At 70.7% G+C, this 115343-nt stretch carries 101 protein-coding genes, 1 pseudogene and 1 riboswitch (2 of these 103 cut by a window edge); of the genes and pseudogenes, 56 read left to right on the plus strand and 46 right to left on the minus strand.

The window, feature by feature from the left end; translation table 11 throughout:
- A protein-coding gene (locus F4554_RS32910; RefSeq protein ID WP_179786212.1) for a histidine kinase crosses the window boundary here: on the plus strand, positions 1-219 show its end. 972 nt of this gene lie to the left of the window's left edge; 219 of the gene's 1191 nt are visible here — the last part of the coding sequence; the start codon falls outside the window, past its left edge; it ends in the stop codon at positions 217-219.
- Positions 216-932, plus strand: coding sequence for a response regulator (locus F4554_RS04560; RefSeq protein WP_179786213.1), 717 nt, complete (start codon positions 216-218; stop codon positions 930-932). The genes F4554_RS32910 and F4554_RS04560 overlap by 4 nt, the downstream gene beginning before the upstream one ends.
- Here the strand turns inward: F4554_RS04560 and F4554_RS04565 are convergent.
- Genes F4554_RS04565 through F4554_RS04580 form a run of 4 tightly spaced genes read right to left on the minus strand, consistent with a single transcriptional unit; the run spans position 921 to position 4770 of the window.
- On the minus strand, positions 921-1820 hold the full coding sequence (locus F4554_RS04565; RefSeq protein WP_179786214.1) for a bifunctional 5,10-methylenetetrahydrofolate dehydrogenase/5,10-methenyltetrahydrofolate cyclohydrolase: 900 nt from the start codon (positions 1818-1820) through the stop codon (positions 921-923). The genes F4554_RS04560 and F4554_RS04565 overlap by 12 nt on opposite strands.
- Positions 1817-2485: a cyclodeaminase/cyclohydrolase family protein gene (locus F4554_RS04570; RefSeq protein ID WP_238341218.1), complete on the minus strand. Its 669-nt coding sequence runs from the start codon at positions 2483-2485 to the stop codon at positions 1817-1819. The genes F4554_RS04565 and F4554_RS04570 overlap by 4 nt, the downstream gene beginning before the upstream one ends.
- Before the next feature lie 54 nt (positions 2486-2539).
- Positions 2540-4021 (minus strand): sensor histidine kinase, encoded by a 1482-nt coding sequence (locus tag F4554_RS04575; RefSeq protein WP_179786215.1) that lies wholly within the window; start codon positions 4019-4021, stop codon positions 2540-2542.
- 53 nt (positions 4022-4074) lie between these two features.
- The gene (locus F4554_RS04580; protein ID WP_179791291.1) at positions 4075-4770 is read right to left on the minus strand and encodes a response regulator transcription factor; all 696 of its coding nucleotides are present in this window, start codon (positions 4768-4770) and stop codon (positions 4075-4077) included.
- 259 nt (positions 4771-5029) lie between these two features.
- Between F4554_RS04580 and F4554_RS04585 the strand changes: the two genes are divergently transcribed.
- From F4554_RS04585 to F4554_RS04600, 4 genes are all read left to right on the plus strand, one after another.
- Entirely contained in the window at positions 5030-6358 is a 1329-nt protein-coding gene (locus tag F4554_RS04585; protein ID WP_179786216.1) for a ferredoxin reductase family protein, read from the plus strand.
- Positions 6358-6960 carry an FMN-binding protein gene (locus F4554_RS31895; RefSeq protein WP_238341219.1) on the plus strand — a complete coding sequence of 201 codons (603 nt, stop codon included), beginning with the start codon at positions 6358-6360 and terminating at the stop codon, positions 6958-6960. The genes F4554_RS04585 and F4554_RS31895 overlap by 1 nt, the downstream gene beginning before the upstream one ends.
- Entirely contained in the window at positions 6957-7712 is a 756-nt protein-coding gene (locus F4554_RS04595; protein ID WP_202889151.1) for an FAD:protein FMN transferase, read from the plus strand. The genes F4554_RS31895 and F4554_RS04595 overlap by 4 nt, the downstream gene beginning before the upstream one ends.
- A gap of 111 nt (positions 7713-7823) precedes the next feature.
- Positions 7824-10712, plus strand: coding sequence for a patatin-like phospholipase domain-containing protein (locus F4554_RS04600; RefSeq protein WP_179786217.1), 2889 nt, complete (start codon positions 7824-7826; stop codon positions 10710-10712).
- Here the strand turns inward: F4554_RS04600 and F4554_RS04605 are convergent.
- Positions 10699-11007: a putative quinol monooxygenase gene (locus F4554_RS04605; RefSeq protein WP_179786218.1), complete on the minus strand. Its 309-nt coding sequence runs from the start codon at positions 11005-11007 to the stop codon at positions 10699-10701. The genes F4554_RS04600 and F4554_RS04605 overlap by 14 nt on opposite strands.
- A gap of 21 nt (positions 11008-11028) precedes the next feature.
- Positions 11029-13089, minus strand: coding sequence for a glycoside hydrolase family 2 protein (locus F4554_RS04610; RefSeq protein ID WP_179786219.1), 2061 nt, complete (start codon positions 13087-13089; stop codon positions 11029-11031).
- Between the two features lie 159 nt (positions 13090-13248).
- Between F4554_RS04610 and F4554_RS04615 the strand changes: the two genes are divergently transcribed.
- From F4554_RS04615 to F4554_RS04630, 4 genes are all read left to right on the plus strand, one after another.
- Entirely contained in the window at positions 13249-13752 is a 504-nt protein-coding gene (locus F4554_RS04615) for a nucleoside/nucleotide kinase family protein (RefSeq protein ID WP_179786220.1), read from the plus strand.
- Between the two features lie 80 nt (positions 13753-13832).
- Complete coding sequence (locus F4554_RS04620; RefSeq protein ID WP_337795869.1) at positions 13833-15305, plus strand: MFS transporter; 1473 nt, start codon at positions 13833-13835, stop codon at positions 15303-15305.
- Between the two features lie 29 nt (positions 15306-15334).
- The gene (locus F4554_RS04625; protein WP_179786221.1) at positions 15335-16126 is read left to right on the plus strand and encodes an NAD-dependent epimerase/dehydratase family protein; all 792 of its coding nucleotides are present in this window, start codon (positions 15335-15337) and stop codon (positions 16124-16126) included.
- Positions 16127-16211: 85 nt separating this feature from the next.
- Positions 16212-17111: a nucleoside hydrolase gene (locus F4554_RS04630; protein WP_179786222.1), complete on the plus strand. Its 900-nt coding sequence runs from the start codon at positions 16212-16214 to the stop codon at positions 17109-17111.
- A gap of 18 nt (positions 17112-17129) precedes the next feature.
- On the opposite strand, the gene F4554_RS04635 is transcribed toward F4554_RS04630, so the two are convergent.
- The 6 genes and pseudogenes from F4554_RS04635 to F4554_RS04660 form a co-directional block, all read right to left on the minus strand.
- A complete protein-coding gene (locus F4554_RS04635) occupies positions 17130-19454 on the minus strand; it encodes a discoidin domain-containing protein (protein ID WP_179786223.1) in 2325 nt (774 codons plus the stop codon).
- Between the two features lie 113 nt (positions 19455-19567).
- Positions 19568-19711: pseudogene (locus F4554_RS04640) on the minus strand (LuxR C-terminal-related transcriptional regulator); the annotation flags it as partial.
- A gap of 27 nt (positions 19712-19738) precedes the next feature.
- Entirely contained in the window at positions 19739-23323 is a 3585-nt protein-coding gene (locus tag F4554_RS04645) for a phosphodiester glycosidase family protein (RefSeq protein ID WP_337795870.1), read from the minus strand.
- 126 nt (positions 23324-23449) lie between these two features.
- Positions 23450-24409 (minus strand): D-2-hydroxyacid dehydrogenase family protein, encoded by a 960-nt coding sequence (locus F4554_RS04650; protein ID WP_179786224.1) that lies wholly within the window; start codon positions 24407-24409, stop codon positions 23450-23452.
- A gap of 96 nt (positions 24410-24505) precedes the next feature.
- Complete coding sequence (locus tag F4554_RS04655; RefSeq protein ID WP_179786225.1) at positions 24506-25366, minus strand: SMP-30/gluconolactonase/LRE family protein; 861 nt, start codon at positions 25364-25366, stop codon at positions 24506-24508.
- A gap of 184 nt (positions 25367-25550) precedes the next feature.
- A complete protein-coding gene (locus tag F4554_RS04660; RefSeq protein ID WP_337795833.1) occupies positions 25551-26963 on the minus strand; it encodes an IS1380 family transposase in 1413 nt (470 codons plus the stop codon).
- A gap of 328 nt (positions 26964-27291) precedes the next feature.
- On the opposite strand from F4554_RS04660, the gene F4554_RS04665 reads away from it, so the two are divergent.
- From F4554_RS04665 to F4554_RS04700, 8 genes are all read left to right on the plus strand, one after another.
- Positions 27292-28197, plus strand: coding sequence for a phytanoyl-CoA dioxygenase family protein (locus F4554_RS04665; RefSeq protein ID WP_179786226.1), 906 nt, complete (start codon positions 27292-27294; stop codon positions 28195-28197).
- Between the two features lie 120 nt (positions 28198-28317).
- On the plus strand, positions 28318-29739 hold the full coding sequence (locus F4554_RS04670) for an MFS transporter (protein WP_337795871.1): 1422 nt from the start codon (positions 28318-28320) through the stop codon (positions 29737-29739).
- Between the two features lie 193 nt (positions 29740-29932).
- Complete coding sequence (locus F4554_RS04675; protein WP_179786228.1) at positions 29933-31576, plus strand: ABC transporter substrate-binding protein; 1644 nt, start codon at positions 29933-29935, stop codon at positions 31574-31576.
- Between the two features lie 6 nt (positions 31577-31582).
- The gene (locus F4554_RS04680; protein ID WP_179786229.1) at positions 31583-32590 is read left to right on the plus strand and encodes an ABC transporter permease; all 1008 of its coding nucleotides are present in this window, start codon (positions 31583-31585) and stop codon (positions 32588-32590) included.
- Positions 32583-33518, plus strand: coding sequence for an ABC transporter permease (locus F4554_RS04685; RefSeq protein ID WP_179786230.1), 936 nt, complete (start codon positions 32583-32585; stop codon positions 33516-33518). The genes F4554_RS04680 and F4554_RS04685 overlap by 8 nt, the downstream gene beginning before the upstream one ends.
- Before the next feature lie 8 nt (positions 33519-33526).
- Positions 33527-34633: an ABC transporter ATP-binding protein gene (locus F4554_RS04690; protein ID WP_179786231.1), complete on the plus strand. Its 1107-nt coding sequence runs from the start codon at positions 33527-33529 to the stop codon at positions 34631-34633.
- Positions 34626-35657, plus strand: coding sequence for an ABC transporter ATP-binding protein (locus F4554_RS04695; RefSeq protein ID WP_179786232.1), 1032 nt, complete (start codon positions 34626-34628; stop codon positions 35655-35657). Before F4554_RS04690 ends, F4554_RS04695 begins: the two co-directional genes overlap by 8 nt.
- A 214-nt stretch (positions 35658-35871) precedes the next feature.
- Positions 35872-36504 carry a hypothetical protein gene (locus F4554_RS04700; RefSeq protein ID WP_179786233.1) on the plus strand — a complete coding sequence of 211 codons (633 nt, stop codon included), beginning with the start codon at positions 35872-35874 and terminating at the stop codon, positions 36502-36504.
- Between the two features lie 29 nt (positions 36505-36533).
- Here the strand turns inward: F4554_RS04700 and F4554_RS04705 are convergent, their stop codons facing one another.
- The 3 genes from F4554_RS04705 to F4554_RS04715 form a co-directional block, all read right to left on the minus strand.
- Positions 36534-37355 carry a carbohydrate ABC transporter permease gene (locus F4554_RS04705; protein WP_179786234.1) on the minus strand — a complete coding sequence of 274 codons (822 nt, stop codon included), beginning with the start codon at positions 37353-37355 and terminating at the stop codon, positions 36534-36536.
- Positions 37352-38245 carry an ABC transporter permease subunit gene (locus tag F4554_RS04710; protein WP_179786235.1) on the minus strand — a complete coding sequence of 298 codons (894 nt, stop codon included), beginning with the start codon at positions 38243-38245 and terminating at the stop codon, positions 37352-37354. The genes F4554_RS04705 and F4554_RS04710 overlap by 4 nt, the downstream gene beginning before the upstream one ends.
- Positions 38246-38318: 73 nt before the next feature.
- Complete coding sequence (locus tag F4554_RS04715; RefSeq protein ID WP_179786236.1) at positions 38319-39581, minus strand: extracellular solute-binding protein; 1263 nt, start codon at positions 39579-39581, stop codon at positions 38319-38321.
- Positions 39582-39903: 322 nt separating this feature from the next.
- Between F4554_RS04715 and F4554_RS32915 the strand changes: the two genes are divergently transcribed.
- Both F4554_RS32915 and F4554_RS04725 read left to right on the plus strand, forming a co-directional pair.
- Complete coding sequence (locus F4554_RS32915; RefSeq protein ID WP_179786237.1) at positions 39904-40503, plus strand: ABC transporter substrate-binding protein; 600 nt, start codon at positions 39904-39906, stop codon at positions 40501-40503.
- Positions 40485-41915 (plus strand): ABC transporter substrate-binding protein, encoded by a 1431-nt coding sequence (locus F4554_RS04725; protein ID WP_179786238.1) that lies wholly within the window; start codon positions 40485-40487, stop codon positions 41913-41915. The genes F4554_RS32915 and F4554_RS04725 overlap by 19 nt, the downstream gene beginning before the upstream one ends.
- A gap of 54 nt (positions 41916-41969) precedes the next feature.
- Here F4554_RS04725 and F4554_RS04730 read toward each other — a convergent pair whose 3' ends face one another.
- Positions 41970-43703, minus strand: coding sequence for an IlvD/Edd family dehydratase (locus F4554_RS04730; RefSeq protein WP_179786239.1), 1734 nt, complete (start codon positions 43701-43703; stop codon positions 41970-41972).
- Positions 43704-44037: 334 nt separating this feature from the next.
- On the opposite strand from F4554_RS04730, the gene F4554_RS04735 reads away from it, so the two are divergent.
- On the plus strand, positions 44038-45312 hold the full coding sequence (locus F4554_RS04735) for an MFS transporter (protein WP_179786240.1): 1275 nt from the start codon (positions 44038-44040) through the stop codon (positions 45310-45312).
- A gap of 14 nt (positions 45313-45326) precedes the next feature.
- Here the strand turns inward: F4554_RS04735 and F4554_RS04740 are convergent, their stop codons facing one another.
- From F4554_RS04740 to F4554_RS04750, 3 genes are read right to left on the minus strand one after another with little or no spacing between them, the layout of a single operon-like run.
- Positions 45327-46220 (minus strand): carbohydrate ABC transporter permease, encoded by an 894-nt coding sequence (locus tag F4554_RS04740; protein WP_179786241.1) that lies wholly within the window; start codon positions 46218-46220, stop codon positions 45327-45329.
- 1 nt (position 46221) lies between these two features.
- On the minus strand, positions 46222-47157 hold the full coding sequence (locus F4554_RS04745) for a carbohydrate ABC transporter permease (RefSeq protein WP_337795872.1): 936 nt from the start codon (positions 47155-47157) through the stop codon (positions 46222-46224).
- A 34-nt stretch (positions 47158-47191) separates the two neighbouring features.
- Entirely contained in the window at positions 47192-48532 is a 1341-nt protein-coding gene (locus tag F4554_RS04750; RefSeq protein WP_179786242.1) for an extracellular solute-binding protein, read from the minus strand.
- Positions 48533-48818: 286 nt separating this feature from the next.
- Here F4554_RS04750 and arfA point away from each other — a divergent pair, with 286 nt between their 5' ends.
- The 4 genes from arfA to pyrE are packed head-to-tail and all read left to right on the plus strand — an operon-like array spanning position 48819 to position 53029.
- Positions 48819-50318: an arabinosylfuranosidase ArfA gene (arfA, locus tag F4554_RS04755; RefSeq protein WP_179786243.1), complete on the plus strand. Its 1500-nt coding sequence runs from the start codon at positions 48819-48821 to the stop codon at positions 50316-50318.
- A gap of 32 nt (positions 50319-50350) precedes the next feature.
- Entirely contained in the window at positions 50351-51382 is a 1032-nt protein-coding gene (locus F4554_RS04760) for a zinc-dependent alcohol dehydrogenase (RefSeq protein ID WP_179786244.1), read from the plus strand.
- A 20-nt stretch (positions 51383-51402) separates the two neighbouring features.
- On the plus strand, positions 51403-52488 hold the full coding sequence (locus F4554_RS04765; protein WP_202889152.1) for an arabinan endo-1,5-alpha-L-arabinosidase: 1086 nt from the start codon (positions 51403-51405) through the stop codon (positions 52486-52488).
- A 22-nt stretch (positions 52489-52510) separates the two neighbouring features.
- Positions 52511-53029, plus strand: a complete 519-nt coding sequence (pyrE, locus tag F4554_RS04770; protein WP_179786245.1) for an orotate phosphoribosyltransferase — start codon at positions 52511-52513, stop codon at positions 53027-53029.
- A gap of 26 nt (positions 53030-53055) precedes the next feature.
- Here pyrE and F4554_RS04775 read toward each other — a convergent pair whose 3' ends face one another.
- A complete protein-coding gene (locus F4554_RS04775; protein ID WP_179786246.1) occupies positions 53056-54093 on the minus strand; it encodes a LacI family DNA-binding transcriptional regulator in 1038 nt (345 codons plus the stop codon).
- A gap of 279 nt (positions 54094-54372) precedes the next feature.
- On the opposite strand from F4554_RS04775, the gene F4554_RS04780 reads away from it, so the two are divergent.
- The 5 genes from F4554_RS04780 to F4554_RS04800 all read left to right on the plus strand — a co-directional run bounded on the left by F4554_RS04780 (position 54373) and on the right by F4554_RS04800 (position 60251).
- Positions 54373-56340: a glycoside hydrolase family 127 protein gene (locus tag F4554_RS04780; protein WP_179786247.1), complete on the plus strand. Its 1968-nt coding sequence runs from the start codon at positions 54373-54375 to the stop codon at positions 56338-56340.
- Positions 56337-57737, plus strand: coding sequence for an ABC transporter substrate-binding protein (locus tag F4554_RS04785; protein ID WP_179786248.1), 1401 nt, complete (start codon positions 56337-56339; stop codon positions 57735-57737). Before F4554_RS04780 ends, F4554_RS04785 begins: the two co-directional genes overlap by 4 nt.
- A gap of 22 nt (positions 57738-57759) precedes the next feature.
- Positions 57760-58716 (plus strand): carbohydrate ABC transporter permease, encoded by a 957-nt coding sequence (locus F4554_RS04790; protein ID WP_179786249.1) that lies wholly within the window; start codon positions 57760-57762, stop codon positions 58714-58716.
- On the plus strand, positions 58713-59594 hold the full coding sequence (locus F4554_RS04795; RefSeq protein WP_238341221.1) for a carbohydrate ABC transporter permease: 882 nt from the start codon (positions 58713-58715) through the stop codon (positions 59592-59594). The genes F4554_RS04790 and F4554_RS04795 overlap by 4 nt, the downstream gene beginning before the upstream one ends.
- Before the next feature lie 90 nt (positions 59595-59684).
- Entirely contained in the window at positions 59685-60251 is a 567-nt protein-coding gene (locus tag F4554_RS04800) for a hypothetical protein (RefSeq protein WP_179786250.1), read from the plus strand.
- Positions 60252-60280: 29 nt separating this feature from the next.
- Here the strand turns inward: F4554_RS04800 and F4554_RS31900 are convergent, their stop codons facing one another.
- Positions 60281-60475, minus strand: a complete 195-nt coding sequence (locus tag F4554_RS31900) for a VOC family protein (RefSeq protein WP_337796289.1) — start codon at positions 60473-60475, stop codon at positions 60281-60283.
- A gap of 364 nt (positions 60476-60839) precedes the next feature.
- Between F4554_RS31900 and F4554_RS04810 the strand changes: the two genes are divergently transcribed.
- Positions 60840-62723, plus strand: a complete 1884-nt coding sequence (locus tag F4554_RS04810; RefSeq protein ID WP_179786252.1) for a DUF222 domain-containing protein — start codon at positions 60840-60842, stop codon at positions 62721-62723.
- A 56-nt stretch (positions 62724-62779) separates the two neighbouring features.
- On the opposite strand, the gene F4554_RS04815 is transcribed toward F4554_RS04810, so the two are convergent.
- On the minus strand, positions 62780-63727 hold the full coding sequence (locus tag F4554_RS04815) for a U32 family peptidase (RefSeq protein WP_337795873.1): 948 nt from the start codon (positions 63725-63727) through the stop codon (positions 62780-62782).
- A 153-nt stretch (positions 63728-63880) separates the two neighbouring features.
- On the opposite strand from F4554_RS04815, the gene F4554_RS04820 reads away from it, so the two are divergent.
- The 6 genes from F4554_RS04820 (at position 63881) to F4554_RS04845 (ending at position 69806) form a co-directional block, all read left to right on the plus strand.
- Positions 63881-64675, plus strand: a complete 795-nt coding sequence (locus F4554_RS04820; protein WP_179786253.1) for an IclR family transcriptional regulator — start codon at positions 63881-63883, stop codon at positions 64673-64675.
- Positions 64676-64756: 81 nt separating this feature from the next.
- Positions 64757-65674 carry a fumarylacetoacetate hydrolase family protein gene (locus F4554_RS04825; protein ID WP_179786254.1) on the plus strand — a complete coding sequence of 306 codons (918 nt, stop codon included), beginning with the start codon at positions 64757-64759 and terminating at the stop codon, positions 65672-65674.
- Positions 65671-67164 carry an aldehyde dehydrogenase (NADP(+)) gene (locus F4554_RS04830; RefSeq protein ID WP_179786255.1) on the plus strand — a complete coding sequence of 498 codons (1494 nt, stop codon included), beginning with the start codon at positions 65671-65673 and terminating at the stop codon, positions 67162-67164. The genes F4554_RS04825 and F4554_RS04830 overlap by 4 nt, the downstream gene beginning before the upstream one ends.
- Positions 67161-67934 (plus strand): SDR family oxidoreductase, encoded by a 774-nt coding sequence (locus F4554_RS04835; protein WP_337795874.1) that lies wholly within the window; start codon positions 67161-67163, stop codon positions 67932-67934. Before F4554_RS04830 ends, F4554_RS04835 begins: the two co-directional genes overlap by 4 nt.
- A gap of 45 nt (positions 67935-67979) precedes the next feature.
- The gene (locus tag F4554_RS04840) at positions 67980-68990 is read left to right on the plus strand and encodes a hydroxyacid dehydrogenase (RefSeq protein WP_179786256.1); all 1011 of its coding nucleotides are present in this window, start codon (positions 67980-67982) and stop codon (positions 68988-68990) included.
- Positions 68991-69050: 60 nt separating this feature from the next.
- Entirely contained in the window at positions 69051-69806 is a 756-nt protein-coding gene (locus tag F4554_RS04845) for an SDR family NAD(P)-dependent oxidoreductase (RefSeq protein WP_179786257.1), read from the plus strand.
- 43 nt (positions 69807-69849) lie between these two features.
- Here the strand turns inward: F4554_RS04845 and F4554_RS04850 are convergent, their stop codons facing one another.
- Together F4554_RS04850 and F4554_RS04855 are read right to left on the minus strand one after the other, a co-directional pair.
- Positions 69850-70653 carry an FCD domain-containing protein gene (locus tag F4554_RS04850; RefSeq protein ID WP_179786258.1) on the minus strand — a complete coding sequence of 268 codons (804 nt, stop codon included), beginning with the start codon at positions 70651-70653 and terminating at the stop codon, positions 69850-69852.
- Positions 70654-70809: 156 nt separating this feature from the next.
- Positions 70810-72249 (minus strand): Nramp family divalent metal transporter, encoded by a 1440-nt coding sequence (locus F4554_RS04855; RefSeq protein WP_179786259.1) that lies wholly within the window; start codon positions 72247-72249, stop codon positions 70810-70812.
- A gap of 496 nt (positions 72250-72745) precedes the next feature.
- Between F4554_RS04855 and F4554_RS04860 the strand changes: the two genes are divergently transcribed.
- Together F4554_RS04860 and F4554_RS04865 are read left to right on the plus strand one after the other, a co-directional pair.
- A complete protein-coding gene (locus F4554_RS04860; protein ID WP_337795875.1) occupies positions 72746-73405 on the plus strand; it encodes a bifunctional 4-hydroxy-2-oxoglutarate aldolase/2-dehydro-3-deoxy-phosphogluconate aldolase in 660 nt (219 codons plus the stop codon).
- Entirely contained in the window at positions 73402-74415 is a 1014-nt protein-coding gene (locus tag F4554_RS04865) for a sugar kinase (RefSeq protein ID WP_179786260.1), read from the plus strand. The genes F4554_RS04860 and F4554_RS04865 overlap by 4 nt, the downstream gene beginning before the upstream one ends.
- A gap of 45 nt (positions 74416-74460) precedes the next feature.
- Here F4554_RS04865 and F4554_RS04870 read toward each other — a convergent pair whose 3' ends face one another.
- The 4 genes from F4554_RS04870 to F4554_RS04885 form a co-directional block, all read right to left on the minus strand.
- Positions 74461-76281: a SpoIIE family protein phosphatase gene (locus F4554_RS04870; RefSeq protein WP_179786261.1), complete on the minus strand. Its 1821-nt coding sequence runs from the start codon at positions 76279-76281 to the stop codon at positions 74461-74463.
- 155 nt (positions 76282-76436) lie between these two features.
- Positions 76437-77879, minus strand: coding sequence for an FGGY family carbohydrate kinase (locus F4554_RS04875; protein WP_179786262.1), 1443 nt, complete (start codon positions 77877-77879; stop codon positions 76437-76439).
- Complete coding sequence (locus F4554_RS04880) at positions 77876-79414, minus strand: trehalose-6-phosphate synthase (RefSeq protein ID WP_179786263.1); 1539 nt, start codon at positions 79412-79414, stop codon at positions 77876-77878. The genes F4554_RS04875 and F4554_RS04880 overlap by 4 nt, the downstream gene beginning before the upstream one ends.
- A gap of 117 nt (positions 79415-79531) precedes the next feature.
- Positions 79532-80539, minus strand: a complete 1008-nt coding sequence (locus F4554_RS04885; RefSeq protein ID WP_179786264.1) for a Gfo/Idh/MocA family protein — start codon at positions 80537-80539, stop codon at positions 79532-79534.
- A gap of 337 nt (positions 80540-80876) precedes the next feature.
- On the opposite strand from F4554_RS04885, the gene F4554_RS04890 reads away from it, so the two are divergent.
- Entirely contained in the window at positions 80877-81305 is a 429-nt protein-coding gene (locus tag F4554_RS04890; RefSeq protein WP_179786265.1) for a VOC family protein, read from the plus strand.
- Positions 81306-81348: 43 nt separating this feature from the next.
- On the opposite strand, the gene F4554_RS04895 is transcribed toward F4554_RS04890, so the two are convergent.
- Entirely contained in the window at positions 81349-82992 is a 1644-nt protein-coding gene (locus tag F4554_RS04895; RefSeq protein WP_337795876.1) for an amidase, read from the minus strand.
- Between the two features lie 234 nt (positions 82993-83226).
- On the opposite strand from F4554_RS04895, the gene F4554_RS04900 reads away from it, so the two are divergent.
- Positions 83227-83571, plus strand: a complete 345-nt coding sequence (locus F4554_RS04900; protein ID WP_238341223.1) for a DUF3263 domain-containing protein — start codon at positions 83227-83229, stop codon at positions 83569-83571.
- A complete protein-coding gene (gene otsB / locus F4554_RS04905) occupies positions 83568-84413 on the plus strand; it encodes a trehalose-phosphatase (RefSeq protein WP_337795877.1) in 846 nt (281 codons plus the stop codon). The genes F4554_RS04900 and otsB overlap by 4 nt, the downstream gene beginning before the upstream one ends.
- 132 nt (positions 84414-84545) lie before the next feature.
- Here the strand turns inward: otsB and F4554_RS04910 are convergent, their stop codons facing one another.
- The 5 genes from F4554_RS04910 to F4554_RS04930 all read right to left on the minus strand — a co-directional run bounded on the left by F4554_RS04910 (position 84546) and on the right by F4554_RS04930 (position 89596).
- Positions 84546-86105, minus strand: a complete 1560-nt coding sequence (locus tag F4554_RS04910; RefSeq protein WP_179786267.1) for a P-loop NTPase — start codon at positions 86103-86105, stop codon at positions 84546-84548.
- A complete protein-coding gene (locus F4554_RS04915) occupies positions 86102-87343 on the minus strand; it encodes a glycosyltransferase family 4 protein (protein WP_179786268.1) in 1242 nt (413 codons plus the stop codon). The genes F4554_RS04910 and F4554_RS04915 overlap by 4 nt, the downstream gene beginning before the upstream one ends.
- Positions 87315-87677, minus strand: coding sequence for a hypothetical protein (locus tag F4554_RS04920; protein ID WP_179786269.1), 363 nt, complete (start codon positions 87675-87677; stop codon positions 87315-87317). Before F4554_RS04920 ends, F4554_RS04915 begins: the two co-directional genes overlap by 29 nt.
- The gene (locus F4554_RS04925; RefSeq protein ID WP_179786270.1) at positions 87670-87951 is read right to left on the minus strand and encodes a hypothetical protein; all 282 of its coding nucleotides are present in this window, start codon (positions 87949-87951) and stop codon (positions 87670-87672) included. The genes F4554_RS04920 and F4554_RS04925 overlap by 8 nt, the downstream gene beginning before the upstream one ends.
- Positions 87952-88132: 181 nt before the next feature.
- Complete coding sequence (locus F4554_RS04930; RefSeq protein WP_179786271.1) at positions 88133-89596, minus strand: alpha,alpha-trehalose-phosphate synthase (UDP-forming); 1464 nt, start codon at positions 89594-89596, stop codon at positions 88133-88135.
- 186 nt (positions 89597-89782) lie between these two features.
- Between F4554_RS04930 and F4554_RS04935 the strand changes: the two genes are divergently transcribed.
- From F4554_RS04935 to F4554_RS04980, 10 genes are all read left to right on the plus strand, one after another.
- Positions 89783-90454: a hypothetical protein gene (locus F4554_RS04935; protein ID WP_179786272.1), complete on the plus strand. Its 672-nt coding sequence runs from the start codon at positions 89783-89785 to the stop codon at positions 90452-90454.
- A 33-nt stretch (positions 90455-90487) separates the two neighbouring features.
- Positions 90488-90682 (plus strand): helix-turn-helix domain-containing protein, encoded by a 195-nt coding sequence (locus F4554_RS04940; RefSeq protein ID WP_179786273.1) that lies wholly within the window; start codon positions 90488-90490, stop codon positions 90680-90682.
- A complete protein-coding gene (locus F4554_RS04945) occupies positions 90669-91115 on the plus strand; it encodes a hypothetical protein (RefSeq protein ID WP_179786274.1) in 447 nt (148 codons plus the stop codon). The genes F4554_RS04940 and F4554_RS04945 overlap by 14 nt, the downstream gene beginning before the upstream one ends.
- A 101-nt stretch (positions 91116-91216) precedes the next feature.
- Positions 91217-92425 (plus strand): serine hydrolase domain-containing protein, encoded by a 1209-nt coding sequence (locus tag F4554_RS04950; RefSeq protein WP_179786275.1) that lies wholly within the window; start codon positions 91217-91219, stop codon positions 92423-92425.
- A 160-nt stretch (positions 92426-92585) separates the two neighbouring features.
- A riboswitch (SAM riboswitch) is annotated at positions 92586-92759 on the plus strand.
- Positions 92760-92772: 13 nt separating this feature from the next.
- A complete protein-coding gene (gene thrC / locus F4554_RS04955) occupies positions 92773-94053 on the plus strand; it encodes a threonine synthase (protein WP_179786276.1) in 1281 nt (426 codons plus the stop codon).
- Positions 94050-94331, plus strand: coding sequence for a MoaD/ThiS family protein (locus F4554_RS04960; protein WP_179786277.1), 282 nt, complete (start codon positions 94050-94052; stop codon positions 94329-94331). The genes thrC and F4554_RS04960 overlap by 4 nt, the downstream gene beginning before the upstream one ends.
- 71 nt (positions 94332-94402) lie before the next feature.
- Positions 94403-95980, plus strand: a complete 1578-nt coding sequence (locus F4554_RS04965) for an alpha-amylase family protein (protein WP_337795878.1) — start codon at positions 94403-94405, stop codon at positions 95978-95980.
- Positions 95981-96293: 313 nt separating this feature from the next.
- Complete coding sequence (locus F4554_RS04970; RefSeq protein ID WP_092649937.1) at positions 96294-96494, plus strand: cold-shock protein; 201 nt, start codon at positions 96294-96296, stop codon at positions 96492-96494.
- Positions 96495-96772: 278 nt separating this feature from the next.
- Complete coding sequence (gene groL, locus F4554_RS04975; protein WP_179786278.1) at positions 96773-98404, plus strand: chaperonin GroEL; 1632 nt, start codon at positions 96773-96775, stop codon at positions 98402-98404.
- A 104-nt stretch (positions 98405-98508) separates the two neighbouring features.
- The gene (locus tag F4554_RS04980; RefSeq protein WP_179786279.1) at positions 98509-99711 is read left to right on the plus strand and encodes a dipeptidase; all 1203 of its coding nucleotides are present in this window, start codon (positions 98509-98511) and stop codon (positions 99709-99711) included.
- A gap of 88 nt (positions 99712-99799) precedes the next feature.
- Here F4554_RS04980 and F4554_RS04985 read toward each other — a convergent pair whose 3' ends face one another.
- The 4 genes from F4554_RS04985 to F4554_RS04995 form a co-directional block, all read right to left on the minus strand.
- Positions 99800-100189 carry a hypothetical protein gene (locus F4554_RS04985; RefSeq protein ID WP_179786280.1) on the minus strand — a complete coding sequence of 130 codons (390 nt, stop codon included), beginning with the start codon at positions 100187-100189 and terminating at the stop codon, positions 99800-99802.
- 87 nt (positions 100190-100276) lie between these two features.
- On the minus strand, positions 100277-100747 hold the full coding sequence (locus tag F4554_RS04990; RefSeq protein ID WP_179786281.1) for a hypothetical protein: 471 nt from the start codon (positions 100745-100747) through the stop codon (positions 100277-100279).
- 104 nt (positions 100748-100851) lie between these two features.
- Positions 100852-100974, minus strand: a complete 123-nt coding sequence (locus F4554_RS32920) for a hypothetical protein (protein WP_272955872.1) — start codon at positions 100972-100974, stop codon at positions 100852-100854.
- A gap of 181 nt (positions 100975-101155) precedes the next feature.
- The gene (locus F4554_RS04995) at positions 101156-101428 is read right to left on the minus strand and encodes a hypothetical protein (RefSeq protein WP_179786282.1); all 273 of its coding nucleotides are present in this window, start codon (positions 101426-101428) and stop codon (positions 101156-101158) included.
- A 267-nt stretch (positions 101429-101695) separates the two neighbouring features.
- Between F4554_RS04995 and F4554_RS05000 the strand changes: the two genes are divergently transcribed.
- Positions 101696-102625, plus strand: a complete 930-nt coding sequence (locus tag F4554_RS05000; RefSeq protein ID WP_179786283.1) for a helix-turn-helix domain-containing protein — start codon at positions 101696-101698, stop codon at positions 102623-102625.
- A 99-nt stretch (positions 102626-102724) separates the two neighbouring features.
- On the opposite strand, the gene F4554_RS05005 is transcribed toward F4554_RS05000, so the two are convergent.
- On the minus strand, positions 102725-103483 hold the full coding sequence (locus F4554_RS05005) for an RraA family protein (RefSeq protein ID WP_179786284.1): 759 nt from the start codon (positions 103481-103483) through the stop codon (positions 102725-102727).
- A gap of 195 nt (positions 103484-103678) precedes the next feature.
- Entirely contained in the window at positions 103679-104020 is a 342-nt protein-coding gene (locus F4554_RS05010; protein ID WP_179786285.1) for a hypothetical protein, read from the minus strand.
- Positions 104021-104047: 27 nt separating this feature from the next.
- On the opposite strand from F4554_RS05010, the gene F4554_RS05015 reads away from it, so the two are divergent.
- Both F4554_RS05015 and F4554_RS05020 read left to right on the plus strand, forming a co-directional pair.
- Positions 104048-104806, plus strand: coding sequence for a copper homeostasis protein CutC (locus F4554_RS05015; RefSeq protein ID WP_179786286.1), 759 nt, complete (start codon positions 104048-104050; stop codon positions 104804-104806).
- Positions 104803-105066, plus strand: a complete 264-nt coding sequence (locus F4554_RS05020; protein ID WP_179786287.1) for a DUF4031 domain-containing protein — start codon at positions 104803-104805, stop codon at positions 105064-105066. The genes F4554_RS05015 and F4554_RS05020 overlap by 4 nt, the downstream gene beginning before the upstream one ends.
- Before the next feature lie 28 nt (positions 105067-105094).
- On the opposite strand, the gene F4554_RS05025 is transcribed toward F4554_RS05020, so the two are convergent.
- From F4554_RS05025 to F4554_RS05040, 4 genes are all read right to left on the minus strand, one after another.
- The gene (locus tag F4554_RS05025) at positions 105095-106645 is read right to left on the minus strand and encodes a family 20 glycosylhydrolase (RefSeq protein WP_179786288.1); all 1551 of its coding nucleotides are present in this window, start codon (positions 106643-106645) and stop codon (positions 105095-105097) included.
- A 63-nt stretch (positions 106646-106708) separates the two neighbouring features.
- Complete coding sequence (locus F4554_RS05030; RefSeq protein WP_179786289.1) at positions 106709-108034, minus strand: hypothetical protein; 1326 nt, start codon at positions 108032-108034, stop codon at positions 106709-106711.
- A gap of 122 nt (positions 108035-108156) precedes the next feature.
- Complete coding sequence (locus F4554_RS05035) at positions 108157-108888, minus strand: HD domain-containing protein (RefSeq protein ID WP_179786290.1); 732 nt, start codon at positions 108886-108888, stop codon at positions 108157-108159.
- Between the two features lie 78 nt (positions 108889-108966).
- Positions 108967-111150, minus strand: a complete 2184-nt coding sequence (locus tag F4554_RS05040) for a HelD family protein (RefSeq protein ID WP_179786291.1) — start codon at positions 111148-111150, stop codon at positions 108967-108969.
- Between the two features lie 299 nt (positions 111151-111449).
- Between F4554_RS05040 and F4554_RS33470 the strand changes: the two genes are divergently transcribed.
- The gene (locus F4554_RS33470; protein WP_179786292.1) at positions 111450-113300 is read left to right on the plus strand and encodes a glycoside hydrolase domain-containing protein; all 1851 of its coding nucleotides are present in this window, start codon (positions 111450-111452) and stop codon (positions 113298-113300) included.
- Between the two features lie 93 nt (positions 113301-113393).
- Here F4554_RS33470 and F4554_RS05050 read toward each other — a convergent pair whose 3' ends face one another.
- Positions 113394-115049, minus strand: coding sequence for a DNA repair helicase XPB (locus F4554_RS05050; RefSeq protein WP_179786293.1), 1656 nt, complete (start codon positions 115047-115049; stop codon positions 113394-113396).
- A gap of 124 nt (positions 115050-115173) precedes the next feature.
- A protein-coding gene (locus F4554_RS05055; protein ID WP_179786294.1) for a CGNR zinc finger domain-containing protein crosses the window boundary here: on the minus strand, positions 115174-115343 show its 3' end. It continues 364 nt past the right edge of the window; the window shows 170 of its 534 coding nt (coding positions 365-534); the start codon falls outside the window, past its right edge — the gene reads right to left on this strand; it ends in the stop codon at positions 115174-115176.

Raw genomic sequence — 115343 nt, forward strand, 5'->3', positions numbered from 1 at the left:
GTCGAGGACGTCGCCGCCTCCGCCACGTCCGCTCCACCTGACGAAACCGACCCGGCTCCCGGCTACGGCGTGAGCGGCATGCGCGAACGTGCCGAACTGCTCGGCGGCGAGCTGACGGCCGAGCCGACCTCGACCGGCTTCCGCGTCACCCTCTGGCTGCCCGCGCGCGACGGCGACGGTGACGTGCCGGCGCGCGGCCACGGCGAGGTGCCGGCGTGACCGGCGAGGTGCGCGGCAGGACCGAACCGATCCGGGTGCTGCTCGCCGACGACCAGCGCGTCGTACGCGAGGGCCTGGCCATGCTGCTCGGCCTGCTGCCCGGCGTCGAGGTGGTCGGCACCGCCGCGGACGGCGAGGAGGCGGTCGACCTGGCCGCGCGGCTGCACCCGGACGTGATCCTGATGGACCTGCGGATGCCGCGCTGCGACGGAATCGAGGCCACCCGCCGGCTGCGCGCGGAGCCCGGGGCGGGTCAGGTGATCGCGCTGACGACGTACGCCGACGACCGGTCCGTCCTCGACGCGCTCCGCGCAGGTGCGCGCGGCTACCTCACCAAGGACGCCGGCGCGGAGGAGATCCGGGCCGCGCTGGTCCAGGTCGCCGACGGCCACGCGGTGATCGACCGGGCCGTCCACCACCATCTCGTCGACGCGCTCGGTGCCGGGCCGTCAGGCAACGAAACGGGTTCGGCGGCGAGCCCGCCGCTCGCGCGCCCGGACGGGTTGACGCCGCGCGAGGCCGAGGTGCTGTCGCTGATGGCCGAGGGACTGTCGAACGCCGAGATCGCGGGCCGGCTGGTGGTGGGTGAGGCCACCGTGAAGAGCCACATCAACCATCTGTTCGCCAAGCTGGGGGTGCGCGACCGGGCCCAGGCCGTGGCGTACGCCTACCGGCGAGGTGTCGTACCGCCGCCCGGCACCTCAGCTACCTGAGGTCCGGGCCGCGGCGAGGGCGGTGTGCCGGTGCAGCAGCGCCGTGGTCACCGGGCCGACACCTCCGGGCACGGGTGTGAGCGCTCCCGCCACCGCCGCGACGGCCGGGTCGACGTCGCCGACCAGGCCGCCGTCCGGCGTCGGGTTGGTGCCGACGTCCACGACGACCGCGCCGGGGCGTACGTGGTCCACGCCGATCAGCCCCGGACGCCCGACGGCCGCCACCAGCACGTCTGCCTCCCGGCACAGTGCGGGCAGGTCGGCCGATCGGGAGTGGCAGACCGTCACGGTGGCGTGCTCGGCGAGCAACAGCAGCGCGGCGGGCTTGCCCACCACCGTCGAACGACCGACCACCACGGCGCGCCGGCCCGCGAGCGGCACCTGCTCGTGGCGCAGGATCTCCACCACCGCCTGTGCGGTCGCCGGTGCGAACGCCTCCACCGAGCCGGCCGCGAGCAGCCCCAGCGAGGTCGGGTTTGCCCCGTCGACGTCCTTGTCCGGTGCGATCGCCGCACCGAGATCGGCCAGGGTGACCCCGGCCGGCAGCGGGGTCTGGCAGATCACCCCGTGCACCGCGGGGTCGGCAGACCTCGCGGCGAGGTGGCCGGCGAGGGTCGCCGCGTCGGCGCCGTGCAGGGTGTCGACCAGGCAGGTGATGCCGAGCCGCTTGGCCGCCCGGGCGATGGAACGGACGTACCAGGCCGTTCCCTCGTCGTCGGTCGGGACCACGACGGCGAGGGTGGGAACGATTCCAGCCGCCGTCAGCCGGGCCACGTCGGCGGCGGTTCGCTCGTCGAGTTCCGCGGCGACCGCGCGTCCGTCGATCCGGTCGGCCGTCCGGCCAGTACGGGCCGCACCCCCGTCGCCGCTACCGGCGTTCGCGGTCATCGGCCGAGTTCCCGGCGGATGTCGGCGACCAGGGCGCGGCCCCGCTCGGTGACGGCGAGGTGTTCCTCCAGATCGGCTGTCAACTCGGACTTGACATCGCTGTCGGGCAACGAGGACAGGTTGACCTCGACGTTGACCGCGGCGGAGTCAGCGGCGCCGGCGGCCGCCGCGGCGGCGACCGCGAGGTCGGAGACCACCTGCGGGTTGGACCGTCCCCGCAGCGACTCGGCCAGCGCCACCACGTCGGCCGCGGCGGCCGCGATCGCCAGCGGCGGCAGGGCCGCGGCGTGGGTCGCGGACCGCGCCGCGTCGCGGCGGGCCGTGCGCTCCTCCTCGGTCGTACGGGGAAGGCGGTAGGCCGTCATCAACGCCGTGAACGCCGCCTCGTCCTCCCTGCCCAGCCGCAACGCCTCCGCGCGCAGCGCGTCGGCCCGCTCGCGCACCTGGATCGCGTGCTCCTCATGCGCGGCGTGGACCGGCTTGCCGATCGTCAGGTTGGTCACCATCGACACCAGCGCCGCGCCGATCGCGACCTGCATGGCCGCAGCAGCGCCACCACCGGGTGCCGGGTCCGCGGATGCCAGGCGTTCCAGCCAGCCGGCGATCGTGTCGGCGTTCGTGTCGGCTTTCGTACTCGAGCCGTCCATGCCGTCCATGCCGTCCATGCGGTCCTCCCGTCCTGGCGCGACGCCGCGCGCGAGCAGGATAGTGCCCGTAGCTCAGGACGCCGGAAGCCGGACGAGGAACGTCGTGTCACCCGGCCGGCTGCTCACCCGTACCGTCCCGTGGTGAGCGTCAACCACGGCTTGCACGATGGCGAGGCCCAGCCCGGTGCCTCCGCTGGCGCGGGTGCGCGAGGTGTCGGCACGGTAGAAGCGGTCGAAGACGTGATCGACCGCGACCGGGGGCACACCGGGCCCGTCGTCGTGCACCTCGACCAGCGCGCCACCCGTGCCGTCACCGTCACCGTCACTGTCGCCGACGCCGGGTCCATGGCCGTCGCCGTCACGCACCCGCAGGTCGACGACGGTGCCCTTCGGTGTGTGGGCATGGACGTTCGCGAGCAGGTTGGCCAGCACCTGGCGCAGCCGGCCCTCGTCCCCGTTCACCACGAGCGGGTCGGCGGGCAGGTCCAGCCTGATCGGGCGGTCCTCGTCGCGGACCCGGAAGTCGCTGGCGGCGTCCACCGCCAGCCGGCACAGGTCGACCGGCCGGTGGTCGAGCGGGCGGCCCTGGTCCAGCCGGGCGAGCAGCAGCAGGTCGTCGACCAGCAGGCTCATCCGGTTCGACTCCTCCGCGATCCGGCGCATCGCCGTGCCGAGTTCGGCGAGGTCGAGGTCGTGGGCGGGTTCGAGGGTGCCGTCGCGGTCCCGGGTGGAACGGTCGAAGAGTTCGGCGTACCCACGTACGGTCGAAAGCGGTGTCCGCAACTCGTGCGAGGCGTCGGCGATGAACTGCCGCAGTTGGCGTTCGGCCTTGTTGCGTGCCTGGAACGACGCGTCGATCGCCTCCAGCATGTGGTTCATGCCCGAGCCGAGCTGACCCACCTCCGTCTGCGGCGGCAGCACCGGCGCCCGCAACCGCACCGCGGCCTCCGGGCCGGTGAGGTCGGTCTCGGCGATCCGCCGGGTGGTGGTGGTCATCCGGCCCAGTGGAGCCAGGCCGACCCGGATCAGTATGGAGCCGAGGATCGCGGTGACCACCAGCCCGGCAAGGCCGACCGCGACCTCGATGAGCACCAGTCTGCGCACGGTGTCCTTCAGCCACCGCAACGGCACGCCGACGACCAGCCGGGCGCCGTTCTTGAAGTCCGTGGCCACCAGGCGGTACGGACCTGGCAGCACGGAGTCCTCGAACGTACGCGGAGCAGAGACGGGCACTTCCTTGGCAAGCCTGACCTGCTCGGCATGCGACAGGTCCCGCACGTGCTCGGTCGTGCCGCGGGTCGTGGGCAGCATCGCCGACCGGCTGCCGTCGGCACTCACCACGAACCGGACCGCGTCCTGGGGCGGGATCTGCACGTGGTCGGCGTCGTCGTCCCCGTGCAGGAGCGCGTCCCTGGTCTGCCCGGCGACCTGGCGCAGTTGACCGTCGGTTCGATTGAGCAGGTACGTCTCCAGCGCGTGGGTCGTCGCCACCCCGCCGGCCGCCAGCACTCCCGCGGTGAGCAGCAGCACGAGGGCGAGGACACGACGCCGCAACGGCTGACGGGCGAAGAATCCTCGCGTCGCCGAGTAGAGCGAACGTCGACGTCTCACGAAAGCGGTGGGCGGAGGACGTAGCCGACACCGCGAACCGTGTGGATCAGCGGCTCGGCGTCGACGTCGATCTTGCGGCGGAGGTAGGAGATGTAGAGCTCGACCACGTTGGCGTTACCGCCGAAGTCGTAGTTCCACACCCGGTCCAGGATCTGCGCCTTGGACAACACCGTGCGGGCGTTGCGCATCAGGAACCGCAGCAGTTCGAACTCCGTCGGGGTCAGCTCGATCAGCCGGTCACCGCGGCGTACTTCGCGGGAGTCCTCGTCGAGCATCAGGTCGGCGACCCGCAGGCCGGTGCCGCGGGGCATCGTGACGGTCGCGCGGCGCATGACCGTGCGCAGCCGGGCGATCAGCTCCTCCAGGCTGAACGGCTTGGTGACGTAGTCGTCGCCACCGATGGTGAGCCCGCGAACACGGTCCTCGGTGGCGTCGCGGGCGGTGAGGAAGATGACCGGCGCGTCCACCCCTTTGGCGCGAAGTGCCGCGAACAACGCGAAACCGTCGGTGTCGGGCAGCATCACGTCCAGCACGATCGCGGACGGCTCGAAGTCGCGGGCCTGGGTCAGCGCCTGGTCGGCGGTGCCGGCGACCATGGTGTGCCAGCCTTCGTACCGCAGCGCGGAGGCGATCATCTCGGCGAGGTAGCGCTCGTCGTCGATCACCAGCACCCGCACCGGCGGCTCGGCCATGGTGGCCCGTCCGGCCTGTGCGGGTTCGGTTCGTGCCGTACCGGCCGAATCCACAGAATCTCCTCGTCGGGCTGCCACGCCGGCAGGCGCCGGCGCGGGTCCCCCGCGTCTCTACTACACACCTTCGCCGTCAGGGCTGAGAGTCTGGTGTGGGTTTCCTGTGCGTTCACTGTGAACGTGGAGCCGGTCGGCGAGGTTCACAGGGGGCGGACAGGATCGTCACCGGGTTCCCACAGGTCGGTCGGCCACGGTGGTGTCCATGCGAGCTCTGATCGTGCGGCACTCGCCGTGGCTGGTGTGGGCCGGGGTCGCCGCGGGCGCCGCGGCCCTGACCCTGCTGTGGTGGACCAGCACCCTTCCACCCACCTCCTTCGGCGGGCAGCTGACCGAGGCGGGCCGGCTGACCGGGCTGTTCGCCGGCTTCCTGGTGGTGATCCTGCTGGTGCTGATGGCCCGCCTGCCGGTGCTGGAACGCCAGGTCGGCACCGACCGGCTGGCCCGGATCCACAGCATGGTCGGACGGTACGTCGTGTGCATGACGGTCGCGCACATGGTGCTGATCTGGCTCGGGTACGCGATGACCGCGCACGCCGGTCTCGGCGCGGAGGTGACCGACCTGCTGACGGGGTACCCGTACGTCCTGTGGGCGGTGATCGGCGCGGGACTCTTCGTGCTGGTCGGGGTGGTCTCGGCCACCGCGATCCGCACCCGGGTGAGCTACGAGACGTGGTACCTCGTGCACCTGCTGACCTACGCCGGCATCGCGCTCGCGTTCTGGCACCAGATCCTCACCGGTGCTCAGTTCGTGTCGAACGGCGTGGCGCGATGGGGCTGGATCGGCGCGTACGCCTGTGCGACGGCGTTGCTGCTCTGGTACCGCCTCGTCGTCCCGGTCCGCAACGTCTGGCGGCACCGGCTGGAGGTGGCCGCTGTCCGCACCGAGGTGCCCGGCGTGGTGTCGGTCTACCTCTCCGGTGCCCGGCTGGACGACCTCGGCGCGGAGGCCGGGCAGTTCCTGCGGCTGCGCTTCCTCACCCGGAACGAGTGGTGGCAGTCCCATCCGTACTCGCTGTCCGCGGCGCCCAACCCGAGCTGGCTGCGGGTGACCATCAAGGCACTCGGTGACCACACCGAGCAGCTGCAGCGGATCCGGCCGGGCACGAGGGTGCTCGCCGAGGGTCCGTACGGCGCGCTCACCGCGCGGCGGCGCAGCCGGCACGGCGTGGTGCTGATCGCCGGCGGGGTCGGGGTGACCCCGCTGCGCGCGTTGTTCGAGTCGCTGCCGGCGGAGGAGGGCAGGCTCACCCTGATCTACCGCGCCAGCAAACACGAGGACGTGGTGTTCCGGCACGAGCTGGACGAGATCGCCGCGGACCGGCGGGCGGTCGTGCACTATCTGGTCGGCCCGCCCGGCCCCGGCCAGGAACCCGCGCTGCACCCGAACTGGCTGCGCCGCCTGGTGCCCGATGTCGCCGAGCGCGATGCCTACCTCTGCGGGCCCGGCGGGATGATGACCACCGCGATCGAGTCGCTGCGGGAGTGTGGGGTTCCCGCGCGGCGAATCCACCACGAGGACTTCAGCTTCTGATGAAACGCATCGTGCTCACCGCGCTGACCACCATCACCGGAATCGTGCTGTTGCTGGGGGTGAAGTCACAGACCGGCGCGCCGGGCCTGGCCACGGCCGCCGCGCCGGGCGCCGGTTCGGGGGCGACCGCCACCAAACGTACGCCCACACCCGAGGCGACGCCGACCCCGACGGCCACCGGTAAGCCCACCCCGAAGGGCGAACCGACCCCGCGCAAGAAGAAGTTGACGGCGACGAAGAAGCCGTCGACCAAGGCGAAGACGACACCCAAGGCGAAGCCGAAGGCCGCGCCGAAGAAGGTTGCCCCGAAGCCCAAGCCCGTCACGAAGATGAAGGTGGCGGGAAAGACCGCGGACACGCAGTACGGACCCGTGCAAGTGCAGGTCACGATGACCGGGCACACGATCACCAACGTCACGGCGCTGCAACTGCCGGGCGGCAACCAGCGAAGCTCCGAGATCGCCGGGTTCGCGGCTCCCCAACTGCGCCGGGAGGCCCTGTCCGCGCAGAGCGCCCACATCGACAGCGTGTCCGGTGCGACCTACACGAGCCAGGGCTACATCACCTCGCTGCAGTCCGCGCTCGACAGGGCCGGCGCGTGAGCGCGGCGACGACCCGTGGCCCGATCCGTCATGTGGAGTACGTGATGGGTACGGCTGTCACCATCGACGTCCGCGATCCGCGGGTGGGAGCCGGCGCGGTGGACGCGGTCGTCAGCTGGCTGCACACCGTCGACGCGACGTTCAGCACCTACCGTCCCGACAGCGCGATCAGCCGGCTCGACCGCGGCGAGGTCGGGCTGGCCGACTGCCCGGACACGGTCCGGTCGGTGCTGGCGCGGTGTGAGGAACTGCGGGTGGAGACCGTCGGCTACTTCGACCCGAGGTACGCGGGGCGGCTCGACCCGTCCGGGCTGGTGAAGGGGTGGTCGATCGAGCAGGCCGACCAGATCCTGCGGGCGGCCGGCTCGCAGGCTCACTGCCTGAACGCAGGTGGCGACGTCCTCGCCCGCGGCCGGCCCGAGCCCGGCCGGTGGTGGCGTGTCGGCATCGCCGACCCGCTCGACCGCAGCCGGCTGGCGACGGTGGTCGAGGGCGCGGACATCGCGGTCGCGACGTCGGGCACGGCCGAGCGCGGCGCCCACGTCGTCGACCCGCGCACCAGTGAACCCGCCACCGGCTGGGCGAGCGTCACCGTCGTCGGCCCGGACCTGCCCACCGCCGACGCCTACGCCACCGCCGCGCTGGCGATGGGCGACCAGGCCCGTGAGTGGCTTGCCGGGCGCACCGGTTTCGAGGCGTACGCGATCGCCCCGGACGGCACCACCTGGGCCACGCCCGGCTTTCCCCGATGACCCTGGCCCGCTAGCCGCCGGAACGCGGCGGGACTACCTTCTTCGTACGACGTCGAGCACGGCATGCGAGCCCGCCGGGGGTGAAGCCCGACCGTGCGAAGGGGGACGCTCGTGTCGGACGAACGTACACGCGTCGAAGTTCGGCTGGGTGGGCACTGGCGGCAGGTGCGGGCGGCGATGCTCCTCACCGTCTTGTTGTTGCTGGTGCAGTGGCCGATGCGGCACGCGGTGCAGGCCGGCGATCCGACGTGCGCCACTCCCGCGCGGTTGTCGCTGCTGGTGGACACCGGACTGATCTGCGCCTACGTCCTCGCCGCGTGGCGTGCACACGGCTTCGTCGCGCTCGTACGCCCGGCGGGGACTGCGATACGCCGCCGCGCGTTCGCCGGTGCGGCGCTGGCGAGTGTGGCCGCCTGCCTGGACGCGGTGGAGAACGTTGTGCTGTGGCAGCGGTTCGACGCCCGGCCGACGGCCGCCACGTGTCCCTCGCTGTCGGTCGGCTGGCTGACCGGGGCGTGGTGGGTGCTGTGGATCGGCGCGTTACTGCTGGCCGGCACGGCGTTGGTGACGACACGGTACGGGTCACTACGCCGACCGCAGCCAACCGGCACCCAGCCGACCGGCACGCAGCGAGCCGGCGGGCAGCCAACCGCCGTGCAACCAACCGACGGGAAGGTCGACGCGGACCTCACCCGGCACGACCGCGGCCGGCAGATCATCTGCTGCTCCGGCGGCGGCATCCGGTCGGCGGCGTTCTCGCTGGGAGCCCTGCAGGCGTTGACCGACCAGGGTGAGTACCAACGGTCCTCGACGGTGATCGGCGTCAGTGGCGGCGGCTACATCGCCGCGGCGTTCCACTTCCTGCGGCGATCCCTGGTCGACGAGGGACGCGCGTCGCCGGGCGAGACTCCGCCGTACGCCTTGGGCAGTCCCGAGCTCGCCCGGCTGCGCCGGCACACCCACTACCTGATGCCGTCGCTGGCGGTAGGCGCCCGCGCCATCATGTCGCTGCTGTACGGCGTCGTTGTCAACCTGGTGTTGATAGGGATCCTGATCCGGGCGGTCGCCTGGGTGCTCGGCTGGGCGATCGCGGAGACCTCCGTCGTCCGCGGCCTCGGCAGCGCGGGTGCGTCGACGGACTTCGGCCGCCTGCCGACGTGGTACTGGCTGGGCGCCCTCGGCCCGCTGGCGATCGTGGTGGTGTTGTTCCTGGCGGAGGTGCTGGTCGACCGGTTCCGCGTCCCGCCGACCTGGCTGCGCAGGGAGGGCCGGGCACTGGCCCGGCTGCTGCTCGTTCCCGGCATCGTCAGCCCGCTGTTGCTGCTGGGTGTTCCGCTGGTCCTGGTGTGGGCGAACAACCTCGGTCCTGGTGCGGCCGGCGGCCACTCCGGCATCCTCGGCGGGCTGACCGACGGAGTGGTCGGCACCGCGAGCGGTGTCGCCGGACCGCAGGCGGCGAACGCGAACGCCGCGGTCGACTCGCAGTTCGGGTTCGTCACGCTGGCCGCTCTCGGCGCGGCGTTCATCGCGTTGGCCCGGTCGGCGTGGAAGGGGATCCAGACCATCTCCGCGGGCGTCGGTCCCAGCCTGCGCAGGCGGATCCTCACCTGGCTTCGTACCCACCTGGTTCCCTGGCTCGGCTCGGCGCTGCTGGTCGTGGGCGTCCTCGTGGTGCTGCTGCGGTGGACCGCGGGGTACGCCGCCAGTGAGGAGTGGCGTTCGCGCTGGTGGGTCGCGGGCGTGTGCGCGGCGATGCTGGTCGCGACGCGGATCTTCACCGACGCCACCCGCACGTCCCTGCATCCGTACTACCGCGAGCGGCTGTCGGTGGCCTACCTGGTCGGGCGGGGACACTCGGAGCAGGAGGCCGAACGCGCCTACCCCACGCCGTTGCCGTACTCGCGGTACGCAGTGTCGCCGGACGGCGGCCCGCAACTGGTGATCGTCGGGTCCGCCAACGCCGCCGACGCCGACTTCATCCCACCGGACCGGGGCTGTGTGCCGTTCGTCTTCGACCCGGAGCTGACCGGTGTCGCCGGCGACGTCACCCTGCCGGCGGAGGGGCTGGAACCCACCGCGGAGTACGAGGTCCGCGCGGACTACCACCTCCGGGACGTGACCCTGCCCGGTGCGGTGGCGATCAGCGGAGCGGCGTTCGCGCCGCTGACCGGACGCAACAACGCCGGCACCCGGCCGATGCGGCTGCTGTTCGCGGTGGTCAACGCGCGGCTCGGCGTGTGGCTGCCCAACCCCTACTGGGGTACGACGTCACCGGCGGCCGCGCTCGCCCACCGCTGCGGCGAACTGGCCGGACGCCGGCGCGACGAGGGCCGCACCGGGATGCTCACCCGGCTGGTCTCGGCCACCGCGTACGCCGCGTCGATCGCGGACAAGCCGGGCGCACACCAGCTGTTCCGGGAGGCGTTCGGCCGGGCGTCGATGTACGACCGCAGGCTCTACGTCACCGACGGCGGCCACTACGACAACCTCGGCCTGGTGGAGGCGCTGCGCCGCCGCCCCGCGCGGGTCGTGGTGATCGACGCGTCCAACGACGTCGAGGACTCCTTCGCGGCGGTGGGTTCGGCGATCGCGTCGGCCCGGATGGATCTCGGCGTCGACGTCAACCTCGACCTGCGCACCCTCCAGCGCCACGGCGGGCAGCGGATCGGCCGTGGTTGGGCACGAGGCCACGCGACCTACCCCGAGGGCGGAACGGCCGACATCCTGCTCGTCAAGGCGGTGTTGGCAGGCGACCTGTGCTGGGACCTGGAGACCTACGCCCTCGAACACCCCGACTTCCCTCGGCACACCACCGGCGACCAGCTGTACGGCGAGTTCGACTTCGAGGCCTACCGCGCGCTCGGTGAGACGCTGACCCGCGACCTGCTGCACCAGGTGGAGCGGGAGCACCCTCGCGGCGTACCGGCCGGGAACGGCCCGGCGGCCGTACCCACTCCGAACTGGCCCACCGACGACGTGCCGGCCGTCAGACCGGGGTGATGTCGGTCGGCACCGCCTCGAACACCCGGATGTCGGCCGGGCCCTCGGCGGTGTCGGCGAGCACCGCGTCCAGAGCCGCCAGGTGCGGGGTGGCCAGGTGCTCGCGCAGGGCGTCCAGGTCTGTCCACTCCTCCACGCAGGTGAACAGGCAGTCGTCCTCGAGGTCGGCGACGAACGCGTAGTGCAGGCAGCCGTCGTCCTTGGCGCGGACCGCGTGCTCCATGGCGATCAGCGCGGCCACGGTCTCCATGCGGCGTTCGGGTCGGGAGCGGAGTACGGCGTGTACCACGATCATGGGCCAACCCTACGGGTCCGCTCAGCGCGGTGGCCGGGCTTCGGCGAACGCGTCGAACACCAACCGCCGGGTGGTCCCGTCCCAGCCGAGCATGCCCATGGTGGACAGTCCGTTGTAGTCCTGGTTGTAGCCGGCCCGCTCCTTGTAGTCCTTGAGCACCCAGAACGTGTAGCCGGCCATCCACGGCCGAGAGGGCGCGGTCACCTGGTCCCAGTGGGAGACGAAGTTGGCGGCCTGCCACTCCTCGGTGCCCGCCTCGGTCGGCGAACCGTGCTTGCCGAGGTAGGACCAGGTGCCGTTCTCGGTGATCAGGATCGGCTTGTCCGGGTGGTTGCGGTGCACGGCGTCCAGCGTGGTCCCGAGGTCTTCGTTCTTGCCGTAGAAGTAGCCGAAGTACTCGTTGAAGCCCACTACGTCGGCGAGGTCGAACGCCGGGTCCCAGGAGGTGTTCGACGCCCAGGTGACCGGCCGGTCGGACAGGTCGACGGCCTTCACCGCCGCCTTCATGTCGGCCAGCCAGGCACGGTAGACCGGTGCGCCGTTCCCGTCGATCGACGACTCGTTCTGCAGGCCCCACAGGATCACCGACGGGTGGTTGTGGTTGTTCCACGCGGTGGCCAGGGCGAGCGCGCGGGACAGGCCGTAGCTTTCGGTCTGCAGTTTCTGCTGGTCGGTGTTCACCCACATCGTGTCCCACTCGTCCATCAGCAGCAGGCCGTTGCGGTCGGCCCAGTCGTAGACGTACGGGTGGCGGTTGTAGACGCAGTTGCGCAGGAAGTTCGCGCCGAGCGCCTTGACCTGGCCGAGCTCGTGGTCGTACTCCGCGCGCGTCATCGACCGGCCCGAGCGGTCGGTTTCCTCGTGCCAGTTGGTTCCCTTGAGGAACAGCTGCCGGCCGTCAAGCTGGAGTTGCGTGCCGTCCACCCTGATCTCGCGTACGCCGTAGGTGGCGGCGAGGGTGTCCACCGGCCGTCCGTCCGGGGTGGTTGTGACCGACGCCCGGGCGGTGAGGACGTTCGGATGCTCGACGCTCCAGTGCGGTGCGCCCGGAACGCCGATCCGCGCCGAGGGAACCGCCACCCCGCCCGCCTGCACGTCGACGCGCACCTGGGCGGGCCGTCCGGTCGAGCCGCGCCCGGGATCGATGCGTACGTACCCGTGGAAGTCGGTGTCACCGGAGTTCTGCACCACGACCCGCGCGTCGAGGGTCCTTGACCTCGCGTCCAGCAGCACCTTCGCCACGTTGACCTCGGGCACCGACTCCAGCCACGCCGAACGCGTGAGACCGGCGTAGGGCCAGTAGTCGACGACACCGGGCGGCAGCGCGCGGTCGTCGCTGACCTTCTCGCCGGTGCCGTCGTAGGTGGTGTAGCTCGCGCGGCGGTAGACGCGTACCGCGATGGTGGCCGGTTGGCCGGGCCGCAGCGCGTCGCCGACCGGCAGGGCGAACGCGGTGTGGCCGCCCTCGTGCTTGCCGACGAAGGTGCCGTTCACCCAGACGTCCGCGCTGTAGGAGGCGGCGAGGAACGCCAGCCGGACGTGCGTTCCGCGCCACGACGCGGGGACGGCGACCTTGGTGCGGTACCACGCGTACCCGTCCTTCAGCGCTCCGCCCTTGCCGAAGTCGGCGCCGTCGTAGCCGGCCCACCCGTCGTTGTCCTTGAGGTCCCACGACGACGGGACCGCGATCGAGTCCCATGTCGAGTCGTCGGTGCCGGGTTGCTGCCAGCCGGCCGTCAGGCCCTGGTTGTCCGGGTCGTAGCGGAACCGCCAGGTCCGGTCCAGGGACAGGTAGCGCCGGGTGGGTTCGTGGCGGGCGTAGCCGTCGAAGGACGGCATCACCTCGCCGTAGGAGAAGACCACGTTGGTGCCGTCGACCGCGCGGACCTCGGTTCCCGAGGGTTCCCGGGCCCCGTGCGGATCGCGGACCACGCTCGGCTGCCCGGCGCCGGCATCGGCGCCGGTCGGCGCGGCAAGTGCCGAACCCCCGAAAGCCGAGGCACCGAACGCCGCCACCGCCAGTGCGAACCCCGCAGCGACCGCGGCGAAACGTGTCCTTCGACCGACCCCCGGACCTGTCATGGCGGTCCCCTTCCGTGGGCGACGGATGACCATAGGTCGACCGCTGGTCACGCTAGGTGGGGCACGGTCGCGGGTCCAGCATCCGACCGGACCCGGCCGACCGGCCGCGGCCGCCCGCTGGGCGCTCGGCTCCCGGGCTCTGCCCTAGGGTCTGGTCGCATGCGGGTTCCGCTGGTGCTCACCGGACCACCGGCCGTGGGCAAGACGAGTGCCGGCCGGCGGCTGGCGGGTTCGTGCCCGCGGGGCGCGTACGTCGACGTGGACGACGTACGCCAGCTCGTCGTCGCAGGGCACGCCGCGCCGTGGGACGGCGACGAGGGCGCCCGCCAGCAGGTCCTCGGCGTACGCAACGCCTGTCTGCTGGCGAGCCGGTTCACGGCGGAGGGGTTCGCCACGGTGGTGACGGACGTGGTGACGCCGCGCACGCTCGCGATCTACCGGGCCGAGCTTCCCGGCTGCCTGGTCGTCCGGTTGCGGGTGGACGTCGCGGAGGCCCGGCGGCGGGCCGCGACCCGGCCGGTGTACCTCACCGCGGAGGAGTTCGCCGCGCTGCACGCCGAGGACGCCGCTGCCGAACTCGCCGTGGACGCCGAGCTGGACGTGACCGCCAGCTCGCTGGACGACCTGGTGGCCGAGGTCTTCCGGTGGTGGTCGGGCCCGTAGGCCGAGAACACGGGTCGTTCGCCGATCTCCCTGAGTTACAGTGTCCGAGGCTAAAGTCTTGACATCGAGAGGAATCGCAGGTGTCACATCCCGCCGGCCGAGGCGAGCCCGGCACCAGCAGCAACGTCCACTCCGAATCCACTTCCGAATCCACCTCCGACTCGCACTCCCGCTCAGGCTCCTCCGACGAACCCCTCGACTCCCGGCAGCCGTCACCGCCTGCCCAGGAGGCGCTGGCCGCCGAGGACCTCCAGGATGAGAGCGACACCCACGACGGGCAGGTCACCGGCCCGGGGCGGCGCCGCTCCCGGTGGGACATCCGGCGGCTCGTCGTCGACACCCGGCCGCTGTCCATCCCGGCGTACCGCAGGCTGTGGACGTCGACCATCGTCACCTCGGTCGGCAGCCAGCTCACCGCGGTCGCGGTGCCCAAGCAGATCTACGACATCACCGGCTCCTCGGCCTACGTCGGGCTGGCCGGCCTGGTGGCGCTGGTGCCGCTGGTCGTGTTCGCCCTGTGGGGCGGCGCGATCGCGGACGCGGTGGACCGGCGCAAGCTGCTGCTCGTCACGAACACCGGCATCGCCGTCACCTCGCTGCTGTTCTGGGCACAGGCGTTCGCGGGTGCGCACTCGGTGTGGGTGCTGTTCGGGCTGCTCGGCCTGCAGCAGGCATGTGCCGGCGTCAACCAGCCCGCCCGCAGCGCCTCCATCCCGCGGCTGGTCCCGGCCCGGTTGCTGCCCGCGGCGAACGCGCTCGGCTCGACGGTGTTCCAGATCGGCTCGATCATCGGTCCGCTGCTGGCCGGCGTACTGATCCCGATTCTCGGCCTGTCCACGCTCTACCTCATCGACTCGGTCGCGCTCACGGTGACGATCTGGGCGGTGTGGCGGCTGCCGGCCCTGCCCCCGCTGGCCGGTGCACCGCGCCGGGCCGGGCTGAGGCACGTGATCGAGGGCTTCGGCTACCTCGCCACCCGCAAGGTGCTGCTGGTCTCGTTCCTGGCCGACGTGATCGCGATGGTGTTCGGCATGCCCCGGGCGCTGTTCCCGCAGATGGCGCAGCAGACGTTCGGCGACCCGCCCGGCGGCGGCTTCGCCCTCGGCATCCTGTTCGCCGCGATCCCGGCCGGTGCGGTGCTCGGCGGCCTGTTCTCCGGCGCGTTCTCCCGGATCCGCCGGCACGGCGTCGCGGTCGTCGGGGCGGTGTGCGCCTGGGGGCTGGCGATTGTCGGCTTCGGCCTGTCGCCGTGGCTGTGGCTGGCGGCGTTCTTCCTCGCCGTTGCCGGCATGGCCGACCTGGTGAGCATGGTCTTTCGGGGAACGATCATGCAGTCGGCGGCCACCGACGAGATGCGCGGCCGGATGCAGGGCGTCTTCACCGTCGTGGTCGCGGGCGGCCCGCGGCTGGCCGACCTGCTGCACGGCACGGCCGGCGCGGCGGTCGGCACCTCGCTGGCGGTGAGCGGCGGGGGCGCCCTGGTGCTGGTCGCGATGCTTGCGGCGGTGGTGGCGTTCCCGATCTTCTGGCGCTACCGCGCCCAGGACAGCTGAACCCCAGGAATCGCACGGACGGAGCCACGATGACCAGAAGGCTGCTGCTCACCGGCGCGGCGGGCGGGGTGGCCGCGATGCTGTCACCCGGGCTCGCCGCCCTCGCGGAGCACGACGGCTGGGACCTGGTGCGCACCGACCGGTCCGAGGGCCGGGGGACGACTCCGGTGGACGTCGTGGGCGACCTGGCCGATCCCGCCTTCCTAGCCCGGGTCACCGACGGTGTGGACGCCGTGGTCCACCTGGCGGCGAACGCCAATCCCAACGCGACCTGGGACGAGCTGCGGGTCCCCAACGTGGACGTCGTGGCCGCACTCCTCGCCACCGGCGTACCCCGGATCGTGCTGGCCAGCTCCGCCCACGTGATGGGTCAGTACGCCCGGCCGGGTGCGCCGTTGATCGACCCGTCCTGGCCGGTCGCGCCCTGCTGTGCGTACGGTGCGACGAAGGCGTTCGGCGAGGCCCTCGGCCGCGCGCACGCCTACCGCACCGGCGCGTCCGTCGTCGCGTTGCGGCTCGGGGCGACCACCGAGCGCCCCCTCGCCTCCAGCGCCCTGGCCGCCTGGCTGGGCACGGACGACCTGCGCCGGCTCGTCGCCCGCGCGCTGGACGCCGACGTGTCGTACGCCGTCTGTCCCGGAATCTCGGCCAACACCCGGAGCCGCTGGCTCACCCACAACGCCATCGGCTACCACCCGGTGCAGGACTCCGAGGCGTACGCCGGTGACGTGCCCGAGGACGACAGCTGGGGACCGTGCGTCGGCAAAGCCGGCCCGAAGGACACGACGCTGCCCGGCGCCCTGGCCACCGGCAAGGGATAGTCTTCATGCCTTCGTACCAGCAGAACCGCAGGTCAGCGCCCGGTAGCCGGCGCCAACCGCGGCTTTCCCGAGAACGGAGGTCGTCGTGGCCGCCACCCATCAGGTGATCCTCGACACCGACATCGGCTCCGACGTCGACGACGCGCTCGCGCTGGCGATGATCTTCGGCGCACCCGAGATCGAGCTCCTCGGCGTCACCACGGTCTACGGCGACGTCCGGCTCCGCGCCCTCGTCACCCGGCGGCTGGCCCGCCTCGCCGGCCACGACGGCCTGGCCGTGGTACCCGGCGCCGAGCGCCCGCTCACCGGAGAGGACGCGTGGTGGGCGGGCTTCGAGGGCCGGCTGTACGACGACCTCGGCGCCGAGGCCTACCTCGAGGACGTCAGCGCGGTGGAGTTCCTGACCCGGACGGTGGCCGATCGGCCCGGCGAGGTCGACGTCGTGGCCATCGGCCCCCTGACCAACATCGCCGAGGCGATCCGCTCGGACGAGACCTTCGTCCGCAACGTGCGCCGGCTCCACGTCATGGGCGGAAGGTTCGACCGGCCCGAGCCCGAGCACAACTTCCGCAGCGACGCCGTGGCCGCCGCCGAGGTGTTCGCCTCCGGCATCCCGGTGACCGTGGTCGGCCTGGAGATCACCACCCAGGCCCGGATCGGCCCCGACCACCTCGGCGAGATCGCCGCCGCCGGCGCGCTCGGCCGGCAGCTGGAGGCGGAGGTCCGGCAGTGGTGGAACTTCACCGGCGAGGAGTCCAACGTCCCGCACGACCCGCTCGCGGTGCTGGCCATGCTGCGGCCGGACCTGCTCGGCTCAAGTCCCGTCACGATCTCGGTGGAGCCGGAAGGTGAGCGGGCCGGAGTGAGTACGTCCACCGACGATCCGCGGAGCCCGGCCCGGGTGATCACCTCGGTCGCCCTGCCCGGCGCCGTCGACCACCTCGTCAAGCTGATCGCCACCGCCGGGCACTGCGGCCCGTCCTGACCGGGTCGTCGGCCCGGGTCAGTCGGAGCGGGTGAACGTCGCGGACGCACCGGCCGGCAGGCGGTACCGATAGGTCGTGCCGGCCCAGCTGACGTCGAACGTCGCCGCCTGGTCGCCGGCGTTGTAGTAGACCTCGAGTGCGGTGCCGTCGGGTGTCGTCGCCGTACGCCGCAGCAGGTCGGCGTTCGCCGCCGGCGGCTGCTCGTCGCCGGCCGAGCCGGAGCCGGAGCCGGAGCCGGAGGGAGCGAGCACGTCCAGCTCGTGGATCGACCACCAGCTGCCGGAGCTTCCGGTGTTGACGACCCGGACGTACCTCCCGGTCACCGGCGGGAACAGCACCCGCAACTGGGTGGCGCCGCCACCGCGCGCGACCGGCTCGCCCCAGGTCTTCCCGTCCTCGGACACGTAGACCTCGTAGCCGCGGGCGAAGTCGCCGGGGCTCGCGGAGGTGTCCAGGCGGAGTTCGTCGAACGTCCTCGACGCGCCGAGGTCGACCTGGAACCAGTCGCCCGGCGTCATCCCGTGCCCGGTGCTCCACCTGGTGGCCGGGTTGCCGTCGATCGCCTGTCCAGGCGGGTCGTCCGGGCTGCTCGCGCTCGCGGTCGCCGTCCAGTTCGTACGCGGCAGGGGAGCGGACTCCACCGGGGCCTGCAGCGACGCGCCGGTGGGCAGGGAGTAGCCGACCCAGGACCCGTCCACCCTTACCTGGTTGAGCCGGCTCAGCAGGTCGGCGTCCCAGGAGACTGTCAACGGAGCCTTGCCCGGCTCGGTGAAGTGCACGTCGGTGGTGCCGAGCGCGGCGTCGCCGGCGGCGGCGTCCTGGGTTCCGCCCCAGGTGTAGGTCGCCGCGGAGCCGGCGGGCAAGGTGGCGTCGAACCAGCGGTGTCCCCACCGCACCTGGAACGTCGCGGCGGACTTGCCCGGGTTGAACGCGATCAGCGCCTTGGAGCCGTCGGGGTTGACGAACGCGACGTTCTGCACCGCGCCGTCGGATCCCGCGGCCGGCGCGCTGGAGGCGATCCGCCGCGCGCCCGGCCGGACGAACTTGCTGGCGTGGCCGAGCGCGTAGTAGTCGACGGTCCTCGACCAGCTCCAGCGCCCGTCCGCGTCCTTGGTGACCTTCAGAACTCCGCGGCAGGTGAGGCAGCCGCCGTTGGTCGGGCCGTTGTCGCCGTCCAGCGCCATGTTCCACCGCACGACCGTCTTCGCCCACTCGCGAGGAGCGTTGACCAAGAGCGTCATCGCGCCGGCGAAGCCCGCGGCGTCGTCGCCCTCCCACGTTCCCCCGGAGCACTCGGTGTGGAACGCCGGCTTGCCCGGATAGTTGTTGTGGGACAGGGACTGTGCGCGCACGTCACCGGCGTAGCAGTGCCAGGCCGTTCCCGCGACGTAGCGGGAGGTGGACGGGTCGGCGTACAGGCTCTCGGGATAACTCACCACGTCCCAGTTGTGGTCGTAGCCGAGAATCCTCGTCGGCAGGCCGGTCTTGCGCAGGGTGGGACCGAGGTGGTCACGGATGAACGTGGCCTCCTTGTCCGCGCCGAGGTCGAGGCCGGGATAGCCGCCGGGTACGTAGAGCGGCTCGTTGTTCGGAGTGACGTAGGAGATCGGCACACCCGCGTCCGCGTACGCCCTGACGAACTTCGCGAAGTAGTCGGCGAGCGGCTGGTAGGCCTCCGGCCTCAGCGTGCCGCCCACCATCGAGTCGCTGGTCTTCATCCAGCCCGGGGGGCTCCACGGCGAGGCCATCAGCGTGAGCTTCGGGTTGATGCGCAACGCGTCGCGCAGGACCGGAATGACGTACGCCCGGTCGTGGTCGACGGAGAAGTGCGCGAGGGTGGGATCGGTCTGCCCGGCGGGCATGTCGTCGTAGGAGTAGTTGCCGTTCACGGCGAAGTCGCTGGCGCCCATCGGCTGGCGGACGAAGCTCAGCCCGATGCCGTCGCGCTGACCGAACAACGCCTGCATGGCCGCCGCCCGGCGACCGCGGTCGAGCCTGGTGCCCACCAGCCAGGCGGAAGAGTCGGTGAACGACGCACCGAAACCCTCCATCGACTGGTACTTCCGGCTCTCGTCCACGGTGATGGCCGTGCCCGCGGGAGGAGTTCCGCGTCGCCAGTGCAGGTTCGGTTGCTGTGTCAAGTACACCTTGCGCGCAGGGTCGGTGAGCCAGCTGCCCACCACGGCGGGCGCCCCGCCCGGTGGGCGGGCGGCGTCGACCCCGGCGCCGGTGTCGTTGCCGGCGCCGGTGGTCACCGCGGCGCGAGCCGGGCTCAGCGACGCGGTCAGCAGCAACGCGCCGAGGACGACGGCACCCAGGCGCCGCGGAAGTCGTGCAGACATCGGCCCACCTTCCTTTCCGGCGGAAGCTAGGCGGTCGCAGCGCGTGCGGTCAATGCCCGGCGGACGGCACGGCCAGATCGGCCAGGCCCGGTCGAGGTTGGGGAGGGGTTCGGTCAGCGATCGCGGTGAACGTTCAGGACGGCTCGCCCAGATCGGACTTTCCGCGCGAGGATCGTCGCCCGCACGCGCGAGCGCAGGTCCAGTTTGGCCAGTACGCGGGACACGTGGGCCTTCACGGTGGTTTCGCCGATGTGGAGGCGACGGCCGACGGCGGGCCGACCGGGTCAGCCGCCGGAACGAGGTTCGACGGTGACGGTCGCCTCCGCGGTGGTGTCGTCGACGGTGAGACGCAAGGTGACCTTGCCCTGCCGGTACGCCGTGAGCGTGCCGGTGCGCGGGTCGAGCACCGCGATGTGGCCGGGCTGCCGGTCGGCGGGGTCACCGATCCAGACGTTGTCCGACCCGCTCCAGCGCGAACTCATCGGGTACGCCACCGGCATCGCCTTGCCGTGCTGCGTCAAGGATGCCTTGACAGCGGTCGACGAGCCCGCGGCCAGGCGATCCGGAGCGGTCACGGTGAGAGCGTCGACGTGCGGGCGCACCTGTGCGCTCACCCAGTCCGGAGCGTCGCGGACCGGGTCGCGGCGCGCGGCGGCGGCCTCGTTCGGCGTCACCGGGTCCACACCCCACAACGACCAACCGGTGAAGCCGCCGTCCTCGGGCCGGGTGGAGGGAGTCTTGGCGGAGTTGCCGTTGACGAAGTACGGCACACCGTCCACCCGGTCGGCGTGGAAGGTGCCCACGTGCCCGCCGATGAACGCCGTACCTTTGCCGGTCGTGCGCTGGAAGTCCGACAGCCACCGCTCGATGGTGGCGGCCTCCTTGCGGTCGGCGAGCTCGCTGGCCTTGCTCGGCGTCGGGTCGCGCGGCGGGACGTGCTGCACCAGCACCACCGACCCGACGTCCGGGTCGCCGGCGGCCGCGTCGAGCTGGCGGCGCAGCGTGCGCAGCTGCGTCCAGTCGCTGCCGCGGATCGACAGCCGGGAGGTGTCGAAGGTGAGGAACCGCGTGCCGTGGTGGTCGAATACCCGGCTGGTGGCGCCGAACTCCGCCTCGAAGTTGGCGATGTCGCCGCCCATCACCTCGTGGTTGCCGGGCACGTAGTAGTACGGCACCGTGCCGCCGAGCTCCTCGTCCAGGACCTTCTTGGCGAACGCCAGGTCTTCCGGTGATCCCTCGTCCACGAGGTCGCCGGCGATGACCAGGAAGTCCGGCCGGGCGGCCCGGATCTCCCGCAGCGTGCGCCGGGCGAACTTCACCAGGTCGCTGTCGGGATCGCGGGCGACGAACTGCGCGTCCGACATCACCGCGAACCGCCAGGGCTGCCCGCTGACGTCGGCGTTCTGCGCGATCAACGGGTCCTTGCGGATCGGCTGCGCCGGTACGTCGACCGACGGCGGCACCAGGGCGGTGAGCTGGTCGATCACGATGCTGCCCTGGTACTGCTGGTCCGGCCGGGTCTCGGCGGAGTAGTAGCGGCGAAGCCGCAGCGGATACTGCGTGCCCGCGGGTACGGGGAACTCCAGCTGCTGCCAGCCGGATCCGGTGAGGTAGCCGGCGCGCATCGCGGGGAGCAGTGTCCCGGCGCCGTCGTACACCTGCAGGCTCGCCCACTCGCCCTTGCCGGTGGAGTTGACCCACAGCCGCAACGCCCGCGGCCGGCCGGGGATCTCCACCGTGCCGGTGGGTACGGCACCGCCGGTGCGGGTCGCGGTCGAGGTGGAGAAGTCGTAGTCCAGCCGGAGTCCCTTGCCCACCTTGCCCTCGGCGGAGCTGACCGAGCCGGTGGCGCGTTCGCCGAAGAAGCTCCACGCCGACGCGTCCTCGAAGTCGGCGACGACCTTCTCCTCCAGGCCGACGGTGACCGGGAAGACCGTGCCGACCTTCCCGCCAGCGACGTTCACGGTGGCGGTGACCAGTGCGGAACCCCTTGCCTGCTTGGCGGTCACGACGTACTGGCCGGTGCCGTCGGCGGAGATGTCGAGCAGGTCGTGGTCGTAGTCGAGGGTGATGTCGGCGGGTTCGATCGGCGCTGCGTACCCCTCACGGTCGTAGCCGAGGATGCCGAGCCTCGCGTGGTCGCCGGCCTCGGGCAACGCCACCTGGTCGACGGTCGGGCCGAGCCGGTTGAGCGGGCGCAGCACCTGCAGGGTGGTCGATCCGGTGACGTCCCGGTCGTACGCGGTGACCGTGGCGGTGCCGGTGTTGCGGGCGCGGAAGACGCCGTCCCGGTCGACGGTGCCCGCGCCGCTGGTGCGCCAGCGCGGGGTGCTCTTTGCCGGGCCGTAGGTCTCGTCGTACCCCGTGGCGGTCAGCCGACGGGTCAGGCCGGGAAACACCCGGTCGGGACGGGCCGGTGCGACCGTGGACGAGCCGGCCGCGCGCTCGGGATCCAGGGCGGGCTCGACCCACAACCCGCGCAGGTGACCCGAACCCTTCGGCGCGAACAGGCCGAGGCCGTTCGGGTCAAGGCGTTCGCTGCCGTCGGAGGGGTGGTTCTCCACCCGCACAGTCTGCTCTCCCGGCTTGCGGGCGACCATCGTGGTCGATCCGCCACCGTCGAGGTTGACCGCGTTGTAGGCGCCGAGCTCGACCATCAGGTCGGCGAGCTCGTCCAGCCCGAGCCCGTCGGAGAAGGCCGGTTGGCGCCCGTCCGCGGCGAGCAGGAACATCTTCGTGCCGTCGCGGGAGAAGCCGACCGCGGTCCGCGGCGCGGGCGGAACGTTGTTGCCCGCACTGGCCTTCTGCGCGACGCCGTTGACGACCAGGAGTTGACGGCCGTTCAGTGCGGTCCGGATCTCCTTGTCGTCGGCGGTCCTGGCGCGGTAGTCGATGCTCACCGGCGCGCCGACGGTGAGCGCGGCCAGCGTGTCCGCCCCGGCCTCACGGCCCACCAGGACGAACCCGTCGGCGGGAACCTCACCCGAGCCCGCGCTGTCGCGCACCGCGGTGACCTTGCCGCCGACCACTTCCACCTCGGCCACCTTCGTCGCGCCGGTGGTGGCCCGGCAGCGGCAGTAGCTGCCCCACAGCGGGGTGAACGCCTCGATGCCGTCGGTGGGCAGGGTCGGCTTGTTGACCCCGGCCAGCGGGGCCGTCCGGTCGCCCGGCAGCGCGATGGTGCCGGTGAAGAACACCGAACCGATGCTGCCCAGTCCCTCGGGGGTGATGATGGCCGCGGACTTCTGCCAGGTGGGGGCGGCGTCCGGCGACTGGAGCAGGGTGCCGTCCTTGATGCCGACACCGAGCGGCGCGTTGGAGTTGTTGATGTCGAAGAAGTCGCCGTTCACCGCGGCGACCGCGCCGGCCTGCTGCGCCTGCTCCGAGATCGGCGCGCCCGAGGCGACCCGGCCCGGGAAGAGGTAGCCGACCGAGGTCCCCTTGGTGAGGTCGACGGTGAGCGAGTCCGACTGCAGCCAGTTCGCCGTGCCGGTGTAGGTGTCCGGGCCGTACCGGTCGAACGACCGCAGCGTCACTCCGGGCGCGACCGGCCGGGAGGTGCTGTCCGTCTCCAGCCGGGGAGCGACGTCGGCCGCCCGCGGCGCCTGGGCGGCACGTCGGTCGGCGGTACCAGCCGGATGGTCGGCGGCGTCGGAGGTGGCCGAGTGCAGGTCGTACCGCGGGTCCGGCCGTACGCCCTGTGTCCGTGCGTCCTGTGCCCGTGCGTCCTGCGCTGGTGTGCCCTGCGCCGAGACCGTCGGCGGCGATCCGGTGGCGGTGCCTCCGGCCGCCAGCCCGACCAGGACCGTGCAGCCGGCCAGGAGCGAGGCGAAGGTACGCAGGCGCACGCGGGTCTTGGTCGAAGCCACGGGTTCCTCCCCAGGGATGCCGGACGGCACCTCGCAGTGAACTAGACCCGGAAGCGACTTTCCAGACTTCGGCCTGAAGCGGAAGAAAACTCCGCGTGGCGAGCAGGGGGAGGAAGACGCCGGGCGTCAGCGTGCCGGCGTCAGAACCTGAACGGGACGGCCGTCGAGATACGCCGCGATCGCGTCGACCGCCGCGGTGTACCACTCCTCGTACGTCCGCCGGGTCACGAACCCGATGTGCGGCGTCAGGATCGTGCGCGGTGCCTTCAGCAGCGGGTGGCCGGCGGGCAGTGGCTCCTGGTCGTAGACGTCGAGGCCGGCGCCGGCGAGCCGGCCCTCCTCCAGCGCCGCGACCAGTGCTTGCTCGTCGACGATCGGACCGCGGGAGGTGTTGACCAGGTAGGCCGTCGGCCGCATCAGCGCGAGCTCGTCCGCGCCGACCAGGCCGTGGGTGCGGTCGCTGAGCTTCAGGTGCACGCTGAGCACGTCGGACCGGGCGAACAACTCGTCCTTCTCCACGCGTTCGGCACCCGCGTCGCCCGCGGCCTCGGGGGTGAGGTTGGCACTCCACGCCAGCACCCGCATGCCGAACGCCTGGGCCACCGGAACCATCGCCCGGCCCAACTGGCCGAGGCCGAGCAGTCCGAGCGTCGAACCCGCGAGGTCGGTGCCGACCGTGCGCTGCCAGCCGCCGGCGCGCACGGCCGCGTCCTCCTCGGGCACGTGGCGGACCAGCCCGAGGATCAGCGCCCAGGCGAGCTCGGTGGTCGCGCCACCGCTGCCCGGTGTGCCGCTCACCACGACGCCGTTCTCGTCCGCCGCCTCGAGGTCGATGGCGGCGTTGCGCATGCCGGTGGTGACCAGAAGACGCAACCGGGGCAGGCGTTCCAGCACCGAACGCGTGAACGCCGTGCGCTCGCGCATGGCCACGATGACCTCGTAGTGGGCCAGTCGTTCGACGACGGTGTCCTCGTCGGGCAGGTGGTCGTGGAAGAACGCCACGCTGGTGCGGTCGGGCAGGCTTCGCCAGTCCGCCATCCGCTCCGCGACCGCCTGGTAGTCGTCCAGAACCGCCACCAGTGTCATCGGCGTACGCTCCTTCCTCCGCTGTGGCCAGGGCAGACCACAGTGACCACCAGGTCGCTGGGCGTACGTACCTTAGACGCCGGGCCCCGCGCGCCCCTAACCGGCGTAGGGGAGTACCGGCAGGCCGCGCACACCGGGGCGTACGGAGAACACCGCGCCGGCGGTCGGCTGCTCGTCGTCGGACAGCCCCTCCCGGGAAGTGGTGATGAACAGTTCGTCGAGGTCCGCCCCGCCGAACGTGCACGCGGTGACCTGCTTGACCCCGGGCACCTCGACCACGCCGTCCAGCGTCCCGTCCGGAGCGACCCGGCGTACCGCCGAGCCGCCGTACATGGCCACCCACAGGTAGCCCTCGGCGTCCACCGTCATCCCGTCCGGGCCGCCCCACTCGCCCGGGATCTCCACCACCGGGCGGCGGCTGTCCACGACCAGGCCGGTGTCCGGGTCGTGGTCGAACGCGTCGACCCGGCCGGTCGGGGTGTCGATGTAGTAGGCCAACCGGTGGTCGGGGGACCAGGCCAGGCCGTTGGAGATGGTGACGTCGGGGAGTACGACGGAGACGGTCCGATCGGGGTCGAGCCGGTAGACCGTGCCGGCGCCCTTGGTGGCCGCGTAGGCCATCGACCCGCAGTAGAACCGCCCCTGCGGGTCGCAGCCGCCCTCGTTCATGCGTACGCCATGGTCGTCCCACAGCTCCGGCAGCCGGTCGACCGAACCGTCGGCGCCCACCAGCGCGAAGCCGCGTTCGATCGCCACCACCATCCCCCCGGACGTGCGCGGCCGGAACGCCGCCGCCACCTCGCCCACGTGCAGCCGCTCGACCTCGCCACTGGCCAGGTCGGCGGTGAGGATGTCGCCGGCGAGCATGTCCACGAACCGCAGTCCGCCCCAGCTCGGGTCCCAGACCGGTCCTTCTCCGTGGTGGGCGTGTGGCTCGGTGACCTGCTCGGCCCTCATGTGTCCTCCCTGGGGTGACGACTTCCACCGACCCTAGCCTCGATCTTTCATCTGGCTGGTCATCGAGGTGTGGTCGTGGTTTCGGTCGGGGTGCTGTCCTTCGCCTGGTGGTGGGCAGGGGTGGTTTCCGGCGCTGTGGTCGCCGGTTCTCCTTGGTCCTGGTGGTAGGGATTGGGGTCTGTTCTCAGGTGGTGTTGAGGGTGGCCCAGCCGGTGTCGATGAGCGGGTTCCAGGGCCAGTCGCGGGGTAGTCGCAGGAGTTGTCGCCGGCCGGTGGCGATGATGCGCCCGGCCACGGACAGGATGCGTAGCCGGATCCGTTTGGGTTCCCAGCGGCGCACCTGCGGCTGGCTGGGTGGCTGGTCGGGCCAGGCCAGGGTCTGGGTCCAGGTGAGCAGGTCGGAGGCCAGGGCCACGATTGCCAGCCAGATCTGGTTGCGGTCGTAGTCGGCGAAGGGCAGGTTGGCCATACCGGTGTCTTTGAGGCAGCGGATGCGGTCCTCGGCGCGGGCGCGTTGACGGTGGCGGACCTCCAGCACCGGCAAGGTCCAGCCGGAACCTTTGGTGTTGGTGGCAAAGCAGGTGATGCGCCACCCGTCGATGTCGGTCAGCCGGAGTTGGGCGCCGGGGTGGGGGCGTTCTCGGCGGGCGATCACCCGCATACCGTCCGGCCACTCCTGTGGGCCCGGGCGGGTAGATCGCACCGGGGTGGGCATCCAGGCGGTGAGTTCGGCGACCTGGGCGCCCTCGCGGGGGTCGCCGTCGCCGTCGAGGGCTGCCCGCCACGCCTGGACCGGGATCGCCTCGACCGCGGCCTTGACCGTGGGGTGAGCCGCGTAGCCGATCGAGTACTCCAGACCCTTATCGGTGACGTGGCCCAGGAACTTCTTCGAACACGCCCCAGAATCTGCGCGGACCAGCACCTGGGCCCGCTCGTGCTCGGGGAGCTGGGCCAGCGCCAGATCCAGGGCATCGATGTGATCGGCGACGTTTTGCGGGGAAGCCGGCCCCGGCCGCAACGCCAGGGCCAGCGTCTCCCCGGTGCCGTGTTCGCCGTGGTCGACGAACGCGCACATCGGCGCGAACCCGAACCCACGCTTGTAGGTCGGCCCCGCCAGTTCCTTGTCCGAATGCGCGGTGACCAGGGTGGAGTCGATGTCCACGATCACCTGCCCGCCACCGCGAGAGCCCGCGCGTCCGGGCAGCGGCCGCCGGGCCGCCCAGGCCGCGTCCCGGGCGGCGGCGTGCGCGGTCCGGATCGCTGCCAGCGACGCGTCGACGTCACCGGCCAGGGCGGCGATCAGCCGGGAGACGGTCGGGGCAGAGGCCACCTGCCCGAACAGCCCCGGCTGGGCCCGCACCACGCCCAGATCGGCAAGGCAGTCCCCACCCAACGCGACCGCGGTCGCCAGATCACAGATCACCTTGCCCGGATCATGAACCGCCCGCCGGCCACGCCACGGCGCCAGCGCCGCAGACAACGCATCCGCCAGCCCCGACACCCGCACCGTCTGTGCCAGCAACAGCCCACCCGAACTCGACACCAACGACTCACGAGCCGAGTCCAACACCACACCCACAGCCGGGATACGCTTCACCTACGAAGTGCCTTCCACTCGGTGCTACTTGCGACGTCGCAATCCCAAGTTTCCCGAGCATGGAAGGCACTTCGTGCGTTACACGCCGCACACACCACCCGCGACGTGAAATCCCGAGGCTAGGGCATTCCGTGGCCGGCGCCTTCTGTCCGGTGGCACGTGTGCGGCACGGCCCGGCCGGTCAGGAACATGTCAGGAACAGACAGGTGAACGCGCGTCCCGGGCATGGCCTCGCGGCGGCCGCCGAGGCGATGCTTGGGTTGGCCTGGTGCGAATCCAGGTGGCAGTCCAGGTGTCAGGAAGCCTTTTCGCGGCGGAGGGAACCACCATGACCACGGTCACTGAGCAGGTGCCGGCACGGTCCGGTCCGGTGCTGCACGAGTCGGTCTCGGACGCGCTGATCACGCAGATCCGCGAGGACGGGTTCGGGGTGCTGAAGAACGCCCTGTCGCCCGCGGAGGTCGCCGAGATCAACGCCGAGGCGGCCCGGTTGTGCCGGGGTGATCTCGGTGACATCGAGCGGGTCACCCGCGCCACCGCGGAGGAGTCCGACGAGGAGGTGATGCGGCGCTACCTGTGCATCCACTTCCCGAGCAAGCTGTCGGAGGTGATCGCCCGCACCTACCACCACCCGAAGATCGTGGACGTCCTCACCCGGGTGATCGGCCCGAACGTCAAGGCCATGCAGTCGATGCTGTTCATGAAGTCGGAGGGCAAGCCGGGGCAGGCGTGGCACCAGGACGAGTTCTTCATCCCCACGCGGGACCGCTCCCTCACCGCGGCCTGGATCGCGCTCGACGACGCCACCATCGAGAACGGCTGCCTGTGGGTGCTGCCGGGGTCGCACCGGCGCGGGGTCATCTACCCCGACCGCGAACAGGAGGACGAGCGCTTCGACTGCACCGTCGAGCTGTACGACTTCCCGTACAGCGACGAGGACGCGGTGCCGGTGGAGATCCCGGCGGGCGCGGCGATCATCTTCAACGGCTACCTGCTGCACCGGTCGCTGCCGAACACCGGCAAACACGGCTTCCGCCGGGCGCTGACCAACCACTTCATGAGCGCGGAGTCGCTGCTCCCGTGGGGCCGCGTCCCCGACGACACCCACGTGGCGAAGTACGACTACCGCGACGTCGAGCTCGTCGCCGGTGAGGACCCCTACGCCTACAAGGGAACCGCCGACCTTGCCCGGCCGAGCGTACGCCCGGACAAGGAGGGCGGCTGCGGCCGCTGACCACGAGGGCCTGCCCACCTGCCTGCGCGGGAGGGGGTCCACCCACCCGACTTCCGAAGGTGGAGGATGGGAGGGCGGCGCACCTCACACCCGGCCCGCGCCGGCCAGGAGGAGACCCAGGTGGCGGCAGCCGAAGGCGGCCGGAACCTCACGCTCGCAGATGTGACGGTCACCGACGAGCGGGTGGCGCGGCGGGCGGTGATGGCCGCGGCGATCGGCAACCTGACCGAGTGGTACGACTTCGGTGTCTACTCGTACCTCACCGCAATCATCTCGAAGGTCTTCTTCGCCAACCTGTCGCCCGGCCTGGCCACACTCGCCACGTTGGCCACATTCGCCGCGTCGTTCCTCATCCGTCCCTTCGGAGGCCTGTTCTTCGGCCCGCTGGGCGACCGGATCGGCCGGACGAAGGTGCTGGCGACCACCGTGATCCTGATGGCGTGTGGCACCACGCTGCTCGGGGTGATTCCGAGCTACGCGGCGATCGGTGCGGCCGCCCCGGTGCTGGTGCTGTTCGCCCGGTTGGTGCAGGGGTTCTCCACCGGCGGGGAGTACGCCGGCGCGATGACGTTCATCGCCGAGTACGCCCCGGACAAGCGGCGTGGCTTCCTCGGCAGCTGGCTGGAGTTCGGCACGCTGACCGGCTACACGTTCGGCGCCTTGCTGGTCACGCTGCTCACCGCCGTTCTGGGTGACCAGCGGATGCTGTCGTGGGGTTGGCGGATCCCGTTCCTGATCGCCCTGCCGATCGGGGTGACCGGCCTGTATCTGCGGCTGCGGCTGGAGGAGACACCTGCGTTCGAGCAGCTGGTCGCGAAGTCACCGCAGCACGGAGGAACCGCGATCAGGGACGACTTCCGGCTGATCTTCACCAGGCACTGGCGGGCTCTGTTGCTGGTCGGCGGGCTGGTGATCGCGTGGAACGTCACCAACTACATGCTGACCAGCTACATGCCGACCTACCTCACCACGACGTTGCCGAGGCACGGCGAACGGGGGACCAGCAGCATGGCGGCGAACGTGCTGCAGATCGTGGTGTTGCTCGTCCTCATGGTCATCGTGACCTTCCTCGGCAGGCTGAGTGACCGCGTCGGGCGCCGTCCGGTGCTGATGACCGGATCTCTCGCTCTCGTCGTGCTCGGCGTTCCCATGGTGCTGCTGCTCCAGGTCGGCGGAATCGGCCCGACGTTCCTCGGGCTGATGATGATGGGCCTGTCGCTGGTGTGCTTCTCCTCGACCGCGCCCTCGACGCTGCCGGCGATGTTCCCGACGGAGATCCGGTACGGCGGCCTGTCCATCGCGTTCAACATCTTCGTGTCCGCGTTCGGCGGCACAACCGCCGCGGTGATGGGTGCGCTGATCCTGGCCACCGGCAACCTGTTGTGGCCCGGCTACTACCTGATGGCCGCGGGTGTCGTCGGTGCGGTCTGCGTGTACTTCGTACGCGAGTCCGCACGCCGTCCGCTGGCCGGCGCGAACCCCGCGGTGGCCAGCGAGGAGGAGGCGCGGGAACTCGTCGCGCAGGCGCAGGCCGACCGCTGAGTTGAGCACAGACACCGCCGCGCAACGACGGTGGTCGTCGTCGGTAAACTCTGGCGTTCCTCGATACAACTTGGTAACAAATCTACTCGCGCCACCCGGCGATGGTGCAGGGTGCATTAGTCAGCAGCGCTCGACGGTGTCCGCACGGCTGCCGGTACGAGGGCAGGAAAACGGGATGAGGAGACGTCGAACGATGCGGATGGCACGCGTTCTGGCCGCCGCGGCAGCGGCCATGCTGGCGGTGGCCGGGTGTGGGTCCGGCGACGGTGGCGGCAACGACGGCAACGCCCCCAAGAAGACGGTGCTGCACAGCGCTCTGGGGCAGAGCGTCGACACGCTCCTGCCGGCCGACTCCAACGTCGGCGACAACATCGGCGTCGACGACGTCCTCTTCTCCGGGCTGGTGCGCTACGACATCGACACCGGCAAGCCCTACAACTACATGGCGCAGAGCATCACCTCGACCGACAACACCACCTGGACGATCAAGATCAAGAAGGGCTGGACGTTCCAGAACGGCGAGCCGGTCGACGCCAACGCCTACGCCCGCGCCTGGAACGCCGCGGCGTTCGGGCCCAACGCCTTCGCCAACAACTACTTCTTCGACAAGGTCGTCGGCTACGACAAGATGCAGGGCGAGGTCGAGGAGGACGACAACGGCAACGTCAAGGTGCTCAAGAAGCCGTCGGCCACCGAGCTGTCCGGCCTGAAGGTCGTCGACGACCACACCCTGCGGGTCACGCTCAACACTCCGTTCGCCGCGTTCCCGACCATCCTCGGCTACACCGGCTTCTTCCCGATGGCGGAGAAGTGTGCCAAGGACCTCCACGCCTGCGCCGTCAAGCCGATCGGCAACGGTCCGTTCAAGGTCGTCTCGTGGGACCGTGGCCAGAAGCTCGTCGCGGAGCGCTGGAAGGGCTACAAGGGCAGCGAGAAGCCGAGCTACGACAGCATCGAGTGGCGGGAGTACGGCGAGAACGAGGTGTCCTGGCCCGACTTCCAGTCCGGCGACATCGACCTGTCCGCCCCGCCTCCCGAGCAGTGGGCGTCGGCGATGAACGACCCCGAGCTGAAGAAGCGGATGGTGAAGCGGCCGACCACGGCGCTGACCTATCTCGGCTTCCCGCTCTACGCCGGCAAGCCCTGGACCGACCCGAACTTCCGCAAGGCCATCGCCCTGGCGGTCGACGTCGACACGATCATCAAGCAGGTGGCACCGGGCCGCTACTCCCGCGCCACGGGCTGGGTTCCGACGACCGTGTTCGGTGGCCGCAAGAACGTCTGCGACTACTGCCGGTACGACCCGGCCGAGGCCAAGAAGCTGCTCGCCAAGGCCGGCGGCTGGCCCAAGGGCAAGGTCATGAAGATCGCACTCGGCTCCGACACGACGCAGGAGGCGATCTTCAAGGCCATCGGCGACCAGCTCAAGCTGAACCTCGGGATCAACTACTCGCTGGTGCCGAGCGAGGAGTTCTTCAGCATGCGGTCCGCGCAGAAGTTCCAGGGTCCGTTCCGGAACAACTGGTACGCCGACTACAACCTCAACGAGAACTACCTCCGGCCGGTCTACGCCAGCGGTGACCCGAAGGGCAACACGAACTTCGGCTACTACGACAAGAAGTTCGAGGCGAAGCTCGACGAGGCCGACCGGGCGGCGAACACCGCCGACGCGGTCAAGCTCTACCAGCAGGCCGAGGACATCCTCGCCGCCGACTTCCCGACCGTGCCGCTCTACGTCAGCGACTCCGTCACCTTCTACAGCGACCGGCTCGACAACGTGAAGCTCAACCCGTTCAGCGGCGCGGTCGACCTTCGCATCCTGAAGATCGCCAAGTAATCCTCGATGGGCAGCTACATCGCTCGACGAGTGCTGCAGGGTGTCTTCACGCTGTTCCTCGTGTTCTACCTTCTCCACCTGCTCACGACTCTCGCCATCCAGATCAACGGCAACCCCGCGCTGGCGTTCTTCGGTGACAAGATCCCCAGCAAGTCCCAGCTGCTGGAGGTCGAGAAGCGGTACCACCTCGACGACCCGTGCTTCGAGCAGTTCGGCAACCCCTGCCTCAAGCCGTTCGCCGAGCGGCTGAACGACTACGTGCACGGGGACTTCGGGTCGAACCTCCGTGGCGACCAGCAGATCACCGCCATGGTCGCCACGGCGGCACCGAACACGCTGCGGCTCTTCGCCGTCGTGACCGTCACCTGGCTCGTCGGCGGCATGCTGCTCGGCTCGTTCGCGGCGCGCTACCGAGGCCGGGCACCCGACTACTCCATCCGGTTCCTCAGCATCCTGATCGACGCGTTCCCCGTCTTCGTGATGCTGCTCGTCTACAAGTACATCCTCGCCGTGCCGATCGAGCGGTGGATGTCCCGGCAGACGGGCGACGACAGCCTGGCCACGTTGATGTTCAAACCGTCGTTCGACCCCGACCATCCGTGGGCGACCGTGATCGTCCCCGGCATCCTGCTCGGGGTCACCGGGTCGGCCGCCTTCATCCGCCTGGTCCGCGCCAGCCAGCTGGAGAACTACAACGCCGACTACGTGCGTACCGCCCGGGCGAAGGGACTCCGCGAGACCCGGGTCACCCTCTTCCACATCATCCGGAACTCCTCGATCCCGGTGGTGACCGCGATCGGGTTCGTCATCGCCGACGCGCTCGCCGGCGCGGTCATCACCGAGGGACTGATGAACATCTACGGCATGGGTGGCCTGCTGTGGCGTTCGGTGCGCGAGAGCGAGGTCTCGGTGGTCGTCGGTACGGTCGCCCTGCTGGCCGTCGTCGTCCTCGCCGTCAACGTCGTGGTCGACCTGGCCTACGCCGTGCTGGACCCGAGGATCCGCTATGACTGACCCGACCACCGCCGCGAGCGTCGCGTCCCGCACCCGAGCGAACGAGGTCTCGCGGTCGCCGTGGGCGGACGCCTTCCGTACTCTCGTCCGCCGGCCACCGGTGATCCTCGCCACCCTGGTCGTGGCGTTCTTCGTGTTCGTCGCGGTGTTCCCGACCCTGTTCACCCGGACCGACCCGCAGCGCTGCGACATCGCCCAGTCGAAGATCCGGCCGCAGTGGTTCGACGGACCGCACCCGTTCGGCACCGACCTGCACGGCTGCGACCTGCTGGCCCAGCTCGTGCACGGCGCCCGGCCCTCGCTGCTCCTCGCAGTGATCGTGGTGGGTACGTCGGTCGTCGTCGGCGTGGTGCTCGGCAGCCTGGCGGGCTACTACCTCGGCGCCGCCGACGCGATCATCTCGCGTGCGCTGGAGGTCTTCCTCGTCGTACCGCTCCTGCTCGCCGCGCTGCTGGTGCTGTCCATCTTCCGCAACGTCCACTTCGGCGACGGCCAGCTGGCCGTGCTCGCTCCGCCCGCGATCGTGCTGACGATGTTCGCCTGGATGGGCTACACCCGTTACACCCGGGCGAGTGTGCTGGAGACGAAGAACCTCGACTACGTGATGGCCGCCCGGGTGCTCGGCGCGTCCGACTTCCGGATCATCTTCCGGCACATCCTGCCCAACGCCATCGCGCCGGTGACCGCGCTGATCCCGACCGCGGTCGCGGGGATCATCGCCGCCGAGGCGACGCTGGCGTTCCTGGGCATCGGCGTGCGGCCGCCGGCGATCAGCTGGGGGATCATGATCTCCACCAACGCCGACTGGTTCACCGGCGGCTACCCCTACCTTCTGCTGTTCCCGCTGGGCTGCCTGATCGCGACCATCCTGGCCCTCGTCGTCCTCGGCGACGCCCTGCGCGACGCCCTCGACCCGAAGCTGAGGTGACGTACGCTATGGCTGACCTGGCCGACCAGACCGACCCAGCTGACCAGACCGACCCGGCTGAACCCCTGCTCGAGGTCGAGGACGTCGCGGTCGAGTTCCACACCCGCGACGGCGTCGTCCGGGCGGTCAACGGCCTGTCCTGGACGGTGAGTCCTGGCCGGACGCTCGCCATCGTCGGGGAGTCCGGCAGCGGCAAGAGTGTGAGCGTCCAGGCGGTCATGGGTCTGCTGCAGACGCCGCCGGCGCGGATCGTTCGCGGCGCGATCCGGCTGCGCGGCCAGGACCTGCTGGCGATGGACCGACGGCAGCAACGCGCCGTCTGCGGCGAGCGGATCGCGATGGTCTTCCAGGACGCCCTGGCCGCCCTCAACCCCGTCTACTCCGTGGGCTTCCAGCTGGCCGAGGCCCTCGTCGTCCGCAAGAAGCTGAGCCGGCGTGCCGCCCGGCAGCGGGCGATCGAGCTGCTGGACCTGGTGAAGGTGCCCAACGCCCGGCAGCGGGTGAAGGAGTACCCCCACCAGTTCTCCGGCGGCATGCGGCAGCGGGTGATGATCGCGATGGCGCTGGCGCTCGAGCCGGAGGTTCTGATCGCCGACGAGCCGACCACCGCGCTGGACGTGACGGTGCAGGCGCAGATCATGCGGCTGCTCGCCGAGATCCAGGCCGAACGCCAGATGGCGTTGATCCTCATCACCCACGACCTGGGCGTCGTCGCCGACGTCGCCGACGACATCACCGTCATGTACGCCGGGCGCTCGGTCGAACAGGCCGGGGTCCACGACATCTTCCGCGCACCCTCGCACCCGTACACCAAGGCGCTGCTGCGCTCGATTCCCCGCGTCGACCTGAAGGGTCGGCAGCTGGAGGTCATCGCCGGTCGCCCACCCGTGCTGACCGACATACCGCCCGGCTGCGCCTTCCACCCGCGGTGCCAGTACGCGCAGGAGATCTGCCACACCGAGCGGCCCGAACTGCTCGCCGTGAGCGGCACGCAGCGGTCGGCCTGCCACTTCGCGCGCGAGGTGGCCGGTATGGCGGGCACGGCGGGCGCCGCCGGTACGGCGGGTGCGGCCGGCGCGGTCGCCGGGAACGGAACGGTGGGATCCGATGACTGAGCCCCTGCTCGAGGTCGAGAACCTCGTCAAGCACTTCCCGGTCCGGGTCGGCTTCGTCGTCAAGCGCACGGTCGGCCACGTGCAGGCCGTGGACGGGGTCGACCTCACGCTGGCTCGCGGCGAGACGCTCGGGCTGGTGGGCGAGTCCGGCTGCGGAAAGTCGACGCTGGCCAAGCTGCTCGTCGGGGTCGAGAAGCCGACCAGCGGCACGATCCGGATCGAGGGCGAGGACGTCACCAGGCTGCGCCGCGCGGGCGTCCGGCGGATGCGGCGCAACATCCAGATGGTCTTCCAGGATCCCTACACGTCACTGAACCCGCGGATGTCGGTGGGCGCCATCGTGGGTGAGCCGTACGCCATCCACCCCGACGCCATCCCGAGTCAGGGCAAGGAACACGCCGTCAAGGAGCTTCTGGACCTGGTCGGGCTCAACCCCGACCACCTCAACCGGTACCCCCACCAGTTCTCCGGCGGCCAGCGGCAGCGGATCGGGATCGCGCGGGCGCTCGCGCTCCGGCCGAAGGTGCTGATCTGCGACGAGCCGGTGTCCGCGCTGGACGTGTCGATCCAGGGCCAGGTCATCAACCTGCTGCAGCGGTTGCAGGAAGAGCTCGGGCTGGCGTACCTGTTCATCGCCCACGACCTGTCCGTCGTACGCCACATCGCCCACCGGGTGTCGGTCATGTATCTCGGCCGGATCGTCGAGGAGGGCACCGACGCGCAGGTCTACGACCACTCGATGCACCCCTACACGCAGGGCCTGCTGTCGGCCGTACCCGTGCCCGACCCGACGCTGCGCGGCCGGCGGGACGAGATCGTGCTGGAGGGCGACGTACCCTCGCCGACCGACCCGCCCTCAGGGTGCAGGTTCCACCCCCGGTGCTGGCGCGCCCGGGAGATCGACGCGGCCGGGCCGGAGTCCTGCCGTACCGAGGATCCGGCGCTGCGGGTCAGGGAGGGTGGCGAGCATCCGGTCGCCTGCCATTTCGCCCGGGTGCGCGACGTCCTCCACAAGCGCGCCTGACCGGACCGTGCCGCGCTTCCGGCGGGGGTGGTTTCGCCGTGCCTGTACCGGTTGCGTTCCTGGTGTCCAGCAAGCGTTGCTTGACACCAGGAACGCTCACCCCTCTTCGCGAAAGCGGCAGCCGGGTTGTGCGCCGCCGCCGGCGGCACCTTGTCGTCCCGGTCCTGCTCGGCTCCGGTCATAGCATGGCGATATAGACCTGCCCACCTGCTCAATGGAGGAGAGGGCCATGAAGGTCAACATGGTCGCTGTCTACCGCGCCTCCAGCTACAGTCGGCCACAGCTCGTGTTGTGCTGCGACGACCTGTTGCGGGTGCTGCGGGCGTCCGAGAGCAAGGACCCGTCCGTGGGTCACGCCACTGTGCTCCCCGATCCCCTGTCCGGCAACCTCGAAGTGGCCGTCCAAGCAGAGGGCGAGACCTACGACGTGGCCGCCGCCCGGGCAGCCCGACGGCTCGACCAGGCCGTCCAGACGGTGACGAAAGACTCTCCAGCAGGCCTGGAGGAGCTCTACTCCGAGTTGTGGTGTCGGAAGATCCCGGACATCTGCAGACCCCGGTCCACCCAGGAAGCGTCTCGAGCCAGGCCCGCGGAAGCCGAGGCGACGAGAGTCAGCCACCCCTACGTCCTTCGAGTACTGAGCCTGCGCCTGGCCGGAATGTGCGGTTTCGCCGCGGCCGTTGTCTTCGGCGTCGCCGCGGCCCTCCACGGTGGGCTCGACCCGTTGCTGATCATCGGGGCGGCGCTCTTCGCGCTACTCGCGGTCGTTGCATGGACCTACATGGTCGTGGCGGACGTGAAGGCCTGCATCTCAGAGCCACGACGACCCGAGGACGCCGAACGCTGAGTCGTGGACGACGGGACGGAGTTCATCGGTCAGCTCTTGACCGAGCCGATCATCAGGTTGTCGAGGATGTGCCTTCGTCCGGCCACGAACAACACGATGATCGGCACGGTGACAAGGAACGAACCGGCGAGGATCATGCCGTACTCCGTGTTGTAGAAGCCGACCAGATTGGCGAGCCCGACGGGATAGGTCTGGCGTTCCGGACTGCGCAGCACGATGGACGGCCACAGGAAGTCGTTCCATGAGCCGAGGAACGTCAGCACGGCAAGTACTGACAGCGCGCCGCGGGCAAGTGGCACGCCCATGGTGAGAAAGATCCGGAACTCCGACGCACCGTCGATCCGGGCAGCCTGCACCATCTCATCGGGCACGGCCAGCATCGCCTGGCGGACGAAGAACGCGCCGAATGCGCTCGCACCGCTGGGGAGAACCACGCCCTGGAAGGTGTCCAACCAGTTCAGCGAGACCATCATGGAGAACAGCGGGACGAGCGCTACCTGCAGCGGAAGAGTGAGTGTGGCCAGCAAGACGACGAACAACAGGCTTCGGAGGGGGAAGTCGTACTTCGCGAAGCCCCATCCCACCGATGCTGACACCGACACCACCAGTGCGGTCGTGAGGGTGGCGATGACCGCGCTGTTGAGCATCTGTCGAGCGAACGGAATCAGTTCGCTGTTGAAGAGGTCCCGGTAGTGCGCGAACGTGGGTGAGTCCGGAAGAAGCTGCAGCGGAAGTTGGAAGATCTCTCCCGGTGACTTGAACGTTCCGGTGACGAGGTAGAGATACGGCAGCAGTGTCACCACGACCGCGGCGGCCAGGGCCACGTGTACGACGACGCGCCGTACGTTCATGTCGGGTCCTTCCGGAAGAAGCCCTGTGCCACCATCTGCAGCACGCTGAGAACGACGATGATGACCGTGATCGCGTACCCGATGGCCGCGCCGTAGCCGAGGTCCAGATTGGTGAACGCGGTTTCGTAGAGATACATCGTGAGGGTGAGACCGGCTCGGTCCGGGCCACCACCTGCTCCGACGAGTGCGACCGGCTGGGCGAAGAGCTGGTACGAACCGATGATCGCGAACGTCACCACGAAGACCATTGTCGGCCGCAGGAGAGGCAGGGTGATGTACCGGAATCGTTGCCAGGTGTTCGCCCCGTCCACGACCGCTGCCTCGTGTACGCCCGGATCCTGGTTCTGCAGACCCACCATGAAATACAGCGCGTTCAACCCCGTGAACTGCCACACGCCGAGCAGGATGATGCTCGGCATGATGAGGTGCGGGTCGGTGAGCCAGGCGAGCTTCGGTAGTCCGAGCGGCGCCAGAAGCCAGTTGTTGAGCAGGCCGTATTGCTGGTCGAAGACCAACTGGAAGACGATCGCCACCACGATGCCGGAGATCGCGTTCGGAAGGAAGAAGGACAGTCTGAAGAACTCCCGCAGCAGAAGACCCCTGGTCCGCAGTAGCAGGGCGAGGCTGAGTGCCAACGGGACGATCACCAGGATGCTGCCCAGCGCGTAGTAGCTGGTGTTCACCAGTGCCTTGAGGAACGTCGGATCGTCGAGAAGCGTGCGGTAGTTGTCGAGGCCGGAAAAGGCGGCCGAGGTGTCCACGCCGCGTTCGGTGTAGAAGCTCAGCTGCAGCGACCGCAACGTCGGCACGCCGAAGAAGACCACGAAGAGTGCGAAGAAGGGCGCGATGAAGAAGTACGGCGTCCAGCGCGGCGTGACCCGACTGCGCACAGGTGGTGAAGTCGGCCGCGCTGATCCCGATCGGTCCGGCGTCCTCGCTCGTCCGCTTCTGGGTACCCGGGTGTCAGCCAACGCTGCCCCCTCGCTGCTGGCGAGCCCGCACAGCGCGGCCCACCTCGTCGAAGACCTCTCGCGGTGACCGCCTGCGCAGGTAGACGTCGAGGATGCGCGGGCTCAACTCCTGGGAAGTGAGTTGTGGGCGGTAGGGGCTCTGATACTGCGGTGGTACTTCCCGGCCGACGTCCGCGTACAAGGCGCCGATGTCCTGCCCGTGAAAGAACGGGATCGGGTCGTGCATGTGTGGGTCGGACCACGCCGGAATGAACGGCGGGTAGAGGTTGATCGCCTTGTACTGCTTGACGACGGAGGGTACCCGCAGCATGGAGTACTCCAGGAACCGCCACGCGGTCTCCTGCCGCTTGCTGGTCTTCAGGACGCTGAGTCCGGTGCCACCGGAGCAACTCGCCCGCCGACCGCCTGGTTCGAATGCCGGGAGCGGACAGGCTCCCCACTTCCCGGACAGGTCCGACGCCTGGCTGGCGACCGTGCCGGCGTACCAGTCGGGTACCACCAGGGAGGTGAGTGTGTGCGCTCGGAACTCTGCCCACAGACCGGGGTTGGGCCCCTCGGTCACCCAGCCCGGAGGTTGGGCGGCTACACCTTTGCGTTCGAGGTCGAGCAGCCAGTTCATGGTGTCGACCGACAGGTCGCTGTCCAGCCGGACGTCTCCCTGGGCGTCGAAGTAGTCGCCACCACGCTGGCGAAGGACCACGTCGTGCGGCGGGATGGGAAACGCCCGAACGTTCGGTGGAAAACTCTCCTTCACCGCGGCGGCGAATTCGTCCCAGGTGGAAAGCGTCGCCGGGTCGACACCTGCCTTCGCCCATGCATCACGCAGATAGAAGAGCGTGACCGGCGTCAATGCATGCTCGACCCCGTACACCCCGCCCTTCCAGCTGTAGAGCGCCTGCCGACCGGCGACGAGCTGCTTGTCGTAGCCTGACGCGCGAAGCCTTGGCCCGAGGTCGACGAAGGGGACCGACCGGCCGATCAGGAACCGTCCGAACGATCCCTGCTCGATGTCGCACAGGTCCGGGGTGCGCAGCCCGCCGGCCTTCAGATTGATCAACAACTGTTGGAAGATCGAGCTGCCGGGGATGAGGCTCACCGCGACTCGGACACCCGTCTTCTGCTCGAACTCCGTGGCCATCTGCTTGAACCACCCGGCATGGGTGTCGGCGAAGGTCCACAGAGTGAGGTCGCCGGCCGATGTGGCGCTGGGCGGCGGGGTACAGGAAGCGAGGGTCGAAGGACCGATCGCGCCCACGGCTGCTCCGCCCAGCAACGTGAGTGCCTTGCGCCGGCTCAGGGACGCGCGTGGTACTGAACGGGCTACCGCTGATGACATGACGGCTCCCGCCTGTGCCCGTGACAGTGTTGACGTTTCCTCGACATGCTGAGTCGAGATGTTGCCTCGACCTGTTGCGCGGTCACGCTACCCCCGGCCTCGGGGACAGGTGAATCGATGCGGCGACAGACGCCGAATATGGTCAGGACCGTTGTGCGCAGGCACGGGTCCGGCGGCCAGTAGCCGAAGGCCAGTCCTGATGATCTTTACAACGGTGTACACGCCACGGTAAACCGGACCGATGCGGGAGACGCCGGACACCGACCAGACCTCTTCGTACGCACGCACCAGGCGCGAGACGCTTCGGCTCGCGGGCCTCGGACTCGGACTGGCCGCCGCGTCCGTCTCCGGATGTGACGCCCTGTCGACCAAGCCGTCCGGGAAGGCGGCGGACGCCGGCGGCCGGTCGCGTCCCGCGGGCGCGGCGGAGAAGGAGGCACCGGACCTCGCCACGCGGGCGAAGAAGGGCAGCATCACTCCTCTTCGCGAACGCCTTCCGTCCGCACCGATGGTCCTCACGCCGACGGAGCAGGCCGGTCGTTACGGCGGACGGCTGAAGCTGCTCGGACTTCACCAGACGGTCGACGTGAACACCACGATCGGCTACGAGAACCTCGTGCGCTGGAAGCCCGGCATCCGGACCGACCTCACCGCGGACCAGATCATCCCCAACGTCGCCCGGAACGTCGACGTGAACGACGACGGCACGGAGTTCACGTTCTCGCTGCGCCCGGGCATGAAGTGGTCGGACGGAAAGCCGTTCGGTGCGGACGACATCATTTCTGGTACGAGAGCGTCGCCTCCAACCGCGAGCTCACCCCCGTGCCCATCGACTGGCTGACGACCGGCGACCAGCCGTTCCGGGTGGAGAAGAAGGACGACCACACCGTGGTGTTCCGCTTCCCGCGGGCCAACGGTCTGTTCATGGTCAACCTCGCCACCCAGCGGGGTACGACCATCACCGACTTCCCTGCGCACTACCTGAAGGCGTTCCATCCCGACCACGCGCACGACGTCGGCAAACTCGCGAAGGACGCCGGCAAGGACACCTGGGTCGACCTGTTCTGGTCCAAGGCCAACCGGCCGGAGAACCCCGAGCGTCCGGTGATCGACGCCTGGCAGCTCACCGAGGCGGTCGCCGACTCCAAGCGGCCGGTGGCCGAGCGGAACCCCTACTACTGGAAGACCGACGCCGACGGCAGGCAGCTGCCCTACATCGACAGCGTCGCGTTCGAACTGGTACAGGACGACGAGACCGCGGTCCTCAAGGCGACCAACGGCGACTTCCACCTGATCGACACCGGCATCAACGTGCTGCGCAACAAGCCGGTGTTCGCCCGCAGCCGGGACAAGGCGAAGTACCACTTCTTCGAGACGATCCCGCAGCAGATGAACCAGATGATCGTCATGCCGAACCTCACGCACCGCGACCCGGCGCTGCGGAGGATCTTTGCCGACAAGGACTTCCGGGTCGGCCTGTCGCACGCGATCAACCGCCAGGAGATCATCAACGCCGTCTTCCAGCGGCAGGGCGAGCCGTGGCAGGCCGCCCCACGCCCGGAATCGCCGTACTACAACGAGAAACTCGCCAAGCAGTACACCGAGCACGATCCCGCGCTGGCCGGCCGCCACCTGGACAAGGTCCTTCCGAACAAGGACGCCGACGGCTTCCGGCTGCGGCCGGACGGGAAGAAGTTGCTCTTCCAGGTCGAGGTGACGACCGGGTTTCCCGACCTCATCGACGCCCTCGAACTGATCCGCGGACACTGGCGCACGGTCGGCGTGGACATCAGGGTCAAGAGCGAGGACCAGTCGCTGTTCTTCGAGCGGATGGACGCCAACGCCCACGACGCCTGCGTCTGGATCGGTGGCGGCGGGCTCGGGTCCACGATGGACCCCTTCTACTACGTGCCGTACAACTTCAACACCCGCTACGCGATGCCGTGGTACTTCTGGTACGTCAACCCCAAGGACAAGCGGGCGGAGGAGCCGCCGCCCAGGACCCGCCGTCAGGTCGAGATGTACCGCCGGCTGCTGACCACGACCGACCGCCGCCGCCAGGACGACCTGATGCGGCAGATCATCGAGGTGGCGGCCGAGGAGTTCTACTGCATGGGCATCGCGTTGCGGAAGCGGGAGTACGGCATCGCCGCCGACCAGCTGCGCAACACGCCCAAGGAGTGCGTCACCGGCTGGCTGCACGCCAACCTGATGCCGGCCGACCCGCAGCAGTACTACCTCGACGGCAGCTGAGTTCCGGACCCGGCGTAGGGGCGGATCCGCGCGGGATCCGCCCCTACCCGAACCTCAGTGGGACTCGCGCGGGACCTCGTGGCCGCGGGAGCCGGCCAGGAAGTCGAAGTCCACGCCCTCGTGCGCCTGGGTGACGTGGGTCGTGTAGAGCCAGGCGTACCCGCTCTTGTACTTCTGCTCCGGCGCCCGCCACGCGGCCCGGCGGCGTTCGAGCTCCTCGTCGGAGACGTCGACGGTGATGCTGCGCGCGGGCACGTCCAGGCTGATCCGGTCACCGGTCCGGACGAGGGCGAGCGGCCCGCCGACCGCGGCCTCCGGCGAGACGTGCAGGACGACCGTGCCGTACGCCGTACCACTCATCCGGCCGTCGCAGACCCGCACCATGTCGGTGACGCCGGCCTTGAGCAGCTTGGTGGGCAGCGGCACGTTGGACACCTCGGGCATGCCGGGGTAGCCCTTGGGTCCGGCGTACCGGATCACCAGCACGTCGCTCTCGGTCACGTCCATGTCGGGGTCCTCCGACACGGCGTGGTAGTCCTCGGGGGAGTCGAAGACCAGGGCGCGTCCCTCGTGCTTGAGCAGGTGCGGCGACACCGCGGACTGCTTGATCACCGCGCCGTTGGGCGCGAGGTTGCCGGACAGGACGGCCGTGCCGGTGCCGGCGGCCTGGAACGGCTCCTCGATGGTGGTGATGACCTCGCGGTTGAAGCACTCGGCCTGGGCGTTGTTGTCCGCGAGGCCCTTGCCGGTGACGGTGATCTGCTCGGAGTGCAGGAGTCCGGCTTCGGCCAGCTGGCGCAGCACCACCGGCAGCCCGCCGGCGTAGCAGAAGTCCTCCATGAGGTACTTCCCCGACGGCATCAGGTTGACCAGGGTCGGCACCGGCCGGGCGAGCCCGTCGAAGTCGGCCAGGTCGAGCTGGACGCCGAGCCGGCGGGCCAGGGCGAGCAGGTGCACGATCGCGTTGGTCGAGCCGCCGATCGCGGCGTTGGCGCGGATGGCGTTCTCGAACGCCTCGCGGGTCAGGATCTGGCTGGGACGCAGGTCCTCCTCGACCATGCCGACGATGCGCCGTCCGGCCTCCTGTGCGACCTCGTAGCGCCGCGCGTCCACGGCCGGCCAGGTGGCCGAGCCGGGCAGCTGCATGCCGAGCGCCTCGGCGACGCAAGCCATGGTTGACGCGGTGCCCATCGTCATGCAGTGCCCGTTGGAGCGGGCCATGCAGCCCTCGGCGAAGTAGCACTCCTCCTGGGTCATCTTGCCGGTCTTGAGGTCTTCCTCGAACTTCCACACGTGGGTGCCGGACCCCACGTCCTGGCCGCGGTACTTGCCGTTCAGCATCGGGCCGCCGGTGACCATGATCGAGGGCAGGTCGACCGAGGCGGACGCCATCAGCAGGCCGGGGGTGGTCTTGTCGCAGCCGGACAGCAGGACGGTGCCGTCGAGCGGGTTGGCCCGCATCATCTCCTCGGCCTCCATCGCCAGGAGGTTGCGGTAGAACATCGCCGTCGGCCGCAGCAGTGACTCACCGAGGGCAAGTGCCGGGAACTCCAGCGGGAAGCCGCCCGCCTGCCACACGCCCCGCTTGACCGCCTCGGCCACCCGGTGCAGGTGGGCGTTGCAGGGAGCGAGCTCGGACCAGGTGGTGGCGATGCCGATGACCGGTCGGCCGTCGAAGACCTCCTGGCCGAAGCCCTGGTTGCGCATCCAGGACCGGTGGGCCATGCCCGTGCGGCCGGTCGCACCGAACCAGGCCCGGCTGCGTAGGCCGTTCGTCTCCCCTGTCATCACATTGCTCCTTCGGTCGGTTCACCGCGTTCGACAACGCTGGCGACAGTCTAGAGATCCGTCCCGCGCACAAAGCCTAGACATCAGACGTATTCCGGTCTCTCCTTTGCCGTTGACGGTCGCCGGACCAGCGCCCAGCATGGGCGGTACGTACGTACGGCAACGCGGAGCGTGGCGCGTCGTCTCGGATGTCGGTCGGACCGCCAGTCGTCGGCGCCAACACGTCGCGTCCCGGCCACCGGCGTGCAACATTGGCACGCACGCGAAACTGGCGCGCACACGAACGCCAGGTTGCTGGGTCGTCGGGTTGGGACGAGAGGACGAGGGACAGACGGTGCGAACGCCGCGGGCTCCGGTCGGCCAGCCACGCTTCATCGGCTACCTCCTCGCCCGCGGTCTCAGCTTCGTCGGCGACAACGTCTGGTGGATCGCGGTCGGCTGGTCGGCGGCCCAGCTCGGCGATCCGCGCCTCACCGGCATCGTCCTGGCCGCCGCCGGGGTTCCCCGGGTGCTGCTCATGCTGCTCGGCGGGGTGCTGGCCGACCTGCGCGGCGCCCGCCGCATCATGCTCGCCGCCGACCTCGCCGCCGGGGGAGTGGCCCTGGCCGGCGCGTTCCTCACCACCGGCGACTCCCGGCCGACAGCCGCGCTGCTGATCGCGCTCGGTGTGGTGTTCGGAACCATCGACGCGTTCTACCTGCCCGCCGCCAACAGCTACCTCGCGGTCCTGCTGCCGCACCACCAGCTCCCGAGAGGCGCGGCGATCCGCCAGCTCGTGCGCAGCGTCGCCGAGGCCGGCGGCCGGGGCCTGGGCGGCGTGCTGGTCGCCCTCGGCGGGTTCGCCCTCGCGGCGTACGTCAACGCCGGCACGTTCCTGCTCTGCTTCGCGATCCTGGTGCTGGTGCGCCCGAAGTACCCCATCCAGCGCGCGGCCGAGCGGCCCCGGATGCGCCGGGCGCTCGGCGACGGACTGCGCTACGTCGCCGGCCACCCGCTGCTGCGCGGGCTGGCCGTGGTGACTCTGGTCCTGAACGCCGTGTCGGTGCCGATGGAGACGGTCGGCCTGGCGCTGAAGGCTGAGGACCTCCAGTGGGGTGCCGCGGGATACGGATTGGCGGCCGGTTTCCTCGGCGGCGGCCTGATCGCCGGCGGCCTGATGGGGACGCTGCTGCGGCCGCCGTCCCGGTCCGGTCTCGCGCTGGCGCTGTGGCTGGTCGCGGCGCTGCCCGGGTTCGCCGGCCTGGTGTTCGCCACCGACCTGTGGCTGGTGTGCGCGTCGGTGGCCTGGTGGTCGCTGTGCCTGGGCCCGTCGAACGCCATTCTCAGCGGGCTGCTGCTCACCGCCACCCGGCCCGACGTCCTCGGCCGCGTCCAGAGCGTGGTGACCGTGCTGTCCAGCGCGATGACGCCGCTGGGGACGGCCGCTTTCGGTCTGCTGGTGGGGTTCACCAACCTCACCGCCGTCGGGGCCGGCTGCCTGGTGTGCCTGGCGGTGACCGCCGCGTGGATGCTCCTCAACCCGGCGATCAGCCGGGCCGAGCTTCTTCCGGTCCGTGACCACGACCTCGACGCCGCGCCGGCCGAGGGCAAGGCCGCCTTGTCGCCCTGACGTCACCCCGGCGGTCAGCCCTTCAGGCCGGTGCCGGCGATGCCCTCGACGATACGGCGCTGGAAGAGCAGGAAGACCACCAGCAGCGGAAGTGCGCCCAGGATGGCCGAGGCCATGATCGAGGCGTACTGGATGCCGTACGCGCTGGAGACCGTCGCCAGCCCGACCGGCAGGGTCATCAACGGCGTGCTGGTCAGCACCAGCAGCGGCCACAGGAAGTTGTTCCAGGACCACACGAACGTGAAGATCGACACCGCCGAGATCGCCGGCCGGGACAGCGGCAGGAAGATCCGCGAGAAGATGTGGAACCTGCTCGCGCCGTCGACCAGCGCGGCCTCCTCGAGCTCTCGCGGGATGCCGTCGAAGAACTGCTTGAACACGAACACGGCGACCGGCGCGGCGATCTGCGGCAGGATCACCGCCCAGTAGGTGTCGATCATGCCGACCGCGGCGAACTCCCGGAACAGCGGCACGATCAGCGCCTGCCCGGGAATCATGATGCCGGCCAGGATGATCCAGAAGACGACGTTGCTGCCGCGGAAGCGGATGCGAGACAACGCGAACGCCGCCATGCTCGCGGTCACCACCGACAAGGCGGCGACCAGGATCGAGATGATGAAGCTGTTGGCGTACCACTGCAGGATGTTTCCGGCCCCGAGCACCTTGCTGTAGGCGGCGACCGTGGGGTTGTCGATCAGCCAGCTGACCGGCACCTTGGTCGTCTCGCCCTCCGGCTTCAGTGAGGTGTCCAGCGCCCACAGCAGCGGCACCAGCCACAGCAGCGAGAACGCGACGAGCACGCCGATGCAGACCCGGTTGAAGACGCGCTCCCGGCCGCTGCCGGTGCGTAGTTCGTCGCCCGGCCGGGCGCCGCGGTGCTGGTTTCGTTCGGCGAGGGTGGTGGTCATCTCAGGCGTCCCTCTCCTGCCGGCGTACGAGCGCGAACCACACCAGCGAAACCACCAGGATCACCACGAACAGCAGCATGGAGACCGCCGATCCGTAGCCCACGCGGTAGTCGGTGAAGCCGACGTCGTAGATGTACTGGATCGTGGGCCGGGTCGCGAAGTCCGGTCCACCGCTGGTCATCAGGTAGATCTGGTCGAAGATCTTCAGCGAGGCGATCACCTGCAGCACCGCCACCAGCGTGGTGGTGCGGCCGAGCAGCGGAACGGTGATCCGGGTGATCTGCTGCCACGGCGACGCGCCGTCGATGGAGGCTGCCTCGTACAGCTCACGCGGGATGTCCTGCAGCCCGGCGAGGTAGAGGACGAAGTTGAAGCCCAGCGTCCACCACACGGTGGCGATGGCCACCGAGATCATCGCCCAGTGCGGGTCGCCGAGCCAGACGGGGGACTTGAAGCCCAGCCGGGTCACCAGGTCGGCGAGCAGGCCGAGGTCGGGGGTGTAGACCCAGTTCCAGATCAGCGCCACGACCGCCGACGGCAGGACGTACGGTGCGAAGAACGCCAGCCGGAAGAACCATCGTCCCTTCACCGCCCGGTCGGCCAGCAACGCGAACACCAGTGCCAGGATCACCAGCGGCGGTGTGGTCAGGATGGTGAACCACACCGTGTGCCACAGCGACGCCCAGAACTGCGGGTCGCCGAAGGCCGCGGCGTAGTTGGACAGGCCGGCGAAACTGCCGAGCCCGCCCTTCACCAGGCTGGTGTTGAAGAAGCTCATCACCAGGCCGTACGCGCTCGGCCCGACCAGGAAGAGTGCGTAGAGGACGAGGAACGGTGCGAGGAACGCCAGGCCGGCAAGGACCGGACGCCCTCGGCGACGCTGGTCGGCACCGGAGGCTGTCGCTCTGGTCTCGGGCGCGACTGTCGAGGTGCCCACAAGACCTCCCGAGATGCTCGAAGGAACTGGACTGCTAGACGGGTGCCGGCGTGCGGGCCATCTTGGAAATGCCCACCTGGATCTGGTGGATCGCGGCTTCTGGCTGGGTGCGGCCGCTCAGCACCCCGCCGAGTGCGGAGCCGGCGACCATCTCGAAGTTGGAGCCGGAGCCGGAGTACCACGCCGGCGGGTCGTAGACCGCACTCTCGGCCGCCGACGCGTAGTTCGACTGCGGTTTGATCTGGTGGTACTTCGGGCTGTCCTGCACCGGTAGCCAGGCGGGGATGTGGCCGCCCTCGGCCCAGGTGATGCTCTGGTCCAGCATCGACCGGACGAAGCCGAGCACGAGGTCGAGGCGGTGCCGCTCGTACGGCTCCTGACCGGGCATGACGAACGTGTGCGAGTCGGCCTGCACGGCGTAGGTGCCGCCCATGACGTTCGGGAACTTCGCCATGCTGAACGGCATCTTCGCGTCCTTGAAGGTGGAGACCTCCCACTCGCCCTGGAAGAAGAAGCCCGACCGGCTGTTGGCGAACAGCGCCACCGCGCCGCCGTAGTCGATGTCGGTGGGCATCACCTTCTCCTCGACGGTGAGCCGGCGCATCAGTTTGGCGGCGCGAATCGCCTTGTCGGGTTCGAGAATCTCGTCGGGCGAGGTGCCCATCAGCAGTTTGCCGCCGAGCTGTCCGTACAGGCTGAAGAAGAACCGCCACGGGGTGGCCGTGTCGGCCACCGACGCCAGCGCGCCGCCCCAGCCCTTGGTGACTTCCTTCGCCTTGTGCAGCGCCTCGACCAGCGCATCCTCGCTGTCGATCGGCTTCAGTGACCCGTCGGCTGCGAGCAGGCCGGCCTTCTCGCAGATCTTGGTGTTGTAGAACATCACGAACGGGTGGGTGTCGAGCGGGACGGCGTAGAGCTTGCCGTCGATGGTGGCCCGGTCGACGGCCCGCTGGACGAACTTGTCCTTCGACATGCCGTGACGGGCGAGATCCGCCGGCTCGAACGGCTGGAGCAGTCCCGCGGCGACCAGCGTCGGCACCCGGGTCAGGTGCGAGATGGCCACATCCGGCGGCTGGGCGCCGAGGGTGGCCAGGGACAGCTTCGTGTAGTACGGGTTGCCCCAGGTGAGCGTCACCGCGCGCAGGTCCACGGCGGGCTGCTGCTTGCGGTAGACCCCTTCCATGTCCTGCATGCGGACGCCGTCGCCGCCGCCGAGGAGATTCCAGTAGGTCAGTACGTCGGCGCTCGGCGCCGTCCCGGTGAAGCCCGACTGCAGTTGCTCGGCGCAGCCGGACAGGCTGCCGCCCACGGCGCCCGCGGCGGCCAGCAGGCCGGTGGCTCGCAGGACGTCCCGTCGACTCGGTAGTGGCGCCATTGCCTGGGGCACCTCCGTCCGGATGTGGTCGGTGCGGTTTCGGTGTGCGAAGCATTGTGCGTAAGCGTTGTGCGAAAGCGTTGCGGTGTTCGGTGTTCGGTGTTCGGTGTTCGGTGTTCGAAATATCGAACAATGTGCGTGATATCGAAGCAAAGGCTACGATCACGCTTCGACGACGTCAACGGGGCGGTCTATCCGGTTTCCCAGCAGTTTCGCTGCTCGCCGCCGAACCCGTCCGTCGCGAGCCAGGTAGCCCCGGGACCTCAGCGGAAGGAAGCCGACGCCCGTGAAGAAGGCCAGCCTCACTCTTGACCCCGCGTTCCGGATCGGAGCCGTCGACCCGCGCGTGCGTGGCTCGTTCGTCGAGCATCTGGGCCGATGCGTCTACGGCGGCATCTACGAGCCGGACCACCCCGGCGCCGACGAGGACGGTTTCCGCGCCGACGTGCTCGACCTGACCCGCGAGCTCGGCGTCACCACAGTCCGCTATCCAGGTGGCAACTTCGTCTCCGGCTACCAGTGGGAGGACGGCATCGGCCCGCGGGCCGAGCGTCCGCACCGGCTGGACCTGGCCTGGAAGACGCTGGAGACCAACGAGGTGGGCGTCGACGAGTTCGCCACCTGGTGCCGCAAGGCCGGCGTCGAGCCGATGATGGCGGTCAACCTCGGCACGCGTGGCGTGCAGGAGGCGGCGGCGCTGGTGGAGTACTGCAACCACCCCGCCGGCACCTACTGGTCGGACCTGCGGGCGAAGTACGGCGCGAAGGACCCGCACGACATCAGGATCTGGTGCCTCGGCAACGAGATGGACGGCCCGTGGCAGATCGCCCACAAGACCGCCCGCGACTACGGCATCCTCGCCAACCAGACCGCGAAGGCGATGCGGCTGGTCGACCCCAACCTCGAGCTGGTCGCCTGCGGTAGCTCCAACCGCGCGATGCCGACGTTCGGATCGTGGGAGGCCGAGGTCCTCGAGCACACCTACGACGTCGTCGACTACGTCTCACTGCACTCCTACTACCGTCCGAAGGACGGCGACTTCGCCAGCTTCCTGGCCTCCGGCGTCGACATGGACGCGATGATCGAGTCCGTGATCGCGACCTGCGACTACGTGAAGGCGAAGACCCGCAGCAAGAAGTCGGTCAACCTGTCCTACGACGAGTGGAACGTGTGGTACCACGTGCCCGGCGACGAGCGGGAGTGGGTGACCGGCCCGGCGCTCTTCGAGGACCAGTACTCCCTCGCGGACGCGGTCGTGGTGGGCTCGCTGCTCAACAGCCTGCTCCGGCGCGCGGACCGGGTGACGATGGCCTGTTTCGCCCAGCTGGTCAACGTGATCGCGCCGATGACGACGGTCCCGGGCGGCCCGGCGTACCGCCAGTCGACGTTCCACCCGATGCGGCTCGCCTTCCAGTACGGCACCGGAGCGACCCTGCGGGTGGAGCCGACCGGACCCCAGGTGGACACCCCCGACTTCGGCCCGGTTCCCCAGCTGGACTGCACCGCCACCCTGGACGAGGAGAACGGCTCCGCCGCGGTGTTCGCCGTCAACCGGTCCCTGACAGAGCCGCTGCTGGTCGAGGTCGACGTCCGCGCGCTGAAGGACGCCCGCGCCGTCGAGCACGTGGCCCTGTCCGGTGACGACCGGGACGCGGCCAACACCGCCGAGCAGCCCGACCGGGTCGCGCCGCGGGTCCAGGACACCCCGGTGGTGGAGGACGGGACGCTGCGCTTCGAGCTGGCGCCGATGTCGTACAACGTCGTTCGCCTGGCAACCGCGCGTTGACAGCCATGAGCCCGACGACAGCCAGCACAGGCATGGGAACGATTCCGGACACCAACCCGTCGGTGGTCGTACGCGGCCCGGACGACTTCGGTGTCGAGGAACGGCCGCTCGCGCCGCCCGGGCCGGGCGAGGTCCTGGTCCGGGTCGGCGCGGCCGGCATCTGCGGCAGCGACGTCGAACTGTTCGCCGGCACCCGCCCGGCGGCGTACGTCAGTTATCCCGTGGTGCCCGGGCACGAGTGGTCCGGCACCGTGGCGGCCCTGGGCGAGGGCGTCGACTGGCTGGACGTCGACGACCCGGTGGTGGCGCAGGGCTTCCGCAACTGCGGGCGCTGCCCACGCTGCCGGGAGGGTGCCACCAACCTGTGCGAGGCGGGGTACGCCGAGACCGGCTTCACCCACGCCGGCGCGTTCAGTTCCTACGTCGTCGTACCGGCCCGGCTGGTGCACCGGCTGAACGCCGGCGCCGACCTGGAGGCGGCGGCACTGCTGGAGCCGTCCGCGTGCGTGCTGGAGGGAGTGCTCGCGGCGGCACCCGAAGTCGGGGCGCGCGTCGCGGTCGTCGGCACCGGAACGCTCAGCCTGGTCGCCTGCCAGGTGCTCGCGGCGTACAGCCCGAGCGAGCTGGTGCTGATCGGCGACAGCCCCAGCGGCCGTGAGCTCGGCACCGCCTGGGGCGCGACCCGATGCGTGAGCAACGCCGAGGCGGTCGAGTCGGGCTGGACCTGCGACGCCGACGTGGTGGTCGAGGCGGGCAGCCGGCAGACGTCGGCCAAGGCCGCCCTGAACGCCGCCCGCCGGGGCGCGACCGTCGTCCTGGAAGGGATTCCGGGTGGCCCGGCCGAGGGCGACCTCACCGACATCGTGCTCAAACACCTGCGGGTGCAGGGCGTCTTCGGTGCGTCCGCCGCGGCCTGGGAGCACGTGGTGGGGATGTTCAACGCCGGGTTGCTCGACCTGCGTCCGCTGATCAGTCACCGGTACGCCGTGGCCGACGTGGGCGCGGCGCTGTCGATGCTGCGGGAGCGCCCCGCCGATCTGCGCAAGGTGCTGTTGCGGCCCTGAGATTCTGCCTGGAGGAACGCATGACACGCGTCACCGGCATTCGAATGGCTCGCAGTGTGTTCCTGGCCGTCGCTGTGCTGGTGGCCGCGCTCGTGGCCACCAGCGCCGATCCACCGGCGATGGCGACCGCGGCATCGTCGGCGCGGCAGGGGCCGGCCCCGGCCCCGGCCCCGGCCGCGCGTCCGCCGGCGCAGCTCAGCGGTGACCTGCACGCCCACGACCCGGCGCTGATCCGCGAGCACGGGCCACGCGGGTCGTGGTACGTCTTCTCCACCGGCGATCCGGCGGTCGGTGACGGCACGGTGCAGATCAGGCGCTCGGCCGATCTCGGCCACTGGTCCTACAACGGCACAGTCTTCTCCCGGATCCCTTCCTGGGTACGCGAAGCGGTGCCCGGCGTCACCAACCTCTGGGCGCCGGAGGTGACCTTCCACGACGGTCGCTACTACCTCTACTACGCCGCCTCGACGTTCGGCTCCAACCGTTCGGTGATCGGCCTGGCCACCAACACCACTCTCGACTCCGACGACCCCGGCTACCGCTGGGTCGACCGGGGTGAGGTGACAACCTCGGTGCCGAGCGACGACTTCAACGCGATCGATCCCGGCGTCGTCACCGACGCGGAAGGCACGCCGTGGCTGGCGTTCGGCTCGTTCTGGAGCGGGATCCGGATGCTCCGGCTGCGCTGGCCGGACGGCAAGGTCGCACCGGGCCAGGGCGAGCCGCTGCGGCTGGCCGACCGGCACGTGCCGCCGAACGCGATCGAGGCGGCGTACGTCGTCGCCCGGAACGGTTGGTACTACCTGTTCGTCTCCCTGGACTTCTGCTGCCGGGGAACCGACAGCACGTACAAGATCGCCGTCGGCCGGTCGCGGTCGGTGTCCGGCCCGTACGTCGACGAACTCGGCACACCGCTCGCCCACGGCGGCGGCACGGTGATCCTTTCCGAACGCGGCACGATGATCGGCCCCGGTGGACAGTCGGTGTTCGGCGACGTACTCGCGTTCCACTACTACGACGCGACAGCGAACGGCGACTTCCGGCTCGGCCTGCGGCGGATCCAGTGGACGGCCGGCGGGTGGCCGCGGGTCGCCGACCGCCCGTGAACAACTGTCATGCTTGACCACCGTGACCAACGCGCAGCTTGCCCATCGGATCGCTGACAGGTGCCGGTTGACAGGGCGGTTCGTCCTTCGCTCCGGCCGGCAGACCACGGAGTACTTCGACAAGTACCAGTTCGAGGCCGACCCGGTCCTGCTGGACGAGGTCGGTGCCGCGCTGGCGCCGCTCGTGCCCGACGGCACCGAGGTGCTGGCCGGGCTGGAGATGGGCGGCATCGCCGTCGTCGCGGCACTCGGCCGGCACACCGGACTGCCGTGCGCGTTCGTTCGTAAGAAGGCCAAGGAGTACGGCACGGCCCGGCTGGCCGAGGGCGCGGACGTGGAGGGCCGCCGGGTGCTCGTGGTCGAGGACGTGGTGACCAGTGGCGGGCAGGTCGTGCTGTCCACGCGGGACCTGCGCGTGCTCGGCGCGAACGTCGAGCACGCCCTGTGCGTCATCGACCGTGAGGAGGGCGGGGAGCAGGCGCTCGCTGACGTCAACCTCACCTTGCACGCGTTGTTCCGCCGCCGGGATCTCGAAGCCTGACCTGGATCGGCCCGCTCCCCGCCGCGTCAGGCCTCGCGGCGGGGGCCGGTCGACTCGCGGACGACGAGCCGGCAGGGAATCGTCTGCATGCCGCCGGTCACCGGCCGGCCGCCGATGGCGGCGAGCAGGTGCTCGGCGGCGATCCGGCCGACCTCGCCGAGGCTCATGTCCACCGTCGTCAGCGGCGGCCTGGAGCCGAGCGCCATCGCCTCCCAGTTGTCGAACCCGATCAGCGCGATGTCGCCGGGCACCCGCCTGCCCCGCTCACGCAGCGTCTCCGCCACGCCGCGGGCGATCTGGTCGTTGCCGCAGAAGATCGCGTCCACCTCGGGCTCGGCGCGCAACAGGATGTCGGCGCCCTGGCGTCCCCACTCCTCGGTCCACTCGCCGTACAGCGGTTCGCCGCCGGCGAGCGGCAGGCCCACCTCGGCCAGCGCGCGGTGGACGCCGGCGGCCCGCTGGCGGGCGGCGAGAAACCGGCTCGGCCCGGCGATGTGCGCGATCCGGGTGCGGCCGGTGGCGAGCAGGTGGCCGACGGCAAGCGCGCCGCCGCCCTCGTCGTCCGGGATTACCGACAGGTCGGCCGGGTCGGTGGACTGGGTCATCGCGTACACCACCGGCACCGGCAGGTCGGCGCCGATGGACGGACGCGGCTCGGTGCGCCGCCCGGTGACCAGTAGTCCGTCCACCCGCCGGGCGAGCAGCGTCTGGACGTGGTGGCGTTCGCGGATCGGGTCGTCGCGGGTGTCGCACATGAACACCGAGATCTGACCCGCGCCGAGTGCGTCCTCCGCACCCAGCATCACCGGGATGCTGAACCTGCCGAAGCTGTCGGAGGTGACCAGGCCGACGGTGAACGTGCGCCCGCTGAGCAGACCGCGGGCCAGTGCGTTGGGCCGGAAGCCCAGCTGCCGGGCCGCCTCGACCACCCGGTCCCGGGTCTCCTGCCGCAGCTTTCCGCGGCCGTTCAGCGCCTTGGACGCGGTGCCGACCGAGACGCCGGCCAGGCTCGCCACGTCGCGGATGGTGACGGCGCGGACCTCCGGTGAGAGCGGTTGCGGCAACGTGGTTTCCTTCGGTCCGGCCGGTGTCGGGACGTGCGCAGTGTACGGGCTGCCTGGGAAACCGTACGCGGGAAACAAGACTGAACCCGGCAACGGGTCTTGACCCTGCTCGATGATCAGCCCTACCTTGTGGGCGCTGCAAGGAAAACCTATTCCTGAAGTTTCTCCCAGCCGGGTCCGGGACGCTCCGCATCACCTCGTTCCGTACCACCTCGTTCCGTACCACCTCGTCCGCATCACCTCGTTCCGCGCCGGCCGGGCGTACCCAGAAGGAGGCCCATGAGCACCACGGCGAACCGACCAGCCGGCGCACCGGCGGGCGGCCCGGTCGAGCCGACGCCGGACAGCCGGGCACCGCACCGCCCGCTGCGGCTGCGTGACGTCCACATCGACGGCGGCCCGCTCGGCCGGTGGCAGGAGACCAACCGCGCGGCCAGCATCCCGCTGGGGATCAAGCAACTGGAGGAGGCCGGCAACCTGCACAACCTCCGGCTCGCGGCCGGTGAGGTGACCGGCGACTTCCGCGGCCCGAGGTTCATGGACTCCGATCTCTACAAGCAGCTGGAGGCGGTCGCCTGGGAGGCCGGCCGCGAGGACGCCGGTGAGCTGCACGACTTCCTTCGCCGGGCCGGCGAACTGCTCGCCAAGGCGCAGCGCGCCGACGGTTACCTCAACTCCTACTACCAGGTGGTCAGGCCCGAGCGTCAGTACGCCGAACTCGAGCACAGCCACGAGATGTACTGCGCCGGCCACCTCGTCCAGGCCGCGGTGGCCGCCGCCCGGGTCGGTGGCGAGCCCGAGCTCCTCGCCGTGGCGCGCCGCTTCGCCGACCACCTCGTCGAGGTGTTCCTGCGCGGTGGCAATCCCGGCATCGACGGCCACCCGGAGATCGAGACCGCGCTGGTGGAGCTGTACCGGCTCACCGGCGAGCGTTCCTATCTCGACCTCTCGCTGCACCTCGTGGACGAGCGCGGCAAGGGCCACATCGCCGGCAGCGGCATGGGGCAGCGCTACTTCCAGGACCACCTTCCGGTCCGCGAGGCCGACACCGAGGTGGGCCACGCCGTCCGCGCGCTCTACCTCGAGGCCGGCATCGTCGACCTCTACCTCGAGACCGGCGACGAGTCGCTGCTTGCCTCCTCCGTACGCCGGTGGGAGGACATGGTGGCGACCAAGACCCAGCTCACCGGCGGGGTCGGCTCGCGGCACTCCCACGAGGCGTTCGGGGACCGCTACGAGCTGCCGCCGGACAGGTCGTACAACGAGACCTGCGCGGCGATCGCGAGCGTGCACTGGAACTGGCGGCTGCTGTTGGCGACAGGCGAGGGACGGTACGCCGACCTGCTCGAACGCACGCTGTACAACGCGTTCGCGGCGTCTACGTCGACCGACGGCACGAGGTTCTTCTACGTCAACCCCTTGCAGCGCAGGCACGACCACACCGAGGGCGACGACCCCGGTCGCCGGCACGAGTGGTTCAGCTGCGCGTGCTGCCCGCCCAACATCATGCGGTTGGTGTCCACGGTCGGCCACTACGTCGCCACCACGAACGACGACGGACTGAGCGTCCACCAGTACGTCCCGGGCACGATCCGGGCGGACCTGTCCGCGGGCGAGGTGGCGCTGTCGGTTCGGACGGAGTACCCCTGGGAGGGCGAGGTCGCGTTCGCCGTCGACACCGCGCCCGAGGGTGAGTGGTCGCTGGCGCTGCGGGTGCCGGCGTGGAGCCCGTCGGTCGGGGTCAGTGTGAACTCCGAGCCTGCCGACGCGACCCCGGACGAGCGCGGCTACGTCGTCGTTCGCCGGGCCTGGTCGCCGGGTGACACGGTGACGATCACGCTCGATCTCACGCCCCGCCTGGTCTTTCCGCACCAGCGGATCGACGCGGTACGCGGTTGTGTCGCGGTCGAGCGCGGCCCGCTCGTGTACTGCTTCGAGCAGGCCGACCAGGCCGAGGGTGTCGACGTGGAGGACCTCACGCTCGCACCGAACGCGGGCATCCGGGCCGTACCGCAAGCCGACCTTGCGGGCGTCGGCCGCACGGTCCTGCTCACCATGGACGCCGCCGCGGTGTCCCAGCCCAGGAACGGTTTTCCGTACACACCACAGCCCACCGACCAGGCGGTGACCAGTCGTGCGGTGACCGCGACCGCGGTGCCCTACTTCCAGTGGGACAACCGCGACGGCGGCGCGATGCGGGTCTGGCTTCCCGTCTCCCCGCAAGTCACGTCAGGAGAGAACTCATGAGCACCCGACCCATCGTGCCCGGACGCCCGCGCTGGAGTCGGCGGGACCTGCTGCGGGCAGGCGGCCTGGCGGCCGGCGCCGCTGCGTTCCCGGCGCTCGCCGGCTGCGGAGGTGACAGCGGCGGAGGTGGCGGCGGCGACGCCCAGCTGCAGTTCATGTACTGGGGTTCGTCGTTCGAGCAGAAGGCGATCAACGCCATGCTCAAGCAGTTCGAGGACAAGAACAAGGGCGTCTCGGTCAAGCCCGTCTACACACCGAACGAGTACGACACCAAGGTCAACACGCTGGTGGCCAGCAAGCGCGCGCCCGACGTGGCGTACATGGGCGGCTCGATGGGCTACCGCCTGGCCGAGCAGGGCAAGCTGGTCAACCTCGCGAAGTACTTCAAGAAGTACCCCGCGCTCACCGACCGGCTTCCTGGCACCTACTTCTGGTACGGCAAGGACAAGACGTTCGGCACCCAGACGGCCAACGAGGTCATGCTGCTCTGGTACAACCGGGCGGTCATGAAGGACGCGGGGGTCGAGCCTCCGCCCGCCGAGGCCGGCAAGGCCTGGTCGTGGGACGAGTTCGTGCAGGCCGCCTACAAGCTCACCCGCGACCAGAACGGCAAGCGCCCCGACGAGTCCGGCTTCGACCCCAAGCGGATCCGGCAGTTCGGTGCCTCGGTGAGCGTGCAGTCGAGCTACACCTGGGAGTCCTTCCTGCGCAGCAACGGTGCCGCGTTCGTGGACGAGGCCGGCCGCAAGTGCCTGCTGGACCAGCCGGAGGCGGTGGAGGTGTTCCAGAACCTCCAGGACCTGATGTACAAACACCATGTCGCGCCGACTCCAGTACAGCTCGGCAACAACGCACCGGCCACCAACGTGCAGTTGCAGACCAAGCGGATCGCGATGGCGGTGGACGGCCAGTGGGTGCTGCTGGACATGGCGCAGAGCAAGGTCGACTACGGCATCGGTGTGCTGCCGAGGTACGGCGAGCCGGCCACCACCCAGCTCGGCGGTGCGTCGGTGGTGTTCTCGGGCTCGAAGTACCCCGAGCAGGCCGTGGAGCTGTTCATGTTCCACAACGACCCGAGGTACGTCGACCTGTTCAAGAACGGCCTGTGGATGCCGCTGGAGAAGAAGTACTACACCGACCCGCGGGCGATCGACTCCTGGATCAAGAACGACTCGCACCCGCCGGAGTACCGCACCGCGGTCGTCGACTACACGCTGAACCACGCGCAGACGGCGTTCAGTCAGCGGCTGAAGAACATGGACAACATCAGCGAGGTGCTGACGCCGGCACTGCAGCGGATCGAGACCGGGAAGCAGCCTGCCAAGGAAGTGTTGACAGCGCTCGTACCCAAGATCGACAAGCTGTTGCAGGGCTGGTACCCGAGCCAGACGCCGTGACCGGCGGCAGGAAGGCGTTCGCATGACCGTAGCTCCCACCGTGCCGGCGTCCCGGCCCGGTCAGGTGCGCTCACGTGGGCCGGCCCGCCTTTCGGGGCAGGGCCGGCTGGAGCGCCGCTGGGGTGTCCTGATGGCGCTGCCGGCGATCCTCGGCTTCGCGATCTTCACCATCGGGCCGATGATCGCGTCGTTCTTCTTCAGCCTGACCGACTGGACGATCGGCGGCAGCCCGTCGTTCGTCGGCCTCGGCAACTACCGCACGCTCGGCGGCGACGAGCTGTTCTGGAAGTCCCTGAGCGTCACGACGTACTACACCCTGGGAGCGGTGCCACTCGCGCTGGTGATCGGGTTCGTTGTCGCGCTGCTGCTCAACCAGAAGGTGCGCGGACTCGCCCTGTGGCGCACGATCTACTACCTGCCCACGTTGGTACCCGCGGTGGCCAGCGCGGTGCTGTGGATCTGGATCTTCAACCCCGACTTCGGTCTGCTCAACTCCCTGCTGCGCGAGGGCGGGCTGCCCACGTCGCAGTGGATCTACAGCGAGGGCTCCGCGGTGCCGTCGCTGGTCATCATGAGCACCTGGGGTTTCGGCAACGCGATGGTCATCTTCCTCGCCGGGCTGCAGGGTGTGCCGCGGCATCTGTACGAGGCGGTGTCCATCGACGGCGGCGGGGTGTGGCAGCGGTTCCGGCACGTGACGCTGCCGATGATGACGCCGACCATCTTCTACAACCTGGTCACCGGTGTGATCGGCACGTTCCAGGTGTTCAACCAGGCGTACGTCATGACGCAGGGCGGGCCGAACAACGCGACGCTGTTCTACATCTACTACCTGTGGCGGACCGCGTTCACCGAGAGCCAGATGGGGTACGCGAGCGCACTCGCCTGGGTGCTCTTCATGGTGATCATGGTGATCACGTTCTTCCTGTTCCGGAACGCCCGCCGATGGGTCTACTACGAGATGGCAGGTGCGCGATGAGCGGGATGGCCGGGACGGCCGGCGTGAGCGGCGCGCGGACGAGGCGGTTGCGGCCGGGCCGGCTGGTGCTCTACGTCGTCCTGGTGCTCGGCGCGGTCCCGACGATGCTGCCGTTCGTGTGGCTGGTCCGCAGCGCGTTGATGGGGGACAACCAGATCTTCATCGCGCCGCCGGAGTGGATCCCGAAGCCGTTCGAGTGGGCCAACTTCAGCGGGGCCCTGACCGCGCAGCCGTTCCTGAGGTACTTCCTCAACACGATGCTTATCGAGTTGTTCGCCGTGACGGGCACGGTGCTCACCTGTTCGGTCGCGGCGTTCAGCTTCGCCCGGCTGCGGTGGCGGGGCCGCAACGTGGTGTTCGCGTTGCTGCTCAGCAGCGTGATGCTGCCGTACGCGGTGACCCTCATCCCGACCTTCGTGATGTGGCGTTCGCTGGGCGCGCTGGACACCTTCCTGCCGCTCACGGTGCCGGCGTGGTTCGCCGGTGCCGGCGGCGGGGTGTTCAACGTCTTCCTGTTGCGGCAGTTCTTCCTCACCATCCCGTTCGAACTGGACGAGGCGGCCTACATCGACGGCGCGTCACCGTGGAAGGTGTTCGCGATGATCATCATGCCGCTGTCCAAGCCGGCGCTGGTGGTGGTGACGATCTTCACCTTCATCGGTGTGTGGAACGACTTCCTGGGACCGTTGCTCTACCTCAGCGACGAGAGCAAGTACACGTTGGCGCTCGGGCTGGCGTCGTTCCAGAGCGTCTACACCGCGCAGTGGGGCTACCTGATGGCCGCGTCGGCGGCCGTGATCGCGCCGATCATCGTGCTGTTCTTCGTACTCCAGCGCTACTTCATCGAGGGCGTGACGCTGACCGGCATCAAGAACTGACCTGTCGCCGGAAGCTGCCCAGTCGTCAGGAACTGTCCTGCCGCCGGGAACCGATCGACATCCGGGGCCGGCCGGCCGTAGCATCTGGCGATGATCTTGACCTTGGACTTCGTCCTGCACGGCCAGGCGGGCACGGCGTCGGTCACCCACCGGCTCAACGACCAACCCGCCGCGGTCGGTTTCGACCTGCTGGGCATCGACTTCGGCGACCTGGACTTCAGTGGCTTCCCGGTCGTGGAGGCGACCACGAGCTACGAGGGTCAGGGTTACCGGGCACTGATGGGCTGGCTGCAGGTGGTTCGCTACACCTCACCGAACGACGGAGAGATGTTCATCGTCGACACCGGGCCCCAGTTTCGCGGGATCGCCGGCATGGACTTCCCGTTCCTGTCCTGGGGAATGCGGCCCACGTTGTTCGACGCACCGGCGATCGTGGAGTCCTCGGTCGACTGGTGGGCGGACTCCTTCCTGGTGGCGACCCCGGACGCGTTGATGACGCCGATCATCGAGCCGCTGTGTGCGTTCCGCTGGGGCTACGCGGTGGACGACGACGGTGTGGTGACCAGCCGGCCGCCGCGCGCCCGGCCGACCGCGGAGGCCTGGGCGGAGGTTCGCGACGGCGTCCAGAAACTCCACCCCGGCTGGACCCTCAGGTAGGCAGCGGCTCTGCGCCGCGCACGTCGGACTCAGAGCCGCTGGGTGAGATTGAGAGAGTTGCCGTCCGGGTCGGTGACGTGAGCGACCCGATCGCCCCACGGCATGTCCTTGGGCTTGCCGTGCACCTTCCCGCCGGCCTGCTTCACCCGTGACAGCAGGCCGGCGACGTCCTCGACGAACACGGCCACGGTGGCCGGCTGGTGGTTCGGCTGCTCGTCCGGGATGCTCGTTCGGCTGGTTACTCGGCGGCCAGCGGAATCTCGCCGCCGGTCTTGCTGTAGCCGCGTGCTTCGGTGATCTGCCCGTCCCGGACATCGCGGGCCGGCATCCGCCGCCGACCAACTGATGTTGCTCATCGACGGGACACTCGCGGCGGGGGTGACGAAACCCCACACCGACCCGGCACGGCTGGCGCGTCGGCTGGCCGACCAGGTCATACGTACGAGCTGACGCCGGCCCGTCGTGCGAACGGCACCTCCCGCTGGTCGGCTCAACCACGTTTTCGTCCACAGGTGGCGGATCGGTTGTGCCTCGAGTCTCCTTGTGGACAACGATCTTCGTGTCGACGGCTGCCATTAGGCTTCGAACATGCATTCGACGACGCAGGACCTTCCCGGCAGCGGTGGCAGTGGTGCCGTCGCCCGGTTGAGGGCTGCGTTGGCGATGGTGCGTGCCGGGTTGACGGAGATGCTGTCAACACCCACCACCTCGGTGGAGGCCGGCGATTGGGGGTCGCTGTTCGGGGAGCTGGGGGCCGAGGCGGCCCGCTTCGACGCGGTGAAGCTCGGCTGGGTTCGTCAGGCCGAGGCGTGTGATGTGGGGAAGACGACGGGTGCTGCGACGACGGCGGGGTGGTTGCGCACCGTGCAGCGGATGTCGAAGACCGAGGCCTCCGCGACGGTGACGCTGGTGAGGGATCTGGACCGCACGGTCACCCTGACGGCCCGCGCGTTGGCGCGGGGTGAGCTGTCGTTGAAGCACGCGCAGGTGATCGCGTTCGCGGTCAAGGACCTGCCCACCTGGATCGGTCCCGAACAGCGGGTGAAGGCCGAGGAGTACCTGATCACCTGGTCGAGGCGGCGTAACCCCGACGATGTGCGCCTGTTGGGCCGGGCGTTGCTGCAGTACCTCGCCCCGCAGGAGTGGGAACGCCGGCTCGGGAAGGAGCTCGGCGACGCCGAGCGTGCAGCCGAACGCGATCGGTCCCTGCGTTACCTGGCCAACGGTATGCCGGGGTCGGAGACCGTGGTGATCAAGCTGCCGGCGGTGGAGATGGAAGCCTTGCGGAAGCTGATCGAGGCGCTGATCGCCTCCGACACCCGCCCTGACCCCGACGACCGCCCGCTGGACCAAAAGCGCGGGGACGCGTTCGCCGAACTGCTGGCCCAGTGGGCGCAGCAGCAGGCATCGCCCAACCGCGGACGCGGACGCGACTGCGTCACGGTCACCGTTGGAGTCGACCAGCTACTGACCGGCCTCGGGTTCGGCACCATCGACGACCTCAACCCCGTCCGCCCCATGCCCTGCCACTGCCATACCCCCGACGCCAAACGCCAGAACGCCAAACGCAAAGCCCGACAGCAGAACACGAGCGCGAACGGCACCACAGGCGCCACGGGCGCCAAGGCCGAGGACTCCAAGCCCAAGAAGCCGACCCGCAGCACTGGCACCGACAGCTCCGGGGACACCGAGTGCGAAGCCGGGACTGGTGGCGGTGTCATCGACCCGGAAGCAAGGACGGACCCCGGCGAGACCACCGCGCCAGCCCCGACCGGTGACCTAAGTACGGCCGGTGTCGAGTGCACAGCGGCTACGCGGGAAGGTCAACCAGACAAGGAGAAACCACCGGGCGATCCGGGCGGGGTCGCGGACCGGATACCCGAACCCCGAGAACCCGGCCAACACCGACAACCGAACACCGAGACCGGAGCGGATCCAACAGGTGCAGCGGATCCGGCAACCAATGCCGACGCCGAACCCGAAACCGAGGAGAGTGCGGCAGGGCCGGAGGCTGCCACCGACCTCCACGACGGCTGTCAGAAGTGCGGCGGTGGCGGGTCGGCCCGGATCCTCGGCCTGCGCGGCGAACCGCTGTCGGTGGCCACGATCCGCCGGATGGCGTGTGACGCGAACATCATCCCGGTGGTGCTCGGCGGCAACGGGGAGATCCTCGACGTCGGGATGGCCGACCGGTTCTTCACCGAACCCCAACGCCGAGCACTCGCCATCCGCGACGGGTCCCACTGCCACTTCCCCGACTGCCAGGTCCCCGAACGACGCTGCGTCGCCCACCACATGGTGGCCTGGGACGACTTCGGCCCGACAGACCTCTCCAACGGGGTGCTGTTGTGCAAGAGCCACCACACCTTCGTCCACCACAAAGGCTGGACAGTGCGCATGGGCGACCACGGACACCCCGAATACATCCCACCGGAGTGGGTGGACCCGCAGCGGAAGGTGCAACGACCATGAGGACCGGCCATGCCGGCCTGGAGCAGCGGGCGGACCCGGGCCGGCGAGGCCGGGGGTCAGGCGGTCGTGGCCTTGACCGGGACCGCGAGACCCGCAGCGTTGCGCTCCGACGTGGCCTCCGCCGCACCGTGGCGAGCCAGCAGGTCCATTCCGAGTCGGGCCCGCCGCACGCGTTCGCGGGTGAGTGCGACCGTGGTGGCTTCCAGGTGGGTGCCGGCGGGGTAGACGTCCGGCGCGTTGCGCAAGCCGAACTTGACATACACCGGCGCGGCCACCTCGATCAGGCGGGGGAGTTCGTGGTGCCGGACGTAGCCGCCGAGGTTGTCCGGCGCCTCGACGTACACGTCCAGCGGCACGTCCACGACGGCGCGGATCGCGGCGATCTGCGCCAGGCTCAGGTCCGTTGCCAGGTTGAGCGTGTCGGCGCCGAGGTCCTCCAGCACTCGCGCGGTGGCCGCGTTGGTGACCGGCAGCATCACCGACACCTTGGCCTGCATGTCGGCGGGCAGGTGCCCTGCGGCCCGCAGCTTCCCGAACGCCGCCAGGACGCCGAGGTCGGAGATCAGCACGCTGCGGATGCCGTGCTCGGCGGCCCGGACGACGTCCTCGAGCACCGCGGACACCTGGTCCTGCCCGTGCGCGGTGGCCGCGAACCCGCCGCCGGCCTGAGAGCGCGCGGTGGCCGAGGTGCCCCACCCGGCACACGGGCGGGCGAACAGGCTCACCTCCACGCCGGCGGCCCGGGCCTGCTCGGCCATCTCGTCCAGTTCGGCGTCGGTGAGCAGGAACACCCCGCTGCCCTGGGAGATCCGGCGTACCGGCACCTCCAGGCGTTCGGACTCCTCCAGCACCGCCTCCAGGCAGCGCGGCCCCTCGGTGCTCGGGATCTCCACCCGGTAACGGACCCCGTCGGGGAACCGCTTGGCCGAAGCGGGCAGGTCGTTCAGGTCACCCCGGGGGAGGTCGAGGATGTCCAACAGGTGCGACGCTGGTGTCCCGGCCACGAGGTCCCCCTAGAAGAAGTGTTGTCCGGTATCTCGAACGACATCCGTATACTCGGACATCGTTGCGATCTGGCCACACTGCCGTCAAGTTGCGTTCGGATGGACGAACAGCAGCCCGCGGGGGCCGAACACGCTTGTGGAGGTGCGGAAGGCATGGGCCGAGCGGTGCCCGCGGTGCTCCGTGCGCTGGACGTCCTCGAACTGTTCGGGACGACCGAGGAGCTGTCGATTCCGGAGATCCACGGCCGGCTCGGCCTTCCTCGTACGACCGTGCACGAACTCGTCGGCACCCTGGTCGAGCGCTCCTACCTCGCCCCGGTTCCCGGCCAGCCACATCGGTTCCGGCTCGGCGTGGGGGTGTTCCACCTCGGTTCCGCCTACGCCGAACGCCTCGACCTCGCCCGGGAGGGCCAGGCCGCGGCGGAGGAGGTCGCGGCCGCCTGCGACGAGACCGTGCACGTGGCGGTGCTCGAGGGCCGGGACGTGGTGTACGTCGCGAAGGTGGACAGCACGCACCCGGTCCGGATGGTGTCCGCGGTCGGCCGCCGGCTCCCCGCGCACTGCACGGCGGTCGGCCTGATGCTGCTGGCCCGGCTGGAGCAGCGCACCCTGGACACGCTGTTCCCGCCCGGACGGCGCCTGCCCGGGTTGACCGCCCGCAGCCTCACCACCTCACGGCAGTTGCGCGAACGCCTCGGCACGGTCCGCGCTGACGGGCTGGCGCAGGAGTACTGCGAGTCCAATGAGGCGGTCGCCTGCGTGGCCGCGCCGGTCGCCGACCACACCGGAACCACCGTCGCGGCGATGAGCATCTCCGTCCCCACCGTCCGCTGGTCACCCGAACGCGCTGCCGAGTTGGCGGGTCTGGCCCGGGAGGGGGCGAGCGCGTTGTCCGTCCGGCTGGGGCACGTGCCGGTCACCGCGGCGGACCGGGGCGGACCGGGGTGAGACGTTCCGGTGGTTCTTTGCAAGACTTGCGCAGACCGCCACACATCAGATGACTGTCAGTTGACTGGCTGAGGAGGTCCCGTGGAGATCGTCCGATACGCCGATCGCAGCGACCGTGCGGTCCGGGTAGGAGTCCGACGTGCCGGCCGGGTGAGTCCGCTGGCCGGGGTCGGCAGTGTCAGCGAGCTGCTCCGGCTGCCCCTCGCGGAGCTGCGCGGCCTGCTGGAAGGTTCCGGCGCCGGCGCGGACGGCCTGGACGAGTCGCAGGTGCTGCTGCTCCCGCCGGTCGACGGGCTGACCGAGGTGTGGGCCTCCGGCGTGACGTACGAGCGCTCGATGGCGGCCCGGGTCGAGGAGAGCAGCCAGAAGGACGCCTACCAGAAGGTGTACGAGGCGCAGCGCCCCGAACTCTTCTTCAAGGCACCTGCCTGGCGGGTCGTCACCACTGGCGAGCCGGTCGCGATCCGCGCCGACTCCGGCCTGGACGTGCCCGAGCCCGAGCTGGGTGTCGTCGCCAACGCGTACGGCGAGGTCGTCGGGTACGTCACCTGCAACGACATGAGCTCGCGCGCCATCGAGGGCGAGAACCCGCTCTACCTGCCCCAGGCCAAGGTCTACGCCGGAAGCTGTGCGATCTCGACCGGCATCCGCCCGGCCTGGGAGATCCCCGACGTCACCTCGCTCGACATCACCCTCGCCGTCGTCCGCGACGGCCAGACCGCCTGGAAGGGCGAGACGTCGACCGCGCGGATGCACCGCGACCTGCCGACGCTGGTCGACTACCTCTTCCGCGGTGACGCCCACCCGGCCGGCGCGTTCCTCGCCACCGGCACCGGGATCATCCCGGAGATGTCGTTCACCCTCGCAGGCGGTGACCGCGTGGAGATCGAGGTCGCCGAGGTCGGCGTACTGTCCAATCCGGTGGTGGTCGGCAAGGAGCCCCTGTCGTGGCTCGTCGACGCCCTGTCCGATCCGTTCGCCCGGGAGGTAGCCCGATGACCGCACCCACGACCGCTCCGAGCCCGACGACGTCCGCGGAGCTGGAGTCGGTCCTCGCGGCCGCCACCGCCGCCGCGGGGCCGCTCGGTGCGTTGCGACCGGCCGAACGCGCCCGGCTGCTGCGGGCCGTGGCCGACGCGCTCGACGCCGCCGCGGACGAGCTCGTGCCCCTGGCGATGGAGGAGTCGCACCTGGCCGAGGCCCGGCTGAAGGGCGAGCTGACCCGGACGACGTTCCAGCTGCGGTTGTTCGGCGAGGTGCTGGAGGAGGGCTCCTACCTCGAGGCGATCGTCGACCAGGCCGACCCCGACTGGGGCATGGGCCCGCGTCCGGACCTGCGCCGCATGTTGGTGCCGCTCGGACCGGTGCTGGTGTACGCCGCCAGCAATTTCCCGTTCGCGTTCAGCGTGGCCGGCGGCGACACCGCCTCCGGACTCGCGGCCGGCAACCCGATCGTCGTCAAGGCCCACTCCGGCCACCCGCGGCTGTCCCAGCGGACCGGCGAGATCGTCCGCGGCGCACTGGCCGAGGCGGGCGCGCCGCACGGCACGTTCGACGTGATCTTCAGTTTCGAACGCGGCGTCGAGGCGCTGAAGGACCCGCGGATCAAGGCGGGCTCGTTCACCGGTTCGATCCCCGGCGGGCGGGCATTGTTCGACATCGCCTCCCAGCGACCGGACCCGATTCCGTTCTACGGCGAGCTGGGCAGCCTCAACCCGGTCTTCGTGACCCCCGGCGCGATCAAGGCGCGCGGGGACGAGATCGCCTCCGGCTTCGTCGGCTCGGCGACGCTCGGTGCCGGCCAGTTCTGCACCAAGCCCGGCCTGCTGTTCGTCCCCGCCGGGCACGGACTGGACGACGCGATCGTCGCGGCGGCCGGTGACGTGGCCCCGGCCTCGCTGCTGAACAAGCGCATCGCCGAGGGCTACGGCGAGGGCCTTGCGAAGCTGGTCGCCACCCCCGGTGTGACGCCGCTCGTCGAGGCGTCCGGAGTGGACGGCCTGGTGGCCGGACCGACGCTGGTGAAGACCACAGTTCCGGTGCTGCTGGACAAGGCCGACACGTTGCTGGAGGAGTGCTTCGGCCCCTTCTCGCTGGTGGTTGAGTACGACGGCCAGGACGAGCTGCGCCGGGCCGCTGAGGCCTTCGGCGGCAACCTGACCGCGACCATCCACGGCGAGGAGTCCGAGACCGGTGACCTCGCCTGGCTGATGGACCTGCTGCGCGACTGCGCCGGCCGGATCCTGTGGGGCGGCTGGCCGACCGGTGTCTCGGTGACGTACGCCATGCAGCACGGCGGCCCCTGGCCCGCCACCACGGCCTCCCTGCACACGTCGGTGGGTACCACCGCTATCCGCAGGTTCCTGCGGCCGGTGAGCTACCAGACGATGCCGGAGGAGCTCCTGCCGGAGGCGCTGCGCGACCGTAACGTGCTGGGCATTCCGCGTCGTGTCAACGGCACCTTGACGAGGGACGACGTGCCGGCGTGACCGGCGACGGCGTGACCGACGGGGTGAGCAGGGACGGGATGACCGACGAGGGCCTGTCCGGCAGGCGGGTACTGGTGGCCGGCGCGAGCAGCGGGATGGGCCGTGCCACCGCCCTCGCCGCCGCCCGGGCAGGCGCTCGCCTGGTGCTGTTCGCCCGGCGGGCCGACGCGCTCACCAAGCTGGCTGAGGAGATCGGCGCGGCCGGGGGACAGGCGCTCGTCGTGGCCGGTGACGCCACCGACGCCGACGCGGTTGGCCGCGCCGTCGACGTGGCGGTGCGCGAGTACGGCGGTCTGGACGTACTCGTCAACAGCGTGGGCACCAACGTGCGTGAGCGGTCCCTGACCGAACTCGGCCCGGCCGGGTGGCGGGAGCTGCTGTCGACCAATCTCGACGCGGCGTACGTCCTCACCCAGGCCGTGCTGCCGACGTTCCGCGCGCAGGGCGACGGCCTGCTCGTGCACATCTCCTCCTCGGCGGCGAAGCGCCCGGACGCGTCCGGTGTCGGATACCAGGCCAGCAAGGCTGGTGTTGCCGCCCTCGCGCACGCCACGATGGAGGAGGAGCGGGCGAACGGCATTCGGGTCAGCGTGCTGTTCCCGGGGTTCACCGACACCCCGTTGGTCGAACGCCGGCCGGTGGCGCCGACCCCCGAACAGCTGGCCGCCGCGCTGCGACCGGACGACGTCGCCCGGATGTGTCTCGCGGTGATGGCGTTGCCGAGCAGGGCGTACGTACCGGAGTTGTTGCTCTACCCCAGCCAGCCTTAGAGGAGTGCCCGGGACCCCCGGCGCGCGGTGAGGGAGGTAGTGCGGATGTCGACCGAATCGCCTGCGGTGGTGGCGGTCCTGCTGACCGAGCAGACCCGTGCGATGGTGCTGACCCCGGCGGCCGAGGCCATGCTCGCCGAAGCGGCGCGGGTGCGGTGGGCCGAGGGTCCGCCCGGTGAGTGGGACCTGGCGGAGCTGCTGGACGGTGCGGCCGCCTGCCTCACCGGGTGGGGTACGCCGCCGATCACCGAACAGGTGCTGGCGAACTCCCCGGACCTGCGGCTGGTGGCGCACACCGCGGGCAGTATCCGGGCACTGGTCCCACAGGACACGATCGGTGGCCGGCTGACGGTGTGCCAGGCGGCCGGGCTGATCGCCGACTCGGTGGCCGAACTCGTGATCTCGCAGATCCTGTTGGCGTTGCGTGACCTGCCGGCCCTCGACGCCGGCCTGCGCACCGGACAGGAGTGGGCCGCGCTGCGGGAGCGGTACCCCGGCCGGCTGCTCGGTGCGCGGACCGTCGGCGTGGTGGGCGCCAGCCGGACCGGCCGGGCGGTGATCGGCCTGCTGCGGGCGTTCGGCGCGCGGGTGCTCGTCGCCGACCCGTTGCTCACCGGAGCGGAGGCCGCCGACCTCGGGGTGACACAGGTGGAGCTGGACGACCTCTTGCGTGGCAGCGACGTGGTGACGCTGCACGCGCCGCTGCTGCCGCGGACCCAGGGGCTGCTCGGCGCCCGGGAACTCTCGCTGCTGGCCGACGGCGCGCTGCTGGTCAACGCCGCGCGGGGTGGCCTGGTCGACGGGGACGCCCTGGCAGCGGAGCTTCGGTCGGGCCGGATCCGAGCCGCACTGGACGTGTTCCCGACCGAGCCGCTGGCGCCGGACAGCCCGTGGCGGCAGCTCCCGAACGCGATCCTGTCCCCGCACACCGCCGGCCACACCGTCGACTCCCACGCCCGGCAGGGGCAGGCGATGGTCGAGGACGTCGTTCGGTTCCTACGCGCCGAACCTCTGCGGTACGCCGTCGCGGCCGACTCCGTGGGCGTGCTCGCCTGACCACCCGGTACTCGTCCCAGTTCAGGGCAAGATCCTGAACCCCCGAAGAGGAGACCTCACATGAAGCTCGACCTGTCCGGCCGATCGGCACTCGTCACCGGTGGCGCCACCGGCATCGGGCGCGGCGTCGCGCTCGCCCTGGCCGAGGCCGGTGCAGACGTCGCGGTGACCTACCGCAGCCACGACGGCGCGGCCGTGGCGAAGGAGATCGCCGAGCTGGGCCGCCGGTCCGCGGCGTACGAACTCGACGCGTCCGACAGCGGACAGGTGGACGCGGTGGTGGACGCCACCGCAGGCGAGTTCGGCGGGAAGCTGGACATCCTGGTGAACAACGCCGGTGGACTGATCGGCCGGCAACCGGTTGCCGAGATGTCGGACGAGCACTGGCACAAGGTCCTCGACGTCAACCTGTTCAGCGCGTTCGCCTGCAGCCGCGCGGCGCTGCGCCACCTGCCCGACGGCGGCCGGATCGTCAACATCTCCTCGGTCGCCGGCCGCAACGGCGGCGGTCCGGGCGCGGCCGCGTACGGCGCCGCGAAGGCCGGCATGCACGGCCTCACCCGCGGGCTGGCCAAGGAGGTCGGGCCGCGCGGCATCACCGTCAACGCGGTGGCGCCGGGACTGATCCTGGACACGCCGTTCCACGAGGCGTTCACCCCGCCGGACCAGCAGCAGGCGACGATTGACGCCACGCCGCTACGCCGTGCGGGCTTCCCCGACGACGTGGCCGGCGCGGTGCTCTACCTCGTCTCCGACCTCGGCGCGTTCTGCACCGGGTCGGTCATCGACCTCAACGGCGGAACGTACTTCAGCTGAGTACGACCTTCCCACGAGGCACTGTCGGCTCGTCCGGGCCTCACTACGGCCGGGCCGACGGTGCCCGGATGAACGCCGCCTGCCGCCGTGCGACCTCCTCCAGCAGGCCCTCCAGCGAGGCTGCCGGGCCGAGCATCCGCTGCAGCTCCCGCTGGGCCACCTGGTCGACACCGCGGTCGAGGTCGGTGCCGTACAGCTCCTTCGCCACCTCCAGGTGCATCCGCATCGCCTCGGTGGCCGCGGCAGCGTCGTGGTCGCGGATCGCCTCCCAGATCGGCTCGTGCAGGGGTGTCCCGGCCTGGCGCACCTGCCGGTCGGACAGGCTGCGCAGCATCAGCTCGAACGTCAGCGTGGTGATCGACGCGTACATCGACTCCAGCACGGTGTTGTGGCTCGCGTGTATGACCAGCGCGTGGAAGGCGAGGTCGAGCCGGGCCTGTTCCAGGACGTACGTCGTGATCTTGAGGTCGTCCAGGCACCGGCGCATCGCCGCCACCTCGACCCCGGTTGCGTTGGTGGCGGCCAGCCCGGCGGCCCGGGTCTCCAGCATCGAGCGAGCCTCGGTGAGCTCGCGCACGGTGGTGTTGCGCCGGCGGTAGGACGTGTCCAGAGACCGTGCGCCGTCGCTGGCCTGCGCCTCACGGACGTAGGTTCCCCTGGACGGCAGGATCTCCACGAACCCGCGTTCGGCGAGCCCGCGCAGCACCTCCCGCACGATCGGGCGGGACAGGCCGAACCTCCGGGCGAGTTCGCGTTCGGGTGGCAACTTGGTGCCGGATGCGATCCGTCCGGCGAGTATCTCGTCGAGAAGATGTGTGGACAGGCTGTCGCGAGTATGCGGGCTCACCGGGTCCCCCTTTGACCAACGAGCCGGACCGTCTGACGGGTCTGTCGTTACTTCAGTTGTCGCGTGGCTTGTGCTGCTGCGCCGAACGCCGCGGGATCGGGGCGCCGTTCGAACTCCGGTCGTACGTCAGTCGTACCTCAGTAGTGCGTCAGTGCGTCAGTCGAACAGCTTCTGCGCCTGCTGGAAGATCGTGATCAGGCCGAGCGTGCCGTAGAACGCGACAGCCAGAGCAATGATGATCGTACGAAACCTTCGGATCGAGATGGCCACCGGTAGTGATCTTTTGTTCATCACGATGAGCAGCACGCCGTAGATGGCCATCATCACCCCGCTCACACAGGACGAGATGACCAGCAGGACAAGGGGTTGGTTCAGGCCCGCCAGCAGGACCACGCAGCCGAACGCGACTAGCCCCCACACCAGCCAGAAGTAGGCGCGGCTCTCGGAGACGCCGCGGCGGCGGAGGTAGACCGTGGCCAGCAGGTCCGCGGCCAGCCGGCTGGTGTAGTCGATGATGCCCATCGCCGCCGCGAACAACGAGTAGGCGCCGATGACCCAGAAGAAGTGGCCGAACCACGGGCCGATCCGGTCCTGCAGTGCCACGCCCTCGACCTGCAGGAAACCGATGTCCTGGCTCAGACCCGAGCGGCCGAACACCGTCGAGAACGCCAGCATCGACATGAAGCCGATGGTGAAGCAGGTGATGAGGACGAACGTCGCCGCCTGCTCGATGTTGGCGAACCGCCACCAGCCCCGCCAGCGGGTGAGGTTGGACTCGTTCGGCTCGAACGTGAACGCCGACGGGGCGCCGGTGTCCTTGCCGGTGACCGTGCTCACCAACTGGGGTGCGTAGGCGCCCATCCCGAACCGCTTGTCCCGGATCCAGTTGCTCTGGCAGAGGTTCTGCCCGCCGCCGGCTCCGGCGTAGGCGATCGCGCCGAGCATCAGCGCGAAGTCGAGGTCGGGGAACCGTCCGAGATGGGTCACCGCCGAGCCGAGCCCACGCCAGGTGTCCGCCGTGAAAGCGAAGATGATGGCGCCGACGATCAGGATGGTGATCGCCGCCAGCTTCACCACGATGACGCGTTCGAGCGCGGTGTAGACCACCGGCGCGAGGGTGAGCACCGCGCCGCACACGACCAGGATGCCGATCGCGATCGCGGTGACGTTGCCGCCCACGATGTACGTCACCATGGTGGCCGAACTTGTCGCCCAGCCAGGCCAGAGGTTGGCGAAGTAGGTCATCACCGCGAAGACCAGGCCCCAGTGTTTCCACATCCGGCTGAAGCCGGTCAGCGCGGTCTCCCCGGTGGCCAGGGTGTAGCGCTCGATCTCCATGTTGAGGAACCACTGGGTGATGACACCGAGCACGGCTCCCCACAAGAAGACCAGCCCGATCTGGGAGGAGATGTAGGGCCACAGGATGAACTCGCCGGAGGCCAGGCCCACCCCGGCACCCACCAGCCCGGGACCGATGACGCGCCAGGTCTGGTTCGGCGGCGCGGGCAGGTCGCGCACCTGTGCGCCGGGAAGGTGCTTGGTGGACAGCGCAGACGTGGGGTCGGGCTCACCACCGGTCGAACGGGCCACGGTCATGCGTCGTCCTTTCCGACAAATGTCCGAGATCTGGACGAAACGCTGCTGATCAGTGAACCTCCAGTACGCCGCGTGGTCAAGCCGGTCGGCTCAGTGCACTTCTACGCGGGAGTCAGGACGTGAACGCCGCTTCGGCCCTCGGGTTTGGCCGGTCTGCGTCCGAATTCGGCCACGCGCGCGGATGCCGGCGGTTCCCGGGTACGCCTCACGCCGTCGCCGTCGCTCGATAGCTGTCAAGGCTCGCTTGACAGCAAGGAGGAGTTGACGCCGTACGTCACAGCAGACGCCGGCAGGGAGCCCTGCGTGGTCGCGCTCGCGGGCCTCGGGGCGTGGTCGTGGACAAGACGCGGCAAGACGCGGGCGAGGCGTGGAGCACGGCCGGACCCGGGCAGGATCGGCCGTCCGGCCCGCTGCCCGGTGACCGCCTCTCACTACACGCCCTAAACTGCGAAGGCCGTGGACGACGCGTCCGACCATCCCATGAGGAGGCACCCGCGTGAGCTTGCAGCAGGCGATGGAGATCTGCCCGGCGGTGGCGATCCTGCGGTCGGCGTCGGCCGCGCGCTACACCGAGGTCACCGACGTCCTGGTGGACGCGGGCATCCGGGCGGTGGAGTTCACGTTCACCGCGCCCGATGTCGCCGACGCCATCCGGTCCTACGCCGCCCGCAAGCCTGCCGACGTCGCTCTGGGCGCCGGCACGGTCATCACCCCCGAGCAGGCCCGCCAGGCGGTCGACGCGGGCGCGACGTACCTCATCTCACCGGCGGTCTGCCTCGACGTCATCGAGGAGGCCAACCGCCTCGGCGTACCCGTCCTGCCCGGCGCGGCCACCCCGACCGAGATCCTCACCGCGTGGCGGGCGGGCGCGGCGATGGTCAAGGTGTTCCCGGCGTCGGCGTTCGGCGGACCGGCGTACATCAAGGCGATCCGCGGCCCGCTGCCCGACATCCCGCTGGTGCCCACCGGCGGTGTGGACGTCGACAACGCGGGCGCCTACCTGCGGGCCGGCGCGGTCGCGGTGGGTGTGGGCAGCCCGCTGGTCGCCGACGCCTGCGAGCCCAGCGGTGACCTCGACGCGCTGGCGCGACGGGCGCGCACGCTGGTCGCCGGCGTGAGCGGCACCCTTGACGCGAGCCCGGTGGGTCGCGCATGACCAGTCCGGTCGAGGGCCCGGTCGAAGGGTCGGCGGAGGGGTTGGCCGGGAGTACGGCTGCCGGCTCGGTCGACGTGGTGACGCTCGGCGAGACGATGGCTCTGGTCGCCGCCACCACCACCGGTTCGTTCGCGGTCGGCGCGCCGGCCCGGATCTCCTTCGGCGGCGCGGAGACCAACGTCGCCATCGGCCTGAGCCGACTTGGGCACAGTGCGACCTGGATCGGCCGGCTGGGCGCCGACCCGCTCGGCCACCTCGTCAAGGACGCCTTGCGCGGTGAGGGCGTCGACGTCTCCCACGTCCGGACCGACGCCGAGGTGCCCACCGGGCTGATGCTGCGCGAGCACCGCACCGCCGACCGGGTACGTGTCAGCTACTACCGCCGCGGACTGGCGGGGTCCCGGCTGACTCCGGACGACGTCGACACCGGCCTGGTGGCCGCGGCCCGCACGCTGCACGTCTCCGGGATCACCCCGGCGCTGTCGGAGTCGGCCCGTGCCGCCGTGCACACCGCGGTCGACGCGGCCCGGGCGGCCGGCGTACCCGTGTCGTTCGACTTCAACTACCGCGCAGCCCTGTGGTCGGTGACCGAGGCGGGTGCCGCCTTCCGTGACCTCGTTGCCGCCGCGGACATCGTGTTCGCCGGTGACGAGGAGGCGGCCATGGTGGTGCCGGCCGGCTCGGTCGAGGAGGTGGCCAAGGAGCTGGCCGCGCTCGGGCCGGCGCAGGTGGTGCTCAAGCGCGGTGCGGCCGGTGCGTACGCCGTGGTGGACGGGGAGAGCTTCACCGAGCCCGCACTCGCGGTCAGCCTGATCGACCCGGTCGGTGCCGGCGACGCCTTCGTCGCGGGTTATCTGTCCGCGATGCTGGACGGGCTGGACCCGGCGCAGCGGCTGCGCCGGGGCAACGTGTGTGGGGCCTTCGCGGTGTCGGTCGCCGGTGACTGGGAGGGCCTGCCGCGCCGGTCCGAGCTCGCCACCATGGACGCCACCGAGAACGTCGCCCGCTGACTGTCCCGCGCTGACCGGCCCGGCCGGCCCCGCCCGGCTCGTTCGTCAGGTGCGTGGCAGCGCCCGGGCCAGCAGCAACGCCACGTCGTCGTCATACCCGCCCGGCGGCCGCAACGCGTCGATCACCTGGTCGCACAGGCCCTCCAGGCTGCCCGACGCCTTGGCCAGCGCGTCCACCAGCGCGTCGATGCCGGCGTCGACGTCGCGCCGGCGGTTCTCGACCAGCCCGTCGGTGTAGAACGCGACCGTCGTCTCCTCCGGCAGGGCGACGACGTGCTCGGGTGCGGTCCGCGCCGGTGACGCCGACGAGGCGGCCACGCCCAGGGGCAGCCCGGCCTCGTGGTCCAGCCGCCGCGCCTTGCCGTTCCCGTCGACGGTGAGCAACGGGAGGTGCCCGGCCGAGGCGTACGTCAGCGTCCCGCGGGCAGCGTCGAACACGGCGTACGCGCAGGTGACGATCTCGGTGTCGCCCAGGTCGGCGACCACGCCGTCGAGCAGGGCGAGGATCTCCTTGGGCCGCAGGTCCTGCCGGGCGTAGGCGCGCACCGCGGTGCGTACCTGCCCCATGAACGTCGCCGCTCGCAGCCCGCGGCCCATCACGTCGCCGATGACCAGCGCGGTGCGGCCGGGGCCGACCGGGATCACGTCGTACCAGTCGCCGCCGACCTCGGCCTCCTCCGCACCCGGGAAGTAGCGGGTGGCCACCTCGAGCTCCCCCGGCGGGTGGGTCCACGCGGGCAGCAGGCTGCGCTGCAGGGTGAGGGCGGTACGCCGCTGCCGGCGTTCGCTGTCGGCGAGGTTGCGGGCCAGCCGGCGTTCGGCGTCGAACAGCCGGGCGTTCTCGATGCTCTGCGCCGCCCGGGTGGCGACCTGTTCGAGCACGGCGAGGTCCTCACCGGGCGCGAGGTCGCGGCCGTACGCGTGGCCGGGGCCGAGCAGGGTGAGGACGCCGATCACCCGGCCGCGGGTAACCAGTGGCACGGCGAGGAAGCCGGCCCCCCGGGTCGCCTCGTGCACCACCGTGTTCGCCTGCGGGTCGGCGTACATCTGGGCGAGGGCATCCGGGTCGGTGGTGGTGAGCACGGCCGGGCGGCCGGTGAACACCGCGCGCAGCGCCGGGTGGCCGTCCCGCTGGGACCCGCCGAGCCCGCGGATCTGCTCGACCAGGGACTGCCGGCCGGGCTCGGCCTCGCGGACGTAGACGCGGTCCAGCCGGCGGCCGTCCCACAGGTCGATGATGCACAGGGTCCCGAAGCGCGGGACGACCAGGTCGCCGACCGTCTCCATCGTCATGCCCACGTCCAGGGAGGAGGCGAGCCGGCTGCTGGCGTGGACGACGTAGGCGAGCCGGTCACGGACGTGCTCGAGTTCGGCGCGCGCGGTCCGTTCGGCGCGGAGCAGGGCGGCTCGTTCGGCGCGCAGCAGCGCGGCCCGGTCGTCGCCGCCGTCCGTACCGGCCCGGCCGTCCGGGCCGTCGGGGCCGGACCGGCCCAGCTCGGCGAAGACCGCCAGCACCTCACCGACGCCGTCGCTCTCGTCGCCGTCGCCGCCGTGACCGGCCAGGGCTCGCGCCCGGACCGCACACACCACCGCGTGCCCTTCACGGTGCCGCAGCGGGACGGCTCCCTCCCAGGTGCCGTTCGCCGCGAGCTTGGCCAGCAGGTCCCGGGCGGTGGCGTGGGAGTTCGGCGCGACCATCGCGGTCAGCACCTCCTGGCCCAGCGCCTCCTCCGCCGGCCAGCCGAGCACGGACTCGGCGGCGGCGTTCCAGAGCGCGATCCGGCCGCTCTCGTCGATCAGCACGATCGCGTTGGCGCTGAGCTCGAGGACGGCGTCGATCAGCTCACGTTCGAGCGGTCTGGTCACGCCTGGTGCTCCTTCCATTGCGGAGCATCATGCCGGTTCGCGGCTCGGTGCGTAGGGTTCATGCCAGATCACGCAAGGTCAGACTGGTCGGGAAGCCGGGACTCGGGACTCGGGTCGGGTTCGGGTCGCGTTCGGTGGAGGTTGTGCGGCGTACGTCAGTCGCGATGTCGGGCGAGCTCGTCGGCCAGCGTGTTCCGCAGGCGGTCGTAACGGACCCGGGCGGCGGTCATGCGTACGACGTCCTCCGGGTCGGGCACGAGCTGCTCCTTCGGCGGAGGCAGGTCGATCCCCAGCGCCAGCGCCGCTGCGCCCCGGGCGCCGACCTCGGGGTCCTCGGCAAGTCGCAGGGACCGGTCGAAGGTGGCCGCGAACACCCGGCACCACCACGGCGAGGCGTGCACCGCACCACCACCGAGTACGACGTCCAGCTCGGTGCCGAACGAACCCTCCAGGGTGTCCAGGGCACGCGCCGCCTCGAGTGCGACGCCCTCCAGCGTTCCCGCGAGCAGCTCTTCCGGGGAGGTCTCCAGGGACAGCCCGGCGACCACGCCGGATCCCGGCGGGATCGTTCCGGGTGGCCGGCTGCCCGCCTGCATCGGCAGGCAGACCAGGCCGCTGGTGCCGGGCGCGAGCGCGGGTTCGGCGTCCGCGCCGAGCCGCAGCAGCCGGACCGCCCAGGCGCGCAGCACTCCGCCGCCGGAGAACGCGATCCCGCTCACCAGCCGGTCGGCGTCCACGCGGTAGCGCCAGACGGTGGCCGGGGGTGGCGCGACGTCGGGCCCGTGGACCACGCGCAGTGCGGCCGAGGTGCCGACGGTGACGCCGACCGTGCCGGCGTCGGTGCATCCGCTGCCCAGGTTGGACGCGGCACCGTCGCCGAGCGCCGGTGCCCACCGTGCCTCGGCGAGCGCCGGCCAGCGGTCCCGCCAGCGCGCCGTCAGCCGGGCGGGCGTGTCGTCGACGGTGGGCAGCTCGGCCGGGGTCACCTCCGCCAGGGCCAGCGCCTCGGGGTCCCAGGTCATGGAGGAGACGTCCAGCAGGCCGGTGCCGGAGGCCATCGACACCGAGGTCGCGTCGGTGCCGAGGAGTACGCCGCGCAGGTAGTCGGGCAGGCCGAGGAAGCGCAGTGGCCGCCCCTCGGGTGAGCCCCCGCCCTGGGTCCGGAGCTGGGCACGGAGCCAGGGCACCTTCGTGGTCCAGTAGAGCGGATGCACCCAGGCGCCGGTGCGTGCGTGGAACGCCTCGGGGTCGGCGGGCAGCCGGTCCGGTCGGGGCCGCGCGCGGGTGTCGAGCCAGCTGAGCACCGCCGACGCGGGCGTACCGTCCGGACCCACCGCGAGCACCGAGTGCCACTGCGAGGAGGTGGCCACCACCCCGACGCCTGCCAGTGCCCCGGCCGCGTGTAGCTCGTCCAGGCAGCTCACCAGGTCGGCGAGGTAGCCGTCCGGGTCCAGCTCGCCGCGTCCGTCCTCGTCCTGGCGCGCGGTGACCGCACGCCGGGCCAGCAGACCGGGCAGCGGCTCGGCGCGTTCGTCGCACACGACGGCACGCACCGACGACGACCCCAGGTCCAGCGCGAGAAGCCGCCGCGCGGTCATGTCCGGAGCTCTCCCGTCAGTGCGCTCAGGAACGAGCTGGCCCACCGGTCCACGTCGTGCTCCACCAGGTGCCGGCGCATCGAGCGCATCCGGCGGGTGGCGTTGCGCGGGTCCAGCCGGAGCGCGTCGACCAGGGTGGTCTTCAGCCCGTCCACGTCGTAGGGATTGACAAGGAAAGCTTGCCGGAACTCGTCGGCCGCGCCGGCGAATTCGCTCAACAGGAGGGCGCCGGTGTTGTCGTACCGGCAGGCGATGTACTCCTTCGCCACGAGGTTCATGCCGTCGCGCAGCGGCGTCACCACCATCACGTCGGCGGCGCGGTACAGCGCGGCCAGCTCCTCGCGGTCGTGCGATGAGTGCAGGTAGGTCACCGCTGGCCGGCCGATCCGCCCGTGCGTGCCGTTGACCCGGCCGACGGCAAGCTCGACCTCGTCGCGCAGCAGTTTGTACTGCTCGACGCGTTCCCGGCTCGGGGTCGCGACCTGGATGAACGTCGCCTCGTCCGGCGTCACCACACCGTCGGTGAGGAGCTCGGCGAACGCGTGGATGCGCTCACCGATGCCCTTGGTGTAGTCGAGCCGGTCGATGCCGAGGAGGACCTTCGACGGGGAGCCGATCTCCTCCCGGATCTCCTCCGCGCGCCGCTGCGTCTCCGGGCGCCGGGCGATCTCCTCCAGCTGGGCCACGTCGATGGAGATGGGGAACGACCGTGCCCGCACCACCCGGCCGTCGGGCAGGAACGTCTGGTCGCGCTGGGTCTGGTAGCCGAGCAGCCGGCGGGTGAGGCGCAGGAAGTTGGACGCGGCGCCGGGACGCTGGAAGCCGACCAGGTCCGCGCCGAGCAGGCCGCGCAGGATCTGCTGGCGCCACGGCAGCCGGGCGAACAGCTCCACCGGGGGAAGCGGGATGTGCAGGAAGTAGCCGATCCGCAGGTCCGGGCGCAGGGCGCGGAGCATCTCGGGCACGAGCTGGAGCTGGTAGTCGTGCACCCACACCAGCGCGCCGTCGTCCGCCGTCTCGGCCGCCGCCTCGGCGAACCTCCGGTTGACCTTGACGTACGCCTCCCACCACTCGCGGCGGTAGACCGGCGGTGCGATCACGTCGTGGTAGAGCGGCCACAGGGTGGCGTTGGAGAAGCCCTCGTAGTACTCCTCCACCTCCTTGGCCGACAGCGGGACGGGCACGAGGTGCATGCCGGCCTCGTCGAACGGCTCGGGTGCCTCCTCGGTGGACCCGGCCCAGCCGATCCAGGCGCCCTTGTTCGCCTTCATCACCGGGTCGAGCGCGGTGACCAGCCCGCCGGGGCTGCGCCGCCACTGCGTACTCCCGTCGGGGGTGTCCACGCGGTCCACGGGCAGCCGGTTGGCGACGACGACGAACGCCGACCGGCCCGACTTTCCGGAGCCACCCTTCGAGCCCGCCGCCCGGGTGGAGGCGCGGGAGCCGCCCTTCGGCGTCCGTGGCGACTTCTCGGTACGGTCGGACGTGGCGGTTTCAGCCTCGGACGTGGACGACTCGGGTGACTCTGTGGGCACCGGGACAACTCCCTCGATCGGTGGTGCGAACTTCTCTCTTGACCCTACGGGCGCGACGGTGGGTGGCCGAGCCGCCGGTGACGAACCGCCCGCTCCCGACCGCCCGAAATTAGCGATCTACCCGGAGTCGCCGTCGCCAGGGGCGTCGTTGGGATACCGAACGCCGACCTGGGCGCGGGCCGCGTCGAGCACCTCCATCACCGCGATGCTGTCCGCCCAGGGCACCAGCGGACTCTCCAGCAGCCCGGCGCGCAGGCACCGGGCCACCTCCTCGGCCTCGTAGGTGTAGCCGACACCGAGCAGGTCGACCGTGACCTCCTCGGGCTCCTTGTCCGGGTGGTGGACGACCAGCCGGTCGGCGGCCTGGAAGTCGGCCGGGATCTCCACCCAGCCCTCCGTACCGCTGACGTACGCGGTGTTCGGGAGCGGCCCGGCCAGCGAGCCGGTCAGCGTGGCCACCGCGCCGCCGGCGTACCCGAGGAGGAGTCCGGCGCTGGCGTCCACGCCGGTCGGGGCGAGCGTTCCGGTGGCTCGCACCGTGTCGGGGGCACCGAGCAGGTGGTGGGCGAGACTCACCGGATAGATGCCGACGTCGAGCAGCGAGCCACCGGCCAGGTGGGGTGCGAACAGCCGGTCGTCCGGGTCGTAGTCGGCGAGGAACCCGAGGGTGGCGTGCACCGACCGCGGCTCGCCCAGCGTGCCGGCGTCGAGGAGTTCGCGAAGGCGCAGGTGGAGCGGGTTGCACCGCATCCACATGGCCTCCATCAGGAACCGCCCGTGCTTGCGGGCAAGGTCGACGAGCTGGCGGGCCTCGGCCGCGTTGACGGTCAGCGCCTTCTCGCAGAGGACCGCCTTGCCGCTCTCCAGCGCGTGCCGGGCGGTGCCGAGGTGGTCCGAGTGCGGGGTGGCGACGTAGACGACGTCCACCTCCGGGTCCTCGGCCACCTCGGTGTAGGAGCCGTACGCCCGGCGGATGTCCCACTCCTGCGCGAAGGCCTTCGCGCGGTCGAGGTTGCGGGAACCGACCGCCACCACCTCGTGGTCGGGCAACAGGGCCAGCTCGCGGGCGAAGACGCCGGCGATGTTCCCGGTGGCGACGATGCCCCAGCGAAGTCGGGGTTGCATGGCTCCCTTTCCTCTCGGCTGCCTCGCGGTCGTCCCGGCCGGCCCCGGCCGGCGGGGTCCAGGGGTCCGGCGGGTCGAGGTGCGGCTGGACTCCGACGCTACTGGTCGGGCGTGGGAGGTAGGTGTCGACGGTTGGCGCGGGTACCGGCAGCCGTCCGGTAACGGCCTGGCGGGCGGGTGGTGCCATGGCGGCGAGCGACACCGGTGAACCTTCTATACCGGTTGTGCGAGGGTCGCCGTGACCGCCATAATCCGAATGCAGGTGACGCCCACGTCGGCACGATTTCGGGCGTACGCCGCCACTGACGCCTGATTCCAACGTCCTCGGGAGACCCTCATGACCGGAACCACCAACCCGGCTTCCAGCCCCGACTCCAGGCTCGACTCCGGGCCCGACTCCGGCCCCGTCGGCACGCTCGGCACGGTCGCGTTCGACTGCCCGGACCCCTGGGCGCTCGGCGAGTTCTACGCCCGGATGCTCGGCGGGAAGCTCGACTCCAGCGAGGACGAGGACGACTGGGTGGACCTGCACCTCGACGGCGGCCGGCGCATCAGCTTCCAGCAGGCCGCGGACTGGGCGCCGCCGACCTGGCCCGGCGGAGATCGCCCGCAGCAGGCGCACATCGACGTCGAGGTCACCGACCTGGACGCGGCCGAGAAGCGGGTGCTCGCCCTGGGCGCACGCAAGGTCGACCACCAGCCGGGCGCCTCGTGGCGGGTGTTCCTGGACCCGGTCGGGCACCCCTTCTGCCTGTGCGCCTGCTGAGGCCGGTCGCCCCTGTCGAGGCGGCAGCCGAGGTCGGGCGCGGTCAGCCGATCCGGGCCGGCCGGTACGCCGGCCGCGCCCGCCCGTTCGGTGCACTCAGGGCCTGCTCGAACGCGTACGCCAGGCGGATCAACGTCGGCTCGCTCCATGCCGTACCCACGAACGCCAGTCCGACGGGCAGGCCGTCCGCCGCGCCGCACGGCACCGTGACCACGGGGTAGCCGGCGATCGCCGCCGGGATCGAGCACGCGCCGGGCAGCTGGTCGCCGTTGACCAGGTCGATCTTCCAGGCCGGGGGATAGGTCGGCATCACCAGCGCGTCCAGCCGGCCCGCGCCGAGGGCGGCGTCGATGCCGTGCGTACGGCCGAGCCGGCGGCAGGTGCGCAGCGCCTCGACGTAGACCGGGTCGCAGAGTCCCCGGGTGGCCAGGGCCCGCTCGAAGCGGTCCTGGCCGAAGTACGTCAGCTCGCGGTCGGCGTGGTCGTTGTTGAACGCCACGAGTTCGGCCAGCGTGCGCGGCCCGTCCGGACGGCGGGTGGTGAGGTAGCTCTCGAGGTCGGCCCTGAACTCCGTGGTCAACACGGTGAGCTCCGCGTCGCTCTCCCGGATCTCGTCGATGCTGGGCAGGTCGGCGGGGTCGACGATCGTGGCGCCCCGGGCGGCCAGCAGCCGCACCGCCTCCTCCGCGAGTGCGTCCGCCGCCGGGCTGTAACCCCACAGGCCCGCGCGCGGCAGGCCGATCCGGGCACCGGCCAGCCCGTCGGGCCGGCAGAACTTCGTGTAGTCGGAGTACGCCACCCGTCCCGACCGCATCGTCGCGACGTCGCCGGGGTCGGCGCCCGCCAGCACCCCGAGCAACAGCGCGGCGTCGGCGACCGTGGTGGCGATCGGCCCCGGAGTGTCCTGGCTGTGGGAGATCGGGACCACGCCGGTCCTCGACACCAGCCCGACCGTGGGCTTGATGCCCACCACGCCGCACAGGGCCGCCGGGCACACGATGGAACCGTCGGTCTCGGTGCCGACCGCGAGGGGCGCGAGCCCGGCCGCGACCGCCGCCGCCGAACCCGACGACGACCCGCCCGCCGAGCGGTCCAGGGCGTGCGGGTTGACGCAGAGGCCGCCGACGGCGCTCCATCCCGACGTCGAGGAGCCGGACCGGAAGTTGGCCCACTCCGACAGGTTGGCCTTGCCGATGACCACCGCTCCGGCCGCGCGCAGGGCGGCGACCAGGGGTGCGTCGGCGGGGGTGGGGACGCCCGCGAGCGCCAGCGACCCGGCGGTGGTCGGCAGCGCGCCGCCTCCCGCGGTGTCTGCGGTGTCTGCGGTGTCGATGTTGTCCTTCAGCAGCACCGGTACGCCGTGCAGCGGGCCCCGGACCTCGCCGCGGGCGCGCTCGGCGTCGCGTTCGGCCGCCCGGTCGACCGCGTGCGGGTCGACGGCGAGCACCGACCGCAGGGTGGGACCGGACCGGTCGATCTCCTCGATCCGGCGCAGCAGCGCGGCGACGTGCTCGGCCGCGGAGGTCGCGCCGGAGGCGTACCGGTCGCGCAACTCGGCGGCGTCCAGTCCGGCCGCGTCGGCGGTCGCGGGCGACGGGTCCTGTGGCGGAGCGGCGCTGTCGAGTGACGCTGCGGCGCTGTCGGGTGACGCTGCGGTGGGGTCGGGTGGCGGAGCGGCGGCGGGCACCCGGCAATGGTGCCCTGCCGGGGGCGATCTTGCTGGCCGACCGAGGCGGCTCGGGGTCCTGCGGCCGTCGTCAGGGGTGTGGCCGAGCGCGTTTGGGCGGACTTGTCGGTGGTGTGCTGTAGGACAGAACCCACGCACCACACGCCACAATCGCGCGGCGGCGCTGAATGACATCGATGTGCTTCGGTCGTACGATGTCAGTCGTCGCTGATCGCCGAGGAGGGATGCCTGGGTATGGACGCTGCGATGGAGCCGGCCCCGAAGATCACTGCCGGCGTTTCCGACGACTCACCCACCGAGTCGACCGAAGTCGACTCCCGCGCCGCCTCCGGGCTGTGCGAGCGTGACCAGCAGATCATCTCCTTCGAGCGCCAGTGGTGGAAGTACGCCGGTGCCAAGGAGCAGGCCATCCGCGACCAGTTCGGGATGTCCGCCACCCGCTACTACCAGGTGCTCAACGCCCTGATCGACCGTCCCGACGCGCTCGCGTTCGACCCGCTGCTCGTCAAGCGACTCCGGCGGCTGCGTTCCAGCCGTCAGCGGGCCCGCGCCGCGCGGCGCCTCGGCGTCGACGGGTGACCTCTCCGGACACCCTGCCGACGCCCACCACGCCCGAGGGCGAGGCCGCCCTCCGCGCGATCGTCGAGCATCCCGAGCGGTCGATGCTCGTCTTCGACTTCGACGGTGTGCTGTCGCCGATCGTTGACGACCCCGAACGCGCCTTCGCCCACCCCGGGGTGCTTCCCGCGCTGCGCCGGCTCGCCCCGAGTTTCCAGGCGCTCGCGATCGTCACCGGCCGGCCGGCCGAGGTGGTCGTCCGGCTGGGCGGGTTCGCCGACGTCTCCGAGCTCGCCGGCCTGCTCGTCGTCGGCCACTACGGCGAGGAACGCTGGGACGCCCGCACCGGTGAGGTCACCGCACCGCCGGTGGCTCCCGGCGTCGAGGAGGTCCGTCGCGCGCTGCCGGACCTGCTGCGCCGCTGGGGTGCGCCCGAAGGCACCCGGGTGGAGGACAAGGGCCGGGCGGTCGCGGTCCACGTACGCCAGACCGCCGACCCGGCCGCCGCGACCGAGCTCCTCACCGACCGGCTCACCGACCTGGCCCGTGCCCACGACCTGGAAGCCCAGCCCGGCCGGATGGTGCTGGAGCTCAAGCCCGGCGGCATGGACAAGGGAGCCGCGCTTCGCGCGCTGGCCGAGGAGGTGGGCCCGCGCGCTGTCGCCTACACCGGCGATGACCTCGGCGACCTGCCGGCCTACGACACGGTCGAGGAGTTGCGTTCGCGCGGCGTCGCCGGGCTGAAGGTGTGCTCGGGGTCGACCGAGGTGACCGCGCTCGCCGACCGAGCCGACCTGGTGCTCGACGGCCCGCCCGCGGTGGCTGCGTTCCTGAACACCCTCGCCGGCCACCTGCACGCCTGACCGCACCCCAGCGCGGACTTCCACTCGGCGCGGCGATCAACAACGGCGCGCAGGTGGATCGCCTGCTTCCCCGGCCAGGGTGACCACCGGCAGCCGGTTGCGGGGTCTGGGCCGCCGACGGTGGTCACTCCCTCAGTGCTGGACCGCGCCGACGCCCTGCTCCGCCCGGTCCGGTGTGGGACCCCTGTGGACGCGTACGGCCTCGTCGTCGGAACTCGCGTACCGCTCGTCGTCGGTGATCTGGCTCTCGCGAGCCGGGCTGTTCGCCGGTGCGATCGCGGGTTGGAGGGCGGGCGCCGGTGCGAGAGCGGGAGCGGCATTGACGCTGTACTTCGCCCGGCCGCCGGTGTCCAGCGCGTCCGCGACGATGACGCCGGCGATGGGCAACTGCAGCCGGTCGAGAACCTGCACCGCCCGCCGGGCGTGCGCGAGGCCGGTGGAGCCGGCCTGGACGACGAGCACGGCAGCGTCACACTCGGCGCTCAGTGCCGACAACCCGGCACCGACCAGCACCGGCGGACCGTCGATGACAAGGAGGTCGCTGTGGTCGCGGGTCGTGGCCAGGAACTCTCCGAAGGCGGCACTACGCAGCATGGCGCGACTCAGCTCCGGGTTGGCCTGGTCCGCGGAAACGATGCGCAGCGGACCCTGGGCCGACAGGAGAAGGTTCGGCTTCGGCAGGAGTTGCTGGAGGGTGTACTCGCCGCCCCCCGGGAAATGGTCGCCCAGGCTCGGATGCTGGAAGTCGGCCTCGATCGCGGTGACGCGGTAGTACTGCTCCGCGAGCGCGAGCGAGATGAGCGCACTGACGAAGGCCTTGCTGTCGTCCTGGTAGGCACTCGTGACCAGCAGCCGCCGGTCCGGCGCGTCGGTTAGCGGGGCGAGGGCGGCCACAGCAGCTCGAACAGGCTGGGCGATCGGGCGGCGACGCCACGCTCCCAACGCTCCCTTGCGACCCACGCTCCGCCGTACCCGGGGCAGGGTTCCGAGGATGCCGACCTGCAGCTCGCGTTCGATCTGGTCGGTGAACCGGAGCGTGCCGTCCAGTCTCTTGCGTACGGAGCTGATCGCGATGCCGGCGATGAGCCCGAGCAACCCGCCCAGCAGGAGGTTCAGCAGCAGGTTCGGGGTGAGCGGTGTGGAAGGTGCAGAAGCCCGATCCAGTGGCGTCACGGAAATCTGCGCACGAGGTCCCAGCATGCCCGCGCTGGGGATCTGGGTGCGCAGGACCGTGACTGCGGAGTTCGCGATCGAGGCAGCACGCTCCCCGCTGCTCGCCTTGGCGGTGAGGTTGATGATCTGGACGCCTGGTTCGGAACTCGCCTCGAGGTGACCGGCGACCGCTTTCGCGTCCAGGCCAGACTGCGCCGCGGTGAGGTGGGCGATCTTCGCCGACTCCACCAGTTTGCTAACGGTCGCCACCAGCGCCTGGGACAGCGCGGCGTCGTAGGTTCCCCCGGTCACCGGTGTCGCCGTGTCGGTACTCGTCGTGTCGGTACTCGTCGTGCTGGGACTGTCCGGGTTGAACGTGTAAGCGGCGACCATCATCGACGACCGCGCCCGATAGGTGGGCGTGATCTGCGTCGTGGCGGCGAACGCGGCTGCCACCCCGACGCAGGTCGTCGCGACGGCGATGGCCACGGGCGGCCCGACGATGCGGACGGCCGCGCGCAGGTTGAGGGGTGTGCTCACTTCGGTAGTCCTTCCTCTTCTGGGTCGACCACGGTGGGCCTGCCCGCCGTGCCGGGCGCCGGAGCTCCCCGGTCGGCCGTGTCCACCGGCCTTCGACCGGTGTCAACCAGTGCTTGCCACAGCTCGTACAAGCTGTCCGCGACCCGCGACCAGTCGAAGCGCCGGGCGCGCTCCATGCCGGCGACGCGCAGACGTTCCGCCAGGTCCTGGTCGTCGCGGACCTGTCGCAACCTGGTGACGAGGGCGTCCACATCGCCGGCCGGGTGAATGAGGCCTGCGGTGCCGATCGCGTGTGGGATCTCCCCGGCGTCGCTGCCCACGACCGGCACTCCGCACGCCATTGCCTCGACCAGTACCCGGCTGAACTGCTCCCGAAGCGGGATGGTGATCCACGGCGCGACGTTGCGCTGGAAGACCTCCAGCGAAGGCAGGGCGAGGACATCCATCCTGGTGAGCAACGCCGGGAGGGCGTGGTGGCTCACCCACGGATGGAGTTCGATCCGATCCCTGCGGCGCTGGCTCTCCCGGACAACCTCCCCCGACAGGGGCCCGGTGCCGACCAGGAGAAGGTCGCAGTTCAGGTGGCGCACCGCGGTGAGCAGGTCGGTGATCCCCTTGTGGGGTTCGAGTCTGCCCACGAAACCGACGGTGAACGGGGCCCCTGGAGTGGGGGGTGAGCTCGGTCCGGGGTGGAACAGCGACGTGTCGACCCCCAGCGGGACGATCCGGCTCGCACCCCGGTAGCCCTTGGCGCGCAGAACCTGCTCCGCGGCCGGGGTTGTCGGCAGAGCACAGTCGACCGCACGGTAGGCCCGGCGTTCCAGTTGGGGAAACGAGAACGGAAAGCGGGTCACGACGTTCTGCGCGGCGTACAGCGTGACTGGAACGTCCGGCCACCGGTGCCGACGCATTCGGAGCACCTGCGAGGTGGACAGGTATCCCGCCTCTCCGATGATGTGCACGACGTCCGGATGCACGTCGGCGAGGGCGCGACCGGTGCCCCGACCGAACACCACCGACGCCATGCGTCCGGTGGAACCCTTCGACAGCGCGGAGTTCGCGAGGTGGAAGCTGATCCGCGGATGGCCGCGGTCGAGTCGGTCCATCTCTTCGACGGTCAGCCTGGAGACGTTCGCGGCGAGCACGGTGAGCCGCACGTCAGGGCGCTTCGCCAGCATCCTGAACAGGTCGACCCAGTGCTCGGTCCGCTCACCGACCGCCGTGATGAGTACGTGCATGACGCTCCCTCGTCATCCCTGCTCGCCCGTCTGGGGCGATGTGCGCCACTTCGCCCCAGGCGCGTGCGCGAGCCTGGGCCGAGATCGAATGTCGCGGTGACCGGACGACCGCCAGTCCGACGCCGAGCAGGCTCCCGCGCACTGCCGTACGTGCACCGGACACCCAGTCGACGCACCGGGGTTCCACCCACACGCCGAAGGCCCGCTCGCCGAGGTGGGCGTGGACCACCGGCAGCGTGAGGAGACCGGACAGGTAGCTCGCGAGCCGGGCGGTCAGCAGGCTTGCGCTGTTGCGTGCGACTCGGGTCGAGACCGCCAGTGTCTCGTCAGCCACGCGGGAAACCTCGAACCAGTTCGCGGGCCGTCGGGACGAGGAACTCGAGGTCCAGCGCGGGCTCGGTGCCGGCGTCGTCGAGGATCACCGCCGGTGGTCGCCGGGATCGTCGCGGAGCGACGGGCCGCAGCGGGGTGTGCCGTGCACCCGGTGGGTGATCACCGCCGATCGCGGAGTCGACGAGGGCGACCCGCTCGGGTGTCGGCTGTTCGGCGACATGACCGGCGGTTAGTTCTTCGGCAACATCGGGTTCTGGTCCACGCAATTCCGGCATGCGCCCCGCCCGCATCCTGTTCCCCCGATCCAAATGCCGAAATTGCGCATTCGGTGGTGGATGTTATCCACGTCGCCCGCGGGCCATGCGATCGTTTCCGAACTTACGGATTTGTCATACGACAGAGAGATTCCGGAGATTCCGGAGAATCGTACGGTGGCGACACAAAATGAGAATTCTGTTATCGGTCGGCGGTGGCTGCGAGAGCTTTGAGTTGCTCGGTGAGCCAGTCGCGCGGCGGGCACCTGCCGGCCGCCTCCGCCAGCACCGCCGACCGCGCGCGGCGTTCCTCACCGCGAAGCGACAGCGCGGCGTGCATCGCCTCGGCGGTCTCCTCGATGTCGAACGGATTGATCAGGAACGCCGCGTCGCCGAGGTCGACCGCCGCGCCTGCCTCCCGTGACAACACCAGCGCACAGCCGTTGTCGGAGACGATCGGGATCTCCTTGGCGACGAGGTTCATGCCGTCACGGATCGGGTTCACCACCGCGACGTGGGCCATGCGGTACGCCGCCAGCGAGCGCGCGTAGTCGTCGTCGACGGCGAGCACGAGCGGGTCCCAGTCGGGGCTGCCGAACTCGTCCACGATCTCCTTGGCGACGCGCTGCACCGAGGCGGAGTACTCGCGGTACTCCGGAATGTCGTGCCGGCTCGGATAGGCCAGCGCCGCGTGGACGACCCGGCCCTGCCACTCCGGGCGGCGGCGCAGCAGTTCGCGGTACGCCAGCAGCCCCCGCACGATGTTCTTGCTCAGCTCGGCCCGGTCGACCCGGACCACCAGGAGCTGGTCGCCGACCTGGGCGCGCAGCCCCGCCATCCGGGCCCAGACGTCGGGCGCGTTGGCCCGGGCGCGCATGGCGCCGGCGTCCACGCCGAGCGGATGTACTCCCACGACGGTGCGGCGGCCGGCGTACTCCACGGTGTTGTGGGCCCAGTCGACCCGCGCGTCGAGTACGGACTCACAGCACGCCAGGAACGCTCGCGCCCACCGGTCGGTGAGGAACCCGGCGTGGTCCGCGGCGAGCAGCCCTTCCAGCAGGGCGACGGCCACGTCGTCGGGCAGCAGCCGGAAGTAGTCCGGCGGCGCCCACGGGGTGTGGGAGAAGTGCCCGACGGCGAGGTCGGGCCGGCGGGTGCGCAGCAGTTGCGGCGCCAGGGTGAGGTGGTAGTCCTGGATCAGCACCCGCCCGCCCGGCGCGGCCCCCTCGGCGAGGGCCTGTGCGAACGCCGTGTTGTAGTCGACGTAGGACGCCCACTCCCGTCGGAACCTCCGGTCGAAGAGGGGAGTGTTGGCGGTGTCGAAGAGCAGGTGGTGCAGAAACCACAGCGTGGAGTTGGCGATGCCGTTGTACGCGCGGGTGAAGGTGAGCGGTTCGATGTCGAGCAGCCGGACCGGAATCGTCCCGGTGTCGTAGCCCGCGGCGTCCAGCCTGCCGGACGGTGCCGACCTGGCCGCCAGCCGGTCGGCGTCGGACAGTGCGGCCGCGACCCACAGCGCGTCCTCCTGCGGTGGGATCGCCGCGAGCGCCGACGACAGCCCGCCGGAGCCTCCGACGCAGTGGAGCCTGCCGGCGTCGTCCTGCCGGAACGACACCGGCCCCCGGTTGGAGGCGAGCAGCACGCTCTTGTTCGGTTCGCTCGCCATGGCGACAGAGCCTAGGCCCTGGGCCCTGGTCGATCCGTCGTTCAGGCCAGCCGGGAGCGGTGAGCGTGCCGACGGAAGACGGGCTGGTGACGGTTGGTCGCGTTCTGGGCGAGATGTGTCCCGGCGGCTGGTTACAAAGCTGTGCGCGGGCGGGTCGGCGGTGCGACACCCGGGCACATCTGCAGCGTGGCATCGCGAAGTGGGCCCACGAGTGTGGCCGCCCGTGGGCTTTCGGTCGTACGCAGGGTCGTACGCAGGTTCGTACACAGTCGGCCGGTCGGACGAAGGCGGTCTGTCGTACGGGCGCGGTATCTGCTGGCGTTGGTCCTGCTGCTCCCGCTCGCGGCGGTGACGGACGCGGTCGCGAGCGGTCACCCCGGTGAGCCGGAGATGCGCCAGGGGAGGACGGTCCCCTTCGGCCGAACGGCTGAGTACGCGGGTGCTGCCTGGCGGCTGGTGACGTTCGCCCCGAGCGCGCCGCGGCACCACCTCCGGGTGCGCACCGGCTGGACCGCCGTGTACGTCGCGCTGACGGTCACTCCGCGAGACGACACCGCCGGCCGCCGGATCCAGACATGTGCGTTCTCCGTCGCCGACGGCCGGGGCAACACCTGGTACCCCACCGGGGTGCTCGTCACCGACATCCGGCGGCAGGTCGAGGACTCGGCGACGGGCTGCTTCCGGCACACCGGACGGTTTCTGCGGCAGCCGATCCTCGGCGGGCAGGCCCAGAACGTCGTCACCGCGTTCCTCGTACCCAAGGCCTCGGTCCGCGACCTCGCCCTCCGGGTGCTGGTGCCCGACGCCGCGCCGGCCTACCTGCGGCTCCTACCCGGTACGGATGTAAAGCGCGCTTGACACCACCCGGGCATGTAAAGCACCCTTGACATCGTGCGCAACGACGTACGGGAGCTCCGCCTCGAGAACGGGCTGTCCCAGGCCGAACTCGGCGGGGTGCTCGGCGTCTCCCGGCAGACGGTCAACGCGATCGAGACCGGGCGATACAGCCCGTCGCTCGCCCTGGCCATCCAACTCGCCCGCTACTTCGGGCGGCCCGTGGAGGAGGTCTTCCATGTCGACACCTGAGAGCGGTCCGGAGCGCTCGGTGAGCAGGTCGGGCGGCCGCACTCGCGGCGCCGGCCGGCGCGTCTCCATGCCGGCGGTGGTGCTCGTTGTCGTCATCGGCGTCGTGATGGGCGTGGTGTCGTTCGTCCAGGGCGAGATCCTCGCGGGTGTGCTGGTGATCCTGCTCATGACGGGCGTGGCGGCGTTCCTGCTGGTCGGCTCGAGGTTCAGCGACACCGTGGCACTGCTCGGCGACGACCACCACGAGGAGAGGAACGTCGAGATCCACCGGCGGTCCGCGCTGATCACGCTGAACCTCGTCGCCGCGTTCGTCGTGGGTGCCGCAGTGGTCGACTTCGCCCGGGGCGGCGCGGGAACACCCTGGGTCTACATCGCCGCGCTGATCGGTGGGACGTACGTCGTCTGCCTGCTCGTCCTCAACCGGCGCGGGTGACCTTTCCAGCACACCGAACCTCCGCGGGTGGCGCCCGCAGGCCGCCCCGCGTCCGCACTCACCCCACTCACGTACTCACCTACGCACCGAGGGGACACATCATGCTGCCCGGATTCTGGGCCCGACGGCTCGTCGTACTCGTCCTCGGAACGGCCACGCTCGGCTTCCTGGCCGCTTCGCCGCCCTCGCAGGCGGCACCGGCCACCGCCACGACCACCTCGACCGGAACCGCGGACCGGCTGCGGCAGCTCGCCGACTACGTGGTGGACGCCGGTGCGCCCGGCGTGGTGGTCGCCCGCCGCGACGGCGACCACGTCACCCGGGTGGCCCGCGGGGTCGCGGACCTCCGCACCGGCCGCGCCGCCGGGCCCGGCGACCGCTACCGCGTCGGCAGCAACACCAAGACGATGACCGCGGTGGTCGTCCTGCAACTGGTCGCCGAGGGCCGGCTCGGCCTGGACGACAAGGTGGTGCGCTACCTGCCCGGCCTCGGCCTGGACCCGCGGATGACCGTCCGGCACGTGCTCCAGCAGACCAGCGGGCTGCACACCGACACGATGGTCCTCACCCCGCCGCGCACCGTCGAGTCCGTGCGCTTCGAGTACTTCACTCCCCGGCAGCTGGTCCGGCTCGCCCTCACCAATCCCAAGCCGCGGCCGGTGCCCGGCACGCACTGGGAGTACTCCAACACCAACTACGTCATCGCCGGCATGCTGATCGAGCAGGTCACCCACCACCCGGCGCAGGTGGAGCTCGCGCGGCGGATCTTCCGTCCGCTCGGCCTGCACGACACCTACTTCCCGGTGGCCAGCCCGTTCGTCCGCGGCCGGCATCTGCACGGCTACCTGTCCGCGGGGGACGGCACGCCGCCGGTCGACATCACGACCTACGGCATGAGCTGGCTGCGCACCGCCGGTGCGGTGGTGTCCACGACCCGGGACGAGCTGACGTTCCTGCACGCGTTGTTCACCGGCCGGCTGCTGCCCAAGGCGCAGCTCGCGCAGATGACGGACACCGGGGAGTTCGGCTACGGCCTGGGGCTGTTCCCGCTGCGGCTGCCCTGCGTGCCCGGTGGGGTCGTCTGGGGCCACGACGGCGCGGTTTTCGGATACCAGAGCGGAGTCTTCAGTACGCCGGACGGATCCCGGCAGGCCGCTCTGGGTGCCAGCACCTGGCTGTTCACCGACGACGGCGAACTCGACCCGCTGCCCGTCCAGGCGGCCGCCGCGGCACTGTGCGACGGTTCGCCGAACCCGGCCGAGGTGGCACCGCCCCGGCGGGCCGCAGCAGGGGTCACGCCGGCCCGATGAGTCCGGGTTGTCCTCCATTCGGACGGCTCGTCTCGCATTCTGAACGCTGCCGACGTTCGCCCGGACCTACCCGTTAGGCTCGCCCGCAGGCGGTGACGCGACCGACGTCGCCGCCTGCCCCGGACGGGGCGCACAACCGAACTGCCATAACTGAACAAGGAACTCATCCAGAGGGGCAGAGGGACCGGCCCGACGAAGCCCCGGCAACCGGCCGACCGCCGACGAGTGTGTCTCGCGTTCTTGCAGGCCCCACGGCGGCCACGGTGCCAACTCCGGCCCACGACTCCACGTTCGGGAAGACCTCCCGAACGGGCGTACGCGGGAAAGATGAGGAGGAGAGGCCTCGCATGACGACGACCTACGCCGACAGCACCACGCCCGGCACCCACACGATCCGCCCCGGCGCCTTCGGGAACGCCACCGAACTGCGATGTCGGGAGTGCGGAGCCGCCAGCCCGCTCGGCGCCCACTACGCGTGCTCGGAGTGTTTCGGCCCGCTCGAGGTCGGCTACGACTTCCCCGAGCTGACGCGCGAACAGATCGCCGCCGGCCCGCACAACATCTGGCGTTACCGCGAGCTTCTGCCGGTGCCGGCCGACGTCGCGTCGTTCCCCAACACCGAGCCCGGGCTCACCCGGCTGGTCCGCGCCGACCGGCTGGCCGCCGACCTCGACCTGGCCCGGCTGTGGGTCAAGGACGACTCCGGCAACCCCACCCACTCGTTCAAGGACCGCGTGGTCGCCGTCGCGCTGACCGCGGCCCGTGAGCTCGGCTTCCAGGTGCTGGCCTGCCCGTCCACGGGCAACCTCGCCAACGCCGTGGCCGCGGCCGCGGCCCGGGCCGGCATCCGCAGCGTGGTGATGGTTCCGCACAACCTCGAGCAGCAGAAGATCCTCACCACCGCGGTGTACGGCGGCACTCTCGTCGCCGTCGAGGGCACCTACGACGACGTCAACCGGCTGGCCAGCGAGATCGCCGGCGAGGAGGAGACCTGGGCGTTCGTCAACGTCAACGTCCGGCCCTACTACGCCGAGGGCTCCAAGACGCTGGCGTACGAGATCGCCGAACAGCTCGGCTGGCGGCTTCCCGAACAGATCGTGGTCCCGATCGCCTCCGGCGCCCAGCTGGTGAAGATCGACAAGGGCATCCGCGAACTCGTCGAGCTGGGCCTGGTGGAGGACACCCCGTACCGCGTCTACGGCGCCCAGGCCACCGGCTGCTCCCCGGTGTCGGCAGCGTTCCACGCCGGCCACGACGTGGTCGCCCCGGTGAAGCCGCAGACGCTGGCGAAGTCGCTGGCGATCGGCAACCCTGCTGACGGGCCGTACGTGCTCGACGTGGTGAGGCGCACCGGCGGGTCGGTCGAGGACGTCTCCGACGATGAGGTGGTGGACGGCATTGCCCGCCTGGCCCGCACCGAGGGCATCTTCGGCGAGACCGCCGGCGGGGTGACCGTGGCCACGCTGGCGAAGCTGGTACGCACCGGCAAGCTCGACCCGGCCGCCGAGACCGTGATCATCAACTCCGGCGACGGGCTGAAGACCCTGGACGCCATCGCCGGCAGGGTCGGCCCGAAGGCCACCATCCGCCCGACGTACGAAGCATTCACGGAGGCTGGGCTCGCATGAGCGTGAAGGTTCGGATCCCCACCATCCTGCGCACCTACACCGGCGGCTCGTCGGAGGTGAAGGCCGACGGTGACACGCTGGCCGAGGTGCTGGAGTCGCTGGACGCGAACTACCCCGGCATCCGTGCCCGCGTCCTCGACGACGCGGGCAAGCTGCGCAGGTTCGTCAACGTCTACGTCGGCGAGGAGGACGTGCGGTTCGCCGGCGGCCTGGACACGCCGACCCCGGAGGGTACGCAGGTCTCGGTGATCCCCGCCGTCGCCGGCGGTGCCCGCTGAGCTCTCCGACGGACTCTCCGACGGGCACTCCGGCGGGCGTCACCACCGCCACCCCGGCTGGTCCGGACGCGGTGTTCGTCCTGCACGAACGCGCCGACGGCCTGCGTCAAGCCCGCCTTGACGCAGGCCGGTTCGTCACCGCGCAGGTGGAGGTCGGGCTGGCGCGGGGGCCGGCAGGCCTCGACGTCACGGTGGCCTGCCCGGACGCCGACCTGTCCTGGGTGGTGCTCCGCTGGCGGCGCCGCGTGGCCACATCCGCGCTGATCCTCGGCGACGCCTGGGAACGTTCCTACGGCGACCTCTCCTGGCGTCACCACCAGCCCGAGCGGCTGCTGCCGTGGTCGTGGCTCGCCCACGACCCCGTGTCCGCGACGACCACGGGGATGGGCGTCCGCGTACGCCCGAACGCCTTCTGCGCCTGGACCGTCGACGAGGGCGGCTGCTCCCTGTGGCTCGACGTCCGCAACGGCGGCGGGCCGGTGTCGCTGGGGGAGCGGGTGCTGTCCGCGGCGACGGTGGTCGAGGTGGTCGGTGACGCGAACGCCTCGCCGTACGCCGTCCAGCGCGGGTTGACAGCGGCGATGTGCGCCGACCCGCTGCCGTTGGCCGAGCCGGTCGTCGGGGCCAACAACTGGTACTACGCATACGGCCGCGACTTCGGCCCGGCGCAGATCCTGCGTGACGCGGAGACGACCGTGTCGTACGCCGACGGCCATCCGGTGCGGCCGTTCTGTGTCGTGGACGCCGGGTGGAGCCCGGGCGGGGTCTGCCCCGGTGGCCCGTGGACGGCAGGTGTCCCCGGCCTGTTCGACGACCTGCCGGGCTTCGCCGCGGACATCACGGCGCGCGGCGCCCGGCCGGGGATCTGGATGCGCCCCGCCGCGCTGTCCACCGTGACCGACCCGGCGCGACTGCGGCCCGGCCCGCGTCCGGCGCGTGAGCAGCCGCTCGACCTCACCCTGCCCGGCAACCTGGACACCATCCGGGACGACGTGGCCCGGCTGGTCGGCTGGGGCTTCGAGCTGGTCAAGCACGACTTCTCGACGTTCGACGCGTTCGGCCGCTTCGGCCCGGCGATGGGGACCGAGCTGACCGACCCCGGGTGGCACTTCGCCGACCGCGGGCGTACGAACGCCGAGATCCTGCTCCGGCTGTACGAGACGGTCCGCGAGGGTGCCGGCGACGCGGTGGTGATCGGCTGCAACACCGTCGGGCACCTGGCCGCCGGGCTGGTGGAGGTGCAGCGGATCGGTGACGACACCTCCGGCCGGGACTTTGAGCGGACCCGCCGGATGGGCGTCAACACGCTCGCGTACCGGCTCGCCCAGCACGGCTCCTTCTTCGCCGCCGATGCCGACTGCGTGCCGTGCACGCCGGTGACGCCGTGGGAGAAGAACCGTCAGTTCCTCGACCTGGTGGCCCGGTCGGGGACGGCGCTGTTCGTCTCGGTGGACCCGGCTGCCCGCACGCCGAAGGTGGACGCCGACCTGCGCGCGGCCGTCCGGCTGGCCCTGGACGGCGGGGCGCCGGGCGGGGTCGAACCGCTGGACTGGCTGTGGACGACGGCGCCGCGCCGGTGGCGATCCGAGGGCGAGGAACTCGGCTACGACTGGGCCGAGCCTTTCGGGGCGTCTCCGCTGGCCAGTTGAGGTTTTGTCCCGCATACCGGGATGACGATCACCCAACGTGGCAGACGTAGTGGAACGTTCACTGTCCGCGATTTAGTGCCGGATGACGGGGCCGAACCTGGCCCAAAGGAGATCGTTCAGACATCTCCACACCGGTGGTGTTTTTGGCTATGGTCGGCCGTGGTCGCCATGATCGTGCGTAACGGCTCGACCGCCAACGGTGGGAATGCGCGCGAATCTATCGCAACACCTCCCCTCGCGGGACGGGTGTGGTGAGTACGACCCGGGCCCGCGCCGGGCGGGTCTGACACCCGAACGGGTCTGAGGAGAGGGCATGACGCAGGGAACCGTGAAGTGGTTCAACTCGGAAAAGGGCTACGGCTTCATCGCCGTGGACGACGGTAACGACGTCTTCGTCCACTGGTCGAAGATCCAGATGGACGGATACAAGTCCCTCGCCGACGGCCAGGCCGTCGAGTTCGAGGTCGTCCGTGGCCCGAAGGGGCTTGAAGCGCACGAGGTGCGCCCGGTCTGAGCCAGACCACGGAAGGCGACGCAGCGGGCCCGGGCGGACATCCGTCCGGGCCCCCTGCATGTCCGCGCCAGGTGGCCCGGCGGCTTGTCCGGCCTCCCCGGCTCTCGGCTTGCACTCTCCCATGCCGAGTGCTAAACACGTCTTAGCACTCGAAGGTCGCGAGTGACAATCCACCTCGGTTTGGTTCGACGAGGTTCCCGGCCTGGCCGGGAAGCGTCCGTCGCGGGCGTCGACCCGAACCCACGACCATCCACCCACCTGGGGGAGGATCCAGCTAGATGCCCAAGATCATCTCGTTCAACGAGGACGCGCGCCGTGGTCTCGAGCGGGGGATGAACACCCTCGCCGACGCCGTCAAGGTGACTCTCGGCCCGAAGGGCCGCAACGTCGTCCTGGAGAAGAAGTGGGGCGCGCCGACGATCACCAACGACGGCGTCTCCATCGCGAAGGAGATCGAGCTCGAGGACCCGTGGGAGAAGATCGGGGCCGAGCTCGTCAAGGAAGTTGCCAAGAAGACCGACGACGTGGCCGGTGACGGCACCACGACCGCGACCGTGCTCGCTCAGGCGCTGGTCCGCGAGGGTCTGCGCAACGTCGCCGCCGGGGCCAACCCGATGGGACTCAAGCGAGGCATCGAGGCCGCCGTCGACCGGGTGACCGAGCAGCTCGCCCAGGCCGCCAAGGACGTCGAGACCAAGGAGCAGATCGCCTCTGTGGCGGCCGTCTCCGCCGGTGGCGACGCGAGCGTCGGCGAGATCATCGCCGAGGCGATGGACAAGGTCGGCAAGGAAGGCGTCATCACCGTCGAGGAGAGCAACACCTTCGGGCTCGAGCTCGAGCTCACCGAGGGTATGCGCTTCGACAAGGGCTACATCTCGCCGTACTTCTGGACCGACGCCGAGCGCATGGAGGCCGTCCTCGACGACCCCTACGTTCTCGTCTTCAACGGCAAGATCTCCGCGGTGAAGGACATGCTCCCGCTGCTGGAGAAGGTCATGCAGTCCGGCAAGCCGCTGGCGATCATCGCCGAGGACGTCGAGGGCGAGGCCCTGGCCACGCTCGTCGTCAACAAGGTCCGCGGCACCTTCAAGTCGGTCGCCGTGAAGGCTCCCGGCTTCGGTGACCGCCGCAAGGCCATGCTCGGCGACATCGCCATCCTCACCGGTGGCCAGGTCATCTCCGAGGAGGTCGGCCTGAAGCTGGAGAACGCCGGTCTCGACCTGCTCGGCCGCGCCCGCAAGGTCGTCGTCACCAAGGACGAGACGACGATCGTCGAGGGTGCCGGTGACCCCGAGCAGATCTCCGGGCGGGTCAACCAGATCCGTGCCGAGATCGAGCGCAGCGACTCCGACTACGACCGCGAGAAGCTGCAGGAGCGGCTGGCCAAGCTGGCCGGCGGCGTCGCGGTGATCAAGGTCGGCGCCGCCACCGAGGTGGAGCTGAAGGAGCGCAAGCACCGCATCGAGGACGCCGTTCGCGCGGCGAAGGCCTCGGTCGAGGAGGGCATCGTCGCCGGTGGCGGCGTGGCGCTCGTCCAGGCCGGCAAGAAGGCCTTCGACAAGCTCGACCTCGAGGGTGACGAGGCCACTGGCGCCAACATCGTCAGGGTGGCGCTCGAGGCTCCGCTGAAGCAGATCGCGGTCAACGCCGGCCTCGAGGGCGGCGTCGTCGCGGAGAAGGTCCGCGGACTCCCCGACGGCCACGGCCTCAACGCCGCGACCGGCGAGTACGTCGACCTGCTCGCGGCGGGCGTTCCCGACCCGGCCAAGGTCGTGCGTTCGGCGCTGCAGAACGCCTCGTCCATCGCCGGCCTGTTCCTCACGACCGAGGCGGTCGTCGCGGACAAGCCGGAGAAGGAGAAGGCCCCGGCGGGCGGCGGCATGCCCGACGGCGGCGGCATGGACTTCTGAGCCAGCTCGAAGCCAGCCAACTCCCGCATCACGCGGCAGGGGCGGTCCCGGAACACTCCGGGGCCGCTCCTTCTGCGTACGGCCGTTCACGGCAAGATCGGGGGATGGCCACCACGACTCCCGCCGACCACCTCGACCGAGTGCGGGCCCTGCTCGCCGCCAATCCGCTGGTCGACGGGCACAACGACCTGCCGATCGCGATGCGGCACGCCAGCGCGTACGACTTCGACAAGGTGGACATCGCCCTCGACCAGCCTCGTCTGCAGACCGACATCCCGCGGCTGCGACAGGGCCACGTCGGCGCACAGTTCTGGTCGGTCTACGTACCGAGCCGGCTGCAGGGCGACCACGCCGTCTCGGCGACGCTGGAGCAGATCGACGCGGTGCACGCGATGGTCAGCCGGTACGCCGACACGTTCGGGCTCGCGACCACCGCCGACGAGGTGGAGCAGGTCTTCGACTCCGGCCGGATCGCGTCCCTGATGGGTATGGAGGGCGGCCACTCCATCGACTGCTCGCTGGCCACGCTTCGGGCCATGCACGCGCTCGGCGTGCGGTACATGACGCTCACCCACAACGACAACGTGCCGTGGGCGGACTCCGCCACTGACGAGCCGGTGGTCGGCGGACTGTCGCGGTTCGGGCTCGAGGTGGTCGCGGAGATGAACCGGCTGGGCATGCTCGTCGACCTGTCCCACGTCTCCGCCGACACGATGCGGGCGGCGCTGGCGGCCAGCGAGGCGCCGGTGATCTTCTCCCACTCCTCGGCCCGCGCGGTGTGTGACGTGGCGCGGAACGTCCCCGACGACGTGCTCGCCACGCTTCCGGACAACGGCGGCGTGTGCATGGTGACGTTCGTTCCGGAGTTCGTGTCCCCGGAGTGTGCGCGGTGGCGGACGGAGGCGGCCGAGGCGGCGCGGGCACAGGGCATCAGCCCGACCGACCTCGGCGTGTTCTTCGAGTTCACCCGGGAGTGGCGCAAGGAGCATCCCAAGCCGGACGCCGAACTCTCCGACGTGGTGGCGCATGTGGAGCACGTACGCGACGTGGCCGGCATCGACCACATCGGGCTCGGCGGCGACTACGACGGCACCGACACGTTCCCAATGGGGCTCGGCGACGTCTCGGGCTATCCGCGGCTGTTCGCGGCGTTGCTGGAACGCGGCTGGTCCGAGCAGGACCTCGCCAAGCTGGCCGGCGCGAACGCGATCCGGGCGCTACGGGACGCCGAGGCTGTCTCCCGCGATCTGCGTACGCGCCGCGGCCCGTCCATCGCGACCATCGACTCCCTCGACGGCCCCCGCTGACCCGCGGTCCCGAGCACGCGGCGCGGCGCAGCGTGCATTAGCTGGGGGGCGAACGCCGTGGTGACGATCGCTGTTGAGACGTACGGCTTCATGTGGCAGGGTCTGTCTCGGGTCGCCAGTCGGCCACCACGTCGCCGTGCATGGGCCCGTGCGGACGTTCGAGCCACTGGCACAACATGTCGCGGGTCGCGTTCTCCGGCCATGGAATCAGCCGGTGCGTGTGGGGGTCCTGGATGAACTTCGCGTCGGCGACGGACGAGGCCACGCAGTTCAGGATGGCGTCCTTGTCGCCGCTCTCGAACTCACCCTCGCCGGTGTAGGGAGCGCTGCCCTCAGTGACCTTCCATATCTCTGCCCCCATGCGGGAGACATGGATGCGGGACACCACCAGGATACGTACGCTCTGGGCCCGATCCCCGATGGCACGCTCGACTGCGGCCTGGCGTTCGGCGGCCTCATCGGCCATGGTCGAATCCAACGCCACGCTCCTTGTCTGGGTGATACCGAACCGCATTCTGCCCCCGCCCCTACAGAATCGGGGGCAGAATGCGCTACTCAGCTGGTGCTAGCAGGTCCTGGTGACGACACCGCTGACCACACGTACGGATTCCGGCGCGTGGCCGAACTTCCACGCCCTCAGCGTCCCGACTGTGCGTACGGTGCGCCTGACGGGGTTGCTGGCAGAGCACGGAAAGTTCACGTCGACGGTCACAACCTTGGCGATCTTCTTGCTCTGCGCGTGCTTGATGGTCGTCCACTGCGCATTGCCAGTGTGCTGCTCGATGTAGGCGTCGACGATCATCCCGGCGGGTAGCGGGTACTCGCACTTCGCCGTCACGTACCCGATGATCCGGGTGCTGCCCACCCCGAAAACTGGCGGGTCAGCTTCGAGGGAACAGTCGTAACTGAACAACGGCGACACTGCCCGGGCCGGCTTGGCGGTGTCGATGTCGAGTGGCTGGGCATTGGCGGCCGGGGCGGAAAGCCCGAGCGCCACGAAGGTGATCGCTAGGGTGGCTAGCAGCCATCTCCTCATGCTGGTTTCTCCTTGCAGGGTTCTGGTGTGTGGGTGGTGGTCAGGAGGGGACCCCGGATTGCGCCCGGGGTCCCCTCTGCTACTCGGCTGCGAACGCCCTGAGGTCAGGCGTCGTGCCCGATGCCGGACTCCTGTCCGGTCACCTGGTCACGCTTGATGCCGGTCGAGCCGAACAGCGACTCGTCGACGCTGCTCGATCCGTTGCCAGGGTTCGTTGTTGCCTGCATGGCGATTCCTCTTCTCTCGGTGTGTCTTCTCATCGGGTGTGGCCGCCGCCGACGCACCTCATCGAGAGGTGCGGCACCTCCACGGCGACCACGCTTCGTCGGCCCCGTCCGGATGGGGCGAGGCCTGCAACCCGGCGTCGGCGGGCACGGATGCCCAGCCGGCACACGGGAATCCGGGGGTTCAGAGGGCGATGCGATGCTCGGTGACCCACGCGGTCGCGAACCGCACGACTGCGGGATAGTCGCCTGCGTCGGCTCCCCAGGCACAGCCGGGAACCCACGTCCACCGGTCGTCGCGGAGCCACAGGCACATGTGAAGTCGCCCATCGGCGGGCTCGGTCACGCGTAAGCCCCACGCAGACCGCTGGTCGTCCCAGACGACGGCCGCCTCGATGCCGCTGCGGGCGAACAGGTCAGCGAGTTCGCGCGCGTGATCCCTTGCCGTAATGGCCACGGGCCATGCTTTCCCGGCCACGAGCGTTTCGCCTCGCCCGCTCCGCGTTTCGAACATGCGGCGACTCCCCGTTTGTGAGCTCGCACCACGCCGCCTGTCCTGGTTCACGTTGGCGTCATGATGACGATTTGCCGAATGATGCATACCTTGGCAGGCTTCGGCCAGGTCTGCAAGTACTCTTCGCACGTCGTTCGGCACTGTCCGTCACGCCTGACAGGAGCTATGGTCATGCCCCAGGGGCGAATCATTCGGGTGCAAGGGGTGCCAGTGATCAGCAGTCCGTACGTCTGTCGGCTGCGGCTGTCCGAGGAGCTGATCGCTCATCGGCAACGGGCGAAGATGACCCACGCACAACTCGCGAAGGCGACGGGGCTGTCCCAGGCGAAGTTGTCCAAGCTGGAGAACGGCCACCTGCGCCCCCAGATCGACGAGATTCTCGACATTGCCGAAGCGCTGAACATCCAGGGTGACGCCTGGACGCTGTTCGTGGACACCGCGCGAGGCGCCGCCGAGCGTGGCTGGTGGGAGGCGCACTCCACCCGGATGGGCCACCGGCAGGCGCGCTACGCCGACCTCGAGCAGGGTGCGTCGCAGATCCGCGACTACGCCATGACGCTGGTCCCCGGCCTGCTCCAGACCGAGGCGTACGCGCGCAGCATCGCCGAGGTCGACGACCTGACGTTCGTCGAGCCGACCATCACCAAACAGGGAGTCGTGCGCGGTCGGGCGGACCGGCAGCGGATGCTGCGGCGGCGCAGGCCGACCTACCAGGTGATCCTGGACGAGCTCATCATCCGTCGCCCGGCGGTTCCGCGGGACGTGCTCGCCGAACAGCTCCGTCACCTTGCCGAGCAGCCCATGCACGCCGACATCCGGGTGCTTCCCGTGGACGCGCAGATCAAGGGTCCTGCCGTACCGAAGAGCGCGTTCGGGCTCTACACCTACCCCGAACCGTTCTCGAAGACCCTGGTGACCGTCGACAACCTCGCGTTCGACACGGTGCTCACCGGTGAGGACGAGGTACGCCTGCACACGACGCTGTGGAGACGCCTGCTGGAGGCGGCGCTTCCCGCACCGGACAGCGTGGCACTGCTGGGGAAGGCCGCCGAGGAGCTGGCCCGGCGGCAACCTCGCAAGGCCTCACCGGACATCGCCGAAGTCGTTCCGCCGGCGGAGTCGGTCCCCTCGGCGCACTAGTACGAGATGGCCGGAAGCCCTCCACGCGGGACGTGGAGGGCTTCCGGCCTGCTTGCCGGGATCAGGATCGAATCGGGGATCGGGGCCGGCCGGGCGCCGCTACTTGCCGGCGTAGTACGCCTCTACCGCCTCGATGTCCACCGTCTCGTCCGGCTTGCGGCCGAGCTTCTCGTACACCCGCCGGCGCGCGTGCATGTCGGCGATCAGGACCGCGCGGGCATGCACCGCGACCTCGCCCGCGATCTCGGCGGGTACGACGATCACGCCGTCGTCGTCGGTGCCCACGATGTCGCCGGGACGCACCTGCACCCCGCCGCAGCCGATGGTGACCTGGGCCTCGATCGCCTCGATCCGGCCCGGGATGATCGTCCGGCCACGGGCCGCGGCGCACACCGGCGTCCGCTGCAGTTCGATCTCGGCGGTGTCCCGGCAGTACCCGTCGGTGACGATGCCGACGGCACCGTTGGCGTGCGCGGCCATGGCGTTCATCGAACCCCAGAAGCCCACCTCACGCGCGCCGCCGCCGTCGGTGACGATCACGTGGCCCGGCGGGAGGTCGCCGAGACCGGCGGGGCGGCCGACCTCCTCGAACCAGATGCCGTGTGCGGCAACGATGTCCTCGGTGGAGTCGAGCTTCCACATCGGACGGTTGGCTGGTACGCAGCGCAGCGTCGCCGCCTCGCCCCAGAACTTCATCCCGCGCCACAGAGGACGGACGTCGCGGGAGACCAGGCCGATGTCGAAGTAGCCGATGCCGTCCATGGCGTCGGCGACGTCGGTGACCCGGAGGTACTTGTAGAGGCCGGCGACTTCGGAGGGGCTGGTCGCCGCGGACGCGGCGGTCTTGCCCGTGGTCATGGCGTTCCTTTCCGATACGTGGACGCGGAAGCTCACACGTGGGGACGGGAGATCGCCGATGGGCCCTCGACTCGTTCCGATTATTGTCTACAACCGTCTGTCGCCAAGACGTACGTCCGGGATGGGTCAGCTCGAGGAATCAGCCCGGAATCAGCCCGGTGAACCAGCCGGGGGCGAGCGGGACGGTGCGATCTGTCAGAGCTCCCCGAGCGGGGCGACGTCGATGCCGCCGCGGTCGCAGACCCAGTGCGGCTCAGGACCGAGCTCGGGGGCGATCCGCAGCTCGTGCGGCTCCACGTCGTCGCAGGCCTTGCACCGGGGCCAGCGCCCTACCGAGTCCATCAGCGCGTCCTGGACGTCCTGGGCGACCTGGCCGGCGACGTACTCCGCGCCCTCGGGCCACTGCGCCACCCACCATCGGCGTTGGGCCACCGCGTCCTCCAGGATCGACACGCCTCGCGGGTCGGCGTGCCCGGAGGCCTGCAGGTCGTGAAAAACCAGGGCTCGGGCGTTGATGAGCGGGTCGTCGTCCGTCACGGACACGATCCTGGCAGGCTTCGTCCCATGACGCGTCCCTTGCTCGAGGTCATCGCCCTCGGAGTCGCCGACGCCGCGGCCGCGGAGGACGGCGGCGCGGACCGGGTGGAGCTGGTGACCGACATGGATGCCGACGGCCTGTCACCGGAGCCGTCGGTGGTGGAGGACATCCGGAGCCGTACGAACATCCCGCTCCGGGTGATGCTCCGCCTGTCCGACACGTTCAGCGCCACCGGCGCCGAGGTGACCCGGCTGCGCGGGCTGGCCTCGTCGTACGTCTCGGCCGGAGCGGACGGCTTCGTGCTCGGCTTCCTCACCGGCACCCTGGAGATCGACCAGGAGACCACCGGCGCGCTGGTCGAGGAGTTCCCCGACCGGCCGTGGACGTTCCACCGTGCGGTCGACCACGCACTCGAACCCGACCGGGCCTGGAGTGCCCTTCGGCAGTTGCCGGGGCTCACCCACGTGCTGACCGCGGGATCGCCGCGCGGTGTGGAGGCCGGCCTGGACGACCTGACCCGGCGGGCGAAGTCCGACCCGTTCGCCACCGACCGGATCATGGCCGGCGGGGGCCTGCGGGCCGAGCACGTGCCGTGGCTGGCGCAGGCCGGGATCCGGGCGTTCCACGTGGGTACGGCGGTCCGGCCGGACCGGTCCTGGAAGGCGTACGTCGACGCGGGGTACGTCCGCGCCTGGCGCACCCTGGTCGACGACGAGGTGGCCCGCGCACTGGACCTGCTCTCCACCGGAGCCGTGAAGGAGAGCGGGACCGGGACGGAGCGGTGACGCTGCTCCTCGACCCGCCGACCTGGCCCGCGCGCGGCACCGTCTGGTCGCATCTGGTGAGCGACCGGTCCTTCGAGGAACTGCACGACTTCGCCCGCCGATGCGGACTGCCCGAGAGCGGCTTCCACCGCGACCACTACGACGTACCCGAGGCGAGGTATGCCGAGGTGCTCGCGGCCGGCGCGGAGCCGGTGACGAGCCGGGAACTCGTGGCCCGGATCACCGCCGCCGGCCTGCGCCGCCGCAAGCCCCGCAGGTGACGCCCGCCTCAGGCGGGCAACGGCGTACTCAGTCCAGCTTGCGGTAGTTGACGCCCACCGCGTCCAGCCGGGCCAGGTGCGGCCGCAGCCGGTCCAGGAACGCGGAGTACTCCTCCACGCCGCCGGTCTCGTCCCGCCACACCGCCTCGGCGAACGCGCACACCCGCGGGAACAGCATGTACTCCGCGTGCTCGGGCGTCGGGACGTACTCCGTCCACAGCTGGCACTGCGCGCCGAGCACGTGCCGGGACGCCTCGGCGTCCAGCTCGCCGGGGATCGGCCGGTAGTTGTAGACCTTCTCCAGCGGGACGAAGCCGCCGATCGCCAGCGGCTCGGCGTCCTTGTCCTCGCTCTGGTAGTAGTCGAAGTAGACCGTCTGGCACGGGGCCATCACCACGTCCAGCCCGCCGCGGGCCGCCTCGATGCCGCCCTCCTCGCTGCGCCACGACATGACCACGACGTCCTTGGGCAGGTTGGCCGGGCCACCGCCCTCGAGCACCTCGTCCCAGCCGACGAACCGCCGGCCCCTGTCGGCGACGTGGGCGGCCAGCTGGGTGGTGAACCACGCCTGCAGGGCGTTCTCGTCGGCCAGGCCGAGCGACTTCATGCGTTCCTGCGCGGCCGGGCTGACCTTCCACTCCGCCTTCGGGCACTCGTCGCCGCCGCAGTGGACGAGCGGGCTCGGGAAGAGGCTCATCACCTCGTCCAGGATGTCGCGGCAGAAGTCGAGGGTGGAGTCCTCGACGTTGAGCACCTGCTCGCTGATGCCCCAGCGGGTCCAGACCTCGGCCGGCTTCAGGCCGTTGCCGAGCTCGGGGTAGGCGGCGATGGCGGCCAGCATGTGCCCCGGCATGTCGATCTCGGGGACGACGGTGACGAACCGCTCCTGCGCGTACGCCACGATCTCCCGGATGTCGTCCTGGGTGTAGTAACCGCCGTGCGGCCTGCCGTCGAAGGTGAACTCGCTTTCGGGGCGGTGGGCGTGCCCGACGAGGGTCTCCGGACGGTACGCGCCGACCTCGGTGAGGCGGGGGTACTTCTCGCTCGCGAGCCGCCAGCCCTGGTCCTCGGTGAGGTGGAAGTGGAAGACGTTCAGCTTGTGCACGGCGAGCAGGTCGATCAGCTTGAGGACGAACTCCTTCGGCATGAAGTGCCGGGCCACGTCGAGCATCGTCCCGCGCCAGCCGAACCGCGGCCGGTCGACGACCGCGACAGCCGGGATCTCCCACTGCCGCTCCACCGTGGTCGTGGAGAAGATCTCCGCGGGGAGCAGCTGCCGCAGCGACTGGACGCCGTAGAAGACGCCGGACGGGTCGCTGCCCGCGATCTCCACACCCTCCGGCGTCACCGTGAGGCGGTAGGCCTCCGGCCCGGCGAGGCTGGTGTCGACGCGCAGGGTGATCGCGGCGGCGCCGTCGCCGGACGCGTCGTCGAGCGCGAAACCGGTCGCGGGAGTCAGCGCCCGGCGCAGGGCGCGTGCGGCCTGGGCGGACGGCTCGTCCGCACGGACCGTGGTGGAGCTGGTCAGCTGGAACGCGCCGTCGAGGCGCTCGAACTGCTGCGGCTTGGGAAGGATCACGATTCGGGAGCCTAATGCCCGAAGGTGAGTGTGAACAGTCGCCTCAGCTCACTTCTGGTCACCTCACGGTGCGGGGTTGAGCGCGGCCCGGGACGCCTCCACGGTGCCGCTGGTCGCCGTGGTCAGGCCGTAGCTGCTGGAGATCTTCTGCTCGTACGCCGGGATCCCGCCGAGGTCCTCCTCGTGCGCCGAGGCGACGGTGGCGGCGAGGTACGGCCACGGCGAGTGGCCGCGCGGTGAGCCCAGCACCCACCACAGCGTGACGTACTTCTGCTCGCGGGTGACGCCGAGCAGGTGGCTGGCCTGGCTGATCGGGGCGTGGTACTTCAGGTACGACACCCCCGGTTCGGCCACCCACGCGGGCGCGCCGGTCGACCGGACGCTGGGCCGCACGGGATAGCTGCCGTAGATGGTGGCACGGTCCCCGCGCAGCACGGTGACCTGGCTGGAGGCGACCATCGCGTCGTACGCGGCGTGCAAAGGCACCTGGACCAGCCGTACCTCCGTCGTCTCCGCACCCGCCTCCAGCCGGTCGCCCGGGCGAAGGGAGTCGAGCTGGCCGGCGCCGACCAGTTCGTACCCGCGCACCGTCGTGTCCCGGAGCAGCTGGGCCCGCCCGTCGCGGAGCTCGGCCAGCCGGTCGGTGCTTCCGGCGTCCGGTGTGTAGCGGCCCAGCCGCCCGCTGACCTGGTACATCGTGCCGAGCACGTGCACGGGGACCGACCCGCGGTTCTTCACCGTGACCGAGAGCGGGAGGAAGACCGACCGCCGGTCCGGAGCGAGCCGCGGCGTCCCGAACTCCGCGCTGGCCGACACGCTGACCGGCAGCGCGAACGGCTGGTAGATCTGGGAGTACGCGAAGTTGACGAGTGCGATTCCGGCGGTCAGCGCCACGCCCAGCGCGAACCTGCGCGGATAGGGGATCTGGCCCCAGATGTGCTCGCGGTGCAGGACGCCGAGCGCCCACGCCGACCAGGCCAGCAGTGCCAGCCACAGCCAGAAGTTGGTGGCCAGCGCCCACCGGCCGGGCGTGGGTTCGTAGTCCCCGCTGGACACGCCGACGGCGATCAGCATCACCGCGGACAACGCCACGGTGAGGACGCCGATCAGCATCGCCGCGCCGGAGTTGGCGACCCGTCTGCGGCCCCGGTAGTCGGTCACGGCGAGCGCCGCCAGGCCGACCAGGACGGCGGCGAGCACCGCCAGCCCGCCGGTCAGCCTGCCCACGAACGTCAGCGCACCCGGGATGTCGGCCAACCCGATCCGGGCGAGGACGACGAACGCGGTGAGCAGGCCGGCCAGCAGGGCCAGGGTGGTGAGGGTGTCCGAGGTGAAGATCCTGGTGGTGAAGGTGCTGGTCAGGCGTCGCCGGCGCGCGCGGGCGGACATGGCTTCACCCCTACCCGCGGGGTCGCCGGGCGATACCGCGGGCGCGGTGGCAGAGCCGTGCCGGTGGCTGGGCAGTGGCCGGCGGGGGAGCGGCCGGTGGCCGCCGGGGAGCAGCCGGTGGCTCAGTCGCCGGGACGGTTCTCCGCCGACTCCCTCGCCAGGTCTTCTGGCCTGGTCAGCAGGATGAGCTCGGCGGCGAGGTTGTGGCGGGCACGCTTCTCCCAGTGGGCCCGGCCGTAGTCGGTGCCGAAGAGGCGGTCGCGGGCGGCCAGGTCGGAAAGGATCGCCGCCCGCCCCTGCCGAAACGCGGCGTCGGGCACGTGGGCGTACTCCGAGCGGACGTCGGCGACGTACACCGCGTAACGCTCCGGCGCGGTGGACAGGACGGCCAGGTCGGCGTCGCAGAGCACCGCGCCGTTCGAGTCGTCGTCGGCCGGGGCGTGGCCCGAGGTGAGCAGGACCAACCGGGACACCTCCGCCGCGGTCGGGCCGTCCACGCCGCACCGGGCCAGCGCCTGCGTCGCCAGGCGTGCGGACGCCTCCTCGTTGTCGCTGCGGTGCGGGTCGTAGATCGCGTCGTGGAACCACCCCGCCAGCCGGACCGCGTCGACCTCACGGGCGAACTCGGCCAGGTGGTCGATCCGGTCCAGCACCTCGGTCAGGTGCCGCAGGTCGTGGTAGCGGCGGGTGGGCTCGGCGTACCGCGCGAGCAGGTCCCGGCCCACCGCCGTCACCGCCTCGCCGGTCCCGGCAGCCCCGGCCGAACCGGCCCCGTCAGGGCCCGCCGCGGCGCGGGTCACCGTCTCCGTCCAGCGCCACAGCAGGTCCGCCTCGTCGGCCACGGTGAGGCTCATCCGGCCGTCCTCATGCCGCCATCCTCACCCGGCCGTGGTCGTACCGCCACCGCATGTCCCGCCCACACGCACCCATCATCAGTCGATCAACGGGCTCCGGTCCGCCGCCGCGCCGTTCACGGGGCGTACCTCCCCCAAGGTGGTGAGCTGGTGGGGGAGGGGCTCGGCGTGTACGACCCGAAGGGAGGTCACCGCGCGGGTCAGGCAGACGTAGAGCCGGCGCAGACCGGTCACCTCGTCGTGCTCCCCGGCAACGATCCGGGCCGGCTCGGCGAGGACCACGTGGTCGAACTCCAGGCCCTTCGCCAGGGACGCGGGTACGACGTCCAGCCGGGCCTCGACGTCGCCCTCCTCGCCGAGCTGGGCGTACGCCACGTCGCCCCGGTCGAGCGCGGCCCGCACCGCGCCCGCCTGCGCGTCGGCCACGATCAGCCCCACCGAGCCCGGCCGGTCGAGGGCGGCGCGGACGCCGTCCACGGTGGCCGCGACCGCGCCCGCCGGATCGGCGGCGGCCACCACTTCCAGGTCGCCGCGGGACCGTCGGACCGACGAGGGCGCGGTGAGCGTCGGTGCGATGTGCGGCAGCAGCCGGGCGGCGAGGGCGATCACGTCGGCGGGTACGCGGAACCCCTTGGTCAGCTCCTCGACGTGTCCGTCCGGCTTGCCGAGGTGCGCGAGCGCGTCGTCCCAGGCCCGGGTCGCCCACGGCGTGGTGGCCTGGGCCAGGTCGCCCAGCACGGTGGCCGAGCCCGTCGAGCAGCGTCGGCCCACGGCCCGCAACTGCATCGGAGACAGGTCCTGCGCCTCGTCCAGGACGACGTGTCCCAGGCTCGGGGTGCGTTCGAGCAGGTCGGCCACCTCGTCGACCAGCACCGCGTCGGCCAGCGACCAGCGGGCCGACCCGGCCGAACGCGGCGGTCTGGGCCAGGCCAGCAGCGCCTGTTCCTCCTCGTCCAGCAGCCCGTCGGTGTGCTCGGCGAGGAACGCGGGCTCGGACAGCAGCCGGAAGACCAGCCGCACCGGGTCGACCGCCGGCCACACCTGGTCGGCGTAGGCGCGGACCGGCCTGCTGCGGGCGACGGAGTTCTGCACGCGGTCGTCGGGTGAGTCGCCGTCGGCCTCCATCCGCAGCAGGACGGCGTGCGCGAGGCGCTGCGGCAGGATCGCCCGCCCGGCGCCGTAGCGGACGCCGCGGTCACGGATGCCGCCGAGGATCTCGCTGACCTCGTACGTCGGAACGCGGAAACGGCGTGCGCCCCTCGGCACCAGCAGGCCCTCGGCGGGCGCGCTCAGGTGGCTCCAGACGGCGCGGCGGAGCACCTCCGCCAGCCGGGCGTCGCCCTTCAGTGTGGCGACGTCGGCGGGCTCCTCGGCCCGGATGCGCACCCGGCCGACGAGTTCGGGCAGCGTGCTCTGCCGGGCCTCGATCTCGCCGAGGGCGGGGAGTACGTCGCCGATGTAGCGGAGGAAGGAGTCGTTCGGGCCGACGACGAGGACGCCCTGGCGGCGGAGCTGGTCGCGGTGGGCGTAGAGCAGGAACGCCGCGCGGTGCAGGCCGACGGCGGTCTTGCCCGTACCAGGTGCGCCCTGCACGCAGACCGTGCCGGCCAGGTCGGCGCGGACGATGTCGTCCTGCTCGGGCTGGATGGTGGCCACGATGTCGCGCATCGGCCCGACGCGGGGCCGCTCGATCTCGGTCTCCAGGATCGAGCTCGCGGCGTCGGTCTCCGACCGGTCGGTGAGGTGTTCGTCCTCGTACGCCGTCAGGTCGGCGTGGTGGAAGCCGAACCGCCGCCGCAGCTGCACGCCCATCGGCGCGGTCCTGGTCGCGCGGTAGAAGGGGCGGGACACCCCGGCGCGCCAGTCGACCACCATCGGGTCGCCCTCGGCGTCGGTGACGTGCCGGCGGCCGATGTAGAAGCGCTCGCCGCGGTGCGCGGCGCGGGTGCGGGCGCCGGGCAGGTCCTCGGTGGGGCCGGAGCCGGGGGCGTAGTCGAGCCGGCCGAAGAAGAGCGGCGTGCTCGGGTCGTCGGCGAGGGAGCGGGCCCGGTGGTAGAGCGTGGCCCTGAGGTACTCGGTGGACACGGCGTTGCCGCCCTCGGCGTCCAGCGACTCGGTGCGTTCACGCATGCGTCGCAGGGCGTCCCGGGACGCGGCGAGGTGGGCCTGTTCGGCGGTGAGCGGATCCGCGGGGTCGACCTTGTCGGCAACGGGATCGGTCGGGCTGGTATCGGGCGGCTCGAGGGTTTCGTGCGTGGGCATGGGGCGTCCTCCCGTGAAAACGGCCAGGCAGGCTAACACGAGGACGGCGCCCGATCGACCGGTTTGTGGACGCCGGTCAGCCGGTTGGTGACGTCCTGCTCGGAGGGCCTGGCCGACCCCGGACGAACCGGGAACTACACCTGTGTGGTTCGCGCATGCGGGCGCTGACCGTCTTGTCGAATGTGATGCTGTGCGCGGTGAGTGCTTTTCCGGATGCTCTTAGTGTCCGACGTCAGTCCTGCATCAATTGTCACCGTCAGCTGATTTTCGCCGGGGGGACTCCTACGGGAAGGCGGATCGTGACCAGACCTGACCACCCATACCTGCCCGGTGTACGGCGCTTCCTCCCGGTGACCGGCGGTCGGAGGGCCGCCCGCAACCGGGTCGGTCTCGCTCTTGCCGTCGCCGGCATGGTCGCGGGGACGAGTGCCGTGACCACCTCCGCCACCGTGGCGAACGCCGCGGTCGGCGCGACCCGCACCGTCGAGTACCGCGGGCTCCGGCTCACGGTGCCCGCCGGCTGGGCCGTGCACGACCTGGACCGCGACCCGCGGACCTGCGTGCGCTTCGACCGGCCGGCGCTCTACCTGGGTACGCCCGGTGCGGACCAGCGTTGTCCTGCCCGGGCGGTGGGCCGCACCGAGGCTCTGCTGATCCAGCCGGCCGCTTCGGCGAAGACGCCGGACCGATCGGGAAGCGGCGCTACGGTCCGCAAGCTCGTTCCCGGGCGTTCGACGTCGGTCGCGTCGGGCAGCGCCGCGGACCAGGAAGAGTACTTCGACCTGACCGGCACGGGGCTGGTCGCCACCGCGGCCTACGCCAACCGGCCGGCGCTGGTCGAGGCGATCCTCGCCGGCGCGCGTTACAACGGCCCTAAGCGCTCGGGCAGTTCGGTGCGGCCGGGGCGTGCCGGCACGGCTGCCGGCCTGAGCGACCCGCCCTCGATGCCGGCCGGCTCGACCACGACGCGTTTCCGGGGCCAGGGATTCGACACCTGCGCCGCACCGTCCGCGAGCACGATGCGGGCCTGGCTGGCCTCGACGTACCGCAGCGTCGGCATCTACATCGGCGGCGTCAACCGGGCCTGTCCCGACGGCAACCTGAGCGCCAGTTGGGTCCGCACAGTCGCCGGGATGGGCTGGCGCCTCACCCCGATCTACGTCGGCCGGCAGGCACCGTGCGCGCGGCAGAGTGACCTCGGCCCGATCAGGTCCGCCAACCCCGGCGGGCAGGGCGTGGACGCGGCGGAGGACGCGATCGGGGACGCGAAGCGGTTCGGGCTGGTCCCGGGCAGCACGATCTACAACGACATGGAGGGGTACGACACCAGCAGTACCTCCTGCCGCCAGATCGTCCTCGCGTTCCTCGACGGCTGGACCAGGCGACTGCACGACGGCGGTTACCTGTCCGGCGTCTACTCCAGCGCCTCGTCGGGGATCCGTGACCTGTCCAACGCCTACGTCTCCAACACCTTCGCCCGGCCGGACGTCATCTGGACCGCCCGGTGGGACGGCAGGTCGAGCGTGTGGGGTGAGCCGTACGTCGCCGACTCGAAGTGGTCGGTGCACCAGCGGGTCAAGCAGTACCGCGGCCCGCACACCGAGAACTGGGGCGGACGGCGGATCGAGATCGACAGCGACCGGGTCGACTCGTTGCAGGGCTCGGCGAAGTTCGTGCACGAGGTGATCTCCAGCGGCGCGTTGGTGACGCGCGAGGGACCGGGCGCGGCCTATCCCGCCGTCGGCACCCGCGAGTCGGGCGCCAGCGTCACCGTGCTCTGCCAGACCGCGGGCAGCCTGGTCGGCGCGACCAACGTGTGGGACCGCCTCGCCGACGGCACCTACGTCAGCGACCTGTACGTGGACACGCCGAACAAGCGCGGCTACTCCAGCCCCATCCAGAAGTGCCGGTACTCCTACATGGTGTGGACCGACGCGCTGCGGGTGCGGTCCGGCCCGGGGACGAACTACCCACAGACCGGCCAGGTCCTGTACGGCGGGATGGCGAACGTCGTGTGCCAGCGCGCGGGTACGACGGTCGGCAAGAGCGTGGTGTGGGACAAGCTGGACAGCGGCGGCTGGATCGCGGACTGGTACACCACCTCGACCGGCCGGCCCGGCTACACCGCGACGATTCCGCGTTGTTCGTAGGCGATCGGTCACCCTCTTCCGCGAGGTAGTGGGTGGGTGAACGAACAAGGACCGTCCGGCGAAGTGCCGGACGGCCCTTGTTTCGTTGGGGATTCAGTTCGGCAGGTCTCCGGAGAGCACGTCGTCGGCGTCGATGATGCGGTAGGCGTATCCCTGCTCGGCAAGGAAACGTTGACGGTGCGCGGCGAAGTCCTGGTCCACGGTGTCCCGGGACACCACGGCGTAGAAGCGCGCGGCCCGCCCGTCGTGCTTGGGACGCAGCAACCGGCCCAGCCTTTGCGCCTCCTCCTGCCGGGACCCGAAGGTGCCCGAGACCTGGATGGCCACGGCCGCCTCGGGCAGGTCGATGGAGAAGTTCGCCACCTTGGACACCACCAGCAGGTCGATCTCGCCGCTGCGGAACGCCTCGAACAACCGCTGGCGTTCGCGTACGGTCGTCTCGCCCTTGATGATCGGGGCATCCAACCGGGCGGCGAGCTCGTCGAGCTGGTCGATGTACTGCCCGATCACCAGCGTGGGTTCGCCGCGGTGCTGCTCGGCCAGCCGGCAGACCACCCGGGCCTTGGTGTCGGTCGTACACGCGAGGCGGTAGCGCTCGTCGACGTCGGCGGTGGCGTAGGTGATGCGTTCGCTGTCGGTGAGGGTGACCCGGACCTCCACGCAGTCGGCCGGCGCGATCCAGCCCTGGGACTCGATGTCCTTCCAGGGCGCGTCGTAACGCTTCGGCCCGATCAGGGAGAACACGTCGCCCTCCCGGCCGTCCTCGCGTACGAGCGTCGCTGTCAGCCCCAGCCTGCGCCGGGCCTGCAGGTCGGCGGTCATCCGGAAGATCGGCGCCGGTAGCAGGTGCACCTCGTCGTAGAGCACCAGGCCCCAGTCGCGCGCGCCGAACAGTTCCAGGTGGGTGTAGGCGCCCTTACGCCGCGACGTCATCACCTGGTACGTCGCGATGGTGACCGGCCGGATCTCCTTGCGGGCGCCGGAGTACTCGCCGATCTCGTCCTCGGTCAGGGACGTGCGGCGCATCAGCTCGTCCTTCCACTGCCGGGCGGACACGGTGTTGGTGACCAGGATCAGCGTGGTCGCCTTCGCGTGTGCCATCGCGGCCGCACCGACCAGCGTCTTGCCGGCACCGCAGGGGAGTACGACGACGCCGGAACCCCCGTGCCAGAAGGCGTCCGCGGCCTGTTGCTGGTAGGGCCGCAGCGACCATTCGTCCTGGAGCAGTTCGATCTGGTGCGCCTCGCCGTCGACGTAGCCCGCGGTGTCCTCGGCCGGCCAGCCGATCTTGAGCAAGGCCTGCTTGACATGGCCGCGCTCGGAGGGGTGCACCGCCACCGTGTCGGGGTCGATGCGCGCGCCGAGCATCGGCTTCAGCTTCGCGCTGCGCAGCACCTCCTCCAGCACCGGGCGGTCGGTGGTCACCAGTACCAGGCCGTGCGAGGGGTGGTTGTCCAGCCGCAACCGGCCGTAGCGGGCCATCGTGTCGGCGATGTCCACCAGCAGCGCGTGCGGCACGGCGTACCGGCTGAACCGCAGCAGCGTGTCGACCACCTGCTCGGCGTCGTGCCCGGCGGCGCGGGCGTTCCACAGCCCGAGCGGGGTGAGGCGGTAGGTGTGGACGTGTTCGGGTGCGCGTTCGAGCTCGGCGAACGGCGCGATCGCCTTGCGCGCCTCGTCCGCCGCGGGATGCCCCACCTCCAGCAGCAGGGTCTTGTCGGACTGGACGATCAACGGTCCGTCGTTCACGAGGTCTCCGGGTGGGGCGTCGGGGGTTTCACTCCAGTGTCCAACCGAGGGCAAGTCCGTGGTGTTCCGCGCGGAATCATGGGGCCCGTCGGCGCCCCGGTCACGTGGTCGGAGGGCCATGCGATCACGGGGCCGCCGCCGCCCGGCGCCGGGCCCGGAACGCCGCGACGTTGGCCCGCGAGGAGCAGCGGTCGGAGCAGTAGCGGCGGGAACAGTTGGGAGAGGTGTCGACGAACACCTGCCCGCACCGGTCCGCCTGGCACTCGCCCAGCCGGTCCGGACCCAGGTCGCAGA

Source organism: Actinopolymorpha rutila (genome assembly GCF_013407855.1).
In the GTDB taxonomy this organism is placed as follows: Bacteria; Actinomycetota; Actinomycetes; order Propionibacteriales; family Actinopolymorphaceae; genus Actinopolymorpha; species Actinopolymorpha rutila.

Excerpts from the sequence above, each read along its gene's own strand:
- F4554_RS04830 (WP_179786255.1), top strand. The coding sequence starts at position 65,671 with ATGACCGCACCCACGACCGCTCCGAGCCCGACGACGTCCGCGGAGCTG.
- thrC (WP_179786276.1), top strand. The coding sequence starts at position 92,773 with ATGACGACGACCTACGCCGACAGCACCACGCCCGGCACCCACACGATC.
- groL (WP_179786278.1), top strand. The coding sequence starts at position 96,773 with ATGCCCAAGATCATCTCGTTCAACGAGGACGCGCGCCGTGGTCTCGAG.
- F4554_RS04680 (WP_179786229.1), top strand. The coding sequence starts at position 31,583 with ATGGGCAGCTACATCGCTCGACGAGTGCTGCAGGGTGTCTTCACGCTG.
- F4554_RS04705 (WP_179786234.1), bottom strand. The coding sequence starts at position 37,355 with ATGAACGTACGGCGCGTCGTCGTACACGTGGCCCTGGCCGCCGCGGTC.
- F4554_RS04990 (WP_179786281.1), bottom strand. The coding sequence starts at position 100,747 with ATGAGGAGATGGCTGCTAGCCACCCTAGCGATCACCTTCGTGGCGCTC.
- F4554_RS04675 (WP_179786228.1), top strand. The coding sequence starts at position 29,933 with ATGCGGATGGCACGCGTTCTGGCCGCCGCGGCAGCGGCCATGCTGGCG.
- F4554_RS04695 (WP_179786232.1), top strand. The coding sequence starts at position 34,626 with ATGACTGAGCCCCTGCTCGAGGTCGAGAACCTCGTCAAGCACTTCCCG.
- F4554_RS04565 (WP_179786214.1), bottom strand. The coding sequence starts at position 1,820 with ATGACCGCGAACGCCGGTAGCGGCGACGGGGGTGCGGCCCGTACTGGC.
- F4554_RS04780 (WP_179786247.1), top strand. The coding sequence starts at position 54,373 with ATGAGCACCACGGCGAACCGACCAGCCGGCGCACCGGCGGGCGGCCCG.
- F4554_RS04610 (WP_179786219.1), bottom strand. The coding sequence starts at position 13,089 with ATGACAGGTCCGGGGGTCGGTCGAAGGACACGTTTCGCCGCGGTCGCT.
- F4554_RS04800 (WP_179786250.1), top strand. The coding sequence starts at position 59,685 with ATGATCTTGACCTTGGACTTCGTCCTGCACGGCCAGGCGGGCACGGCG.
- F4554_RS31895 (WP_238341219.1), top strand. The coding sequence starts at position 6,358 with ATGAAACGCATCGTGCTCACCGCGCTGACCACCATCACCGGAATCGTG.
- F4554_RS04760 (WP_179786244.1), top strand. The coding sequence starts at position 50,351 with ATGGGAACGATTCCGGACACCAACCCGTCGGTGGTCGTACGCGGCCCG.
- F4554_RS04605 (WP_179786218.1), bottom strand. The coding sequence starts at position 11,007 with ATGATCGTGGTACACGCCGTACTCCGCTCCCGACCCGAACGCCGCATG.
- F4554_RS32920 (WP_272955872.1), bottom strand. The coding sequence starts at position 100,974 with ATGCAGGCAACAACGAACCCTGGCAACGGATCGAGCAGCGTCGACGAG.
- F4554_RS04790 (WP_179786249.1), top strand. The coding sequence starts at position 57,760 with ATGACCGTAGCTCCCACCGTGCCGGCGTCCCGGCCCGGTCAGGTGCGC.
- F4554_RS04700 (WP_179786233.1), top strand. The coding sequence starts at position 35,872 with ATGGAGGAGAGGGCCATGAAGGTCAACATGGTCGCTGTCTACCGCGCC.
- F4554_RS04740 (WP_179786241.1), bottom strand. The coding sequence starts at position 46,220 with ATGACCACCACCCTCGCCGAACGAAACCAGCACCGCGGCGCCCGGCCG.
- F4554_RS04665 (WP_179786226.1), top strand. The coding sequence starts at position 27,292 with ATGACCACGGTCACTGAGCAGGTGCCGGCACGGTCCGGTCCGGTGCTG.
- F4554_RS04875 (WP_179786262.1), bottom strand. The coding sequence starts at position 77,879 with ATGACCGCGCGGCGGCTTCTCGCGCTGGACCTGGGGTCGTCGTCGGTG.
- F4554_RS05005 (WP_179786284.1), bottom strand. The coding sequence starts at position 103,483 with ATGACCACGGGCAAGACCGCCGCGTCCGCGGCGACCAGCCCCTCCGAA.
- F4554_RS04795 (WP_238341221.1), top strand. The coding sequence starts at position 58,713 with ATGAGCGGGATGGCCGGGACGGCCGGCGTGAGCGGCGCGCGGACGAGG.
- F4554_RS04750 (WP_179786242.1), bottom strand. The coding sequence starts at position 48,532 with ATGGCGCCACTACCGAGTCGACGGGACGTCCTGCGAGCCACCGGCCTG.
- F4554_RS04840 (WP_179786256.1), top strand. The coding sequence starts at position 67,980 with ATGTCGACCGAATCGCCTGCGGTGGTGGCGGTCCTGCTGACCGAGCAG.
- F4554_RS04650 (WP_179786224.1), bottom strand. The coding sequence starts at position 24,409 with ATGACACTGGTGGCGGTTCTGGACGACTACCAGGCGGTCGCGGAGCGG.
- F4554_RS04950 (WP_179786275.1), top strand. The coding sequence starts at position 91,217 with ATGCTGCCCGGATTCTGGGCCCGACGGCTCGTCGTACTCGTCCTCGGA.
- F4554_RS04810 (WP_179786252.1), top strand. The coding sequence starts at position 60,840 with ATGCATTCGACGACGCAGGACCTTCCCGGCAGCGGTGGCAGTGGTGCC.
- F4554_RS04885 (WP_179786264.1), bottom strand. The coding sequence starts at position 80,539 with ATGCAACCCCGACTTCGCTGGGGCATCGTCGCCACCGGGAACATCGCC.
- F4554_RS04915 (WP_179786268.1), bottom strand. The coding sequence starts at position 87,343 with ATGCACGTACTCATCACGGCGGTCGGTGAGCGGACCGAGCACTGGGTC.
- F4554_RS04980 (WP_179786279.1), top strand. The coding sequence starts at position 98,509 with ATGGCCACCACGACTCCCGCCGACCACCTCGACCGAGTGCGGGCCCTG.
- F4554_RS04970 (WP_092649937.1), top strand. The coding sequence starts at position 96,294 with ATGACGCAGGGAACCGTGAAGTGGTTCAACTCGGAAAAGGGCTACGGC.
- F4554_RS04945 (WP_179786274.1), top strand. The coding sequence starts at position 90,669 with ATGTCGACACCTGAGAGCGGTCCGGAGCGCTCGGTGAGCAGGTCGGGC.
- F4554_RS04625 (WP_179786221.1), top strand. The coding sequence starts at position 15,335 with ATGACCAGAAGGCTGCTGCTCACCGGCGCGGCGGGCGGGGTGGCCGCG.
- F4554_RS04925 (WP_179786270.1), bottom strand. The coding sequence starts at position 87,951 with ATGCCGGAATTGCGTGGACCAGAACCCGATGTTGCCGAAGAACTAACC.
- F4554_RS05030 (WP_179786289.1), bottom strand. The coding sequence starts at position 108,034 with ATGTCCGCCCGCGCGCGCCGGCGACGCCTGACCAGCACCTTCACCACC.
- F4554_RS05035 (WP_179786290.1), bottom strand. The coding sequence starts at position 108,888 with ATGAGCCTCACCGTGGCCGACGAGGCGGACCTGCTGTGGCGCTGGACG.
- F4554_RS05040 (WP_179786291.1), bottom strand. The coding sequence starts at position 111,150 with ATGCCCACGCACGAAACCCTCGAGCCGCCCGATACCAGCCCGACCGAT.
- F4554_RS04820 (WP_179786253.1), top strand. The coding sequence starts at position 63,881 with ATGGGCCGAGCGGTGCCCGCGGTGCTCCGTGCGCTGGACGTCCTCGAA.
- F4554_RS04685 (WP_179786230.1), top strand. The coding sequence starts at position 32,583 with ATGACTGACCCGACCACCGCCGCGAGCGTCGCGTCCCGCACCCGAGCG.
- F4554_RS04635 (WP_179786223.1), bottom strand. The coding sequence starts at position 19,454 with ATGTCTGCACGACTTCCGCGGCGCCTGGGTGCCGTCGTCCTCGGCGCG.
- F4554_RS05015 (WP_179786286.1), top strand. The coding sequence starts at position 104,048 with ATGACGCGTCCCTTGCTCGAGGTCATCGCCCTCGGAGTCGCCGACGCC.
- F4554_RS04730 (WP_179786239.1), bottom strand. The coding sequence starts at position 43,703 with ATGACAGGGGAGACGAACGGCCTACGCAGCCGGGCCTGGTTCGGTGCG.
- F4554_RS32915 (WP_179786237.1), top strand. The coding sequence starts at position 39,904 with ATGCGGGAGACGCCGGACACCGACCAGACCTCTTCGTACGCACGCACC.
- F4554_RS04900 (WP_238341223.1), top strand. The coding sequence starts at position 83,227 with ATGGACGCTGCGATGGAGCCGGCCCCGAAGATCACTGCCGGCGTTTCC.
- F4554_RS04690 (WP_179786231.1), top strand. The coding sequence starts at position 33,527 with ATGGCTGACCTGGCCGACCAGACCGACCCAGCTGACCAGACCGACCCG.
- F4554_RS04765 (WP_202889152.1), top strand. The coding sequence starts at position 51,403 with ATGACACGCGTCACCGGCATTCGAATGGCTCGCAGTGTGTTCCTGGCC.
- F4554_RS04655 (WP_179786225.1), bottom strand. The coding sequence starts at position 25,366 with ATGAGGGCCGAGCAGGTCACCGAGCCACACGCCCACCACGGAGAAGGA.
- F4554_RS04615 (WP_179786220.1), top strand. The coding sequence starts at position 13,249 with ATGCGGGTTCCGCTGGTGCTCACCGGACCACCGGCCGTGGGCAAGACG.
- F4554_RS04930 (WP_179786271.1), bottom strand. The coding sequence starts at position 89,596 with ATGGCGAGCGAACCGAACAAGAGCGTGCTGCTCGCCTCCAACCGGGGG.
- F4554_RS04570 (WP_238341218.1), bottom strand. The coding sequence starts at position 2,485 with ATGGACGGCATGGACGGCATGGACGGCTCGAGTACGAAAGCCGACACG.
- F4554_RS04865 (WP_179786260.1), top strand. The coding sequence starts at position 73,402 with ATGACCAGTCCGGTCGAGGGCCCGGTCGAAGGGTCGGCGGAGGGGTTG.
- F4554_RS04845 (WP_179786257.1), top strand. The coding sequence starts at position 69,051 with ATGAAGCTCGACCTGTCCGGCCGATCGGCACTCGTCACCGGTGGCGCC.
- F4554_RS04855 (WP_179786259.1), bottom strand. The coding sequence starts at position 72,249 with ATGACCGTGGCCCGTTCGACCGGTGGTGAGCCCGACCCCACGTCTGCG.
- F4554_RS04585 (WP_179786216.1), top strand. The coding sequence starts at position 5,030 with ATGCGAGCTCTGATCGTGCGGCACTCGCCGTGGCTGGTGTGGGCCGGG.
- F4554_RS04580 (WP_179791291.1), bottom strand. The coding sequence starts at position 4,770 with ATGGCCGAGCCGCCGGTGCGGGTGCTGGTGATCGACGACGAGCGCTAC.
- F4554_RS04890 (WP_179786265.1), top strand. The coding sequence starts at position 80,877 with ATGACCGGAACCACCAACCCGGCTTCCAGCCCCGACTCCAGGCTCGAC.
- F4554_RS04785 (WP_179786248.1), top strand. The coding sequence starts at position 56,337 with ATGAGCACCCGACCCATCGTGCCCGGACGCCCGCGCTGGAGTCGGCGG.
- F4554_RS04960 (WP_179786277.1), top strand. The coding sequence starts at position 94,050 with ATGAGCGTGAAGGTTCGGATCCCCACCATCCTGCGCACCTACACCGGC.